Genomic DNA, 108,749 nt, shown 5'->3' on the forward strand with positions numbered 1-108,749 from the left:
CAACGTCGCCAAGGTCTCGGGCAGCAACAAGCTCCAGGCGACCTACATCGGTGACCAGGGCGTCGACCTCGCCAGGACCCTTCAGGCGAATGCCCAGAAGGACAGCGGGATCCCCGACGGGTACAACGTCTCGACTTCGAAGCAGAACCCGTTCGTCGGGATTCTGCTCTCGCTGCTCCCGTTCGTGCTGATCGTCGTGGTCTTCCTGTTCCTGATGAACCAGATGCAGGGCGGCGGCTCCCGAGTGATGAACTTCGGGAAGTCGAAGGCCAAGCTGATCACCAAGGACACGCCGAAGACGACCTTCTCCGATGTGGCGGGGTCGGACGAGGCGGTCGAGGAACTCCAGGAGATCAAGGAGTTCCTGCAGGAGCCGGCGAAATTCCAGGCCGTCGGTGCCAAGATCCCCAAGGGTGTGCTGCTCTACGGCCCGCCCGGTACGGGTAAGACCCTGCTCGCGCGCGCTGTCGCGGGCGAGGCGGGCGTCCCGTTCTACTCGATCTCCGGCTCCGACTTCGTCGAGATGTTCGTCGGTGTGGGTGCCTCCCGGGTCCGTGACCTGTTCGAGCAGGCCAAGACCAACGCCCCGGCCATCGTCTTCGTCGACGAGATCGACGCAGTCGGCCGGCACCGCGGCGCGGGCATGGGCGGCGGTCACGACGAGCGCGAGCAGACGCTGAACCAGCTGCTCGTGGAGATGGACGGCTTCGACGTGAAGGGCGGCGTCATTCTGATCGCCGCCACGAACCGGCCGGACATCCTGGACCCGGCGCTGCTGCGCCCCGGCCGTTTCGACCGGCAGATCGCCGTCGACCGCCCGGACATGCAGGGCCGTCTGGAGATCCTCAAGGTTCACCAGAAGGGCAAGCCGGTCGCGCCGGACGTCGACCTGTCGGCCGTCGCCCGCCGTACCCCCGGCTTCACCGGTGCCGATCTGTCGAACGTGCTGAACGAGGCCGCCCTGCTGACGGCCCGCGGCGACAAGAAGCTGATCGACAACCACTTCCTGGACGAGGCGATCGACCGAGTCGTGGCCGGACCGCAGAAGCGGACCCGGATCATGAGCGACAAGGAGAAGAAGATCACCGCGTACCACGAGGGCGGTCACGCCCTGGTCGCGGCGGCGTCTCCGAACAGCGATCCCGTGCACAAGGTCACGATCCTCTCCAGAGGCCGGGCCCTGGGTTACACCATGGTCCTGCCGGACGAGGACAAGTACTCGACCACGCGCAACGAGATGCTGGACCAGCTCGCCTACATGATGGGCGGCCGGGCGGCCGAGGAACTGGTCTTCCACGACCCGACCACGGGCGCCTCGAACGACATCGAGAAGGCGACCGCGACGGCCCGCGCGATGGTCACGCAGTACGGCATGACCGAGCGGCTCGGCGCGATCAAGTTCGGCTCCGACAACTCCGAGCCGTTCCTGGGCCGGGAGATGGCCCATCAGCGCGACTACTCGGAAGAGGTCGCCGCACTGGTGGACGAGGAGGTCAAGAAGCTCATCGAGTCCGCGCACAACGAAGCGTGGGAGATCCTCGTCGAGAACCGCGACGTCCTCGACAACCTGGTGCTGGCGCTCCTGGAGAAGGAGACGCTGAACAAGGAGGAGATCGCCGAGATCTTCGCCGCGATCCACAAGCGGCCGGCCCGCCCGGCGTGGACCGGTTCCTCCCGGCGTACGCCCTCCACCCGCCCGCCGGTGCTCTCCCCCCGGGAGCTGGCTCCGGCGAACGGTGCCCAGCCCACCTCGGCGGCCTCGCTCACCAAGGCCACCGCGCCCGAGGACGGCGCCGAGCAGCCCGAGGATTCGGGCTCCGGCTCCGAGAGCTGATCCCGGCCTCCCCGGGGCCCACGGGCCCCGGGGAGGACCCGGAATGAATGCCGCGTCTACCAGGTTCTAGCCTTGGTGACGCGGCATTCCGCATTTTTGTGCACCTGAGGAACGAGGCACCTCCATGACGGACCCGGTGACGCTGGACGGCGAGAGCACCATCGGCGTGTTCGACGAGAAGCGGGCCGAGAATGCGATCCGTGAACTCCTGATCGCTGTCGGTGAGGACCCCGACCGCGAGGGGCTGCGGGAGACGCCGGGCCGGGTGGCCCGCGCGTACAAGGAGATCTTCGCGGGGCTGCGGCAGGAGCCCGAGGACGTCCTGACCACCACCTTCGACCTGGGTCACGACGAGATGGTGCTGGTCAAGGACATCGAGGTGATGTCCTCGTGCGAGCACCACCTGGTGCCCTTCGTGGGCGTCGCGCACGTCGGCTACATCCCGTCCCACGACGGCAAGATCACCGGACTGTCGAAGCTGGCCCGCCTGGTGGACGTGTTCGCCCGCCGCCCCCAGGTCCAGGAACGGCTGACCACTCAGATCGCCGACTCGCTGATGCGGATACTGGAACCGCGCGGGGTGATCGTCGTGGTCGAGTGCGAGCACATGTGCATGACCATGCGCGGAGTGCGCAAGCCCGGGGCCAAGACCCTCACCTCGGCCGTGCGCGGCCAGCTGCGGGATCCGGCCACCCGGGCCGAGGCGATGAGCCTCATCATGGCCCGCTGAGGGCCCCTGGGGGTTCGTTCAGGCCCGCGCCGAGGCGTCCGGGCCCGGCCGGTTCTCGTCGTCGTCCTCGGGCAGCTTGCAGACCCGCTCCATGAAGATCGCGGCGGCCACCACGGCCGCCCCGGCCAGCACTGAAGCGCCCGCGTAGATGGCCTGGTCCTGGCGGGCCGGTACGTCCAGCTGCTCCAGGGCCAGGAAGACACCGACCCCGCCGTACATCCCCGAGACCAGCGCCGCCACCAGCGCGCTCGCCTGGCCGAAAACCACCGCGCGGGCGGCCACCATCGGGTCCACGCCCTTCGCGTCCGGCTCCCGCTCCCGCTGGGCGCGCAGCCGCGCCCGCAGCGAGATCGCGGTCGCGACCAGCACGACCGCGATCAGGGCCAGCACGATCGGCGCCGCCACCGGAACGCTCGGCAGCGACCCCAGCGTGTCCCACAGCCGGGCCCCGGCCCACGACACCACACCGGCCACGGCGAACAGCCCGACCAGCACCCCGATCCGAAGTTGCTTCACCGAGCGGTCGCCCCTCCATACATCCGTACGCTGTCGTCCCCGGCCGTCCACGGTGGTCCATGGTCGTCCACGGGGGTTGGTTGGTCTACGGGGTCAACGTCTATTCGGGCAGTCGCAGTTCCAGGTCCGTGCGGACCTGTACGCCGTCGTGGCCCACCTCGTCCAGCAGCCCCGAGACGCTGCCGCGCCCGGGGACCTCGGCCTGCGGGTCCACGTCGTTCCACGGCACCAGGACGAAGGCCCGCTGGTGCGCGCGCGGATGCGGCAGGGTGAGCAGCGGGTCGTCGGAGACCACGTCCTGGTACGCCAGGATGTCCACGTCGATGGTGCGCGGACCCCAGTGCTCGTCCCGCACCCGCTCGAACGCCTCCTCGATGGCGTGGCCGCGCTCCAGCAGCGAGGACGGCGGCAGGGTGGTCTTCACCAGCACCACCGCGTTGAAGTACGTCGCCTGGGTGCCCGGGTCCACGCCCCACGGCTCCGTCTCGTACACCGGGGAAACGGCCTTGACCCGCAGGCCCGGGGTGTCCTCCAGCGCGTCGACCGCGCCTTGAAGGGTCTCCAGGCGGTTGCCCAGGTTGCTGCCGAGCGAGATCACTGCCCGTTTGGGGTTGGACAGGGTGATGTCGGCGGCGTCCACTTTCTCCACCACGGAGGCGGGAACGGGCTGCACGGTCGGGTCGCTGCTGCTCATACTCGGCTCCGGGTAATGGTGATGGTGACATCGTCGAAGGGAACGGTGATCGGGGCCTGCGGCTTGTGGACGACGACCTCGACCTCGCGCACCACATCATGCTTCAGGCAGGTGTCCGCTATCCGTTCGGCAAGGGTCTCGATCAGCGCGACCGGCTCGCCCCGCACCACGTCCACGACCTCCTCCGCCACCACGCCGTAGTGGATGGTCTTGGTCAGGTCGTCGTCGGCGGCGGCCGGACGGGTGTCCAGGCCGAGCACGAGGTCCACGACGAACGTCTGGCCCTCCTCGCGCTCCTGCGGGAACACGCCGTGGTGCCCACGAGCCCTCAGGCCGCGCAGTGCGACACGATCCACCCGAATCACTCCTGCTGGTCGTCGGTTACGCGGGCACGCCCCGGCCGTTCCGGAGCGCACCTGTGACCCCCTGCCGTCGGCGGGGAACCTCCTCGAATCTACCTGCGCATGTCGGCGGCACATGCCCACGGGGTCGCGGCGGATGCCTCCCACAGCCCCGCGCCACCTTCACCTACCCGCACCTCGCAGGGCTCGAACGGAACCCATTCGAGCCATCACGGGGCCGGGATCGGGGCGATCAGCCCGGCATCAGCCGATCGTCGTCATCGGGGCCCTCCGGGCCCTCGTCGTCACGCTCCGCGAGCACCGGGGAGCCGTGATGCGACCACACCTTCCAGCCGTCGTCGGTGCGCCGGAACACGTTCGTGGCCACCACCAGCTGGCCGACCAGCGGTCCCAGCTGCCCTTCCTCCTCGGCCGGGGCGCCGCTGAGGATGTTCTCGGTGCAGGTCACCAGCGCGGTGTCGGCCATCACCGACACCTCGACGTCGGTCAGGAAGAACTGGATGTAGTCGGTGTTCGCCATGATCAGCGCGTACGAACGGAGCACTTCGCCCCGGCCGCGCAGCACCGGCCAGCCCGGGTGCACACAGGACACCTCGGTCTCGCCGGAATCCAGCCACAGCCGGTCCAGCGCCCCGTGGTCGCCCTGCTCCATGGCCTCGTACAGCGCGGTGTTCACCAGCGCCACTCGCTCGTTGTCCGTAAGGGAAGTCACAGCGCTCCCGCCGCGTTGTCGACGTACCCGGCCTCGGCTCCGTCGATGGCCCGGGCCACCCGCACCGCGTCCGCGCTCGCCCGCACCTCGTGCACCCGGACCGCCCACGCGCCCTCGCGCGCGGCGATCGCGGTCACCGCGGCGGTCGCGGCGTCCCGCTCCCGGGCGGGCGGCGGGGCGCCCCCGCCCCCGGCCAGCACGCGGCCCAGGAACCGCTTCCGGGAGGCCGCCACCAGCAGCGGACGGCCCAGTTCGCGCAGCTCGGCCAGATGCGCGACCAGCGTCAGGTCGTGTTCGGCATCCTTGGCGAAGCCCAGCCCCGGGTCCAGCACGATCCGCTCCGGGGCGATACCGCCCGCGACGGCCCGGTCCATGCTCGTGCGCAGCTCGGCGACGACCTCGCCGACCACGTCCTCGTACACCGCCAGGTTGTTCATGTCGATGGACTGGCCGCGCCAGTGCATCACCACGAAGGGCACCTCGGCCGCGGCCACCGCCGGCACCATCGCCGGGTCCGCGCGGCCGCCGCTCACGTCGTTGACCAGCAGCGCGCCCGCCTCGATCGCCTGCTCGGCGACCGCGGCCCGCATGGTGTCCACGCTGACCCGGGCGCCCGCCGCGGCCAGCTCCCGCACCACCGGGACCACCCGGCGCAGCTCCTCGGCCTCGTCGACGCGCGCCGCGCCCGGCCGGGTCGACTCGCCTCCGACGTCCACCAGGTCGGCCCCGGCCGTGACCAGATCCAGACCGTGCTTGACGGCCAGGTCGGTGTCGAACCACTGGCCGCCGTCGGAGAAGGAGTCGGGCGTGACGTTCACCACGCCCATGACCGCACACCGGTCCCATTCCGGCAGTCCGGCCACTCGGCCCCGCTCGCGCAACGTCCTCATGACCTTAAGGCTAGACGTACCGGCAGCCCGTGCGGGGGACGCGGGGGGCGGGGTGCCCGCCCGTACGGCTTGCCAGTCAGCTCGCTAGGCGGCCTGCTCCAGTTCGCGGCGCCGGGCCGGGGCCTGGTGTGCGCAGGGCCTGCGCTCGGCGCGCCGCCCGCGGCCCAGCAGCCGGGGCAGCGCGAGGGAGACGAACCCCTCGGCCTGCATCGCGGCCAGGCCGATGCGCGGCAGCTCCCGGGTGTTGCGGAAGACCACGAAGCGCGGCTCCCAGCGCGGCCGGAACTTGGCGTTGAACTTGTACAGCGACTCGATCTGGAACCAGCGGGACAGGAACACCAGCAGCCCCCGCCAGCCGCGCAGCACCGGGCCCGCGCCCAGCTTCTCGCCGCGCGCCAGCGCCGAGCGGAACATCGCGAAGTTCAGCGACACCCGGGTGACGCCCAGGGCCGGTGCGGCCTCCAGCGAGGCCACGATCAGCAGCTCGTTCATGCCCGGGTCGGCGCTCCGGTCGCGCCGCATCAGGTCCAGCGACATGCCGTCCGGGCCCCAGGGCACGAAGTGCAGGACGGCCTTCAGATCGCCGTACGGACCCTCGCCGGCGCCCTCCTCGGCCGCCTTGTGGGCGGTGGCGATCACCGACTCGCCGTCCGCCGGGTCGCCGATCCGGCCCAGCGCCATCGAGAAGCCGCGCTCGGTGTCGGTGCCCCGCCAGTCCGCCGCGGCCCGCCGTACGGTCTCCAGCTCCTCCGCGTCGAGGTCGGCGACGCGCCGCACCCTGGTCTCGTAACCGGCCCGCTCGATGCGCTTGACCATCTGGCGCACGTTGCGCATCGCGCGGCCGGAGAGGGTGAAGTCCGCGACGTCCACGATCGCCTCGTCGCCCAGCTCCAGCGCGTCGAGTCCGGTCTCCCGGGTCCACACCTCGCCGCCGGTCTCGCTGCACCCCATCACCGCGGGGGTCCAGGAGTGCGCCTGCGCCTCCTCCATGAACGCGGCGATCGCGCCCGGCCACGCCTCCACGTCGCCGACCGGGTCGCCGCTGGCGAGCATCACGCCGGAGACCACGCGGTAGCAGACGGCGGACTTGCCGCTGGGCGAGAAGATCACCGCCTTGTCGCGGCGGAGCGCGAAGTGGCCGAGCGAGTCACGGCGCCCGTGGGTGGCGAGCAGCTCCCGCAGCCGCTCCTCGTCGGAGGGCGTCAGCCGGGCCGCCGGGTGCTCGGGCCGGAAGGCGAGATACGCGGTGGTGGCGACGGTCAGCAGGCCGAGCGCGCCCAGCGAGTAGCCGACCGTGTAGTCCGCGCCGTCGCGGTAGCCGACCGGGCCCTCGAAGCCGAGCAGCCCCCACAGCACGTGCTCCAGCTGCGCCGCCAGCGACGGCGCGCCCTCGATGGTGTCCGGGTGCGACCGCACGATGAGCAGCCCGACTCCGAGGCTCACCCCGCTCATGACGACGAAGTTGGCCAGCGCCCGCCAGCGGCTGCGCGGGTCGGGGAGCGCGGCGAACTCGCTGCGGTAGCGGAGCAGCACCCCCATCAGGACGAGCGAGAACACGGTGCCCAGGACCGAGTGCCGGTACAGCAGCTGGGCCGCCGCGCCGACCGGCAGCAGCGCCACCGCCGCTACCCAGGCGCGCCGCTTACGCCGCTTCAGGCCGTGCGCCAGCATGAGCAGCAGCAGCCCGACCACGATCGACGCCGCGGCGGCCAGGGAGCTGACCGCGCCGGGCAGCAGCTCCGCCAGCGCGTGCACCTTGCTGTACTTCAGCCGCGGAAAAACGATGTCCACGAGCCCGATCAGCGTGCAGGCCGTGCCGACGGCCGTGGGGACCGCCTCCGGGCGCGGCCCGCGCAGCACGCGCCGTATCCGGTTGGGAACCCCTCCGGACTTTTCGGCATCTGGACTGTCAGACATTCGCATTCCCGTCGCTTCGGTCAAAGGATCTTTGGTTCTCTGACGCAGCATCCGCACGATTTGCGTCTATCTAGATGCGATTCGAGGCGGCGGGGTTCCGCCCCCGGCGCCCGCCGGGAGGTGCTCCCCGCGGCACGGAGGACCGGCCGCCCGGCAGAAAGATAGTGATGGGTCTCACGAGCAACAACGTCGTGATCATGGCTGTCGTCGCGGCGCTGCTGCTGTTCGCGGCCACGATATGGCTGTGGCCCCGGCTGGCCGGACGCGGGGTGACCGCCGTGGTCGGCCGGGTCGGCATGCTACTGGCTACCCAGGTGGCGGTGTTCGCGGCTTTTGGATTGTTCGCCAATCAGTCTTTCGGTTTTTACGGCTCATGGTCCGACCTGGTCGGGGGCGAGAACGAGATGGGGGTGGTAGTGGACCACGACACCCCCGGGACCAGGGTGAAGGTCACCGAGACCCGCAAGCTCAAGGTCTCCGGCGGCTCGTCGCCGGAGACCGGCGGGCGCATCGACAAGGTGACCTTCCGGGGGCCGGTCTCGCGGATCGCCAGCCCCGCCTATGTCTATCTGCCGCCGGAGTACTTCCAGCCACACTACGCCGAACGGCGGTTTCCGGCGGCCCTCGTGCTGACCGGCTACCCGGGCACCACCGAAGCGCTCATCAATGGCCTGAAATACCCCCAGAAGTCCCAGAAGCTGGTCAAAGAGGGGAGAATGCAGCCGACCATCCTGGTCATGATGCGGCCGACGGTGGCGCCGCCGCGGGACACGGAGTGCATGGACGTCCCCGGTGGGCCGCAGACCGAGACCTTCTTCACCAAGGACGTGCCGAAGGCCGTCTCCGAGCACTACCGGGTGGGTACGCAGGCCCGTAACTGGGGTGTCATCGGCAATTCCACCGGCGGCTACTGCGCCCTGAAGATGGCGATGCGCCACCCCGACGCCTTCTCCGCCGCGGCCGGTCTGTCCCCCTTCTACAAGGCCCCCACCGACCCCACCACGGGCGACCTCTTCGGTGGCAGCAAGCAGCTGGAGCGCGAGAACAACCTCATGTGGCGCCTCGGCCACAAGCCCGCCCCGCCGGTCTCGCTGCTGGTGAGCAGCAGCGAGCGCGGGGAGAAGAACTACGGGGAGACGATGCGGTTCGTGGCGAAGGTGCGCGAGCTGAACGGGCGGGGCGCGCCGACCCGCATCTCGTCGATGATCCTCGGCACCGGGGGCCACAACTTCAACACCTGGAAGCGCGAGGTGTCCCCGGCCCTCCAATGGCTGAGCACCCGCCTCCAAGCCGACTGAGGGAGTTCCTTCCCCCGCCCCGCCTCAGGGCGGGGACGGGCGGTGGGGGATCAGGTGTCGGCCACCGTCTGGAGGTTCACGTCGCCCCGGGCGATGCCGCCCGCGTCGGCGTCGATGGAGCGGCGCAGGGCCTCGTGGAGGCGGGCCGGGGTGAGGACGCCGAGGAAGCGTTCGCCGTCCAGGACGGCGATCCACCCCGCGTCGTGCTGCAGCATCGTGCTGAACGCCTGCTTGAGCGGCGCCCCCACCGGAAGCCACGCCTCCATCCGGCGGGCGTGGTCCCGTACCGTCCCCTCCGCCCCGTCGGCCGCGTCCGCCGGGATCCAGCCGTGCAGATGGTCCGCGTCGTCCAGGACGACGGCCCACCGGGCGCCGTCCGAGGCCAGGCGGGCGGCCGCCTTGGTGAGCGGGTCGTCGAGGTGGACGACCGGCGGCTGCCAGAGGTCGCCGGGTTCGATGGGGGTCACCGAGAGCCGCTTGAGGCCCCGGTCCGCGCCGACGAAGTCGGCCACGTACGGGGAGGCGGGGGCGCCCAGCACCGCCGCCGGGGTGTCGAACTGTTCGATGCGCCCGGATCCGTACACCGCGATGCGGTCGCCGAGCCGCACGGCCTCCTCGATGTCGTGCGTCACGAAGAGCACGGTCTTCCGCACCTGTGACTGAAGCCGTAGGAATTCCGTCTGCAGATGTTCACGTACGACCGGGTCGACGGCCCCGAAGGGTTCGTCCATGAGCAGCACCGGAGGGTCGGCCGCCAGGGCCCGTGCCACCCCGACCCGCTGGCGCTGGCCGCCGGAGAGCTGGTCCGGATAGCGGTCGGAATATACGGAAGGGTCGAGTCCGACCAGATCGAGAAGCTCGGCGGCCCGGTCCCGCCCCTTCTTCCGCTGCCACCCCAGCAGCTGCGGCACGGTCGCGGTGTTCTCCAGCACGGTCTTGTGCGGGAAGAGACCGACCTGCTGAATGACGTAGCCGATACGGCGGCGCAGCGCGACCGGATCCGTCTCGGCGATGTCCTCGCCCTCCACCAGAATCCGGCCGGAGGTCGGCTCGATGAGCCGGTTGACCATTTTCATCGTGGTGGTCTTGCCACAGCCCGAGGGCCCGACGAGCGTGACCAGCTCACCCTCCGCGACCTCGAAGGACAGGTCGTCCACGGCGGTCGTGCCGTCGGCGTAGCGCTTGGTGACATGCTCGAAACGGATCATGGCTCCCCATTGTTGCCGCATTCGTGGCAGACATTGTTGCTGTTGTGTGGCGATCGGACGAGATTGTCATCTCCCGGGGATAGGGTCACCCAGGAATTGGACGACCACGTGCCCGGGGGAGGTGAGCGTATGGCGGACCAGAACTGTCTGATCAGTAACGATTGGATTTGCGGCGAGTATGTGCGCACGCGCGGTCAGGAGCTGACGGACGCGACGCTCCAGCATGTCGGGATCACCCTCGCGTCGGTCGCGATCGGTCTCGCGATCGCCTTTCCGCTCGCGCTGCTGGCCCGCCGCCGCCAGGGCGTGGCGGGCCCGGTGCTGGGGATGACGACGATCCTCTATACGGTGCCGTCGCTCGCGATGTTCTCGCTGCTGCTGCCCGTCTTCGGGGTGTCCCAGGCGGTCGTGGTCACGGGTCTGGTGCTCTATTCGCTCACCATCCTGGTGCGGAACATCATGGCGGGCCTCGCCTCCGTGCCGGAGGACGCCCGCGAGGCCGCGCGCGGCATGGGGTACGGGCCGCTGCGGCTGCTGTTCGGCGTCGAACTGCCGCTCGCGCTGCCCGCCCTGATGGCCGGGCTGCGCATCACCACGGTCTCCACCGTCTCGCTCACCACGGTCGGCGCGATCATCGGCTACGGCGGTCTCGGCAACCTCATCTACGAGGGCATGCACAGCTTCTTCAAGGCGCAGGTGCTCACCGCCTCGGTGCTGTGCGTGGCGCTGGCGGTCGTGGCGGACCTGGCCCTGCTCGGCGTCCAGCGGGTGCTGACGCCCTGGGCGCGCAAGAGGAGGAGGGCCTGATGGGCGTCATCGGCGAGGCGTGGAACTGGCTGGCCACCGGGTCGCACTGGTCCGGCGTGGACGGCGTGTGGCACCGGCTCGGCCAGCATGTGTTCCTGACGTTCGTCTGTCTGGCGATCTCGTGCGCGGTCGCGCTGCCGGTCGCGGTCCTGCTCGGCCACATCGGCAAGGGCGGCGCGATCGCGGTCAACATCTCCAACGCGGGCCGTGCCGTGCCCACCTTCGCCGTGCTGGTGCTGCTGCTCCTCAGCCCGCTGGGCACGCACGGCCAGTGGCCGACGATCATCGCGCTGGTGCTGTTCGCCATCCCGCCGGTGCTCACCAACGCGTACGTCGGGGTGAGCGAGGCGGACCGGGAGGTCGTGGAGGCGGCGCGGGGCATGGGGATGACGGGCGGGCAGCTGATCCGCCGGGTCGAACTGCCGCTCGCGTTCCCGCTGATCATGACGGGCGTACGGACCGCCGCGGTGCAGGTGGTGGCCACCGCGACGCTGGCCGCGCTGCCCGGCGGCGGTGGGCTCGGCCGGATCATCACGGCGGGCTTCCGGCTCACCGACACGCCCCAGGTGGTGGCCGGGGCGGTGCTGGTCGCGGCGCTCGCGCTGCTGGTCGAGGGCGCGTTCGTGGTGCTGGGGCTGCTGCTGGACCCGATGCGGCGGAACACGGGGCGGCGGTCGGCCGCGTTCCGCCGCCCGCCCGCCGACCAGGCGCCCAAGGCGCCCGCGCTGACGTCGTAACGCCTCGTCGTCGCGCCCGTCGTCGCGCCCGCCGTAACGGTCTTCGTGACGGTCTTCGTGACGGCTCGCATCGTACGTATCTATGGATGGGGAACCCATGAGCAAGTTCTGGAGAGTGGCGGGGGCGACGGCGAGCGCCGTGGCGCTGGCGGTCGGCGCGACCGGATGCGGCGGCGACAGCCTGGAGAAGTCCGGCGGCGGCGACAGTTCCGGCAAGCCCGGCAAGGGCTCGCTGGTGATCGGGACCGCGTCCTTCGCCGAGTCGAAGGTCCTCGCGGAGCTGTACGCGGGGCTGTTGGAGAACGCCGGTTACTCGACCTCCATCAAGACGGTGGACACCCGCGAACTGTATGAACCGGCCCTGGAGAAGGGTCAGATGGATGTCGTACCGGAGTACGCGGCGACGCTCGCCGAATTCCTCAACCAGAAGAAGAACGGGCCGAATGCCGAGCCCGTGGCCTCCTCCGACGTGGACGGCACGGTGAAGGCGCTGAAGAAGCTCGCCGAGCCGCGCGGGCTGAAGGTGCTCGACGTCGGCAAGGCGGTCGACCAGAACGCCTTCGCGGTGAGCCGGAAGTTCGCCGAGGAGCATGACCTGAAGACGCTCTCCGATCTGGGGAAGTCCGGGCAGAAGGTCAAGCTGGCGGCGGGCGACGAATGCCCGAAGCGGCCGTTCTGCCAGCCCGGTCTGGAGAAGCGCTACGGCATCGACATCGCGGGCATCGACCCGCTGGACATCGGCAGTGTGCAGGCCAAGCAGGCGGTCAAGGACGGCAAGGACCAGATGGTCCTGACCACCACCACGGACGCCACGCTCGACCAGTTCGGGCTTGTCCTGCTCGACGACGACAAAAATCTGCAGAATGCCGACAACGTACTTCCCGTGGTGAATGCGAAGTCCGCCGGTTCACCCAAGATCGAAAACGCGCTGAACAAGCTCGGCCGGGTGCTCACCACGGCCGATCTCACCGAACTCAACAAGAAGGTTGACGCCGAGCGGCTCAAGCCCGCCGATGTCGCGGCCGACTACCTCAAGGAGAAGGGTCTCGTGAAGTAGTTTGCCAACGGATTGACAACGGATGTGGCCTGCCGACCCCCCAAACCGGCCGAACGCACGGTAAGTTTCGGCCCATGCCACGTGGACGCCACCGCCAATCCCCACCCCTGCACAGGCTACTTCCCCCGCTGTCGGTCGCAGCCGCGTCAATAACCTGCGCCGCCGGTGCCTGGCTGGTCGGCGATACGGTTGTGATCCGTGGACTCGCCGCGACCGCGGCCACCGCCGCGGTCGTCGGCTCGGTCCTGACCCGCCGTTGGGATCGCGCGGCCGGTCGCCGGGTCGCGGAGGCCGCGAGTGAGACCGCCCGCCAGGAGATGAAGTACGAGGAGCGGATCGCGGAGCTGGAAGCGGACGCCGAGAAGGCGGCCGAGCTCCGCACCGCGCTCAACACCCGGCTGCGCGCCAAGCGGGCCGAACTCGCCCGGCTGCGCAACGAGCACGCCGAGCTGCTGCGCCGCTACGCCACGGCCGAGACCGAGCGCGCCAGCGCCCTGGAGGGGCGCCGCAGGCTCGCCCTGGAGGCCGGGACCCCGTCGAAGGCGCTCACCGCGGCGGGGTCGTCCGAAGAGACCGCCGCGGACGCCGAGTCGGCTGACGCTGACGGTGACGCTCTCGACCTCAGCGCGTACGTCCGCGCCGACGAGGCGCTGAGCCGCCTCGTCGCCAGCGCGCGGCAGCAGCGGGAGCGGGCCGAAGCGGAATCGCGATCCCTGGCGGCCGAGCGGGAGAAGGCCGACGCCGAGGCCAAGGAGCAGGAGAAAGCGGAAGCGAAGGACAGCAAGGCCGGGAGAACGGCCGCGGACCCGGACGAGGACGGTGCAGCCGTCCCGGGGAAGCGCCCGGCGGCCGACGAGCGTGACGGCCCGGACAGCTCTCCGGTGCCGCCTCCCCACGCCCGTACGGCCGCCTCCGCCGTGGTGCCGTATGCCGCGGCACGCCGGGCCGCCTCCCGTTCGGAGGGCGGCTTCGACTACTTCGGCACCCAGAAGACCCCGCCGAAGCAGCAGGAGCCCGAGCCGGAGGCCGACGAGGACCTCGCCGATGTGATCGGCGCGGAGACCCTCGCCGAGACCCGGAAGGGCGCGGTGGGCGAGGTCATCGACCTGACCGCGCACGAGGAGACCGAGCACGAGCACATGGGGATCGAGGAGCTGCGCAGCGCGATCTCGTAGGGCCGCGGCCTATTTGTCGATGTCGCCGACGACGAAGAACAGCGATCCCAGGATCGCCACCATGTCGGCGACGAGCGTGCCCGGCAGAAGCTCCGTGAGCGCCTGGATGTTGTTGAACGAGGCCGAGCGGAGCTTCAGCCGGTACGGCGTCTTCTCGCCCTTGGAGACGAGGTAGTAGCCGTTGAGGCCGAGCGGGTTCTCGGTCCAGGCGTAGGTGTGGCCCTCGGGGGCCTTGAGCACCTTCGGCAGCCGCTGGTTGATCGGCCCCGGCGGAAGCTCGGCGATCCGGTCCAGGCAGGCGTCGGCGAGCGCCAGCGAGTTGTGCGTCTGCTCCAGCAGGCATTCGAAGCGGGCGAGGCAGTCGCCCTCCTGGCGCACCACGGCCTTGAGGGTGTCCTGAAGCTCTCCGTACGCCAGATACGGCTCGTCGCGCCGCAGATCGAAGTCCACGCCCGAGGCGCGGGCGATGGGGCCGCTGACCCCGTAGGAGTGCACGGCCTCCGGGGACAGGACGCCGACCCCGCGGGTGCGCCCCCGGAAGATCTCGTTGCCGAGCACGAGCCGGTCGTACACGTCCATGTGCGACCGCACCTCGGCCACCGCCGCGCGGGCCCGGCCGAGCCAGCCCACCGGCAGGTCCTCCTTGAGGCCGCCGACCCGGTTGAACATGTAGTGCATGCGGCCGCCGGAGATCTCCTCCATCACGTGCTGGAGGTCCTCGCGCTCCCGGAAGGCGTGGAAGATCGGCGTGATGCCGCCCAGCTCCAGGGGGTACGACCCGAGGAACATCAGATGGTTGAGCACCCGGTTCAGCTCGGCCAGCAGCGTACGCATCCAGACGGCGCGCTCCGGGACCTCCATCCCGAGCATCCGCTCGACGGCGAGCACGACGCCCAGCTCGTTGGAGAAGGCGGACAGCCAGTCGTGGCGGTTGGCGAGCATGATGATCTGGCGGTAGTCGCGCGCCTCGAACAGCTTCTCGGCGCCGCGGTGCATGTACCCGATCACCGGCTCCGCGTGCTGCACGCGTTCCCCGTCGACCACCAGCCGGAGCCGCAGCACGCCGTGGGTGGACGGGTGCTGCGGGCCGATGTTCAGCACCATGTCGGTGCTTTCCGCCGCGCCGCCGATGCCGACTGTCGTCTCCGTCATGGGAACAGTTTGTCTCGACCCCCGCCCTGTTCAGAAACCGGGTCCAGCCCCTGGACCGGCATCCCTAGGGCAGCAGGGCGTCGTACGGGAGGCCCACCGGGCGGGCCAGCCACCGGAAGCCGCCCAGACCCGCCGGGTCCAGCAGCTCCGCCGCCTCGCCCGCCGCGCCCAGGGCCCGTACGTAGGCGGCCGGGTCCGTGGAGGCCAGGGCGAGCGGCGGACGGCCCGCGTCGAGGCCCAGGTGGCGCAGCGCGTCGCGCTGGGGGATCAGGCGGGCGTCCGTACCGGCCGCGCACGCGTCCAGCGCCACATGCGCCGTGAGATCGCAGGAGCCGTCCGGGACGGGCCGCACCTCCCGGCCGTCCCGGAAGCCGGTCAGCGTGCCGAAGGGCGGCCGGGCGGCGCGTTCGTGGGCGTAGTCCACGGCGACCGCGAGCCCGGCCCCCACGCACCGCACGGCCTCGGCCCAGGCCGCGTCGCGCGGCCGGCCGATCTCGGCCCGCAGCGCCGGCTCGGCGCCCGCCAGCGGCCACCACCTCGCCAGCCACGCCGCGTCCTCGCCGGTGACCTCGGCGCCGAGCCGTTCGGCGCCGTCGGCCGCCGCGACCTCGACCCGGCGCGGGACGCCGTCCGGGTCCGCCTCGGCGATGTCCACGGGGACGTTGTCCAGCCACTCGTTGGCGAACAGCAGCCCGGTGAAGCCCTCCGGCACCGTCTCCCGCCACTCCACCCGCCCGTCGAGCCCGGCCGGACGCGCCGCCCGCTCGACCGCGTACGGCCGCAGCCGCGCGGCCAGCCCGTGCGGCAGATCCGCGGCCGCCGCCAGCACCCCGGTCAGCAGCTCGCCGCGCCCCGCGCCCAGGTCCACCAGCGCCAGCTCCGGCGGCCGCCCCAGCGCCTCGTCCACCCGCCGCAGCAGCTCCGTGACCGCTCGCGCGTACAGCGGTGAGGCGTGCACCGAGGTACGGAAATGCCCGGCCGGGCCCTCCGTCCGCCGGAAGAAGCCGTCCGTCCCGTACAGCGCCTGTTCGGCGGCTTCCCGCCATCCGCACCATTTCTGCTGTTCACTCGACACATCCCCACGCTAAAGCGGAGTGGTATCCACCTTGGGGAGTAGGGCCGGGGGATACGGATCGCCCCTCGGGCTGACCCGCCAGGGTGCCCACACTGCCTACTCTGGGTGACGTGCAGCGCCTCTACGACTTCCTCCGCAGCCATCCGACAGGGGTGGACGCCTTCTGGGGCGTCCTCCTCTTCGGCTGCGGTCTCCTGTGGCTCGTACAGGCGACCCCGGGCTATGAGCCACCGCTCGCGGCCGTGCCGATCACGCTGGCGCTGTGCGCGGCCGTCGCGCTGCGCCGCCGCGCCCCCGGGATGATGCTGGGGCTGGCCATCGCGTGCGGCATCGCCCAGCTGGCGCTGAACGTCAAGATCAACATCGTCGACTTCGCGATGCTGGTGATCGTCTACACCGCCGCGTGCACCGCCGGGCGCCGCACCTCGCGGCTGGCCCTGGGCGCCGCGATCTGCGCACCGTCGCTCGCCACCCTCCGCTGGCCCAGCGCGCACGAGTCCTCGGGCGACGCGGCCATCTCGACGGTCTTCGTCACCATCCCCTTCGTCCTGGCCTGGGTGCTCGGCGACTCGATCCGCACCCGCCGCGCCTACTACGCCCAGCTGGAGGAGCGCGCCTCCCGGCTGGAGAAGGAGCGCGAGGCGCAGTCGAAGGTCGCGGTCGCCGCCGAACGCGCCCGGATAGCCCGCGAACTGCACGATGTCGTCGCCCACAACGTGTCGGTGATGGTCGTTCAGGCGGACGGCGCCGCGTACGTCCTCGACGCCTCCCCGGACCAGGCCCGGCAGGCGCTGGAGACGATCTCCGGCACCGGCCGCCAGGCCCTCGCCGAGATGCGGCGGCTGCTGGGCGTGCTGCGCACCGGGGAGCCGGGGGAGGCGAACGACTACGTGCCGCAGCCGGACGTCGAGCAGATCGACGAACTGGTGGAGCAGGCGCGCGGTTCCGGGCTCCCGGTGGACTTCAAGGTCGTCGGCAGCCCGCGCCAGCTGCCCAGCGGCGTGGAGCTGACGGCGTACCGCATCGTGCAGGAAGCGCTCACCAACAGCCGTAAGCACGGCGGCCCCGACGTCGGCGCCAGTGTCCGCATCACCTACTTCGACGACGGGCTCGGCCTGCTGGTCGAGGACGACGGCCGGGGCGCCCAGCGTGAGTTGTACGAGGACGGCGGCGCCGACGGCAGCGGCCACGGGCTGATCGGGATGCGCGAGCGCGTCGGCATGGTGGGTGGCACGCTCGACGCGGGTCCGCGCCCGGGCGGCGGCTTCCGCATCAGCGCGCTGCTGCCGCTGAAGTCGGCGGGGTGAGCCGCGGACACCCGTCTGCGCGTACGTACGCGGTGAGCGCCGTACGGAGCGCGCGCCGAGGGAGCCGAAGGAAGGGACCGACCACATGTCGATCCGCGTCATGCTCGTCGATGACCAGGTGCTGCTGCGCACCGGTTTCCGCATGGTGCTCGCCGCCCAGCCCGACATGGAGGTCGTCGCCGAGGCGGGCGACGGACTGGAGGCGCTGGAGGCGGTGCGCTCCGCCGAGGTGGACGTCGTCCTGATGGACGTCAGGATGCCGAAGCTGGACGGGGTGGAGGCGACCCGGCGCATCTGTGAGCGGGAAGGGGCGCCGCGGGTGCTCATCCTGACCACCTTCGACCTGGACGAGTACGCCTTCTCCGCCCTCAAGGCGGGCGCGAGCGGCTTCATGCTCAAGGACGTGCCCCCGGGCGAACTGCTCGCCGCGATCCGCGCGGTCCACAGCGGCGACGCGGTCGTCGCGCCCACCACCACGCGCAGGCTCCTGAACCGCTTCGCGCCGATGCTGCCGGGCACGGGCGGCGGCCTCGGCGGCCGGTCGGGCGCGGCGGCCCGCCCCGAGCTGGAACGGCTCACCGAGCGCGAGCGCGAGGTGATGATGCTCGTCGCCCAGGGCCTGTCGAACGGCGAGATAGCGGGCCGGTTGGTGCTGTCCGAGGCGACGGTGAAGACGCACGTGGGCCGCATCCTCACCAAGCTGGAACTGCGGGACCGGGTGCAGGTGGTGGTGATGGCCTACGAAACGGGCCTGGTCCGAGCAGGCACCCCACCCCGCTGACCCACCCCGGCGGCGCTGCTGTGCCCGGGGCGGAGGGCCACAACCCAGCCCCTCCGGTGCTTCGGCGGCGCTGTGTCCGGGGCTGAGGGCCCCACAACCCAGCCCCTCCGGCGATTGAGGAGCGGGGTCCGGGGCGGAGCCCCGGTTACGGGAAGGGGCGGGGTGGGGAAAAGCCCCCCGCCACCCCTACCGCAGGACCCCCTCCAAGAAGTCGCTGCCCAACCGCGCCACCGCCCCCAACTCCAGCTGATGCAGCACATACCGCCCCCGCCGCCGAGTCTGCAGAAGCCCGGCCTTCTTCAGAACGGCGATGTGCCGGGAGACCTCCGGCGCGGTGATGGCGTAAGCCTCGGCCAGCTCACCCGTCGTGTGCGGCCCCCGCGCCAACGCCCGGCAGATACGCATCCGCATCGGATGCGCGAGGGCCTCCAGCCGCTGCTGAACCAGTTGCAGGGCGGCGGGCGGGGAGAGCTCGGGCCCGGCGACCGGGTACTGGATTACCGGGGGCCACCCCGGCGCGTGCACCAGCAGCAGATGCGGCCAGCTGAAGGCCGTAGGGATGAGGGTCAGCCCGCACCCGGACGCCGTCGTACGCCCCGCCGCCAGCTTGTCGACCAGGACCCGCGTCCGCCCATCCGCACCCTGCTCCAGCGACAGCGCGGCCGAGGCCGCCGTCAGCGCCGCCTCGAGCCCCTTGCGCTGCAGCAGCTCGGCCTTGTGGCGGGCGTCGGCGGCCAGTTGCACCCGCACCCGCTGCCAGGTGTCCGCGAAGAACGCCTGATCGCAGTCCTCCAGCAGCCGCCGCAACCACACCCGCAGCCCGTCCGGGTCGACCAGCATGCGGTCCACGAACGCCAGTTGCCGTGGCCCACGGGCCCGGGCCATGTCCCGGACCCGGTCCCGCTCGTACCGGTCGATCAGCGGCGACGGCGTCGGCCGGTCGTACGCGGCGGAGCAGCTGATCTCGAAGGCCGCCGCCACGAACGCCTCGTCGTCGATCCGGTCCAGCGCGTCCAGATCCTCCGCGAGCGTGGCCCCGGGGGCGGACGGCAGCAGCAGGTCGGAACGGGCCGTGCCCCACAGAAAGTCCGCCTCGCACAGCCGGTCGGCGAGATCCGGCTTGAGGGAGGCGGCGGTGGCGGTGGCCCAGCCGTGCAGCCCGGGATGGTGGCCGGGCTCGGACAGCACATGCAGCGCGGCGCCGAGTTCCGCGAGCGGTGACGGACAGAAGACGATGCGCTCGGGCGGCAGCCCGGTGATGTCCACGACATTGGCCATGCCCCTATGGTGCGGCAGCCCGCGCCCCGTGCCGACCTCGTTTGACGGCGATCGTCAATCGAGATGACGGGCGGCGGTGGGCGGCCCGACGCTCGTGCCATGTCCATCACTCAGCAGTACGCACTCGACCTGTACCGGGCCGCCCAGCGCGGTGAGCCCGCCCCGCCCGCCCCCGGCCACGGTGACTGGCGCGCTCTCCGGGCGCTGCGCGAGTCCCGCGACTTCCAGGCCGTGATCGAGGAACGCCCGGCCCGTCGGCGCCGCCGGGCCGTCCTGCGCGCGCTGCGAACGGCAAGGACCCGCGTCGCCCAGACCGTACGCACCGCAGGTCAGCGTCCGACCGGAGAGGCCCCGCCCGCCTGGCCACGGACGCATCCTCATGCCCAACCCCCAGCTGAGCCCCGGCCCGGCAGCCCGGTGCCATCCGCAGCCCGCACCAGCCAGCGCCTGCCCGTCCCCGACCACCGCCTGAGCCACCGTGCCGCCCGGTAATCAGGTGCTGTCCGTGTCGTCCTCGGCCAGTACCGTCCGCACCCGGGTCAGGAACGCGGCGACCGCCTCCGTCACCTCCTCTGCCGTCCAGGCCAGCGCGGGTGCGGCCACCGTCACCTCGGACATGGCCAGGCCGGGCGGACCCGGCTCCCACCAGCGGCGGAACAGCGTCGTACGGGTCTCCTCCGCCAGCCGTATCCCCGCCTCGTCCAGCACCCGCGCCGGATACGGCAGCCACACCTGGAACTGATGGGTGTGCGGCACCTCCGGGTGCACCCGGGACCAGGCCACCCCTGCCGCCGCGAACGCCTCGCGCATCGCCCGCGCCACGACGGCCGCATGGGCCACGTACGACGGCAGCCGCGGCAGTTCGCGGTCCAGACCGGCCAGGGCGGCGAGCGCCATGGGCCACTGCTGGAACAGCTGGCCGCCGTACCGGTGGCGCCATGCCGCCGCCTCCGCGATCAGCGTCTCCGGGCCCGCCAGCGCGGCCCCCGCGATGCCGTCGAGCGACTTGTAGAAGGACACGTACACCGTGTCCGCGAGGGCGGCGATCTCCGGGAGGCCGCGCCCGAAGTGCGCGGTGCACTCCCACAGCCGGGCCCCGTCGAAGTGGACCACCGCCTCCCGCTCCCGGGCGGCCTCCACGACGGCGACCAGGTCGTCCCACTCCGGCAGGACGAAGCCCGCCTCGCGCAGCGGCAGTTCGAGGGCGAGGGTGCCGAACGGCTCGTCGAGGTCGTGGACCTCGGCGGCGGTGGGCAGCCGTGGTTCGCTGGTCGGCCGCACCGCGCGCAGCCCGCTCACGGTCAGATACGCGTCCCGCTCGTGCACCTCCAGATGGGCCAGCGGGTGGACGGCCACCACCGGGTTGCCGGTGCGCCCGGCCCAGGCGCGCAGCGCGACCTGCTGGGCCATCGTGCCGGTGGGGAAGAAGGCCGCGGCCTCCATGCCGAGCAGGTCGGCGACCCGCCGCTCCAGCTTCTCGACCACGCCGTCCCCGTACATGTCCACCCAGTCGTCGAGGGCGCCGTCGAGATCGGGCGCGGCGGCGGTCAGGGCCGCCAGCCGCTCGTCCATCCGCTGTTCCACCGGGCCCCGCACAAGGCTCCGCTCGGAGCCGCGCCAGGCCGCGAGTCTGCGCCCCCGCGCGGCCTGCTCGGCCACGTCTGCCGCGACTGCCATATCCGCCCCATCCCCCGCATCCGCCATGCCGGTCATGACCCGATAATGGCCCACGGGCACGTCACCTCCGGAGTTATCCACAGGCGAAGTTGCCCGGCGCCCTCGTCCAGCGCCATTGCCCAGCGGCGTTGTCCACAGGCGTGGAGACGCGCCCCGGCCCCCGCGGGGCACTCGCGTAGCATGGCGGGGAATCGTCCGGTACCCCCTGAGGACTGGAACGGAAGGCCGCAGTCGCGTGAACGCACATCCACTTCCCGAGCCGCAGGACCGCCCGGCCCGGCTCACCGTCGGCGTCGTCGGCGCCGGTCGCGTCGGTCCGGCGCTCGCCGCCTCGCTGCGGCTGGCCGGGCACCGGCCCGTCGCCGCCTCCGGCGTCTCCGACGCCTCCGTGAGCCGGGCCGCCGCCCTGCTCCCCGAGGTCCCGATCGTCCCGCCCGCCGAGGTGCTGGCGCGGGCCGAGCTGGTGCTGCTCACCGTCCCCGACGACGCCCTGCCCGAGCTGGTCGCGGGCCTCGCCGAGACCGGTGCGGTGCGCCCCGGCCAGCTGCTGGTGCACACCTCCGGCCGCTACGGCACGGCCGTGCTCGAGCCCGCCCTGCGGGCCGGTGCGCTGCCGCTCGCGCTGCACCCCGTGATGACCTTCACGGGCACCCCGGTCGACGTCCAGCGGCTCGCGGGCTGCTCCTTCGGCGTCACCGCCCCCGAGGAGCTGCGGCTGGCGGCCGAGGCGCTGGTCATCGAGATGGGCGGCGAGCCCGAATGGGTCGCGGAGGAGTCCCGTCCGCTGTATCACGCGGCCCTCGCCATCGGCGCCAACCACCTGGTCACCCTGGTCGCCCAGGCCATGGAGCTGCTGCGCGCGTCCGGGGTCGAGGCGCCCGACCGGATGCTCGGCCCGCTGCTCGGCGCCGCCCTCGACAACTCGCTGCGCAGTGGCGACGCCGCGCTTACCGGCCCGGTCGCCCGCGGCGACGCGGGCACGGTCGCCGCCCATGTCCGGGAGCTGCGGCGGCATGCGCCGCAGGCCGTCGCCGGATATCTCGCGATGGCCCGTGCCACGGCGGACCGGGCCCTCGCGCACGGGATGCTCAAGCCGGAGCTGGCGGAGAACCTGCTGGGCGTGCTGTCGGATGTCTCGGATTCCCGGGGCCGGGGAGGAGCGGAATAGTGAGCCCGAAGCTGTGGACCGGGCCGAGCCCCGGTGAGCCGGACGTCGAGCTGTTCGCGCGCCGCGCGGACTTCGACGCGGCGCTGGCGGAGTTCGCCGCGCCGGGGCGTACGGCCGTCGTCATGACCATGGGCGCGCTCCACGACGGGCATGCCTCGCTGATCCGCGCCGCGCGCGCCCGGGTCGGCGCCAAGGGCCTCGTCACCGTCACGGTCTTCGTCAATCCGCTGCAGTTCGGCGCGGGCGAGGACCTGGGCCGCTATCCGCGCACGCTCGACGCCGACCTGGAGGTCGCGGCCGCCGCCGGTGCGGACATCGTCTTCGCCCCCTCGGCCGAGGAGGTGTACGGGAGCGGCGAACCGCGGATACGGATGTCCGCCGGAGCCATGGGCGACGGCTACGAGGGCGCCTCACGGCCCGGCCACTTCGACGGGGTGCTCACCGTCGTCGCCAAGCTGCTCCACCTCACCCGCCCGGATGCCGCCTTCTTCGGCGAGAAGGACGCGCAGCAGCTCGCGCTGGTCCGCCGGATGGTGCGGGACCTGGACTTCCCGGTGGAGATCGTCGGCGCGCCCACGGTCCGGGAGGGCGACGGGCTCGCCCTCTCCAGCCGTAATCGCTACCTCTCGGCGCCGGAGCGGGACACCGCGCTGGCCCTGTCCCGGGCGCTGTTCGCGGGGCGTGACGCGAGGCGTGAGGCCGGCTCGCCCGCCGCGGTACGGGCCGCGGCGCGCGCGGTGCTGGCGGACGCGGCCCGGCTCGAACCACCCCTCGTCCTCGACTACCTCGGCCTGATCGACCCGGAGAGCTTCACCGAGGCCCCCGAGGACCACACCGGCGAGGCCGTCCTGGCCGTCGCCGCCAAGGTCGGCTCCACGCGGCTGATCGACAACATCCGGCTGTCGTTCGGAGCGGACCAGTGAGCAGACCAGCGAGCAGACCAGTGAGCGGACCAGCGAGCAGAGCAGCGAACGGGCCGACGGACGGGCCGACCGGCGAGCCGTCCGGCGCCACGGCCCCGGCCACCGCCCTGCGCGCCCCCGCGCCCGGCTGGGCCACCGAGGCCGACGTCGTGGTGGTCGGCTCGGGCGTCGCGGGCCTGACCGTGGCGCTGCGCTGCGCCGCCGCCGGGGCGAAGGTCACCGTCGTCACCAAGGCCCGCCTCGACGACGGCTCCACGCGCTGGGCCCAGGGCGGCATAGCCGCCGCCCTCGGCGAGGGCGACACCCCCGGGCAGCATCTCGACGACACGCTCGTCGCGGGCGCCGGGCTGTGCGACGAGCGGGCCGTGCGGATGCTGGTCACCGAGGGCCCCGACGCCGTGCGCAGGCTCATCGCCACCGGCGCCCGCTTCGACGCCGACGACGACACCGGCGAGATCCTGCTGACCCGGGAGGGCGGCCACCACCGCCGCCGCATCGCCCACGCGGGCGGCGACGCGACCGGCGCGGAGATCTCCCGCGCCCTGGTCGGGGCGGTTCGCGAGGCGGGGATCGACACCGTCGAGAACGCCCTGGTGCTCGATCTCCTCAAGGACGCCTCCGGCCGCGCCGCGGGCGTCACCCTGCACGTCATGGGCGAGGGCGCGCGCGATGGCGTGGGCGCGGTCCACGCGGGCGCGATCGTCCTCGCTACGGGCGGCATGGGCCAGGTCTTCTCCGCCACCACCAACCCCGCCGTCTCCACCGGCGACGGCGTCGCCCTCGCGCTGCGCGCCGGGGCGGAGGTGAGCGACCTGGAGTTCGTCCAGTTCCACCCCACGGTGCTGTGGCTCGGCCCGGAGGCCGAGGGGCAGCAGCCGCTGGTCTCCGAGGCGGTGCGGGGAGAGGGCGCGTATCTGGTGGACGCGGACGGTGTGCGCTTCATGGAGGGCCAGCACGAGCTGGCCGAGCTGGCGCCCCGCGACATCGTCGCCAAGGGCATCATGCGGCGCATGCGGGAGCAGGGCGCCGAGCACATGTATCTGGACGCCCGCCACTTCGGCGCCCGGATGTGGGAGCACCGCTTCCCGACGATCCTGGCCGCCTGCCGGTCCCACGGCATCGACCCGGTCACCCAGCCGATCCCGGTGGCCCCCGCCGCGCACTACGCCAGCGGCGGGGTGTGGACGGACCTGCGGGGGCGTACGACGGTGCCGGGGCTGTACGCGTGCGGGGAGACGGCCTGCACGGGCGTCCACGGCGCGAACCGGCTGGCGTCCAACTCGCTGCTGGAGGGCCTGGTCTTCGCCGAGCGCATCGCGGCGGACATCGTCGACCCGGCCCGCACACCGGCCCCGGCCCGCATACCGGACCCGGCCCGCATACCGGCCCCGGCCCGCACACCGGACCCGGCGCCACGGGCCGCGGCCACCGACGCGTCAGGCGGCCGGGCAGGGGGAGGGGCCCTGCTCGCCCCCGAGGCCCGGTACGCCGTCCAGCGCATCATGACCACCGGCGCCGGTGTCCTCCGCTCCGCCGAAACCCTCGCCCACGCCGCCGGGCAGCTGGACCGCGTCCGGGACGACGCCCTCCAGACGCTGCGCCGCGACGGCAAGACGGCCGAGCCCGGCGTCGAGACGTGGGAGGCGACGAACCTCCTCCTCGTCGCCCGGGTCCTGGTGGCCGCCGCGCTCCGGCGCGAGGAGACCCGCGGCTGCCACTGGCGGGAGGACCGCCCCGACCGGGACGACGCGGCGTGGCAGCGGCACCTCCTGGTCACCCTCGGCCCCGACGGCTCGCTCGACGTCCGTACGACGGACTCCGCGGCGTTCCCCTCACCCACCACCCGACCCGAGACGGAGTCCCACCCGTGAGCAGCACCTCCGACGACCGCCAGCAGAGCCCCCCACAGCCCGCGGCCCTTCCGCTGCTCCAGATCGGCCTGCCGGGCGGTGGCGAGGACGTCGGCTGCGGCAGCGCCTGCGGCTGCGGCAGCGGCGACGACGACGGCGCGTACGGGCTCGACCCGATGGAGTGCGGCCTCGACCCCGACCTGGCCCAGCTGCTGGCCGACGCCGGGCTCGACCCCGTACAGGTCGAGGACATCGCGCACATGGCGATCGAGGAGGACCTCGACCAGGGCGTGGACGTCACGACGGTCGCCACTGTCCCCGAGGACGCCTTCGCCACCGGCGACTTCACGGCCCGTGAGGCGGGCACCGTGGCCGGGCTGCGGGTCGCCGAGGCGATCCTGTCCGTCGTCTGCACGGACGAGTTCGAGGTCGAGCGCCATGTGGAGGACGGCGACCGGGTCGAGCCCGGCCAGAAGCTGCTGAGCGTCCGCACCCGCACCCGCGACCTGCTCACCGGCGAGCGCAGCGCGCTCAACCTGCTGTGCCGCCTGTCCGGCATCGCGACCGCGACCCGCGCCTGGGCCGACGTGCTGGAGGGTACGAAGGCGAAGGTCCGCGACACCCGTAAGACGACGCCGGGGCTGCGCGCGCTGGAGAAGTACGCGGTGCGCTGCGGCGGGGGCGTCAACCACCGCATGTCGCTGTCGGACGCGGCGCTCGTCAAGGACAACCACGTGGTCGCCGCGGGCGGCGTGGCGCAGGCGTTCGGCGCCGTACGGGCCGAGTTCCCGGACCTGCCGATCGAGGTGGAGGTCGACACCCTCGGCCAGCTCCCGCCGGTCCTGGAGGCGGGCGCGGATCTGATCCTGCTGGACAACTTCACCCCGGAGCGCACCCGCGAGGCGGTCGAACTGGTCGCGGGCCGGGCCGCGCTGGAGTCCTCGGGCCGCCTGACGCTGGCCAACGCCCGCGCGTACGCCGAGACGGGCATCGACTACCTGGCCGTCGGCGCGCTCACCCACTCGTCCCCGATCCTGGACATCGGCCTGGACCTGCGCGACGCCGAGGCGGTGTAGCCCATGCTGCTGACCATTGACGTCGGGAACACACACACCGTCCTCGGCCTCTTCGACGGCGACGAGATCGTCGAGCACTGGCGGATCTCCACCGACGCCCGCCGCACCGCCGACGAGCTGGCCGTGCTGCTGCAGGGCCTGATGGGGATGCACCCGCTGCTCGGCGAGGAGCTGGGTGACGGCATCGAGGGCATCTCGATCTGCTCCACCGTCCCCTCCGTCCTGCACGAGCTGCGCGAGGTCACCCGCCGGTACTACGGCGATGTGCCGTCCGTCCTGGTCGAACCGGGCGTGAAGACCGGTGTGCCGATCCTGATGGACAACCCGAAGGAGGTCGGCGCCGACCGGATCATCAACGCGCTGGCGGCCGTCGAGCTGTACGAGGGCCCGTGCGTGGTCGTCGACTTCGGCACCGCGACCACCTTCGACGCGGTCAGCTCGCGCGGCGAGTACGTGGGCGGGGTGATCGCGCCCGGTATCGAGATCTCGGTCGAGGCGCTGGGGGTCCGCGGCGCGCAGCTGCGCAAGATCGAGCTGGCCCGCCCGCGCAGCGTGATCGGCAAGAACACCGTGGAGGCCATGCAGTCCGGCATCCTGTACGGCTTCGCGGGCCAGGTCGACGGGATCGTCCGGCGCATGGCACGGGAGCTGGCGGAGGACCCCGAGGAAGTGACGGTGATCGCCACCGGCGGTCTGGCGCCGATGGTCCTCGGGGAAGCCTCGGTCATCGACGAGCACGAGCCCTGGCTCACCCTGATCGGCCTGCGGCTGGTCTACGAGCGCAACGTCGCGCGCGGCTGAACGGCACCGTCGGCGCCCGATCGTGCCGAAAACACCGTTCACCTGCGAACTCGGCGGTATTGGCGGCATTACGAAACGAATTCCGCGCGATGTTCCTCGCTCTCTTCATCGCGCTGTTCATTCGGTGGGGCGCCGCTGAGAGCACTCCACCGACTGCCGAGCCGTAGTCGAGGAATGCCGTCCCGCCGAATTCGGGACCGACAAGCGGAACCCGCCCGGCCGCTGTTCGCCTCCGCCAGGAGAGCGCCCGTCCGGGCGCCCGGCGGACTCCGCCGCGGGGGCGGGCTCGCGCCTCGGCACCCACCGCCGAATGGCCGCCCCCGCAACGCGCCGCACCGCCCGCCGCTCAGCGAAATTTGTCCGCTTAGCACTTAAAGTCCTCCCATGCCCACGCCCTATGGATCCCGCGGCGGAATGGCGTTCAGTGCGGATGAGCTGCGTGTGCTCCGACGCGCCCTCGCCATCGCCCTCCAACCCGAACCCGTCACTCCCCCCGGCCCCCGCGGCCCGGACCGGGCGGAGGAGGTCCAGGACTGTTTCCGGCTCGCCGAAGCCGTGGACGAGGCGGTCCGCGAGGGCGGGCGGCTGCGAGCGTTTCTGCTCGACGAGCTGGCCCGCTACCGCTCCGCTCTCCCCGGCGCCGCCGTCGGCTATCTGGAGCAGCTCGAGGGCGCCCTGGCCGCCGGTTACGAACCGCTCCCGGAGGACCTGGCCGCGCTCCGCACGCTGTGCCGGGCCGGCGCGTCGGACGGCGAGGCCGCGCGCCGCCGCGCGCTGCTGAGCCACTGCGAGCGCCTGGCCGAGCGCTGCGTACGCGCCCGGCTGGCGACGCGCGCCCTGGCCGCCGCGCCGCCGCTTCCCCGCCCCTCGGAGGCCCGGCTGCGGGCCCTGCCGGGCGGCGCCGGAGCCGGAGCGGGGGCGGCCGCGCCCGGGGCCGCGAGCGGGCCGGTGCCGCCGGTGCTGAAGGACGAGGAGCCGAAGCGGGAGCCGCGCAAGAAGCCCACCCCCGCCCCCGACCGCGGCGACCGCGAGGAGCCGGCGCGGCGCGAGCCGGGGCGTGGCACCCCGCGCCCGCAGCGGCCGGTGCCGACGCCCGCCGAGGTCTTCCCGCCCAAGCGCCGCCGTCCCTCCCCGCCGCCGGAGCACGAGTCCCGGCTCGGCCCCGGCGCCAGGTCCGGCGTCAGGCCCGGCGCGGAGGCCGGCGCGGGCGCCGCGTAATCTGGGGGCATCGAGCAAAAGGAGGCCGACAGCCATGGATTACGTCTCCGCGCTGGTGCCGCCCCTGGTGATGGCCGTGGCCTTCACCTTCCTGATCGTGACGATGATCAAGAGCCAGGGTGGCGCCAACAAGGCGAAGGAGGACCACCTCGTGGACGCGGCGCTCGCCCGCACCGAGGCGGACCGCACGGCACCGGCCGCCGAGGCGCCGGGCCGTAAGACGACCTGACACCGGCCCCCGCACCTTCGCCGCCACGCCCCGGGATGCACCCGCATCCCGGGGCGTGCGGCCTTTCGCCGCGCACATCCCCCGACATTCGGTACATCTCCCACTATTATTCACATGTGCCTCGGCCATTGGGAGACCTGGAAGACGCGGTCATGACGCGGGTGTGGAAGTGGAACCGCCCGGTCACGGTCCGAGAAGTCCTGGAAGACCTTCAGCGAGAACGCTCGATCGCCTACACGACGGTCATGACCGTAATGGACAACCTCCATCACAAGGGCTGGCTCCGCAGGGAGGTGCAAGGCCGCGCCTATCGATATGCCGCGGTCTCCACCAGGGCCGCCTACTCGGCCGCACTGATGAACGAAGCGTGGTCGACCAGTGACAACCCGGCGGCCGCCCTCGTCGCGTTCTTCGGGATGATGTCCGAAGAGCAGCGAGATGCACTGCGGGATGCCATGCGCGTCGCACAACTCGGTGAGCCGGGAGAGAGCCCCGGTGAGTCGGGGCGATGAGCCGGGGCGATAGCGTCCGGCCATGTCCTCAGCCCTATCAAAAGCAGTCACCGTCCGCCGTGCCCGGACCAGCGATGTACGGGCCGTGCGTCGGCTCATCGACTCCTACGTGAGCGATCGCATCCTGCTCGACAAAGCCATGGTGACCCTTTACGAGGACATCCAGGAGTTCTGGGTCGCGGAGCGGGACGAGGACGCTGAGGTCATTGGCTGCGGCGCACTCCACGTCATGTGGGAAGACCTCGCGGAGGTTCGCACTCTCGCGGTGGATCCCACTCACAAGGGGAGTGGTGTAGGCCACCTGGTGCTCGACAAGCTGTTGCAGACGGCGCGCTGGCTCGGCGTGCGGCGCATTTTCTGCCTCACCTTCGAAGTCGACTTCTTCACCAAGCACGGCTTCGTGGAGATCGGCGAGACGCCGGTCGACGGGGATGTCTACAGCGAGCTGCTGCGTTCCTATGACGAGGGCGTCGCCGAGTTCCTCGGTCTCGAACGGGTGAAGCCGAACACCCTTGGCAACAGCCGGATGCTTCTGCAACTGTGATCGCGGGCCCTATGTCCGAATCGCGCCCCTATCACATAGCTCCGGAACGCGGGGTTCCATCAGCCTTCCCGCATGGACGATCGGTCGAACCTTCCCGGAGGGTTTGTGTTTTTCCGGGAAAAGCGGTTTCCTATTCTCCCGTAGTGTAATTACCTGGGGGGTGAGACATCAGCGGCTAACGCCGCGCCCCCGAGCCCCCCGTTTTCCCTGAAAGGAACCCCATGGCACAGAAGGTTCAGGTCCTTCTTGTCGACGACCTCGACGGCGGCGAGGCGGACGAGACTGTGACGTTCGCGCTGGACGGCAAGAGCTACGAGATCGACCTCAACACAGTCAACGCGGACAAGCTCCGGGATGCCCTGGAGCCGTTCACCAAGGGCGGCCGTCGCACCGGCGGCCGGGCTTCCGGTGGCCGTGGAAAGGCGCGTGCGGCGTCGGGCAGTGGCCAGGACACCGCGAAGATCCGCGCCTGGGCGAAGGAGAACGGCTACGAGGTCAACGACCGCGGCCGTGTTCCGGCGACGGTCCGTGAGGCGTACGAGAAGGCCAACGGCTGAGCACGTCACCCTTCCCCGGCTCGCCGCTGCCTGGGCAGTGGTCGGGCGCGCAGCAACCGGGCTCGGTGGCACTCCGTGGCCGCCGCGCCCACGAGCCGCACGAGGTCGGGGGTGCCCCCATCGCCCCCGAAGCCTGTCACCGGCAGCGTCGGCTCCACCCCGCTCTCCGGGTCGGGAGGCCGCAGCCATACGGCGGCCTCCTGCGGGCACCGTCCGGCGGGTGCTTCGGGCACCCCGGGTTCCCCGGACGGAGGCCACGAGGCGGAGGGGCACGGAGCGGTGATCTGGCCGTCGGCGCCGAGTGCGGTCAGATCCAGCGGAATTCCGCCCCACTCCAGCCAGTCGAGCAGCCCCGGCAGCTCGTCGGCGCCGCCCGCGGCCACCAGCAGCCGCATCCAGGGGCCCTCCACCGCGACCGGACCGGTCCGCGGTACGCGCCGCAGCAGCGCGAAACCGGCGGCGACCGGCAGCTCCAGTACGTCGAATGCCACCCCCGTGAGCAGCTCGACGGGACCGCTGCCGGTCGTCGGCGTCGTCGGCCACGGCGTCGTCGGCCAGCCCAGCTCCTCGTACCACCGCGCGCACCCCGGTGTGCCCTGTCCCGGTGAGAGCCGTCCGGGTGGGCACTGTCCGGGGGCCGGGCGGTCCTGTGGGCGGCCGGACGGCGCCGCGGCGGTGGAGATCATGCCCAGAGAAACTGTCTCCCTCCCCGAAGGTTACGTCCCGTAGGCAGATGACCGCACCGCGTGAGCGGATGGGGGTCTGCAGGGGTGGTGAATGGACGCAAGGTTGTTCGCCCGTAGCTGAGGGAACCGGCCCGCCCGGCATGGAGTGTCCGTGCTTGCGGGTAAGACATCCCTAGTGGGAGGGGCGGTCCGCGTGTCGGGAGAAAGGGGCGTTCGCCATCGGCGTAGTGGCGGTGGGCGTAGATGCCTGGCCTGCGGGAACATCGTCTCGCACCATCGGGTTGGAGCAGTTGTCGGCTGTTCGGGCAGGAGGCCATCTGCTGTGCGTCCCATAAGACCGGGACCGATCCGGACGGTTGTCGGCAGTTGGAATGAGCTGTCCCGGGTTGCGGGACTAGCATGCGGAAGGACAGGGAGGGGATCGTCCCCGATCTTTCTGACCGCTCTGAGGAGCGATTAACGATGTTCGAGAGGTTCACCGACCGCGCGCGGCGGGTTGTCGTCCTGGCTCAGGAAGAAGCCCGGATGCTCAACCACAACTACATCGGCACCGAACACATTCTCCTGGGCCTGATCCACGAGGGTGAGGGTGTCGCCGCTAAGGCCCTGGAGAGCCTCGGGATTTCGCTCGAGGCGGTCCGCCAGCAGGTGGAGGAGATCATCGGTCAGGGCCAGCAGGCCCCGTCCGGGCACATCCCCTTCACCCCCCGTGCCAAGAAGGTCCTGGAGCTGTCGCTCCGCGAGGCCCTTCAGCTCGGCCACAACTACATCGGTACGGAGCACATCCTGCTCGGCCTGATCCGCGAGGGCGAGGGCGTCGCCGCCCAGGTCCTCGTGAAGCTGGGCGCCGATCTGAACCGGGTGCGGCAGCAGGTCATCCAGCTGCTCTCCGGCTACCAGGGCAAGGAAGCCGCCACCGCCGGCGGCCCGGCGGAGGGCACTCCCTCCACCTCGCTCGTCCTGGACCAGTTCGGCCGCAACCTCACGCAGGCCGCCCGCGAATCCAAGCTCGACCCGGTCATCGGGCGCGAGAAGGAGATCGAGCGGGTCATGCAGGTGCTTTCGCGCCGCACCAAGAACAACCCGGTCCTCATCGGCGAGCCCGGCGTCGGCAAGACGGCGGTCGTCGAGGGACTGGCCCAGGCGATCGTCAAGGGCGAGGTGCCCGAGACCCTCAAGGACAAGCACCTCTACACCCTGGACCTGGGCGCCCTGGTCGCCGGTTCCCGCTACCGCGGTGACTTCGAGGAGCGCCTGAAGAAGGTCCTCAAGGAGATCCGCACCCGCGGCGACATCATCCTGTTCATCGACGAGCTCCACACCCTGGTGGGTGCGGGCGCCGCCGAGGGCGCGATCGATGCCGCCAGCATCCTCAAGCCGATGCTGGCGCGGGGCGAGCTGCAGACCATCGGCGCGACGACGCTCGACGAGTACCGCAAGTACCTGGAGAAGGACGCGGCCCTCGAGCGCCGCTTCCAGCCCATCCAGGTGGCCGAGCCGTCGCTGCCGCACACCATCGAGATCCTCAAGGGCCTGCGGGACCGTTACGAGGCGCACCACCGTGTCTCGATCACGGACTCGGCCCTGGTCGCGGCCGCCACTCTGGCCGACCGCTACATCTCGGACCGCTTCCTGCCGGACAAGGCGATCGACCTGATCGACGAGGCCGGTTCCCGGATGCGGATCCGCCGGATGACCGCGCCGCCGGACCTGCGCGAGTTCGACGAGAAGATCGCCGACGTGCGCCGGGAGAAGGAGTCCGCGATCGACTCGCAGGACTTCGAGATGGCCGCGGGCCTGCGCGACAAGGAGAAGCAGCTCCTGGCCGCGAAGGCGAAGCGGGAGAAGGAGTGGAAGGCCGGCGACATGGATGTCGTCGCCGAGGTCGACGAGGAGCTGATCGCCGAGGTCCTGGCCACGGCCACCGGCATCCCGGTCTTCAAGCTCACCGAGGAGGAGTCGTCCCGGCTGCTCCGCATGGAGGACGAGCTGCACAAGCGCGTCATCGGCCAGAAGGACGCCATCAAGGCGCTCTCGCAGGCCATCCGGCGTACGCGTGCGGGCCTCAAGGACCCGAAGCGTCCTGGCGGCTCCTTCATCTTCGCGGGCCCGTCCGGTGTCGGTAAGACCGAGCTGAGCAAGACTCTCGCCGAGTTCCTCTTCGGCGACGAGGACGCGATGATCTCGCTCGACATGTCGGAGTTCAGCGAGAAGCACACCGTCTCGCGGCTCTTCGGCTCCCCGCCCGGATACGTGGGCTACGAGGAGGGCGGCCAGCTCACCGAGAAGGTGCGCCGCAAGCCGTTCTCCGTGGTCCTCTTCGACGAGGTCGAGAAGGCCCACCCGGACATCTTCAACTCGCTGCTGCAGATCCTGGAGGACGGTCGGCTGACCGACTCCCAGGGCCGGGTCGTGGACTTCAAGAACACGGTGATCATCATGACCACCAACCTCGGCACCCGGGACATCTCCAAGGGCTTCAACCTGGGCTTCGCCGCCCAGGGCGATGTGAAGACCGGCTACGAGCGGATGAAGAACAAGGTCAACGAGGAGCTGAAGCAGCACTTCCGCCCCGAGTTCCTGAACCGTGTCGACGACACCGTCGTCTTCCACCAGCTCACCGAGGAAGACATCATCCAGATCGTCGACCTCATGACCGACAAGGTGGACGAGCGGCTCAAGGACCGCGACATGGGCATCGAGCTCAGCGGTGACGCCAAGAAGCTGCTCGCCAAGCGGGGCTACGACCCCGTGCTGGGCGCCCGGCCGCTGCGCCGGACGATCCAGCGGGAGATCGAGGACGTGCTGTCGGAGAAGATTCTCTTCGGCGAGCTGCGTCCGGGCCACATTGTGGTCGTGGACATCGAGGGCGAGGGTGAGGAGAAGAAGTTCACCTTCCGCGGCGAGGAGAAGTCGGCGCTGCCGGACACCCCGCCGATCGAGTCCGCCGCCGGTGGAGGCCCGAACCTGAGCAAGGAAGCATAAGCGTCACCTTGTGAAGCGGCTGAGGGGCCGCTGGACCGTATCGCACGGTTCGGCGGCCCTTTCGTTTGTCCTGGCCCGCCCGCGGCCTTCTGAGGGCCTTCTCGGGCCTCTGCGGGCCCGTAGCGATATCCGTGGCCCAGCGGTCGGACCGCTGCGCCGGTGGTGCGGGTGGCGGAAATGCCGCGCATTCGGTCTTGAAAGATCCGGTGCGCGAAATGCGGGTGGCGGTCGGCGCCGGGGCGAGGAAAGAGCCGCGGCATTTCCGGAGGCGGTTTGAGGGCGACGGTCCGCCGGGAGAGGGGGAGAGAACGGGCGGCCCGTCGCAGGGGTGACCCTAAGGCGGGGCGCTGAGCGGTCGCTTATGGCGGGCTGAGCCCGCGCGGGAGGCGCGAAAAAGGAGCGCGGTGGGGTGTGCCGCCGGGGTACGGTGCGCGCATGGACTCGTTTCTTCAGATCTACGGCTGACACGCCGCTCCCTCCAGCGCACCGGTGAGATCACCGCTGCGCCGGTTCGCCGTGTCCCATTCGCCGTAGACCTGAATCGAGTGATCTCTCATGTCCCGTCGCCGTGCCCATATCGCGATGGTCGGCATTCCCCCCATCAGCCACATCTTGCCCGGCCTCGAAGTCATCCGGGAACTGGTGGCGCGCGGTCACCGCGTGACGTATGCCAATGACCCCTGCCGGGCGGACGTCATCAAGCCGACCGGCGCCGCATTCGTGCCGTACGACTCGACCCTGCCGGTCGCCGACAACGACTGGCCCGAGGACCCCATCGCCGCGATGACCGTCTTCCTGGACGACGCGATCCAGGCGCTGCCGCAATTGCGCGCCACGTACGACAACGACCCCGCCGACCTCTATCTGTACGACATCGGCGGGTACAACGGGCGGGTCCTCGCCGAGGCGCAGGGGCGCCCGGCGGTGCAGCTCTCGCCGACCTTCGTCGCCTGGGAGGGCTACGAACAGGAGGTCGTGGCGCACCTCATGGCGTTGCCGGGGGCCGACGCGTACCAGGCGAAGTTCGCCGCGTGGCTGGCCGGTTGCGGGGCGACGACCCTCGATGTGCAAGCCTTCTGCGGGCCGCCCGGGCGGGCGGTCGCGGTGATCCCCCGGGCCATGCAGCCGAACGCCGACCGGGTGAACGAGGACGTGGTGACGTTCGTCGGGCCCTGTCTCGGCGACCGCGCCGACCAGGGCCGGTGGGAACGCCCCGCCGGTGCCGAGAAGGTGCTGCTGGTCTCCCTGGGCTCGGCCTACACCCGGCAGCCCGGCTTCTACCGGGAGTGCCTGGCCGCCTTCGGAGACCTGCCCGGGTGGCATGTGGTGCTGCAGGTCGGCAAGTACGTCGACCCGGCGGAGCTGGGGCACGTCCCGGCCAATGTCGAGGTTCACCCGTGGGTGCCACAGCTGTCGATCCTGGAGCAGGCCGACGCGTTCGTCACCCACGCGGGGATGGGCAGCAGCGGCGAGGGCCTGTACTGCGGGCTGCCCATGATCGCCGTACCGCAGGCGACCGATCAGCCGATGAACGCCGACCGGCTCGTCGAACTGGGCGTGGCCCGCCGCCTCGACACGGCGGACGCGACCGCCGAGGCGCTGCGCACCGCCCTGCTCGACCTGACCACGGACGAGGCGGTGGCCCGGCGGGCGGCCGACCTGCGTGACCAGTCGCGGGCCGAGGGCGGGACGGCGCGGGCCGCGGATCTGATCGAGGAGATGCTGGGCTGAGGCCCACCCGGGAAACACCTGCGGCCCGGCCCTCGGGCCGGGCCGCAGGTGCGGATGCGGTCACTTCACGATGCGGTCACTTCACGATGGTGATGCGGTCCGCCTTCGGCGGGTCCAGGGGAGTGGACGCCGACGAGTGCGCCCCCAGGTAGGCCGTGAACGCCTCCAGGTCGGAGGCGCCGACGAGCTTGTTCTTGCCGTCCTTGAAGGCGGGGAAGCCGTCGCCGCCGCCCGCGAGGAATTCGTTCATCGCGACCCGGTAGGTCTTGGCGGGGTCGAGGGGCTCGCCGTTCAGCTTCACCGTGCCGGTGACGATCCGGTCCTTGCCGGACTTGGTCAGATCGAGGGTGTAGGTGAGGCCCTTGGAGACCTGGAGGATCTTGGGGGACGCCTCGTTGGAGCCGCTCACCTGCTGCTGGAGCGCGGTGATGAGCTGGGCCCCGGTCAGGTCGATGACGTTCATCATGTTGGTGAAGGGCTGCACGGTGAACGCCTCGCCGTACGTCACGACCCCGTCGCCCTCGCCGCCGGACGCCTTGTGGGCGAGGTCGGAGCGGATGCCGCCGGGGTTCATGAGGGCGATCTGGGCGCCGCCCTTGCCGTCCGGGGCGAGCGCTTCGAGCTGGGCGTCGGTGATGACGTCGCCCAGCGGGGATTCGTACGCGCCCGAGCCGCGGCCGTTGATGTCGGCGGAGACATAGCCGACGGGCTTGCTCGCGATGGGGGCGGCGAGCTTGTTCCAGCGGCCGATGAGCGAGGTCATGTCGGCGGCCTTGGGCCGGTCGCGGTCGACCACGTGGTTCGCCGCGTGGGCGCCCTTCACCGTGGTGCGCACGATGTCGTTCGTGCGGCGGTCGTAGGTGAGGGTGGTGTCCGTGTAGAGGCGGCCGAAGGAGGCGGCGGAGGTGACGGTGCGCGGGGTGCCGGAGGGGTCCGGGACCGTGCACGCGTAAGCCTGGTGGGTGTGGCCGGTGACCAGCGCGTCGACCTTCGGGGTGACGTGCTTGGCGATGTCGACGATGGGGCCGGAGATGCCCTTGCCCGCACCGCCGTTGTCGCAGTCGTCGTTGTACGCGGCGGAGGCGGGCTGGCCGCCCTCATGGATGAGGGCGACGATCGACTTCACGCCCTTGCGCTGCAGCTCCTTGGCGTACTTGTTGATCGTCTCGACCTCGTCGTGGAACTTCAGCCCCTTGACGCCCTCGGCGGTGACGACATCGGGCGTGCCCTCCAGGGTGACGCCGATGAAGCCGACCTTCACGCCCTTGTGCCGCCACACCGTGTACGGCTTGAGGACCGGCTTGCCGGTCTTCTCGTCGGTGACGTTGGCGGCCAGGTAGGGGAAGGAGGCGCCGCGGAAGGTCTTGCCCTTCTCGTAGCAGCCCTCCTTGGGGTGGCAGCCGCCCTTCTGCATACGCGTCAGCTCGGCGCGGCCCTCGTCGAACTCGTGGTTGCCGACGGAGGTGACGTCGAGGTCGAGCTTGTTGAGGGCCTCGATGGTCGGCTCGTCGTGGAAGAGGCCGGACATCAGCGGGCTCGCGCCGATCATGTCGCCGCCGGCGGCGGTGACGGAGTACTCGTGGCCCTTGCGGGCCTGGCGGAGCGCGGTGGCGAGGTATTCGGCGCCGCCCGCCGGGATGGCCTTGGTGCTGCCGTCCGGCTGGGTTTCGGTGACGGTGCCGGAGGAGCCCTGCGGGGGCTCCAGGTTTCCGTGCAGGTCGTTGAAGGACAGCAGCTGTACGTCGACGGTACGGGCGGGCCGGTGGTGCCCCCGGGTGTCGGCCCCGGCCGGGTTCGCGGCGGACAGCACCCCGGCCGCGGCGGCCAGCACCGCGACGCCCGTGGCCAATCTGCGTGCCGCTCCGCGCCGTTGAGGTCTCGCTGACATGTCGTCCCCTTGTGTGCCCCGTGGTGATTGGTGGGCCGCAGCTTACGGTCAACGCGCGTAGCGGGGCAGGGGGATGGAGGTTACGAGCTGGTTGCCGGTGGCCAACTCTCGGGGTGGTGTCCGCGTCGGGGGCGCCCCGGTGGCGATCGGGCAGCCGGGTGACCCGCCCGGGACGGGGAGTCCGGCAGCGTTCCGGACGAGGGGGCGGTCGTAGGCTCGGTCCCATGGATGACGTGGTGAACGAGACGCCTGGTGCACGTCGGATCGAGGTGCTGGCGGAGCTGGCCCCCGACGTGGTGGAGGACGTGCTGCGGCTGATCGCCGAGTCCGCGCGCGCCGATGGGCAGCAGGCGGTGTCGGAGCAGGGGCGGTTGCAGCTGCGGGGGCGCCGGGAGGGGGTGCGCCATCTGGTGCTGCGCGAGCCCAGCGGGGAGCTGGTGGGCTACGCGCAGCTGGAGGACACCGATCCCGTGGAGGCCCCGGCGGCCGAGCTGGTGGTGGGTCCGGCGCACCGCGGCCGGGGGCACGGCCGGGCGCTGGGCGTGACGCTGCTGAAGGAGTCCGGGAAGCGGCTGCGGGTGTGGGCGCACGGCGGGCACGCCTCGGCGCGGCATCTGGCGCAGGTGCTGGGGCTGACCCTGTTCCGCGAGCTGCGGCAGATGCGGCGCCCGCTGGGGTCGCCGGACGAGCTGGGGATCCCGGAGCCGACGCTGCCGGAGGGCGTCACCGTACGGACCTTCCGGCCCGGTGAGGACGACGCGTCGTGGCTGGCCGCGAACGCCGCCGCCTTCGCCCACCACCCTGAGCAGGGCTCGCTCACCCAGCGCGACCTGGACGACCGCAAGGGTGAGGACTGGTTCGACCCCGCCGGGTTCTTCCTGGCCGAGCGCGCGGGCGAGATCGTCGGCTTCCACTGGACGAAGGTGCACGCCGAGGAGCGGCTCGGCGAGGTGTACGTGGTGGGGGTGCGGCCGGACGCGCAGGGCGGCGGTCTGGGCCGGGCGCTGACCGCGGTCGGGCTCCGGCATCTGGCCGCGCGGGGACTGCCGACCGCGATGCTGTACGTGGACGCGGACAACTTCGCCGCGGTGTCCGTCTACGACCGGCTCGGCTTTGTCACGCATGAGACGGATCTGATGTATCGAACCGAAACCTGAGGGCAGGGAGCCTCCGGGAGGGGCGGTCGGGACTCCTGTGGGTCGAGTCCCGATTTCCTAAGCGCCATGTCTCCGTTACCGACGGTTCAATCTCGGTTGCAAGCATCACTGAATGCAGTCCGCTGTGCCCGAACCCTCGAACCGGAGGCTCCGTGCCGCTTCCGCGCCGCCTTCCGCCACGCCGCGTGTCGCCGCGGCGCGGAACAATGAGGTCATGAACGAGTCCAGCGGTCAGGCACCGGTCAACGCTCCCCAGCCCCAGCCGTCGGTCGGGTCCATCGCGGCGCACCGCCCGCACGCGGTGGCCGCCCCTCCCGTACGGGCGCTGGATCCCGATCTCGACGCCGATCCGGACACCTACGAGGAAGAGGACGGCGGCACGGACCCGGACGGCACCGAGCTGCCCCACAACCGGTTCCTGGACCGTGAGCGCAGCTGGCTGGCGTTCAACGAGCGGGTGCTGGAGCTGGCCGAGGACCCGGCGACTCCGCTGCTGGAGCGGGCGAACTTCCTCGCGATCTTCGCCAGCAATCTGGACGAGTTCTTCATGGTGCGGGTCGCGGGCCTCAAGCGGCGCATCGCGACCGGCGTGGCCACCCGCTCCGCCTCCGGGCTCCAGCCCCGGGAGGTGCTGGAGCAGATCTGGACCCGGTCCCGGGAGCTCATGGCCCGGCACGCCGCCTGCTACCAGCAGGACGTGGCCCCGGCCCTCGCCGAGGAGGGCATCCATCTGATCCGCTGGGCGGACCTCACGGAGAAGGAGCAGTCCCGCCTCTTCACCCTGTTCCGCCAGCAGATCTTCCCGGTGCTGACCCCGCTCGCGGTGGACCCGGCGCATCCGTTCCCGTACATCTCGGGGCTGTCGCTGAACCTCGCCGTGGTGGTCCGCAACCCGGTCAGCGGGCACGATCACTTCGCGCGGGTGAAGGTGCCGCCGCTGCTCTCGCGGTTCCTGGAGGCATCCGCGCACCGGTACGTCCCGCTGGAGGACGTGATCGCGGCGCATCTGGAGGAGCTGTTCCCCGGCATGGAGGTGCTCGCGCACCACATGTTCCGGGTGACCCGCAACGAGGATCTGGAGGTCGAGGAGGACGACGCGGAGAACCTGCTCCAGGCCCTGGAGAAGGAGCTGCTGCGGCGCCGCTTCGGGCCCCCGGTGCGGCTGGAGGTCGAGGAGTCGATCGACCCGTACGTCCTGGACCTGCTCGTCCGCGAGCTGAAGGTCTCCGACGCCGAGGTGTACCCGCTGCCCGGCCCGCTCGACCTCACCGCGCTCTTCGACATAGCCGCCTCCGACCGGCCCGAGCTGAAGTACCCGAAGTACGTCGCGGGCACCCACCGCGATCTGGCCGAGGTGGAGTCCGCCTCCGCGCCCGACATCTTCGCCGCGCTGCGCGAGCGCGATGTGCTGCTGCACCACCCGTACGACTCGTTCTCGACCTCCGTCCAGGCGTTCCTGGAGCAGGCCGCGGCCGACCCGGACGTCCTCGCGATCAAGCAGACGCTCTACCGGACGTCCGGCAAGTCGCCGATCGTCGACGCGCTCATCGACGCCGCCGAGTCCGGCAAGCAGGTGCTGGTGCTGGTCGAGATCAAGGCCCGGTTCGACGAGCACGCCAACATCAAGTGGGCGCGCAAGCTGGAGGAGGCCGGGTGCCATGTGGTGTACGGCCTGGTCGGGCTGAAGACCCACTGCAAGCTGTCCCTGGTGGTCCGCCAGGAGGGCGACACGCTGCGCCGCTACGCGCACGTCGGCACCGGCAACTACCACCCCAAGACGGCCCGGCTGTACGAGGACCTGGGGCTGCTCACCGCCGACCCCAAGGTCGGCGCGGACCTCTCGGACCTGTTCAACCGGCTCAGCGGCTACTCGCGGCGCGAGAACTACCGGCGGCTGCTCGTCGCCCCCAAGTCGCTGCGCGACGGACTCGTCACCCGCATCAACAAGGAGATCACGCACCACCGGGCCGGGCGGCCCGCCTCCGTGCGGATCAAGGTCAACTCGATGGTGGACGAGGCCGTCATCGACGCCCTCTACCGGGCGTCGCAGGCCGGGGTGCCGGTCGACGTCTGGGTGCGCGGCATCTGCGCGCTGCGCCCGGGCGTCGAGGGGCTGTCGGAGAACATCCGGGTCCGCTCCATCCTGGGCCGGTTCCTGGAGCACTCGCGCGTCTTCGCGTTCGGGAACGGCGGTGAGCCGGAGGTGTGGCTCGGCAGCGCCGACATGATGCACCGCAATCTGGACCGCCGCATCGAGGCGCTGGTGCGGGTCACCGACCCCGCCCACCGCGCCTCGCTCAACCGTCTGCTGGAGACCGGCATGTCGGATGCCACCTCCTCCTGGCACCTGGGCCCGGACGGCGGCTGGACCCGGCATGCGACGGACGCGGACGGACAGCCGCTGCGGAACGTACAGGAGACGCTCATAGACGCCCGGAGGCGACGGCGTGGTTCAACGACATGACCTGCCGCTGGTCGGGATTACCGGGACCGGCGGGTCACCCGGTATCCCGCCCCGCACCGCCGCCGCAGCCGTGGGTCCCGGGGGGTACGACATGACGAAGCGTGCGGCGGACCGGGTGGCGGAGGGGCCCATGGCGGCGTCCGCGCCCGCCATCGGTCTCGTCCCCGGGGGTGCCGTCCCCGGGGGTGCCGCCACCGCGGGCGAGGTGCTGTCGGAGTATCTGCACACCCAGGCGGGGGACTTCCTGCGCAGCCTGCGGCTGCACGGCGAGAGCGGCGCCGACGTCGAGGAGGCGGCCGAGGCCGCCCGCCTGCTGCGCCGCGCCGCGCGCCGGATCAGCGGCGCGCTCTCCGTCTACCGCCCGGTCACCGACACGGCCTGGTCCGACCAGCTGCGCGCCGAGCTGGCGTGGCTGTCGGGCACGCTGGCGCTGGAGCACGCGTACGCCGGGCGGCTGGCCCGGCTGCGCGACGCGCTGCACCGGCTCTCGGGCGCGGGGGGACCGCCGGACCGGACGCCGCAAGGGGACGCGGCGACCGGGGAACCGGCGGCCACTGGCGTGGATCCGGAGGCTGTGGGGGCCTCCGGGTCCACGACTCTCGCGGCGCGCACCGCGCGGGGCGGGGTCACGGCGGGGGCCGACGGCCCCTCGGGCGCCACGCCCCGTTCGTCCCGTACCGCCCGCCGCAGCGTCTCCCTGGCCACCGGAGCCCCGGACCCCGCGCCGCGCGTCGCCACGCGCGGCGGCGCGGGCCCGGAGGAGACGGCGGAGACGGGCGGACGCGCCGCCCGGGCGCGGAGCGCCGCGTCCGGCGCCCCGGACGGGGACGCGGAGGCGGCGCCGCGCCGCCCGTATGCGGAGTGGGGCGACGAGGGGGCCCCGGAGGGCGCGGGCGCGGGTACGGCCGGGGCGAACGGGTCCCGGGCCCTGGGCGGCTCCGCCGCGGAGGAGCGTACGGCGGCGCACCAGCGGGCCGGGGACCAGGAAGAGGCCCGGGGCGGGGCGCTGACCGTGGGGGCCGCCCGCGCCGGGGCATTGCTGGAACGTCAGCTCACCCTGGCCCGGACCCGTGCGCACACCGCCGCGCTCCAGGCGCTCGGCTCGTCCCGCTTCCACGCGGTCGCCGACACCGTCGCGTTCCTCGCCTCCGAGGTGCCGCTCGACGAGGCGACCGCCGGGCGGCCCGCCGAGCAGGTGCTGCCGCCGCTCGCCGAGCTGGCGAACCGGCGGCTGACCGAGGCGGTGGAGGCGCTTCCGCTGGGCCGCGCGGGGCATCCGTACAACGCGGAGGCGCTGGTCCACGGGCTCGCCGCGACGCCCGCCGCCGACTCGCCGCCCGCCAGCGACCGGCAGGATGCGCCGTGGCACCAGGTGCGGCGGCTGGTGCGGATGCGGCGTTACGCGCTGGAGGTGCTGGAGCTGATGGCGGCGCCGCCCGCGTCGGCGGACGCGGAGCCGTCCACCGCCACGCGGCTGCAGGCCGCCGGGGAGGCGCTGGAGCGGCACCGCGACGCCGCCGAGGCGGCCGCCGCCGCGGCGGCAGCCGCCCGTACGCCGCGGATCGCCCCGGCGACCGCGTACGCGCTCGGCGTGCTCCACGCCGACCAGCGGCACGAGGTGGAGGCGGCCCGGTTCGCGTTCGGCCGGATATGGCGGCGGGTCGTGGGCCAGGCTTCCTGACGACGGACGCCGACCAGGGAGGCGAGACGGCAGGATGAGCCAGGATGATGCGCGAGGCGATGTGACGACCGTGCTGGCGGCGGGCTGCGTGCTCTGGAGGCACCCCCCGCGGCGTGGTGGGCTGGAGATCGCCCTCGTCCACCGGCCCCGGTACGACGACTGGTCGCACCCCAAGGGCAAGCTGAAGCGCGGCGAGGACGCGCTGCACTGCGCGGTGCGCGAGGTGGTGGAGGAGACCGGGATGGGCTGCACGCCCGGCGCGGAGCTGCCCACCCTGCGCTACGCCGCCAGGGGCCGCCCGAAGGAGGTCCGCTACTGGGCCGCCGAGGCGGTCCCCGACGAGACGTTCGTGCCGAACCGCGAGGTCGACCGCCTGCTCTGGCTCCCCCCGGAAGCAGCCCGCACCCGCCTCACCTACCCCCACGACCGCACCCTGGTAGACGCGCTGCTCACCACCCTGGACCCGCCCTGAGCGAGGGCCCGCGCCCCCGGCCTGGCCGAGGTCGGCGGGGGCCGTGCACCGCCGCGCGGCGGTGCACGAATCGGGGCGGGCCGGGGGACATCCACCGGCCGCAGCCCCGGACCCGCCACGCCGCGTCAGCGTCAGCGTCACCGTCGGCGCAGGCCCTTGTCGGCGAGGGACGGCGGGACGTAGTAGCTGTCCGCCCGGTTGAGGTCCGTGCCTGGGGGCACGATCTCGTCGATCCGGTCCAGTACGTCCGCGCTCAGCTCCACCTCGGCCCCGGCGAGCAGGTCCTCCAGCTGGTCCATCGTGCGCGGCCCGATGATCACCGAGGTGATGGCGGGGTGGGCCCGTACGAACGCGATGGCCAGGTGCGGGAGCGAGAGCCCGGCGTCGGAGGCCAGCTTGCTCAGCTCGCCGACGGCTTCGAGCTTCCGGGCGTTCTCCGGCAGCGACGGGTCGAACTTGAACCGCTCCAGCGCCGCCCGGCTGCCGTCCGACAGGTCGATGTCGGACGCCTTCGTGAAGCGGCCCGAGAGCCAGCCCGCGGAGAGCGGGCCCCAGCTCAGCACGCCCATCCCGTACTTCTGCGCGGTCGGCAGCACCGCCGCCTCCACGCTCCGCGCCAGGATCGAGTACGGCGGCTGCTCGGTGCGGAACCGTACGTGGCCGCGCCGCTCGGACACCCACTGGGCCTCCACGATCTGCTCCGCCGGGAAGGTGGACGACCCGACGGCCAGCACCTTGCCCGCCCGGACCAGGTCGGACAGGACGGAGAGGGTCTCGTCGACATCGGTCGTCGGGTCGGGGCGGTGGATCTGGTAGAGGTCGAGGTAGTCCGTGCCGAGGCGGCGCAGGCTGTTCTCGATCTCGCGGGTGATCCAGCGGCGCGAGTTGCCGCTGTGGTTCTCGTCGTCGCCCATGGAGCCATGGGCCTTGGTCGCCAGGACGACGTCCTCGCGGCGGCCCTTGAGGGCCTTGCCGACGATCTCCTCCGACTCGCCCGCCGAGTAGATGTCGGCGGTGTCGACGAAGTTGATGCCCGCGTCGAGGGCGCGGTGGATGATCCGTACGGAGTCGTCGTGGTCCCGGTTGGCGATCGCGCCGAACATCATCGCGCCCAGGGCGTATTCGCTGACCGAAATGCCGGTGCCGCCGAGAATCCTGCGCTTCATGGGGGTGCCTCTCGCTGTGTGCCTGCCGAGTCCGTGCAGGGCCCAGCCTTCGCCCGGTGCGAGTACCGGACCAGGCCCGGCCCAACCTGGGTCTGCCGGAACCACCCGGGGGAGACCCGGCCGGACGCCCCGATAATGGGCCGATGGGCCATTCCGAACCGGAGATCAAGGCGTTCCTCAAGGCGCGGCGCGCCGCGCTCGACCCGGCCGCGGTCGGGCTGCCGGAGGGCGTCGTACGGCGCCGGGTGCGGGGCCTGCGCCGCGAGGAGGTCGCGCAGCGCGCCGGGATCAGCGTCGACTACTACACCCGCATCGAACAGGGCCGCGCCCCGGCTGTCTCGGATTCCGTCGTGGACGGGCTGGCGCGGGCGCTGCGGCTGACCCCGTCCGAGCACACCTATCTGCGCAACATCACCCTGCCGCGGCGGCACGGCCGCGCGGACCCGGAACCGCGTCCGCGCGTGCGGCCGGAGGTCCTGCGGCTGCTGGAGGTGATGGACGATACGGTTCCGGCCTTCGTCTTCGGCCCGGGCCAGGACGTCCTGGCCTGGAACCGGCTCGGCGGCCGCATCGGCCTCCACTTCGACGAGATGCCGGAGGAGGAGCGCAACGGCGCCTTTCTGATCTTCTTCGATCCCCGGGCGCGGGTGCTGCACCCGAACTGGTCCGAGGTCGCCGACGACACGGTGGCCGGGCTGCGCGCCGAGACCGGACGCATGCCGGGCAACGAGCGGCTGTGCCAGGTCATCCAGGAGCTGCGGGAGCGGAGCGAGGAGTTCCGGCGGCGCTGGGAGGCACAGGCGGTGCAGGAGCGGACGCGCGGTACGAAGCGGTATCTGCACCCGGAGGTGGGGGAGATGGTGATGACGTACGAGGCGCTCGTGCTGCCGGGGGACCCGGGGCAGATGCTGTGCACGTACACGGCGGAGAAGGGGTCCGCGTCGGAGAAGGCGCTGCGGGCCCTGGCGGCGGGGCTGGACGCGAAGGCGGACGCGGCGGCGGGGGCGCGGGCCTGAATCCCGCGCCCCGGCCCGTCACGCCTTGGCGGTGCCGCCCGGCGCCCCCGCCGCGTCGGGGTCGCCCCCGGCCCCCTCTGCCAGGTATTCCTCGCTGATCTCCTTCGGGCCGAACGGCCACACCTTCTCCGTCCGCGCCCACAGCACGAACGCCACGCACCCCGCGGCGACCCAGGCGAGGGACCATTCGATGGGGTGCCGCCCGGGGGAGTTCTTGTCGGCGTAGCCGTAGATGACCAGCCAGCCCACCAGCGCCACCACGCTCGGCAGCGGGTAGAGCCACATCCGGTACGGCCGCCGCAGCGTCGGCTGGCGGCGGCGCAGCACGGTGACGGCGAGGACCTGGGCCAGCGCCTGCACGATCACCATGACCGTCGTCAGCAGCTGGATGAGCGTGGCCAGATCGGTGTGGCGGCCGATGAGGAAGCCCACCGCGGTCACCACGCCCATCGTCGCCAGTCCCAGCACCGGGAAGCGGTGCCGTGGGTGGAGCGTGCCGTACGGGCGGAAGAAGACGCGCTCGCGGGCCGCGTCGTACGGCACCCGCGATCCGCCCAGCAGCCCGGCGAAGACGGACGCGAAGGCGGTGATGAGGATGAGGACGGTGACGACGTTCGCCGCGGTCTTCCCCCAGGTCTCCTCCAGGACCGCGGAGGCGACGGACTGGGACGCCACCGAGTTCGGGTCGAGCATCTGGTGCCAGTCGACGACGCCGAGGGTGCCGATCTGGAGCAGCAGGTAGATGCCCATGATGCCGAGGATGGAGACGACGATCGCACGCGGCAGGGTGCGGCCGGGGTCCTTGATCTCGGCGCCCATGTACGCGGCCGTGTTGTAGCCGAGGTAGTCGTAGATGCCGATGGTCAGCCCGGCCGCGAAGCCGGTCCAGAAGTGGCCGCTGCCCAGGTCGAAGGCGTGCGCGGGGTACGTGAACGCCTGCCCCGGGTCGAAGTCGCTGAACGCGGCCGCGATCACCAGCACCACCGAGGCGATCATCACGCACCACATCACGGCGGTGATCCGCGCGATGTGCTCGACCCCGCGCCACAGCAGCCCGATGACCAGCGCGATGACGCCGAGCCCGACCAGATCCCCCTGCGTCTGGGTCATGCCGTGCCACAGATAGCCCAGGTACTGCACGAGGCCGACCACGCCCGTGGACATGATCAGCGGGATGAACAGCATCGCCGTCCAGACGAAGAGGAACGGCATGAGCTTGCCGCTGCGGTACTGGAACGCCTGGCGCAGATAGACGTAACTGCCCCCGGCCCCGGGCAGCGAGGCACCCAGCTCCGCCCAGATAAGCCCGTCCGCGAGGGCGAGCACGGCGCCCGCGACGAAGCCCACGACGGCCTGCGGCCCGCCGAAGGCGGCGACCATGAGCGGGATGGTGACGAACGGCCCGATGCCGCACATCTGGCTCATGTTGATGGCGGTGGCCTGGAAGAGGCCGATGCGGCGGACGAATCCGCCCCCGGTGCCGGACATGTCCACCTCCGTAGGATGGATTAAGTTAAGGAGCCTTACTTGATGCCGTCAAGGGTCATGCCCAAGGCTCTTGGAGCAGCCCGGAGAGATGGCCGGGGAGACGGGGAGGCGCCGCGATGACCGATGTGGCAGGTGACGACGCCCGCCCCTGGAACCGGCAGCGGCTGCGCAGCAACAACGAACGCCTCCTCCTCGCCCGGCTCCGCGCCGAAGGACCCGCCTCCCGCGCCCAGCTCGCCCGCGACACGGGCCTGTCCAAGCCGACCGTCTCCACCGCGCTCGCCGCCCTGGCGGAGGCGGGGCTCGTCCGGGAGGCCGGACGGCAGGCGCCGCCGGAGCGGGGGCGGGTCGCGGTGCTGTACGAACCCGACCCGACCGCCGGGTACGTCCTCGGCCTGGACATCGGCCGGTCCTGGCTGCGGGTGGCCGCCGCCGATCTGGACGGGACCGTCGTCGCCCGGTCCGACGTCCGCAACAGCGGCCGCAGCGCCGCCGCCATGGCCGACCTCACCGTCGCCGCCGCCCGCCGAGTCCTCGCGGACGCCGGGGTGGACCCGGCGCTGGTCGCGCACACGGTCGTCGGCGCGCCCGGCGTGTACGACCCGGAGCGGCGCCGGGTGCGGTACGCGGTGAACCTCCCCGGCTGGGGGCGGGCGGGGCTGCTGGACCGGATGCGCGAGGAGCTGGGCACGCCGCTGTCCGTCCACAATGACGCCAACCTGGCCGCGCTGGGCGAGTACACCTTCGGCGCGGGCCGCGGCAGCAGGCTCTTCGTCTTCGTCATGGTCGGCACGGGCCTGGGCATGGGCGTCGTCGCCGACGGCCGCCTCTTCACGGGCGCGCACGGCGCGGCGGGCGAGATCGGCTTCCTGCCGACGCTGCCGAACGGGGGGCGGGATCTGGAGGACGCGGTGGCGGGCGGCGCGGTCGTCCGGACCGCGCGCGCACTGGGCATGGCCCACCCCGGCTCCGCCAAGGACGTCTTCGACGCGGCGCGCGAAGGCGTCGAACCGGCGGTGGCGGCGGTGCGCCAGGAGGCGGAGCGGCTGGCCCATGTGATCGCCGCCGTCGCCGCCGTACTCGACCCGGACCTGGTGGTCCTGGGTGGCGGCCTCGGCGGCGGAGCGGACCTGCTGCTGCCCCCGGTGACCACGACTCTCCACCGGATCGGCCCGCTGCGCCCGCGGGTCCGCGCCAGCACCCTCGGCGAGGACGCGGTGCTGCTCGGCGCGGTGGCGACGGCGACGGAAGAGGCCCGCGAGCGGGTCTTCACCCGCTCCCGCGAGGCCGACTGACGCCCGTACGCCCGTACGCGCGCCCGGAGCGCCCGTACGCGCGCCCGGAGCGCCCGTACGCGCGCCCGGAGCGCCCGGAGCGGTCGGAGCGGTCGGACGAGGCGCGCGCCGTCAGCCGCGGGTGCCGCGCGGGGCCACCGCATCCCAGCGCACCGTGATCTCGCCCTGGCGCCAGCGCGTGGGCCCGTCCGCCAGGGGCCAGCCCGCCGCGCGCAGCGCCTGGGCGCTGCGGATCCACCGCTGCCGGGCGCTGAGGCTGGCGTAGGGCGCGGCCGCCGCCCAGGCGCGGTCGAAGTCGCGGAGGAAGGCGTGCACCGGTTCGCCCGGCACATTGCGGTGGATGAGCGCCTTCGGGAGCCGTTCGGCCAGGTCGGACGGGCGTTCCAGGGACCCGAGCCGGGCGGCGAAGGTGACCGTACGGGGGCCCGCGGGGCCGAGCGCGACCCAGACGTGCCGTCGGCCGACCTCGTCGCAGGTGCCCTCCACCAGCACGCCCCCGGGCGCCAGCCGCGCGCACAGCAGCCGCCATACGTCCGCGACCTCGTGCTCGTCGTACTGCCGCAGCACGTTCGCCGCCCGTATGAGCACGGGCCGTGCGCCCGGCAGGGGCACTTCGAACCCGCCGTGCGCGAAGGTGAGCCCGTCCCGCTCGTACGGCTTCGCGGCGGCGACCCGCGCCGGGTCGATCTCCAGCCCGACCACGAGCGCCCCGGGCCGTACGGTCCGCAGCCGGTGCAGCAGCTCCACGGCGGTCCAGGGCGCGGCCCCGTACCCGAGGTCGACGGCCACCGCCGTCTCGGCGCGCCGCAGCGTGGTGCCGTGGACGGCGGCGATCCACCGGTCCATGCGCCGCAGCCGGTTGGGGTTGGTGGTCCCGCGCGTGGCCGATCCGATGGGGCGGACGGGCGGAGGCACGCGGGCTTTCATGGCGAGCAGCCTATGCGCTGCGTGGCTGTGCTCTGACCATGTGTGGTCGCACCGGGCATAAACGATCTCCGCGCGATTTCCGCAGGTCACGCTTTGGCAAAACGGAAATGGGAACGGCTGGTTCCGGTGTTGTCGCCTCGGAGGGGAAGCAGCAGGGGAAAGCTTGCCCCGAAAAGGAGGTATCGCGCGGTGAGCCAGCACGTGTACCGGCTCGGCGGCCTGCGTGGCCGGTCCCATACGCCCTTCGGCGGCGCGCCCCACCAGCGCCTTCGGCGCATTTCACGACGTCCGCGGCGGATCGCGATGCTCAGCGTGCACACCTCGCCGCTGCATCAGCCCGGCACCGGCGACGCGGGCGGCATGAACGTGTACATCGTCGAGCTGGCCCGCCGCCTCGCCGCCATCGACATCGAGGTGGAGATTTTCACGCGGGCCACCACCGGCGCGCTCCCCCCGACCGTCGAGCTGACGCCGGGCGTGCTCGTGCGCCATGTGGACGCGGGCCCGTACGAGGGGCTGGCCAAGGAGGAGCTTCCGGCGCAGCTGTGCGCGTTCACCCACGGGGTGATGCAGGCGTGGGCCGGGCACCGGCCCGGCTACTACGACCTCGTCCACTCCCACTACTGGCTCTCTGGCCACGTCGGCTGGCTGGCCGCCGAGCGCTGGGGGGCGCCGCTGGTGCACGCCATGCACACCATGGCCAAGGTCAAGAACGCCGCCCTCGCCGCCGGGGACACCCCCGAACCGGCCGCCCGCGTCATCGGCGAGCAGCAGATCGTCAGCGCCGCCGACCGGCTGATCGCGAACACCGCCGAGGAGGCGGAGGAGCTGGTGCGCCACTACGAGGCGGACCGCGACCTGGTCGCCGTCGTCCACCCCGGGGTGAATCTGGACCGGTTCCGCCCCGCCGACGGCCGCGCCGCCGCCCGGGCCCGGCTCGGGCTGCCGCCCGACGCGCTGATCCCGCTCTTCGCGGGCCGCATACAGCCGCTGAAGGCCCCGGACATCCTGCTGCACGCGGTCGCCCACCTCCTGGCGGAGCAGCCGTCGCTGCGCGAGCGGATCGTCGTCCCCGTGGTGGGCGGACCGAGCGGCACCGGCCTCGCCAAGCCCGAGCGGCTGCACAAGCTCGCGGCGCGCCTGGGCATCAGCGACGTCGTCCGCTTCCAGCCGCCGGTCGCGCAGGACGAGCTGGCGGACTGGTACCGGGCGGCCTCGGTGCTGGTGATGCCGTCGTACAGCGAATCGTTCGGCCTGGTCGCGGTCGAGGCGCAGGCATGCGGCACCCCGGTGGTCGCGGCCTCGGTGGGCGGCCTGCCGGTGGCGGTACGGGACGGGGTCAGCGGCACCCTGGTCGACGGCCACAACCCCGCCGACTACGCCCGCGCCCTGCGCCCCTTCGCCGACGAGCCGGGCCGCGCGGCCTTCATGGGCGCGGCCGCCGCCCGCCACGCCCAGTCCTTCGGCTGGGACACGGCCGCGGCGGCGACGGCCGAGGTCTACATGGACGCGATGCGGGAGCGGCGTCACCTACGATCGGCCCATGGCTGACACCACCCCCCAGGCCGACCCCCGCGCCGTCATCGAACGGACGCTGAACGACGCCGAGCTGGAGTGGGAGAGCCCGGAGGGCGGCACGTACGTCGTCAAGCTCCCCGGCACCCGCAAGCTGTCGACGACCTGCTCCCTGCGGGTCGGCCGCCACTCGCTCTCCATCAACGCCTTCGTCGTCCGCCACCCGGACGAGAACCACGCGGCCGTCCACCGCTGGCTGCTGGAGCGCAACACCCGCCTGTACGGGGTGAGTTACGCGATCGACCAGCTCGGCGACATCTATCTGGCCGGTCGCCTCCCCCTCGCCTCCGTCACCCCGGACGAACTGGACCGCCTGCTGGGCACGGTGCTGGAGAACGCGGACGGCAGCTTCAACACCCTGCTGGAGATGGGCTTCGCGACCGCCATCCGCAAGGAATACGCCTGGCGCACCTCCCGCGGCGAATCCACCCGAAACCTCGAAGCATTCACCAACCTGACCCGCGACGTCGCCGCCGAGTGACCGTTCCCCGGTCCGAATGACCGGCTTCGTCCTTTCGTCCCAGCCCCTTCCGCGCCGAGGGATGCCGTGGCATGCTCACGCCCGTCGCTCATCTGAACGACGTTCACATCCATGGAAGGTGTGGGCCTCATGGACAGGGAAATCGACAGACGCACGGTCCTCGGCGCGGCGGCGGGGGCGGCCGCGGGCACCGCGGCGGGTGTGCTGGGCGCGGCACCCGCCGCCGCGGCATCGGACCGATCGGGTTCCGCACTGTGGCGCGAGTTCCGCGCAGACCCGTACCGCCACCCGCAGATCCCCTACGTCGGCCGCGCCGGATTCCGTGGCGGGCGCGCGGATCTGCCCCGTTACCCCGTCGCCGCCGACGTACGGCGCTACGGCGCCCGGCCCGACGGCTCGGCCGACGCCGCGCCCGCGATCAACCGGGCCATCGAGGCCGTCGGGCGGCGCGGCGGGGGCACGGTGGTGGTGCCGCCCGGGACGTACCGCGTCGACGGCATCATCCGCATCGGCTACGACAACGTCGTGCTGCGCGGCGCGGGCAGCGGGCGGACCACGCTGCACGCGACCCGTAACCTCACCGAGCTGATCGGGCCGTACGGCAGCCGGTACGGCGGCACCAAGTCGTCCTGGTCCTGGGCCGGTGGCCTCATCTGGATGTGCCCGGACGCCCGCTGGCGCTCCCTCACCGCCGCGATCAGGGCCCAGGCGTGGCCGTTCGAGGGCTGGACCGGCAACCTGCGCGACCAGTGGCGCCCGCTGGCCGCCGTCGACCGGCCCGCCCGGCGCGGCGACTGGTCCGTGCCCGTCGAGAGCACCGCCGCCCTCCGGCGCGGCGACCGGGTGCTGTTCCAGCTCGCGGACGACGGCGCGCACACCCTGCTCCGGCACATGGCCGGGGACATCGAGGGCGCCGCCGGGTACGCGTGGGCCGACAAGACCAAGCTGACCTCGTACGTCCCGTACGAATGGCCGTGCCGCATCACCGCCGTCGACCGGCGCCGCCGCCGGGTGACCCTCGACCGTCCGCTGCCGCTCGACGCCCGGCCCGAGTGGAAGCCGCGGTTCACCACCCTCGTCCGGCCGCTGACCGGCTCCGGTGTCGAGGGGCTGACCCTCGACGTCATCGAGACACCCCAGGCGCAGCATCTGCTCGACAAGGGCTACAACGGCGTCGCCCTGCAATGCGCGTGGGACTGCTGGGTCGACGACGTGACCGTCAACAACGTCGACAACGGCTTCCTGCTCGTCGCCGCGAAGGCGTGCACCCTGCGCCGGGTCACCGTCTCGGGGCGCGGCAGCCACCATCCGTACTGCTGCCGCGAGGGCTCGCACGACAACCTGGTCGAGGACTTCGTCCTCGCGCGGCGCACCGTGCCCGCGCCCGCCGGGACACAGCTGCACGGCATCAACGTCGAGGGTCTGTCCAGCTACAACGTCTGGTCACGCGGCCGGATGGAGATGGGCACCTTCGACACCCACCGCGGCATGCCGTTCGCCAACGTCCGCACCGAGATCACCGTCGACAACACCGGCGCGCACGGCGGCGACGCGAGCGCGGGCCCGTTGTACGGCGCCCGGTTCACCCACTGGAACGTCACCGTCATCAACCAGCGCGCGGGCTGCGTCAGGATCGACGGAATCGCCCCGTACAGCGCGACGGTCGGCATCAGCGAGGTCCGGGAGTTCGGCCAGACCGACGTACCGGACTTCAGCGGTCCGCTCCACTCCCGTATCGAGTCCTACGGCCACCCCGAGGCCGTCCACCCGCGCAATCTGTACGAGGCGCAGCGCGCCCTGCGGTGATGCCGTGCGCTGATGCGGTGTGTTGATGCCCCGTGCTGACGCCGGGCGCGGTGCGCATACCCCCGCGGCGCGCACCGCGCCCGTACGAACCACCAGGGTCAGCCCGCCACCCCGGCGTCCACGTCCCGCATCACCGGGACAGGCACCTCTGCCGCTCTCTTCGCCTTATCCGCCTCGTCGGCCCGGAGCCGCCGCCCCAACACCGCGTAGCCGACCGCGGCCACCGTGCCCACCGCCGCGCTCGCCGCCCACAGCGTGTCCGCCCCGAAGCGGTCGATCACCGCACCGCCCGCCAGCGGCGCGGTCAGCGAGGCGAGCGACCACGCCAGCACGCTCATCCCCTGGTAGCGGCCCCGCCCATGGACCGGGGAGAGCCGCACCACCAGACCCATCTGGGTCGGCGAGCTGATGATCTCGCCGAGCGTCCAGACGCAGACGGCCAGCGCGTACATCCCCACCGATCCGGCGAAGGCGGTCAGCCCGAAGCCGTACCCGGTCAGCAGCGCGGCGAGCGCCAGCAGCCGCATCGGGTCCCGGTGCTGGATGAACCGCGTGACCGGGATCTGCAGGGCCACGATCAGCACCCCGTTGGCCGCGATGGCGAACCCGTAGTCCGTACTGGACAGCCCGTCCGCGCCCATCGCCACCGGCATGGCGACGTACGCCTGCTGGAAGAGGGTCGCGAGCAGATACGTCAGCGCGACCACGGCCATGAACCGCCGGTCCCGCAGCACCGTCCCGAGCCCGACCCGCTTGCCCTCCTCCCCGTGCTCGGTGCCCTTCCCCGCCGGGCGGGACTCCGGCAGCTTGACGAAGATGATCAGCGCGCACAGCAGCGTCATCCCCGCGTCGGCCAGGAACAGCGTCAGATAGCCGCTCCGGGCCAGCAGCCCCGCCGCCATCGCGGAGAACGCGAAGCCCAGGTTGATGGCCCAGTAGTTGAGCGAGAAGGCCCGGACCCGGTCCTCGGGGGCGACGATGTCGGCCATCATCGCCTGCACCGCGGGCCGCGACGCGTTGCTCGCCATGCCCACCAGGCAGGCCACCACCGCGATCGCCACGGGATCCTGCACAAAGCCGAGCACGGCCACCGTCACCGCCGTCGACACCTGCGCCACCAGCAGCGTCGGCCGCCGCCCGAGCCGGTCGGTGAGCACCCCCGCGGCCACCGCCGACACCACCCCGCCCAGCCCGTGCAGCGCCCCGACCAGCCCGGCGAACGTAGCGGAGTAGCCGCGCTCCACCGTCAGATACATCGCGAGGAACGTCGCCACGAACCCACCCAGCCGGTTCACCAGCGTGGACGTCCACAGCCACCAGAACGCCCGGGGCAGCCCCGAGACGCTCTCCTTCGCGGCCTGTCTCAACCGACCCTTGGACATCGCGGACCCCCCGACGCATGCGCGCCCCATGTAAGTGGCGCTGACCGTGCCCGCAACTTACAGACCCCGCCCCCCGCCCGCCACTCAATTGACCAGGTCCGTCAATCGGCCCCCTCCGACCGGTCCAGTAGGCTCGACCGCATGGCCGACGCACCGTACAAGCTGATCCTCCTCCGCCACGGCGAGAGCGAGTGGAACGCGAAGAACCTGTTCACCGGCTGGGTGGACGTGAACCTCAACGAAAAGGGCGAGAAGGAGGCAGTCCGCGGCGGTGAGCTGCTGAGCGACGCCGGCCTGCTCCCCGACGTGGTCCACACCTCCGTCCAGAAGCGCGCGATCCGCACCGCGCAGCTCGCCCTCGAGGCCGCCGACCGCCACTGGATCCCGGTCGCCCGCAGCTGGCGCCTCAACGAGCGCCACTACGGCGCCCTCCAGGGCAAGGACAAGGCCCAGACCCTCGCCGAGTTCGGCGAGGAGCAGTTCATGCTGTGGCGCCGCTCGTACGACACCCCGCCGCCCCCGCTGGAGGACGGCACCGAGTGGTCCCAGAGCGCCGACCCGCGCTACGCCACCATCCCCCCGGAGCTGCGCCCCCGCACCGAGTGCCTCAAGGACGTCGTCGTCCGCATGCTCCCGTACTGGTACGACGCCATCGTCCCCGACCTCCTCAGCGGCCGCACCGTCCTCGTCGCCGCCCACGGCAACTCCCTGCGCGCCCTGGTCAAGCACCTCGACGGCGTCTCCGACGCCGACATCGCGGGCCTCAACATCCCCACCGGCATCCCGCTCTCCTACGAGCTCGACGCCGACTTCCGCCCCACCAACCCGGGCGGCACCTACCTCGACCCGGAGGCCGCGAAGGCCGCGATCGAGGCGGTAAAGAACCAGGGCAAGAAGAAGTAACACGGAACGATCAAGCCCCTCACCTGCGATTTGGCGGCAGGTGAGGGGCTTGTTGGCATCCTGGGGCCGCCTGTGGGCCGTCAGCTGCTTGATCGGGCCGTCAGGTGCGTCGGCGCCAGCGGCGGATGCGGATGTCGAAGACGATCAGCAGGGCCGTCGGGATGGCGATCTCGGCGGGGGCGTTGGCCCACAGGGCGAACGCGCCGCCAGCCGTACCGATGAGCGCGATCGGCAGATCGCGAGGGTGGATGTCGACGGTTACCCCGACGCGTGGGACCATGGAGCCCTCCAGCTGTGTTCGCTTCACTTGTCCAGGTGATTGCTGAGAATGTGGCAATGGAGACGAATGCCGCCCATGCCGGGGCGGCATTCTTATGCCGCTGAGACTTTCTCATAGCTCTCATCCGGCGCACAAATGTGCAGCTGAAAAGCCATGCTGCTCGCGCCCGAGGGTATGGGCAGGTTGCCCGTCCCGAGTGTTCCACCGTTTTCCTTACAGTCCTTAAGGTTCCCTGAGGTTCCCTGAGGTTCCCTGAGGTTCCCTGAGGTTCCCTGAGGTTCCCTGCAGGGGACGCGGCGGTGCGCATGCTCCCTACTGAGCTAGCTATTGAGATACGTATTGAGATACGTATCGAGCTTCCTATTGAGCTTCCTATTGAGATACCTATCGAGCTGCCTACTGAGCTAGCTATTGAGCTACGTATCGAGCTCCCTATTGAGCTCCCTGCTGGGCTAACTAGCTTGCTACTAATTCTGCTTGTCGAGTCTCTGATAGGTGGTGGAGACGGCCTTTCTAGTGCGCTCCCGGCTGGACGGCATCAGGTGTGCGTACACGCGGAGCGTCAGGCCTGGGTCCGAGTGGCCGAGGTACTCGGCGAGGGCCTTGATGCTCTCTCCGGCGTCCAAGAGCACGGACGCGTAGAAGTGGCGTAGCGCGTGCATGCCGTTCTCGCGGGACTCCGCGTACGGCTGACCTCGCTCGGGCACCGGGATGACCCCTGCCATGGCCAGCGCCCGTTTCCACGCTTCCTCGTTGAGCGACGTACGCCAGACGTGCCCACCACGCGGCCCAGTGAAGATCAGTCGCTTGGTCACCGGGGGCCCGTCCGCCACCTTCCACGGCAAGGTGATCTCGACCGGTGGGAACCGCACCATGTGCTCCCTGAGCGCGTCGGCGACCGGTCCGGGCAGCGGTACGTCCCGGAGCTTGCCGCCCTTGGGCGGGGCGAACACGGCCTTGCTGCGACTCAGCTTCAGTTGTTGGACCACGTGGAGCGTGTCCGACTCGAAGTCGATTGCGTCGACGGCCACGCCCAGGATCTCGCCCTGACGGAGCCCGCAGCCGCCACCCAGGTCGACCATGGTCTGATAGCGCTCCGGCATGGCGGCCCGGACGGCGAAGAGCCGTTCCGGCGTCCACGGGATCACACGCTTCGTGTCGACGGTCGGTGGCCGGACCGAGCGGGCGGCGCACGGGTTCCGGGGAAGGTGCCCGTCGTCCACTGCCGCACTCAGGGTGGCACGCACGTTGGAGTAGATCGTCCGCGCGTACGACCCCCGGACGCCGTTCTCCTGAAGCTGACGCACCCAGTCCCGGATGTGCGCAGGCTGGAAGGAACCGAGCGGACGCGCTCCCAGATACGGGAAGGCGTGCAGGCGGAGCTGTGACTCCATCGAAGCCTGGGTGTTCGGGTCGGCTCCCTGGGCGGCCACCCAGCGCTCGGCATACTGCTGAAAGGTGATCCGGGCGGCGCGGGGGTCGATGTATTGCCCCCGCGCCATATCTGCCTCTACGTGGGCGAGCCACTGATCGGCAAGCCGCTTCTGCCGGTCGGGGAAGCTCTTGGACTTCTCCGTGCCGTCCGGACCGACGTAGCGAGCGCGGTAACGCTGTCCCGATCCGTAGCGCTCCGTCTTGACCTTGCGTACCTTCCCGTCCAGGCCGGTTTCGGTTCTGTACCAGCGGTCTTGGACGTGCCCGGCCATCAGGCGACAGCCCCTTCCCGCAGGGACTCGACCCAGGCCCGGACGTCCACGGGGTCGAAGCGCAGATGCCGACCGACCCGGAAGCCGCGCGGACCGGTGCGCTTGCGGCGCCACTGGTAGACCGTCTCAACGCTGGGCAGGTCGAACATCGCCACCAGGTCCTCAGGAGTCAGGTACCGCGATGGCAAGGCACGCAACTCAGCGGCCACTTCTGCGACAGCGAGGCGTCGGCTAGCCATGGGTGGGCTCTCCTTCTGTTCCAGGAGCGGGGGTGATGGTGACGGTCAGCCATTCCTCGGCGGGGGTGAGGCCGGTACCGGCGTAGGCCCAGTGGGCGAGGACGAGCGTGGTCTCGTCCTGCTCCAGCTCGGCGGCGGCTTGGGTACGGCGCCATGCGGCGCGGGCGTCGCGGAGCGCGCCGAGAGTGGTCGAGTAGCGACGCGACTTGGTGGAGAAGTGGCCCCGGAAGCCGAGCATGTGAGCCCAAGCGCGGAGCCGGAGGTGTTCCAGGTCCTTGCGCGCGCCGAGCGCCCAGGCGGTGCGGACGAGGCGGCGGGCGTGCTCGCTGATGTCGAGCTGGGCGACTTCGGCGATGAGCCGTATGGGCCGGTCCAGGGCCCCGGTCGCTGTCTCGGCGCCCTTGGTGGCGTACTTGGCGATGTACGCGGCCACGGCCCGGTCGGTCAGCTCCTGACCGCCGTTGAGGTCGGCGCCTCGGATGGGCCGCACGTCGAGTTCGTCACCGAAGGCGAACGTGTGGGCCCGTCCGTCGATGACCGGACCGGCAACCTGTGCCTTGGGCGTAGCCGCCTGGATGGCGTCGGTCAGCAGCTCGACCGTGGCCCAGGCCGGAGGCGGAGTGTCACCGCCGCCGGGGCCGTCGATGCGGATCACGGCGTGGAAGTGGACGGCGCCACGCTTCTGGTACTCGGCGACCTTGGCGAAGGAGAGCCGGGCGTGGTCGCGGAGGGCTCGCTGACTGAGTCCGGCCCGCTTGGCGACTTCCCGTCGCAGGTAGATCGAGAAGCGCCGCCAGAGCATGCCCGCGTGGGCGTTCCAGAGCACCGCGGATTCGTAGTCGTACCGGTGCGGGGCGAGTGGCGTGCCAAGGGCGTCGTCCTCCTGGTCGTGGCGGATGCCGCAGCGGCATCGACGGACGGTGCCAGCCGGGCCGGTAAGGCGGTTGTGGACGGGGCCGAAGCTGGGCGCGGTGAAGGTGGCGAAGACGCGCGGGTGCGTGGCGACGTCTTCCGGTGTGCCTTTGCCGCCGCGCAGTCCGGCGGTGATCAGGTGGAAGGTGTCGCGGCGGTAGGTCTCGGCGCAGGCAGCACAGCGGGTGGTGCGGCGGTTGTTGCAGCGGACCAGGAGCTGCCCGGCGGGCAGTTCGGTGGAGTCCAAGTGACGGAGGACGCGGCCGATCTCGCCGGTGTGCCGGTTGACGTGGTGTTCGGTGCGGTGGCCGTCGAGGCGGATCGGGGTGGTGCAGCCGCCGAGGCCGGAGAGCTGGCGGAGCAGTGCGGGCATGGTGCCGAGCGCCGCCAGGTTGCCGAGTTGGGGCAGCGGCGGCGGGGTGGTGCGGGTGATGATGGGTGTCACCTCTTTCGAGGGGTGGGGCTGCCGGGGCGGCGGATGCTTGGCGGTATCGAGGCCGCCCCGGCAGTCGTGTTCGTTGTGGGTTAGCGGTGGCGCTGGCTGGTGAGCAGCGAGCGCATGACGACAGCGGCCACGGCGACGGATATGGCCGTGACGACGACGGCCGCCAGGAGCGCGGTCACGACGACGCCGACCGCGAGCACGGCACCGACCGTCCGGGCAGTGGGCCCGAGCCACGGCGTCTGCTGAGCAGGGGCAGCCGCAGGAGCGTGCTGGCAGGAGCAGGCCGGAGCGTGGCTGTGCTGGACGACTGGAGCGGGCGTGTAGACGGTCGATGGAGTGGGGGCTTCGGGGTACTTCGGTCGGAACACGGCGATCTCCTCTTGCCTACTCGTCTAGTCGTGTTCGGGGTTGACTGTGTCGACGCCGGAGCGCGTACCGGACTCCACGAAGGGCGCGAGGCCGGTGTGGGCGAGCCAGAAGCCGAACAGCGCGATGACGACGGCGACCCACATGCGGACGCCCAGGAACTTGATCGCGAACCAGGCGATGACGCCGAGGACGAAGACCAGGGGCAGGCTGATGGTCACGGGCGATCTCCTTTCAGCGGACGGGGCAACGGTGCGTGCGGGCGGCCAGTTCGGCGGCGGCGCGGGTGTCGTAGTCGGCGGAGAAGTCGCAGCGCGGAGCTGTGCACACGGCGGTGTGCTTCTCACGTCCCCGCTGATCGTTTGCGGTGCCGACGCGGACCGGGCCGATGCGGATGACGCTGCGGAAGCGGCGAGGCGCGGGCATCAGCCGTTCTCCCCTCGGTCGGCGAAGTCGTCGCGGTGGTCGGCCAGCCAACGCCTGATCTCCGCGCATTCTTCGGTGTCGGCAGCGAGGATGACCGGTTCGGCGATGCTCACCGCTTCGATGAACCGTCCCTGGCTGTTGAGTTCGGCGGCGCGCTGGAGGGCGTGCAGGGTGGAGGGGCGCACAGGTGTCGTCTCCTTGATCACTTGAGGTGGGTGGCGATGGCGTCGGCCAGCGGCGCGGGGACGCCGAGGCGGGCGCGCAGGGTGTCGGTGTCCATGGGTGAGCCGGTACGGGTGCGGTGTTCGTCGGCGAGCTTGCGTGCGTGGGTGACGAGCGCGGCCGGGACGTGCGGCGCGGGTGCCTTCGGCTTCTCGGGCTCCGGTTCGGCGGGGGTCTCCGCGGATTCCGGTTCGGCCGGAGCCGAGGCGGTTTCGGCCGCTGGTGCGGTGTGGGCGAGGAGCGTTCCGCCGAGGAAGGCGACGGCTGGCCATCCGGCGACGAGGATGCGCAGCCAGGCCGGTACGTCGGTCAGGTCGAGCAGTCCGGCGGTGGCGACGTTGGCCCCGAGCGACGCGGCCAGGGCGACGACGAACCAGCACCAGCCCGCCGCCTTGGACGACCCGGACCGCAGCCGCCGCTAGGCCGCCACAAGCAGCAGGTCCACCGAGACCGGGTAGGCCCACGCCTTCCACCCGTCCTGTCCGGCCGCCGAGGCCAGGTCATGCAGGTGGGCGAAGGACAGCGCAGCGGCGATGACCGCTTGCACCAGCACCGCGTCAACCCGCGCCAGGTGAGCGCGCATGGGTAGGGATTCCTTCCAGTCGGGTCAGCCGCCTGCCGTGAGTTCGTCGGCACGTGCGCGAGCGGCGGCGGCGACCTCAGCGGCCTCGATGTCATCGGGCTGGGCAGCGGCGATGCGCTCCAGCAGATCGGCTTTGCGGCTCATCAGCTCTGCCCGCTGCCCGGCATCGGACTTGCGGAAGTCGGCCAGGTCGGCGATGAGCGTGGAGACCTCGGAGATGGTGGGACGGGACACAGGTACTCCAATCGGTTTCAGGCAAGGCGGTGGTAGGGACATGGCGCGATGCGGTCGCGCCGACCATTGGTTGGGAGTGGCTTATTCGGTGGCCGGGAGCGGCTTGAGCAGGGAGGTCGGAGTACTCACCGGGACGGCCGGCACGTCCGGTCGGAACGGTTCGAGCGCGGGCAACACCGACACCAGGTGAGCCTGTTCGCGGCAGACTGCCGCAGCGTCACCCAGCGACAGGAACGGCGTCCGGATGCGGGACCAGCCGCCCGAGGTGTCCCCAGCGACCGCCAAGCCGGGCCGTTCCGGGGCGATGGCGCAGGCCGCGCCGACCGCTTCGGGGGCGATGTCGCCCAACGCCATCTTGGCGGAGGCTTCATCGTTCACGCGGTGGCAGACCCGGCCGGTCAGCTGAGCCCGCAGCATAGTCGCGCCCTTGCCCAGCTCGGCGCCGAACCGCTGCCCGCACACCTCCAGGTAGATGCCTGCCGCGCGGCCGAGTTGGGCCAGCCGGATGAGCTGGGTAACCATCTCGTCCCGCCGTTCCTCATCCTTCCGCGTGGCGACGAGGAACAGCTCGGCCACCTCGTCCACGAGCAGTACCACCGGCACCGGCCGTTCATCCTCCGGCAGGCCCCAGATGTCAGAGGTGATCTCTTCATCCGGCGTGTTGGGGGCGAAGCCCTGCCGCTTCTTGATCAGGTCGTATCGGTCCTCCATGAGTTCGATGAGCACGGGCAGCAGGTCGGCCGCCTGATCGGGATCGGTGGCCAGGGCCGACAGGCGGGGAGCGAATGGCGCCAGCTCCACGCCTTGCTTGCAGTCGATCCCGACCAGCGCGACCGGTTGCCGGGCCAGGCCGGATATCAGGTGGCGCAGGAACATGGACTTCCCCGACAGCGTGGCGCCCAGGGTCAGCTGATGCGGAACGGCCCGGTAGTCCCGTACGAACGGCGTCGCGTCCTCCCGCAGCGCCACCGGCACCTTGAGGAAGTCGCCCGCCATCTTTCGGGGCATCCGTACCTTCCTCAGTACATCGAAGCCGATCAGCCGCAGCTCGACCACTCCCGGCTTGATCACGTCCACGTACACGCCGTGAACGCCCCAGGCGTGCCGAAGCCGTTCGGCCGAGGCCGCCACGTCCGCAGGTTCCTGCCCCGGCGCCAGCCGCAGCCGGACCCGCAGCCCGGTGGATGTCGGCCGTATCAGCCCCCGCCGAGGAGGCACCGGCCGCACCTCTCGGTGGGTGAGCGTCTGCGTCGCCCAGGCCCGCAGCCGGGACGGCGGAACGGTCAGCCCGCACGCATCCATCACCGACCCGTACGAGCCCAGCAGCCGGGCCGTGGAGATGGGCAGCCCGATCGTGGACCAGTACGCGGCCGGGTGCCGGGCCCGGAGGTAGGCGGCCCCGCCGACCGTTGCGGCGACCGGGCTACCCACCTCCATCAACGTCATGACGTCGTTCATCAGGCTCAGGCCCCCGCACCAACCGGCATGGCGGCCGGAGCGATGGCGTCGGCCCGGAAGGCGATGCCGTGCCGCTGCTGCCCGTTGAAGACGGTCTCCCACGGCCGGGCGATCAGCCCGAGCAGCGTGACCGGCGCCCCGAGCGCCAGCCCTTCCGTCACGCCGCTTTCCGGCACGGTGACCTGGAGCAGGGAGGATTCCCCGCCGTCGATGTAGACGACGCCCAGGCGCATCAGGGTCTCGCCGGTCTGCGCGTCCTTGGCGATCTCGCCGGTCTGCCGGTCCCTGACCTTGGGCTCCGGCGCCTCAGTCAGCAGCACCGTGGCACCGGAGGTCTCGACACGGATGGAACGCAACTTGCTTCTCCTTCTCTCGCAACATGACACACCTAGTTGTCTAGATGAGTGTCAGTGGTCGAACCCGATCGCGCCGGGAACGATCACCACCATGCCACACCACTCAGCCACTCGTCTATACGAGTAGGTGTCTGCGTGTGTACGAGTCGGGAGAAGCGGCCCGCGACGGCCGCACAGCGCGCCATCCGGCCCGTCCGTCAGGTGGCGGGGAGCTGGTAGGCCAGGACGTAGGCGTCAGCGGCCATCACGGTGTCGCAGACCTCGACCGCGCGCCCCTCGGAGTCGAAGGCGGTACGGATCAGTGAGATCACCGGGACGCCGGAGGCGAGCTGGAGCGTGCGCACCTCGGCGGGCGAGGGCATCCGGGCGCGGATCTCCTCATCGAAGTGGTCTAGGCGGTGCCCCAGCTCTTCCAGCCGGGCGTAGATGCCGCCGGGGCCGGGGTTGGGCTGCGCGATCGGGGTATTCCGGGCCAGATCCAGCGGGAGATAGGAGGTGGCGAACTCCACCGGCCGCCCATCCAGCAGATACCGGCGACGGCGAGCCAGTACCTTGCGCGGCGAGCCCAGCCGGGCGGAGATGTCCGGCGACGGCCGCTCTTCCTTCACCTCCAGGCCGTCCACCTCCGGACGGCTTCCAGCGGCTTCGGCCTCCACGGTGAAGGCCGCCTTCCCCTGCTCCCGATGGCGGCGCGCGAACCGGTCCGAGGCCAGCCGCCGCACCGGAGGTCGTGGCCGGACGAAGACCCCCTTCCCATGCTCAGAGACCACCAGCCCCTCTTGCTGGAGCAGCGACAACGAGTTGCGCACGGTCATCCGGGACACCCCGAAGTGCTCCACCAGCTCCGTTTCCGAGGGCAGCTTGTCGCCCTCCCGGAAGCGGCCCTTGTCGATCGCTTCCCGCAGCGCGTCGGCGATCTGCCGGAACACCGCCCGGTCGCTCGTGGGGTCCAATACACCCAGGGTCGAAGTCAGGGAAGGCATATGCACGTACTCCTTTAGGTATCTAGACGAGCGGCTGACTGGTGTTGCTACGGTGGAAAGCCTAGCCAGCCGAGAGGGGCGTGGAACGTGAGCACTGAGCGCCCGCACTCCGTGAGCGTCGCCGGAGTCATCGTCGACGACGCTGGGCGTGCGTTGCTGATCAAGCGACGGGACAACGGTAAGTGGGAACCGCCCGGCGGCGTGCTCGAACGCGAGGAAACCATCCCCGACGCCCTGCAGCGGGAAGTCCTCGAAGAGACCGGAATCAAGATCGCGCTTCCGGCGACCCTCACCGGCGTCTACAAGAACATGACCGGCCTGATCGTCTCCATGGTCTTCCGCTGCGAAGCCATCGACGGCACCCCCACCACCGGAGCGGAAACCCGCGCCCTGCGCTGGGTCACCCGCGACGAGATCACCGAACTCGCCGACGAGGCATACGCCATCCGCGTCCTCGACGCACTCGACAACGCCAGCCCGCCGGCCGTCCGCGCCCACGACGGCGTGCGACTCGTCTAGCACTAACCCACGGCCCATAGCCCCTACCAGCACGAAGGAACTTGTATGGACGAGTATATGAGTAGCCCGCGAGTTTGGGGCCTGACATGCCCAGGTTTCCGAGAAGAGGTGACCCGCGCCCGCCGCTGGACCCGCGACATCCTCAGCGGCCACCCATGCGTGGACGACGCCGAACTGATCGTCAGCGAACTCGGGAGCAACGCCCTCAACCACACCGCCAGCGGCACGGACTTCGGCACCTTCCACCTGACGCTGACCCTGTCACCTCAGACCGTCGCGATCGCCGTCAGCGATTCGGGCGGAAGCCCCGAACCCCACCCGACAGAGGCCGACCCGTACGACATCCACGGCCGCGGATTAAGCATCGTCATGGCCCTCGCCTGCCGCGTCGACATCACCGGCAACCAGCACGGCCGCACCGTCACCGCCCAGCTCGTAGCCCACCAGAAGGCCGACCGATGACCCACCGCCCCGAACGCAACGACGGCTGGGACTTGGACCAGCTCCACCGCGACGAGATAACCGTGGCGATGAACTGGGTGATCCGCACGTGCCAAGACATCATCCGCGAGTGCAGCCACAAGACGTTCTGGACCCCCACCGGAACCAGCACCGGCACAGCCCCGACCACGGCCCACCTCATCCAGTCAGCCCGCTCGGACGTGCTCAACAAGCTCCGCCACCAGATCGACGGAGCGGAGACCATCATCAGCATCGCCGAGCACGAACGCGCCAAGCGCCAGCAGTGAGTTACAACCTTCTCTACGGGTTCAAGGCGCCGCGCAAGCGCGGCGCGCGCGGCCCGGCGGTCGGGCTGCCGCTCCTGTCTTCGCCCCGCTCCGGCCCGACCGCCCGGCCGCGCGCCAGCAGCAAGCACCTTGGCCGAGGAGAAGAGCACCGTCGTGGCTGGGGTCGGCTCCACGGCTTTAGGCACCTCCCCGGTCCGGGTCCCGCGTCGGGCAAGGCCAGGGGGCCACTCGTGCTAATTGCGGGCAGGTCCAAAGCCTGCCCGAGTTGCCAACTAGCGTACGGCCCCCTGACCATGCCCGACCCCAGACCGGGCAGGCCACCGCCCAAACCCGCTCCGCCGACCTGGCTGGCCCCCCAACGGTGAAACTTTGCATCGCCATCTGTCGTGATCTACAGAAGCATTTCGCACGCACAGGCCATGGGCAGAGAATTGGCTGGTCAGCGCTTCAAGAGAGTGGAAATCCCACCCTTGTGCACAGCTGTGCCCAGACTTCCGTGCACAGAGCTACGTAAAGTCTTAACAGCTTTCACTAACTTATCCGCAGGGGCCGTGGATAAGTTTCTTGGCTGACGAGGCATCACGTGTCACGATCCCACCTAGACGCAGAGCACCCGGGGGACTCGGTACACACAGGAGTCTCAACAGAGTCGGGCGCCTTGTTTGTCATAGGCGTACGCCAACATGGCACTCGCCAGAAAACACGTAGGGCGCCCGGGAATCTTTGGCGAGAGTCGGGCGCCCCCGAGGAACCAAGGAGACTCATGCCGATCCCGGCCCTCAACACGCTCCTCCCCCGGTGGGGTGGAAGCACACATGGGACTGTTACACAGGGCGCTGACAGTTGCAATGTCCTGATCGCCCTCGGCGTGATCACAGCCTGCGTGATCAACGGCGACACACTCTCAGGAGTCCTGGAGCAGACAACGCAGGTGATCACCATCGTCGTGGTGCTGATGCTGGTGCGTCTCATGGCTTCGACTCAAGCTTCACAACAGCTCGCCATACGGCACCAGCCCTCTACTGCCCAGATCATGGCGAGGCGCAGGCGGACCTGATCACGCTTGGCCACCCCGGTCGGCTCCGAGCTTCTCGCCGGAGCCGACCGGACCCGTCACTGCGATAGCGTTACAAACCTTTCTGCACGCATCACGGATTCAGCGTCCCCCTTCCTGGAACTCCATTCTCAAGGATTTCAGATATAACAGTCGCTTTCCAAACTACACCGAGATCGGACTGTCCGTTTATGCGACCAGAATAGACACCAAGGAGATTCACCGCTGGCCCAGCCAGCATTGCCAGCGAGCCATCCTGCAGCGTGGTTGGACCTCCCGGGGAGTAGGCAATCACCGGGGAACCGGACTGCCCTTCGCGAGTCCTCGCATCAATCAGGAAACAGGGGACGTCGTCGAAATCAACGCTTATCTCGGACGCGATGGCACCTTTGGTCCATATGGCAAACGCCCCGCCTGCGGCCTGACCGAACGGGAAGCCGACGATATTAACGAAGTCCGAAACCTGGGCGCGTAGCTCGCGACCATTTTGACCTAATGCATACGGATGCAATTCTGCGTCGCCAAGATTCCCCAATTTCAGCGCCACCACATCTACCCTGCGGCCAAATGTAGGGTGTTCAATCCAGGCCGCGTCGCCATCCGGAGTCACTAATGGCTGAGGAATAGGCCGCCATTCAATTTGGTGACCTTTAATCGGCATCAGCATTGGTATGGCAGTGTATCCGGCGTTGCACCTGTTGCACTTCGCGGCTGGCCAGTACCGGGGTTACGCCCACTCGCCACATGCCAGTTAGTGATCAGATACGGCTGCGCATCCTTCATCACAATGAATCCGGTGGCGCTTCCAAGTTGCTGCCCGTTCACGGTGACCGCCAAGAAGAGCGACTGAACGGATGGTTCCGAAATGATCACGCTGCCCTACCCTCGCCAACCGGATGCCGTTAAGCCGTTGAGTGCGTGCACACATACCCAAGAGGGCAAATATAGCTCGGAATTTCTCCATCCCGGTATGCTTTCCGCAGGAATTTCTACTCGCGCAGGATGGCTCGGGAAGCCTCGCTCAGACCGCGCGGACACCGTGCCAGATGCGTGCCAGAACGAGCGGTAAACCACGGTCAACACGGGCCGCCAGGAGTTCACATGCGAGATCGCGTCTGGCACCGTTCACGCAGGTCAGCGCAATGATCGACTGCAAACAATCCGTGATTCCCAAGCTGAGGGCTCAAGCACCGTCAGTACGTGCCGGCCGTCGTGGCTGACTGTCGTCGGCTAAGGTCCGTGCCACAACCGTGCCAGATGCAGGGGGAACGAAGGGCCCGCGAGGGCGTCTCCAACGTCGAGACGTTCCGCGTGAAGCCGGGGGAGTAGTGGGGATGCTAGAAAACCTTGGGAAGTACGGGGAGATCACGAAGCAGGCGGCTGAGGCGGGGGGCGTCGACAAGCTCATCAGCGCCATTGAGAAAGCTGCGTACACGAAAGGCGCGGCCGTGGGCGTAGTGGTCGGCGGAGCAGCCGTCAGCGGGGTCACTGCAGCCGTCATGGCCTACCGCTCTCGTAAGGCGCGAGCCGAAGAGGCGAAGGAGCAACTGAGGACGACAGCGCGGGAGGCTAAAAGAAGCGACTCCTAACACAGAAGAACCTCCCGGCGCTCTTCCGGCGGCCGGGGGTTCTTCATTCATCGAAACGCGGCACCTCGCCCGGGGATTACGTCGGGGCGCGCCCGGTGCCACCTCGCGACGTGCCGCCACCAGCCGCCGCTGTCGCGGGCGACGTCACACCAGCTTCCACCACCAGTTCCGGCGCCAAGAGGATCACGTGCAGGGGCTCCCGTGTCCCCACCCAACGGAGAACGTCCAGCCGGTCCACTGATGCTCCGGGCTGGCTGGGGTAGCGCAGCCCCAACAACCGCCCCCAACCTTCACCCCCCAGCCCCCCGTTATGACTTGGTCTGGAGGGGCACCGTGGACTCCCGCATCCGTGCAGCGTGCCGCACCGCCAAGGAATCCACGTCAGCAGCACCGCGGCATATGGCGCCGGGTAACTTTCGGACACCTAGTTCGGCGACCCACTGCGGCACCCCGGCCCTGTACGGCATGATCAGCCGTCGTGGAGCCCGAAGTAACCGCAGCATGGATATCCGCAGTCGGCGCGCTTGGCGGCGTTGCCCTCGGCACCATCACCGGTGTCCTCGCCGCCCGTATCCAAGCCCGCCCCGCACACCGAGCTGCCGAAGCCGCCTATGCCCAGGCAGAATCCGCCTACCGCGCCGCTCTCGACTCCGCTCGCGAACAAATCAGGGCCGCAGCAGCCCAAAGCACTGGTAGCGCCCGACGTCAGGTCTACGCGGCCTTCATCAACGAAGCTCACAAGCTCCAACTTGCGATAGCCGAATTCGACCGGGACTTCTACCAGAGCACGGTCGACACCAGAGAGGCCCGTGCGGCCCTTGATCGTGTCGACAAGGCAGCTGCCCTGGTGCTGCTGGAAGGGCCGGAGGACGTCAACGAGGCAGCCTGGGAGGTATACAACGAGGCACAGGCAGGGCTCTCCGACTACGAGAGCTCCGGCGACACTCGCGTTGCCTGGTCCAAGGTCATCCAGGCAGGGCACGAGCAAGATCTTCTTACAGCCCTGGACCGGATTCGCCACTTCGTCAGGGACCAGGTGTCTCCCTTGTGGAGAGAAACGGGAAAGAATTGGGCCCAGGAAACCGTGCACGACCTGGAGACTCCCTTCCCGCAGGTTCCCACTCACACCAATCTGGGAGGCACAGTCGTTCCCTTTTCACAGACGCGGGAGACGGGGGTGTTTGGGGGCGCCAGACCCATCGAGCCCTCCGACGGAGGTGCCCCTGTCCCGTTCTACGAGACCGTTGCACCGCCCCCCGAACTCATCGCGCGCCTCCGCGCCGCCATCGAGGGCTACATGTTTGTCGCTTACCCTCTGATCGAGAGCGGCACCGTGACCGATGATCAGGTATACGGAATACTCCGCTACGCCCTTGATGCCGAGCATGCATCATCACCGGAACGGGAGTTCTCCCACACGGCCGGTGACGTCGCCAACGACCTTCTATTGTTCGTCGGCAAGGCCCAAGAGGTGCTCAACCCTCAGCAGGATACTTGATGCGGGCCACTGCATCCCAAGGACGCCATCCGTGCAGTCGCGACGGCCTCTCTCGGCTGCCGTTCGAGGCGGAGCCACGGCCGGTCGCTGGCGGCCACCCGGGAACGCTGCTCTCCCCCATCTCTGCGTCGTGCCCATAGCGTGCCCTTCAACGACGGGGAACACACCGAAGCTTGTCGCACCCTGGATACGCGCAGGTCACAGCGGCAGCCGCCTAACCTCGCTCCTAAGGCGGTGGTGCTACCGGCCTGCTGCCTCGGGGCTCAACGTCCACCAAGCGCTCGACCCAAGTGCAGGGCCCGATGTCACTAGCGGGTGGCATGCTGCCGGTAGCAGCCAGAGGGGGCCTATGTCCGTACCGAGCAAGTGGACGATTGCGCAACATTGGGAGAAGAGCCCGAGACGGCGGGATTTCGCACCGCACCTGCGTCTTGACGAGCCGTGTTGTTTCGCCTGCGGATGGCTCTCTGAGCGATGGAACCGGGCAACTCTTCAAGCCTCATGGCAACGGGCCAACCTCGAACGGGCCCACATCATCCCCAAGAGTCTCGGTGGACCGGACGACGCGAGCAACCTGCTCCTACTCTGTCGGCCTTGCCATCAAGACTCCCCAGACTGGGTAGACCCAGAGCAAATGGCTCGCTGGATCGCGACCAGAGAAGAGCGCCCCAGTAGGGAAGTTGAGACCTTCATGGCGTGGCTTGCTGCCGCCGAGAAGGCTCCGGATTTCAAAGACGCTTTGGCATCTGTTGTCGCGGAGGAGGGTGCAGCTGAGCGAGTATCCGAGCTCCTGCGGAGCCTCCTAGGCCAAGCAGGAACGCACTTCGGCATTGGGTTCAGCCAAGGCACCCGCGTGGCCGTGCTTCAGGCGGCTGCAAATCAGCTCACCAGGCATGTACAGCAAGCAAGCTACGAGTCCGAGAAGTCCTGATCAGTTGACATCCAAGAGTGACATCAATGACTGCGTACAGCAGGTGCCTCGCGCGATCTCGCTCAGCCGAGGCGTCCACGCAGTCCTACAGCCGAGCTGAGGTTTGATCGAACTCTTATGCGGTGGTAGCAAGCACAGCGAGCGCACAGACCAGGCGTCCGCACCGTGCCAGACGCGTGCCAGATGGTGCGGGGAACCACGGGAAACTGCGGGGAACCAGGCCACCCGTCAGATAGGCCACGCCGCCACTCCGCCGCAGGTCAAGCCAGCAATGGCCTGCGGATAACCCAAGCTTCCCAAGCTGAGGTTTCCGTCCAGGCGCTCGTACTGGTGTCTGTGTTTTCACTATTGCAGGGAGATCGTTCAGCGTGGCGCCGCGCGAGCCCGGTGCTGTAGCAGCACTCTGGCGGCTCAAAAAGGCTGGCAGAGGAGATAGACCCGTGACGAGGTTTGACCAAGTGCAGACATCAAAGCTGCCAACCTGCTACGCCCAGTTGGTGCTGAGTCCTGAACACCTTCTTGACGCCCCTCTGCCCGATCTTCTCGCGGAGCTGGACATCATGCTGGATGAGTCTTCGATCACCGACCCAAGCTTCACGGGTGCTGCCGTGGTCACCCGGGACCGCGTGATCCTTTCGATGCGGGCAGGTCAACCGGACTGGGAGCGCGACGCCGTTGCACGAGCGCTGTTGGGACGCGTGCTCGACGTGCCGTTGTCGCCGTTGCCTGAGCCGTACCGTATGAGCGAGGTCTGATCCGGTCGGCTGTCTGGGCCGTCTCTGGGCCGTCCGAGGTCGCTCGACAGTGGCCAAGGACGACCAACGACGACCACCATGGGCACAAGCTCACCGCCCCTGAGCTGCAACAACGCAGGTAACCAAGATCTCCGAAAACACCCAGGGCAAGAAGAAGTAGCCTGAACCGAATAAGCCCCCTACCTGCGTGTTCTCCGCGAGTAGGGGGCTTATCGCTGTCCTGGGCCAGCGACGGCCTTACGAGTGCGCTCCGGGCTGGCTGGGACCGGCGTCGGGGGCGATGAACCCCCGGACCGGCCGGGCGTCGGACGGATCCTGCTCGGAAGCGTCCGCCTGGGCCCGTCGCAGGGTCGCGACCAGCTCGGCGTATTTCGGGTCGATCCACTCCATCGGCGTCCTCCTTCTTCCGGCCCGCAGCCTACGTGGGTCAGCCCTTGGGCTTGGGGATGATGACGATCGGCCCGCTGTCATCCGAGTGCTGGCAACCGGCAGCCACCGGGATGCTCAGGTCGGCGGGCGCCAGCCACAGCGCGCCGTCAATGGGGAACCCTGCCTCGGCGATGCGCCGCTGGGTCCGCGTCAGCGCCTCGGGGCTTCGCCGCTGTGGGTCCGGTGCCTGCGGGACGTGGTGTACGAAGGTGCCGACGCGCTCGCACAGTTGGCGGTACGTGCGGGTGTGCAGGATCAGGGCGTGCCAGCCTTCATCCACGACCCGTGACGGGGCGAGTGGCCGGGACGCCCCGGACACCGCGGCGACGAACTTCACCGCCTCGTCCACGATCCGGCCTGCCATGTCCTCGTCCATGCCGGGTTGTTGCGCAGGACGGTCCCGATGACCTCGGCCCGCTGTGGCCGGTCGAGTAACGCAGTAATGTCTCGCATGTGCCTTCCTCTCTCTGAGTGGGGTGTGGCGCACGGTCTCCGTCCCGGTCGCCAGCCGTCCAAGCGCGCGTCCGGGGCGGGGCTTTGTGTTCGGCGGCAGCGGCATTCCTCCCGGTCATGGGGCGGCGGCGGTGACGGCCTCCCGCACCGCGTGGTGCAACCCGTCCCCGGCGGCGTACCGCTGGCCCGCCCGGCAGTCGGCGCAGCCCATGGCATGGTCGAGGAACCGTCCCCAGGGCGTCGCCTCGGGCTCGGCGCCGCATACGGGGTCGCAGGCCCACACCTCGTACGTCGTCCGGGGCGCCCCGTGGCCGATCGTGACGCTGCCCAGTGGCCTGTCGGCGGTGAGGTGTGCGCCGCAGAGTGCACAGGTCCAGCCCTGGAGCTGTGCGCGGGTGAGCGCGGCCGGGTCCAAGTCGGCCGCGGTCGTCATCGCTGCTGCCTGACGGGGGCGGGGAGGGTCTGTTCGAAGGGGTCGCGCTGCTTCGGGAAGCTGTCGGCACACGCGCCAGGGCAGGCGTAGACGGTGCCACCGCCACCGCTCGCGCCGTGCCCGATCGCGACCACGACCGGCTGCCTGGTTGTCGTCTGGCAGCGGGCGCACACCTGAGGCATCACCGGTCGACCTCCTGGCCTTCCCCAGGCTCGGCGGGCAGGACGCAGATCAACGCCTTGTACAGCAGGTGCGAGTCGGTGAGGTACCGGCCGCGGGTGAACGGAACCCGCCAATACGAGCCGGGGCGGGTCAGCCGGTCCGCCGGGGGCACACCGAGGTAGGTGGCGACGCCTTCGGTTTCGGTGAGGACGGTGACTCCGCGCAGGTTCCATGACGCGGCGGAGCCAGGGGTGATGAGCCAGTAGAAGGTGTTGCAGCGGTCCTGGATAACGGCTCCGGACTGTCCGCCGAGGATGGCGAGGGCACGTTCGCCGACGCTCTCGTCCACCCGGACGGCGTCCCACCACCTGCCCGTTGGTAAGGCGGTGGGCTCCAGCCCGTTCGGCGGTGTCCACTGCTCGGCTCTGATCGTCATGAGCGCCCCTTGCATCGTGCGGAGCTGGCAGCTCCAGTTGGCTGCTGCCAGCGGGGCGCAAACCTATGGGCGCTGTGAGTGATCGGACAGTGACGTGCTGTCCCAGCCTTACAGTGCGGTAGGACGCAGCGCCCTACCCATCCAGGTGGAGCCGGTCGGCGAGTTGGGTCACCGGAGAGGTACGGCGGTGTTCGCGGCCACGCAGCTCGGCCACGAGGTGGCGCGTGGTGCCGTGGTACCGCATCCACTCCGGGGCGTCCTGCTCGGCCGTCAAAAGGGCTCGCGTAGCCGAGTCGTCCCTTCGAAGATCGGAGTACGCGAGGGCGCGGTCCACGTGGAACCTGGCTCGCCACGTCGGAGGCAGCGATCCGACATCCGGCACCGTCCGCGCGGCAGCGATCGCCTCGGGGCTTTTCGCCATCTCCACCAGGAAGTTCACCCTCGCCACCCCGGCGTTGGTGGGACCGAACGGCGTGGCGTAGTCGAGCCGGTCGGTTCCGATGCTCGCCGCCGCGCCCGTCGACAGCCGCAGCAGCTCCTCCACCCTGTCGTACGCGCGCTCGCCCTGCCGTACGACCGCCGTGGCCGCGCGGAGCAGCAAGATCCCCCAGAGCGACAGCTCGACCGGCCGGGAGCGGAAGCCGGGGTTGATCCGGTCGGCGTACGTCAGGGCGACGCGCTCGGCGTCCTCCAGTCGCCCCTGCTTGGTGAAGATCCACGCCAGGGTGGAGGCGCCGATGGACTCCAGGTGGGGGTCGTCGGAGCGTCCGGCGGCTTCGACGGCACGTTCCATGGCCGTGAAAGCGGCGTCTTCCCTGCCCAGCGCCGTCAGCGTGGTCGCCGCCACCTGGTACGCCTCGGCAAGCACGGCATAGGCGGCCGCCTGGTCGCCGCCATGGTGAGCGCGAGCGGCGGCGCGGGCGTCGCGGATGAGCTGGGGCAGCAGAGCGCCGATCTCGCCCATGCGTCCCTCGCGACGGATGACCTCGGTCGAGCGAAGCGACGCACGCAGAGCCCCCACCGGGGGCGGATCCTCCGGATCCGGGTCCTCGCCGAGCAGGTCGGACAGCGGTGACACCGCCTGCCTGAGCGCGAGTACGGACGGGGCGTCGCCATCGGACCGGGCCTCGAAGGTCGTGGGCTGCCCGACCAGCACGGACGTCTCGACATCCAGCGCGCGGGCCAACCGGTTCAGCGTGACCAGCCGCGCCGACAAGCGGCGGTTCTGCTCAAGCTTGCGCACGGTGTCGACCGACACGCTCGCGCGCTCGGCGAGATGCTCCTGGGTAAGCCCCCGTCGCTCACGCAGTCGACCGACTCGATCACCGATGCTCTCGCTCTGGTACTCCATGTGCACCCCCGCCCCGGTGGATGTTCCATCCACGCTACGCCGCAGGGGGTGCGGCCTACGAGTCGCTGGGAGCTCCCCCACGCACGCCATCCTTGGCCCGCACTCGCGAACGGCGCCTCATCGGGTAGTTCCGGCAAGCCGAGTAGGCGTCCGGCCGGTACCTCTCTGGCTTCGGCCAGAGCTTCAACGAGTGCTCGATGCTGGGCAGCGAGCGTCACCCCCCGGTCGTTCACTCAACCCTCCTCTTGCAGTTTTAAGACTGCAGAACAGGCTACACGCCTCCATTCCAGGAGATCATTGGTTCAAATAGCCGCTTCTGTTATTCCTGAGCTGCGCTAGGGTCAGCGCCAGGCTCTCGGAATACTGAGGCCACCTGGTCGTCAGGGATCCGCTGAATCATCTGCTGCTTCAGCTCACGGTCTGCCCGCTTATTCCTGTGGTCTAGGATGTCGCGCAATACGCACCGCAGCACCCACGCCACTCCGGGGAGAGATCCCAACGACGCCAGTTCACCAAGGGTTTTCACCTGGGTCTCCTGGGTTGAGGGGCGACTCCGCCAGCCAGTCGACGGCCGAGCCGCACAAACATCGCCAGTCTCGCGAAGGAGAAATGGCAATAAAAAAGCCCGACTCTATGTCCGGGCAACAAAAAAGACGGAGAGCAAGTCTCCGCCTCTGGTTCCGGGCATACCGGATGTGCCAGTGAGTATGCGACATCTGGCGACCGCACGTCAACGGCGAGTCGATCACGGCAGGTCAGCCCTGTATGTGTGCGCACGCTCAGCCGCACCCAAGGGCGAGCGGTGACAACTACGCTTGTCATCATGTTGCTGCCACTGAACGACCCCATCACCAACTACCTGTATGGGCTCGCGTGGGAGAAGGCTATAGAGCGACTCCCGAATCCACCTCAAAGCACCTCAGGGCCGGTAACAAAGGAAGAACACCTGGCTCTAATTTCAACATTGACAGAGTTCTCGGCAGGAATAGAAACCAATATCCTGACTGCGACCTATTACGCATGCCAGTTCAAGGTGTCACAGGCGGATATCGGACGTGCCTGCGGGCTCTCTCGGCAGGCCGTCCGTCAACGGCTCGCTAGGGCGACAGATATCCAAGAAGAGCGTAAGCGTCGATATTCCCATTGGGATTACGACTACGAAGAATATGACGACTACGAGTGATTTCGGGAGCCCGGCTGTGGGTTTGTGTCACAGCAACTGGCCCCAGCCCCTGATGCAGCCCCGGCTGGGCCGTCCCTGGGTCGTGCAAGGTCAACCAACGACGACAGACGACGATCACGAGTGACCGTCCCCACCCAGCTATGGCCTGGGCTCCCCGAGTTGATCTGCGACACGGGGGGGATGCCTGTACCCGGAGAACTGCCTTGGGTCAGACCCTAGCTGCGCTGAAATGGGTCGTTTGGTACGCGAAGCGGGCTGAACCTCGCTACGTTCGTCGCATGCACGCAGAGAACGCGATGCCCCAAGACCACGACTGCACCGAACGTGGTTGCATCATCGACCACAGCAACCCCCAGTTGAAGGTCGAATGGCACGTGTCCGACGATCCGAACCCGGCGGCCTACCACAGGCTGCTAGAGCTCCTCTTCGCGCCGAGGCCCGACGATGAGGACAGCACCACCGAGCGACATCACACGTAATACTCGGTTGATCAACGCAGCACGTCCCCATCACTGGTAGTCACCGCGCGAGGAGCCGTGCCAGATACGTGCCAGAACGAGCGGTAGACCACGGTCAACAGCGGACACCAGGAGCCCTTACCCAAGATCGCTAAAGGTATCGTTTACACAGGTCAGCGGGACGATCGACCGCAATGGGCCGGTGATTCCCAAGCTCAGATCCTGCGCCTTGCCGCTCAGGGTAAGGCGGCGAAGCCAGCACAACGATCGAGGTGGAACGGGCGGCCCGGAGCTGTTGGGGCCCAGCCCGCATGAAGAGCGAGCTCGATCGCCTCAGCAACGTCGGCGGGCAGGACAGGCTTGGCCTCACGACCGAGCCGGTTACTCGGATGCGGCTGGTTGGTCGTGACTACGAGCGTTGTGCCGGGAACGTCTGCTTGCTCGACCGCGAACGTGCACGGTGACCATGTCAGGCCCTGGCAGTAGGTCGGCCTGCGTCGCAGACGCCAGCGGTAGGCCGTGCCGTCGACCACGATCCGTCGTGATCTCTTGCGGACCAGGGTCAATGGCTCCCTCCTTCAGTAGCGAAGATGCTATCGGGCCCGGCACCGCCGTCCGTCTCAGTTTCCGTCTCATTCAGCGCCGTTCACGGCCGTTCAGGCGAGACCGGAGGCGGTAGCCGCTCAGACAACCGGCTGCGCATGAACGCAGGTGAACGGCCCTGTCCCCTGGCCCCGCAAGGCACCAACAGGCTTGGAAGGCGTGTAGTTGCTCTTCGGCCTGCGCCGACTGAGCCCGGCGAGACGCACGGAGCTGTGTCTTCTTGAGGGCGGTGGCTCGCCCGGCGATCACAAAAGCTCAAGCCGGGACACGGCGAGGGGCACGAGGACACGAGCGGGGACACATGCGTGTGGACAAGCATGCGCACAAGCAGGCGTGCATGCTGCTGTGCAGGGAGCGTTGCAGGAAGGCATGCAGGAAGTCGCACGCGCATGGGAGCCGTATGGCGCGCACTTCTGCGAACGAGCAGGCATGCCGACGTGCTAGCAAGCACGATTGAAGGTGAGTGCCATTGAATCGAAGGGTGAGAGGGGTTACTCCCTTGATCAAATCGATGAACCTAAGGTGAAGCTGGCCTCTGGTCTTTGAAGTTGCGGTTTCGGGTTTGAGGTGGTCACAATCAACCCACCAGGCCCGCCAGGGCGTTGAACGCAGGAGGCCACCCGCGTGTCCGTAGCAAGAGGCGCGGGTGGCCGATGGCCCAAGACAGGACCGGTTCAAGTATGAAAGATCGCTGGAGGCAATTCCAGGCACCCGCCTCGACGGTGGGCATGAGCGCTATCTACGTCTTCGCACTCCTGGCTGGAGTGATCTTGATCTGCTCTGGGTGGGCGTCGGTGTCGGAGGCCACCGGGTACGTCACGCCCTTCCTCCTCATCCATCAGCGGATGGCCCCCCAGTTTCATGCGGCACTGCAGTACAGCAGTGGTGCACAGCAACCGAGCGCGGCTGGCCGTGATGTTCCCCGACCCCTTGGGAGCCAGAATGACCGTGGCTGATCGATCTCTGTAGGGCTACGGATCAGAAGGCCGCGCCATGCACGGCCCTGTACTTTCGGGCCGTCTCTGGGCCGTCCGAGGCTGCTCGGTAGTGGCCAACAACGGCCAATGGCGACCGCTCAAGCGCCTGGGACCACCGTCCCGACCAGCGAAAACCCAGCTCACCTAGATCCCCGGCAAGACTCAGGGCGAGAAGAAGTAGCCTGACGCCAATAAGCCCCCTGCCTGCGGTTTCCCCGCGGGTAGGGGGCTTATTGCTGTGCTGAGGGGCGGGCGCGCGCGCCGCCGTCAGCTCATGGCTCTCAGTTGTTGGTCAGGGTGCGGTCGAGGAGGGGGAGCAGGCGGTCCCAGTGGTGCTGGAGGGCCGCGGGGTCGAAGGCGTCGGTGTCGGACATGGTGAAGCCGTGGATGGTGCCGGGGTAGATCTCGGAGGTGTAGTCGACACCGGCGGCGTCCAGGGCCCGGTTGAGCTCGCCGAGGGCCTCGGGCGTCATGTCGGTTTCGGCGTGGCCGAGGTGGACCCGGGCGGTGAGCTTGGAGAAGAGGCGGTGGAGGCTGTCGGGCCCGTCGGCGCCCACGGGGCCGTGGAATCCGGCGACGGCGGCCACCCGGTCGGGGTGGGCCGCGGCGGTGCGCATCGCCAGGAGGCCGCCTATGCAGTAGCCGGTCACCGCGACCGGTCCGGCGGCGACCTCGGGCTGGGTGGTGAGGAACCTGAGGTAGGCATCGGCGTCGCGCAGGATGCGTTCGTCGGTGTGCGCCTCGATCAAGGGCATCAGCTGGGCGAAGACCGCGGGCCGGGCCTCTTCTCCGATGTGCTCGGGAAGTTCGATCACCGGTGCCGGGCCGTGCCGGTAGAAGAAGTTGGGGACGAGCACGTAGTACCCGTGCCCGGCCAGTTCGCGGGCCAGCTCCCGCAGCACGGGCCGGATGCCGAAGCCGTCCGCGTACATCAGCACCCCCGGGTGCGGTTCGCCGCTGTCGGGGAAGGCGGCGAAGGCGTCGGCGTGACCGTCCGGGGTGGGGATCCGCAGCGTCTTGGTGTGCATGAACTCTCCTGTCGTCGTTGATGTGTCGAGCTTGTGATCAACACGACGGAGGCGGAGCCCGCGCGGCAGCGCGAGATCCTCTGTCGAACACCGGGCCCGTGCTGGCCCGTACGGCGCTCAGAAGAGCACCGGGTCACCAATCCGTGTGTGGCGCGATGCCGTCCCGGTAGTCATCCCCGCAACCTAGCCCACGGATACCGGTCTCGCGGAGTCCGGCCGGGCGTGTAACAGGAGTGTATTAGGGGGCGGTTGAGCGGAACGCTTCACCGGGCGAGACGATCTTGGTGATCACAAACGCTCGCTCGTACCGACTCGTACCGAGCAGGCGACACACCCCCACCGATACTGAGGAAAAACGATGCGTGTTCAAAAGCTCACCCTTGCCGCCCTGGTCGTCGCCGCGGGCATCTCGCTCACGGCCTGCCAGAACGACGATGACGGCACGGCGAAGAGCGACCCGTCGTCCGCGTCCAGTGCGTCTTCCTCGGACGGCGGTTCGGGCTCGGGCGGTTCGGACCAGGGCGACGAGAAGGGCTCCGGCGGGACCGGCTCCGACGAGAACGCCAAGGTCGGCAAGTGCACCACCGACGAGCTCGAGGTCACGGCGGCGGACCGCAGCATCGATGGCGACGGCGAGGGCACCGTCGCGGTGACCCTGAAGAACGGCGGCGGCCGGGACTGCTCGCTCTCCGGGTACGCGGGCGTCGACCTGAAGACCAGCGAGGGGGAGCTGTCCGCGAAGCGCAGTGGTGAGCAGGCCACCTCGGCCGTCCTCAAGGACGGGGAGTCGACGTACTTCGGCGTGAACTACCCGATCAACGACACGGGCGGCTCCGGCGTCCGCATCACGGGGCTGGTGGTGACTCCGCCGAACGAGACGAAGTCGGTCACCCTCGACTGGCCGGGCGCCGGCACACTGCCCGTCACGGACGGCACCGGCTCCGCGGTGAAGGTCGGCCCGATCGGGGGCATCGGCCAGGGCGGCTGACTCGCGCCTTCCAGTAAGCCCCCTGCCTGCGGTTTCTCCGCGAGCAGGGGGCTTGTTGCCTTACGGGGAGCATTGGGAGCACGGGGAGCACCGGGAGCGCTGGGAGCTCACTTCGCGCCCATGAGTTCGAGCACCTTGTTGACGGCCTCGACGACCGGTACGCCGAGCGCCCCGACGGTCGCCGCGATGCCCGCGACGGCGAGCAGGGCGCGGTGCCGCTCCTGTGGCTGGACATCCGCATCGGCGCGGAGCACCGGCAGCGAGTCGTCGAGGGCGCCGGAGCTGACCGGGGGCACCTGGGCGCGCAGTTCCTGGAGCAGCGTGAGCAGCTCGCGGAGGGCCTCTTGGACGGCCTCAGGCTGCTCCTGGGCCGGAGTGACGCGCTTGTCGATGCCGATGTTGCCCGAGCCGCCGTGCATGGTGACGTGGTCGCCGCTGCCGAAGTAGTAGTGCTGGTCCCCGCTCATCAGCTCGCCATCCCCACGTTGCCGGTGCCGCCGTACATGTTGACGTTGTCCCCGAAGTAGTAGTGCTTCGGGCTGATGGTGATGGTGTCCACCTGCACCGTGAAGTCCGCCTCCGGGTTCTCGATCGCGTCGGCGATCTGGTGGGCCAGCCGCCGCAGCTGGTCCGGCTGACGGCCGGACACCACGGCGGTGGAGGGGCCGGAGGTCTCGATGGCCAGGACGAAGTGCGTGGGCGCGCCGAGCACCGACACCATTTCCACGAGGGAGTAGATCAGCGCCGCGACCGCGGCGATCACGACGAGGGCGGAGAGACCGCCGGAACCACCGCTCCCGCTGCTTCCCAGGCCGCCGCGGCTGGAGCTGTCGATCGTGGCGGCGAGCAGCGCCAGGACTGTCGTCACCGCCCCGATGATCAGCAGCCGCTTCACGAAGGTTAAGACGGCCTCCTTGCGCCGGGGGCGGGCGGCGGACCGGCACGCACGGAAGTCGAGCGCAGGGGCTACGCGGCGGGCCAGTCGTCGGGGCCGCCGCCCTGCCAGTCGATCTGGCGGGGGTCGTCGGCGGCGGTGGCCAGGTCCGCGCGGGTCAGGAGGCGGCGCAGCTCGTCCGCGTTGACCACTACGCCCACGTCTTGGCCGTCGACGAGCACGCGGCGGCGGCCGTCCTGGGGCTCCTCCACCACCACGCGTGGCCGGGCCGGGGTCGCATCGTTCATACGAACAGACTCGCCGGAGCGGAGGCCGCCCGCACCTCGGGAGACCGGAGCGGAGGCCGCCCGCACCTCGGGAGGGGAGACGGGACGGGGGCCCGGGACCGTAGACCGGTCCCGGGCCCCGCTCCTCGGATCAGCTCAGCCGCAGTTGCCGCCGCACGAGCAGGAGCCGCCGGACTGGCAGCCGCAGCTGCAGCCCGAGCCGCAGCCGCAGGCGCCGATGGGGTGGGTGGGGTGGGGTTCGGGACGGTTGATGTCCGCCATGAGTCGTCTCCTCGGAAGGGGTCGCCTGCTGCTCATGGTCCCGGTCCACGGCCCGCCCGCAGGGGCGCATCGACGGCGCGCGGAGGCACGCCGCCGTGGCGCCGTCGATACGCGGTCGCACCCATCGGACGCCGCTTCGTCAGGCTCCCTGGGAGGTGTCCGGGGTCACCTCGCCCGCGTGCTCGCCCGTGACCAGGTAGATGACGCGATTGGCGACCGACACCGCGTGGTCCGCGAACCGCTCGTAGTAGCGGCCCAGCAGGGTGACGTCGACGGCCGTCTCGATGCCGTGCTTCCAGCGGTCGTCCATCAGGTGCTGGAAGAGGGTGCGGTGGAGCAGGTCCATCGCGTCGTCGTCCTGCTCCAGCTGCGAGGCGAGGTCGACGTCCTTGGTGATGATGACCTCGGCCGCCTTGGCCATCAGCCGCTGCGCGAGCTGGCCCATCTCCAGGATGGTGGCGTGGAGGTCGTGCGGCACGGCGTTGTCCGGGAAGCGGAGCCGGGTGAGCTTGGCGACGTGCTGCGCCAGGTCACCGGAGCGTTCGAGGTCGGCACTCATGCGCAGGCTGGTGACGACGATCCGCAGATCGGTGGCGACCGGCTGCTGCCGGGCGAGCAGCGTTATCGCCCGGCTCTCCAGGTCGCGCTGGAGGTCGTCGACCTTCTCATCGGCGGCTATGACGCTCTCGGCGAGCTTCAGGTCCGCGTCCAGGATGGATGTGGTGGCGCGGCCGATGGCCGAACCGACGAGCCGGGCCATATCGACCAGGCCCTCCCCGATCGAATCCAGCTCCTCGTGGTACGCGTCGCGCATCACTGACCTTCTCTCACTGACTCTCGCTGACGGATCTTCGTGGACTCGTGTGACCCACCCTGCCACGTTCGGCTCGGAACGCGTCCGGCTCGGCGCCCCACGGTTAACCACCCCGAACGTCCAGGTGAACTCTCGGCAACGGCCCCCACGCCACCCCGTGCGGCGGTCGCCCGCCGAGGCGTCGGGAGTGAACCGGCGCCATCCCCACGGTGAACTCTCGGCAACGTCTGTTCGAGGTATCCCGTGCGGGGCTGTGGAGGCCGCTCGCCGCCCGCATAACCTTGGGCTCATGAACGTGAACGCGGCGATCGCCGCAGTGGCGGCGCTCGCCGGGCTGTGCACCGGTGTCATCGCCATGCTGGCGTTCCGCTGGAGCGAGCGCGAGCAGGCGAAGCCTACGCGCTCATCGCTGCACACCGATGCCGCCCTGCCGCCCGGCGTGGACACGGTGCTCTCGGTGCTGCGTTCCTCGGCCGTCGTCCTCGATGAGGCGGATGCCGTCGTCAAGGCCAGCTCGGCCGCGTACGCGCTGGGACTGGTGCGCGGCGGCAAGCTCGCCGTCGAGCCGATGCTGGGCATGGCCCGCGACACCCGGCGGGACGGCGAGATCCGGCAGATCGAGCTGGACCTGCCGCGGCGCGGCACCGGCCGGGGCGACGCCCTCGCCGTGTCCGCCAGAGTGGCTCCGCTCGGCTCCCGGCTGGTCCTGCTGCTGGTCGAGGACCTCACCGAGGCCCGCCGGATCGAGGCCGTACGGCGCGACTTCGTCGCGAACGTCAGCCACGAGCTGAAGACCCCGGTCGGCGCGCTCTCGCTGCTCTCCGAGGCGGTCATGGACGCGTCCGACGACCCGGAGGCGGTCAACCGCTTCGCGGGCCGGATGCAGATCGAGGCGACCCGGCTGTCCAGCCTCGTCCAGGAGCTGATCGACCTCTCCCGGGTCCAGAACGACGACCCGCTGGAGGACGCCGAGCCGGTCCGGGTGGACGAGCTGGTCGCCGAGGCCATCGACCGCTGCCGCCACCAGGCGGGCACCAAGCAGATCACGATGGCCACCGGCGGCACCGCCGATCTGCGGGTGTGGGGCAACCGCGGCCAGCTGGCCGCCGCCCTCGGCAACCTCGTCGAGAACGCGGTCAACTACAGCCCGGCCCGCACCCGCGTCGGCATCGCGGCCCGCCGCATCCCCGCGACGGGCGGCGATCTGATCGAGGTCGCCGTCACCGACCAGGGCATCGGCATCTCGGAAAAGGACCGCGACCGGATTTTCGAGCGGTTCTACCGCGTCGACCCGGCCCGCTCGCGGCAGACCGGCGGAACCGGCCTCGGTCTCGCCATCGTCAAGCATGTGGCCGCCTCGCACGGCGGGGAGGTCACGGTGTGGAGCGCTGAGGGACAGGGCTCCACCTTCACCCTGAGGCTCCCGGAGGCCGGTGCGGCGCGGGACCGGGATCGCTCGGCCGGTGGGCCGGGCGAGCCGTACGACTCCGGATCCGACCTCGATGGGGAGGACGGCGAACGACCGTACGAGACCTTCACCAACGAACAACTTTCTGCCCCGGAGGTCCTTCCGTGACCCGAGTTCTGGTCGTCGAGGACGAGGAATCGTTCAGTGACGCGCTGTCGTACATGCTCCGTAAGGAGGGATTCGAGGTCGCCATCGCGGCAACGGGGCCCGAGGGGCTCGACGAGTTCGAGCGGAACGGCGCCGATCTGGTGCTGCTCGACCTGATGCTGCCGGGCCTGCCCGGTACGGAGGTGTGCCGCCAGCTGCGTGGCCGCTCCAACGTCCCGGTGATCATGGTCACCGCCAAGGACAGCGAGATCGACAAGGTCGTCGGCCTGGAAATAGGTGCCGACGACTACGTGACCAAGCCCTTCTCGTCGCGTGAGCTGGTGGCCCGGATCAGGGCCGTACTGCGCCGCCGCGGCGAGCCGGAGGAGGTCACCCCCGCGGCCCTGGAGGCGGGCCCGGTCCGGATGGACGTGGACCGGCACGTGGTCACGGTCGGCGGCGGCAAGGTGGACCTCCCGCTGAAGGAGTTCGACCTGCTGGAGATGCTGCTGCGCAACGCGGGCCGGGTGCTGACCCGGATGCAGCTGATCGACCGCGTGTGGGGCGCGGACTACGTGGGCGATACGAAGACCCTCGACGTCCACGTCAAGCGCCTGCGAGCCAAGATCGAGCCCGACCCGGGAGCGCCGCGCTACCTGGTGACGGTGCGCGGCCTGGGCTACAAGTTCGAGCCGTAAACCGGCCCAGTGCGTTCGCGTACGCGGCCGGGCCCTTGAACCGGCGGCCCCGTACGTTCGCGGGCGGGCCATGAACCGGCCCGGGCCGCGGCGTCGCGGCCTGCAACGCGAGGGCGGCCCCGGAACCTCCGGGGCCGCCCTCGCGTGTGCTCAGTCCTCGTCGTTCGGCGTCGGCTCGCCCGGGGCGATGCCGTTGCTCTGGCCGCCGCCCGGCTTGTTGCTCGCCGAGCCGGAGGCCGAGTCGGACGGCTTGTCGCTCGGCTTGCCGCCCGGCTGCGTGGTCTCGCCCGGCGAGCCGGAGGGCGTACCGCCCCGCGTGGCCGACGGGGTCGGGGTCGGCAGCTGGGACGGGCCCCAGCCCTTGAAGTAGCTCGTCGCGGGCACGACAAAGGCCGTGATCGGGACGTTGCCGGTCGAGCTGAGGTCGAAGACGACCCGCTGGGCGTCGCCGTCCTTGGCGGCCTCACGGCCGTCGGGGAGGACCGCGGAGGCGTTGCCCTTGCCGCCGAGGAGGACGGAGCCCCCGGCCGGGACGACGACCTTGCCCGCGCCCTTGCCGACCGGGTGCAGCTTCGCCTTCGTCCTCGCGTCGGGCAGCGTGACGGCTGTGAGGGTCTCGTCCCGGTCGCCGTTGTTGAAGATCCGGGCCGTGACCACGGCCGGGCCCTTCGCCGTCCGGTCCGGCTGGGTCACCACGGTGGCGTTCTGGATCTTGATATCGCCGACGGACGTCGCGGCGTTGTCGGGCTTGACCTCCAGAGTCTGCGCGTCGTTCCCGGCTCCGCAGGCGGAGAGCGGGGCGACCGAGACCACGATGGCGGCTGCGGCGAGGGCGCCGCGTCGAAGGCTGCTGCTCACGGCGGCGGCATCTCCTAGGACGAGGTAAATGTTGGATCAGCGCGCTCAGGTTACCGATCCGCCCTTCCGGCCTCGCACCCGACCCGCCTCAAGGGGCGGCTCATGGGCGACGCGCCCGCCCCACACGCCCCTCGCCACGCTTCCGTGACCAACTCCCGACCACCCTGAATATCGGTTCGGTGACAGATCGGGGAGATTATCGGTAAGGAATCCGTGGAGGTCCGAAAAATGGATCACGCACTTGACCACGGATGTCTCACAGACATGATCAGTACGGCCGTGATCAATTCGTGAATCAGGGCCGGATCTGTCGGTCCTGGGCCGAACGGAGTAGCGGAAGTCCATCTACCGGACTCCGGCAAAACGGGACGTACGGCCACCCGCATGATGTTCTCGGGACGTGTATCGCGCCGGTTTCAGGCCGCCCGGACAACCGCTCCCACCTGCGAATACCCGGTTCCGCCCGCCTTGCCCAGCACGCCCCGGCCGCTGTTGTCAAGCCCCGAGATATGCCCTGACCTGCGAAAACGCCATTCAGAAGAAGGCGTTCACGTGTTACTCTGGATAGCCACGGAAGGGGTACCTGTCACATGACGTTCAAGGTAGGCGACACCGTGGTCTATCCCCATCACGGGGCCGCGCTGATCGAGGCCATCGAAACTCGTCAGATCAAAGGCGTGGACAAGACCTACTTGGTGCTGAAGGTCGCTCAGGGTGACCTGACGGTTCGTGTACCGGCGGACAATGCGGAGTTCGTCGGTGTGCGTGATGTGGTCGGCCAGGACGGGCTGGACCGGGTCTTCGAGGTGCTGCGTGCACCGTATGCGGAAGAGCCCACGAACTGGTCCCGTCGTTACAAGGCAAATCTCGAGAAGCTCGCCTCCGGTGATGTGATCAAGGTTGCCGAGGTCGTGCGTGACCTGTGGCGCCGAGAGCGTGAGCGCGGTCTGTCCGCCGGCGAGAAGCGCATGCTCGCCAAGGCGCGCCAGATCCTGGTGAGCGAGCTCGCCCTCGCCGAGAACACCAATGAGGACAAGGCCGAGGCCCTGCTGGATGAGGTACTCGCGTCCTGACACCTGATGCCGCGGTGCCCGAGTGATTCAGACCTGCTCCCCGTAAGTCTGTTCGCCGGGCGCTGCGGCATGTGCGCGCACAGGCACCTCAGCCCACCACATCGAAGCTCATGGCGCAAGACCGTTTGTGGTGTTGCTGTTGTGGTGCAAGGTGTGCCGGGCCCGGGCAGCTGGCTCGACCAGTCGTCACGGAAGGGGCTGGTCGGGGCATCGCGCCCGGCACGCTGTGGCCATACCCATTTCGGCCGAGGAAGCAAACCTGAACGCCAACGCAATCTCCGTAACCCCATCCGCCGACGCCCCCGAGCCTCCCGCCCGCACCGCCGCCGTGATCCCCGCCGCGGGCCGTGGCGTGCGGCTGGGCCCGGGAGCCCCCAAGGCGCTGCGCCCGCTGAGCGGCACGCCGATGCTCGTGCACGCCGTTCGGGCGATGGCCGGATCCCGTGCCGTCTCGCTCGTCGTCGTGGTCGCCCCGCCGGACGGTGCCGACGAGGTCCGTCGGCTGCTCGACGCGTACCCGCTCACCGGGACCACCGAGGTGCTCGTCGTCCCCGGCGGTGAGACCCGCCAGGAGTCGGTGCGCCTGGGCCTGGCAGCCGTCCCCGACAGCGTCACGACGGTGCTGGTGCACGACGCGGCGCGCCCGCTCGTCCCCGTGGACACCGTGGACGCGGTCGTCGCCGCCGTACGGGACGGGTCCCCGGCCGTCGTTCCGGCCCTGCCGGTGACCGACACGGTCAAGCGGGTCGAGCCGCGCACCGGCGACCGGGCCGGTGAGCCCGAGCCGGTCGTCGGCACCCCCGAGCGCGCCCTGCTGCGCGCCGTACAGACCCCGCAGGGCTTCGACCGGGCTACGCTCGCCGCCGCGCACGAGAAGATCGTCCTGGAGGGCGACGGCGCGACGGACGACGCGGGCATGGTCGAGCGGATGGGCGTCGAGGTCGTGGTCGTGCCCGGCCACGAGGAGGCGTTCAAGGTGACCCGGCCCCTGGACCTGGTGCTGGCCGAGGCGGTTCTCGCGCGCAGGAGGGCGAACGATGGCTTCTGACGTATCCGTGGCGCTCCCCCTGGTGGGCATCGGCACGGACGTGCACGCCTTCGAGCGGGGCCGCGAGCTGTGGTGCGCGGGTCTGCTGTGGGAGGGCGAGGAGTACGGCCTGGCCGGGCACTCCGACGGCGATGTGGCCGCCCATGCCGCCTGTGACGCGCTGTTCTCCGCCGCGGGCCTCGGCGACCTCGGCGCCCACTTCGGCACCGACCGCCCCGAGTGGTCCGGCGCGTCCGGGGTGACGCTGCTGGCGGAGGCGGCCCGGATCGTGCGGGCGGCGGGCTTCGGGATCGGCAATGTGGCGATCCAGGTGATCGGCGTCCGCCCCAAGATCGGCAAGCGTCGCGACGAGGCGGTGAAGGCGCTCTCGTCGGCGATCGACGCGCCCGTCTCGGTCTCCGGCACGACGACGGACGGGCTGGGCCTGACCGGCCGCGCCGAGGGCCTTGCGGCGGTGGCGACCGCACTGGTGGTGCGGCGCTAGCCGCCCCGGCGGTACGGCGGAGGGCGTTCCTCCGCCGTACGGGCCGTTCCTCGTGCCGCGCCCCGCACCTTTGACGGTGTGTGGGGTACGGATCGGGTAACCCGAATCCCAGGGGCCCCTCGGGCCCCGGCCCACAGCCCCAGATCCCAGCTCAGCGCGAGGAAAGGAAGCACCCCGTGGCCACCACACTCTCCGACGGCCTCAAGCGCGTCCTCGACACCCCCGTCTTCGTCATCATCGGCACCACCCAGCCCGACGGCAGCCCTCAGCTGTCACCGGTGTGGGTGAAGCGCGACGGCGACGAGCTGCTGTTCTCGACCACCATGGGACGGCGGAAGCAGAAGAACATCGACCGCGACCCCCGCGTCACGGTGCTGGTCCAGCCCGCGGACGCCCCGTACACGTACGCCGAGATCCGCGGCACGGCGAGCTACACCACCGAGGGCGGTCAGGAGCTGATCGACGACCTGTCGCTCAAGTACGCGGGCAAGAAGTACGCCGAGTTCAACCCGGCCTCCGCCCAGGACGGTGAGCGCATCGTCGTGCGGATCTCCGCCCGCAAGGTCGTCGGCAACATCTGAGGAGAGGCGGCACGGAGAAGCTCCACGAAAGAACGGAGAAGCTCCGCGGAGAAGTGTCACGCTTCTGTGTCCCTGCGGCCGATGGGTCGCGGGGCACTGCCGGGTTCCGACTACCCTTGACGCGTGACTATTCGCCTGTACGACACCGGTGCCCGGCAGATCCGTGACTTCTCCCCGCTCACGCCGGGCTGTGTCTCGATCTACCTGTGCGGCGCGACCGTGCAGGCTGCCCCGCACATCGGGCATATCAGGTCGGGGCTCAACTTCGACATCATGCGCCGCTGGTTCGCGTACCGCGGCTACGATGTGACGTTTGTTCGGAATGTCACGGACATCGACGACAAGATCATCGCCAAGTCGGCCGAGCAGGGCCGCCCGTGGTGGTCGATCGGCTACGAGAACGAGCGCGCGTTCACCAGCGCGTACGACGTCCTCGGCTGCCTGCCTCCGACCTATGAGCCGCGCGCGACCGGTCATGTCCCCGAGATGATCGAGATGATGCGGGACCTGATCGACCGGGGTCACGCGTACGCGGTCGAGGGCAACGTCTACTTCGATGTGCGCTCGTACCCCGAGTACCTGAAGCTCTCCAACCAGGACCTGGACGGGCTGCGCCAGCCCAGCGGCGAGGGCGAGACCGGCAAGCGCGACCGGCGCGACTTCGCCATGTGGAAGGCGGCCAAGCCCGGCGAGCCGAGCTGGGAGACCCCGTGGGGGCGCGGCCGCCCCGGCTGGCACCTGGAGTGCTCGGCGATGGCCCACAAGTACCTGGGCAGCGCCTTCGACATCCACGGCGGCGGCGTCGACCTGATCTTCCCGCACCATGAGAACGAGATCGCGCAGGCCAAGGGGTTCGGCGACGACTTCGCCACGTACTGGGTGCACAACGCGTGGGTCACCATGAGCGGCGAGAAGATGAGCAAGTCGCTCGGCAACTCCGTGCTGGTCTCCGAGATGGTCAAGCGCTGGCGCCCCATCGTGCTCCGCTACTACCTGGGCACCCCGCACTACCGCTCCATGATCGAGTACAGCGAGGAGGCGCTGCGCGAGGCGGAATCCGGCTTCGCGCGCATCGAGGGCTTCATCCAGCGGGTCGTGGAGAAGGCCGGGACCGTCGAGCCCGCGGCCGACGTGCCGCCCGCGTTCGCGGAGGCGATGGACGACGACCTCGGGGTCCCGCAGGCGCTCGCGGTCGTCCACACCACCGTCCGCCAGGGCAACTCCGCCCTCACCGCCGACGACAAGGAGGCGGCGGTCGCGCGGCTGGCCGAGCTGCGGGCCATGCTCGGCGTGCTGGGCCTGGACCCGCTCGACGAGCACTGGTCGGGCGGTTCGGACCGCGGCGAGGATCTGCACGGCGTCGTCGACTCGCTCGTACGGCTGGTCCTGGAGCAGCGCCAGGCCGCGCGCAGCCGCAAGGACTACGCGACGGCGGACGCGATCCGCGACCAGCTGCAGCAGTCGGGGCTCGTCATCGAGGACACCCCGTCCGGCCCGCGCTGGGAGCTGGGCACCCGCTGACCTCGCACGTTGTGCCGCCTGCTCTGTCGGGCGGCACACTTGTGACCGAATATATGACCGTAGACGCGCCAGGACGGCGTGTGACGTTCGACGTTTGCCGTTTGCCGAGCAGCGCTGAGCAGTGAAGAGATAGGTGACATTCATGGCCGGCAACAGCCAGCGCAGGAACCGCCGTACCAGCAACAAGAAGGGCGCGACGGTCGGCAGTGGCGGCAAGCGGCGCCGCGGCCTGGAGGGCAAGGGCCCCACCCCGCCCGCCGAGGCGCGCAAGGGACACGCCAAGCAGCGCATCGCCAACGCCCGCACCCGGCAGGCCGCCAAGCGCCCGGCCCCCCGCCGCTCCGGCGGCAAGGGCACGAACGAGCTGGTGGTGGGCCGTAACCCGGTGTTCGAGGCGCTGCGCGAGGGCGTCCCGGCGAACACGCTGTACGTCCAGCAGTTCATCGACAGCGACGACCGGGTGCGCGAGGCGCTGAAGATCGCCGCCGACCGCGGCGGCATCCACCTCATGGAGGCCCCGAAGGCCGAGCTCGACCGGATGACGAACGGGCTCAACCACCAGGGTCTGGTGCTCCAGGTCCCGCCGTACGAGTACGCCCACCCCGAGGACCTGAGCGCGGCCGCCTTCGACGACGGCGTGGACCCGCTGATCGTCGCCCTCGACGGCGTCACCGACCCGCGCAACCTGGGCGCCGTGGTGCGGTCGGTCACCGCCTTCGGCGGCCACGGCGTGGTCGTGCCGGAGCGGCGCGCGGCCGGGATGACCGCGGGCGCGTGGAAGACCTCCGCGGGCACCGCCGCCCGTACCCCGGTGGCGCGCGCGACCAACCTGACCCGGGCGCTGGAGTCCTACCAGAAGGCGGGCCTGACGGTCGTCGGCCTCGCGGCGGACGGTGAGACGGAGCTTCAGGACCTGGAGGCGCTGGACGGCCCGGTCGTCATCGTCGTCGGCAGCGAGGGCAAGGGGCTGTCCCGACTGGTCGGCGAGACCTGCGACTTCCGGGTCCGCATCCCGATGCCGGGCGGCGCGGAGTCGCTCAACGCGGGTGTCGCGGCGGGCGTGGTGCTGTACGAGGCGTCGCGGCGCCGGGCGTAACCCTTCGCAGGACGCGCGGTCCCCTCCGCCTCGCCGGTCCACCGTGACCGGGCGGGGCCGGGGACGCCGGACGACCGGGCGGGGCGGGGGCGCCGGACGATCTTGACGGTCCCCCGACAGATCACACCGGCCCCGGCAGTGTCTTTCCCGCCGGTCACTCGGTTAGTTGAGCGTGGAGACCAGAAAATTCCGCACGCCCCAGGCGGGACGCGCGCCGGGATTCGACGACGAGCCGCAGCTGACCATGGCCAAGGTGCCGTGCGATCCTGCGAAGGTCGCCGTCAATCCCCCCAGCTTCCGGGTGCAGCTCGCCTCCCCGGTCGTGAGCAGCGCGCTGGCGGACACGGCCCGGATCGCCGGTATCGGGACCGGGGCCGCGCCCCGGCGCCGCCCGCCCGTGGTGTGGAGCGGCCGCACCCGGCCCGGCGGGGACACGGCGGCGACCCGACTGCTGCAGGCCGTCCGGTACTCCGAAGCCGTGGAGGGCCCCGAGGACGTGGGCACCACGCAGGTGCTGCCGCGGATCACCTTCGACGACGGCCCGCCCACGGTCATCGGGCCGCGCAGCCCGCGCCGGGACCCGATGCCGGAGTCCGGGCGGCCGCCGCGGCCGCGGGAGTCGGACGCCACGCACCGCACCGGCCCGACGCCCCGCGTCCCCCGGCCCCACGCCGCACACCAGGCCCGGCAGCCCCACGAGACCCGGCAGCAGCCCCAGCCGGCCCACCGGACGCCCCGGACCCACCGGACGACGCCCCAGGTCCCGCGCCCGCGGCGGCCTTCCGACCAGGTGCGGCACGCGTACTACCCCGACCGCCGGATGAACCTCGGCGTCGTCCTGCTCCCGCTCCGGATCTTCCTCGGCTTCATCTCCGTCTACGCGGGCATGGGCAAGCTCTCCGACCCGGTCTACTTCGACGGCGGCGAGCGCGGCTCGATGGTCACCTGGCTGCAGTCCCTGCACCCCTGGCCGATCGCCGAGCCGCTGCGCGACCTCGCCCTGGAACACCCGGTGGGCGCCGGGCTGACCGTGGCGTTCCTCCAGATCGTGGTCGGCGTGCTCACCGTCCTCGGACTGTGGCAGCGGCTCGCGGGCTGCGTCGGCGCGGTGCTGTCCGCCGCGCTGATCCTCACCGTGAGCTGGCGCACCGTACCGGTCTACGACGCGCCGGACATCATCTACCTCGCCGCCTGGAGCCCGCTGATCATCGCTGGCGCCCCGGTGTACTCGGCCGACGCCCGCCTCGCGGGCGAGGCCTGGCGGCGGCTCGGCCCGCGCGTCGAACTGTGGGCGCTGCGGCGGCGGGTGCTGCGCCGCGGCACCGTGATGGCGATGGTGGTGGCCGGGCTCACCCTGCTGCTCGGCTCGATGATCGGCGGCGCCGTACGGTCCTCGGAGACGGTACGGGCGCCCGAGCCGCGCGAGGTGCCGAGGAACAGCCTCCCCGGCTCGCCGCTGCCCCGTAAGCCCGCGACCAGCCCGCGCGGCGGGGTGGGCGGCGCGGTGGAGACGCCCGGATCGCCCTCGCGGCGCGCCCCGTTGGGCCGTACGACGCCCTCTGCCTCGCCGTCGGCGTCCGCCACCTCGGGCAGGCCCAGCGCGACGGGTTCGGCGAGCGGCTCCGGCAGCCCCGGCCAGTCGGGGCGCGGCCACCGTACGGCCCCCCGCACCCCGAGCCGCCCCGAGGCCCCGATGACGGAACCGGGCCCGCCGGACCTCGAGGGCACGGGCGCGGGCCTGGGCGGGACGAGTTCGGAGGGCGGCGGCCTGGGCGGCGGCGCCCCGGCGGCCGGTTCCTACGACGAGGGCGAACCGCCCCAGCAGGAGGCCGCGCTGGGCGGCCTCCTCGGCTGAACCGGCCGTACGCTCCTCGGCTGAACCCGGCCGTACGCTGCTCGGCTGAACCGGCCGTACGCTCCTCGGCTGAACCGGCCGTACGGCAACAAGCCCTCCGCGCCCGAGGCGGCGCGGAGGGCTTTTCCGTATGCCCCTGGGGGCTCAGTCGTGCAGCGGCCGGACCGGCGTCGATTCCAGCGTGCCGCGCCCGGACGGCGGGGGGCCCGCGGAGAGCTCCTTGGCGGCCTCGGTGAGGTCCTTGGCGGTGTCGATGGCCCGCCAGTACGCCCCGTGGGGCAGCGGAAACCCGGCCAGCCGCCGCTCACGGGCGAGCCGCGGGAACGTCGTCCGCTCATGGTCGCCGCGCCCCGGCAGCAGGGCCGTGAAGGTGGCGGAGAAGACGTACACGCCCGCGTTGATGAGGTACGGGGAGGGCGGTGACTCGATGAAGTCGAGGACGTGACCGAACTCGTCCGTCTCCACCGCCCCCCAGGGGATGCGCGGCCGGGCCAGCGCGAGCGTCGCGACGGCGTCGCGCTCGTGGTGGAAGTCGGCCATCTCGCGCAGCGAGAAGCGGGTCCAGATGTCGCCGTTGGTGGCATACCAGGGCTGATCGGGGTGGGGGAGCCGGGCGGCGGCGAACTTCAGGCCACCGCCGCGGCCGAGCGGTTCCTTCTCGACGACGGTCGTCACGCGCAGCGGCAGCTCCGCCGACTCCAGCCAGTCCTGGAGGACGGCGGCGAGATGGCCACAGGAGACGACCGCGTCGGTGACCCCCTCGGCGGCCAGCCAGGCCAGCTGATGGCCGATGATCGGGGTCCCGGTGCCCGGGATCTCGACCATCGGCTTGGGACGGTCGTCGGTGTACGGACGCAGCCGCGAGCCCTGGCCTCCGGCCAGGACGACGGCCTGTGTGGGGCGCGGGGCGTGCGGGTGGTGAGGGTGGTGCCCCGGCCTGTGGAGGTCATCGGTCATGGATCGCACCATATGCGGTGGCGCGGTGACCGTACGGGGAGTGGGGGCCGGACGTGATCAGCGGTACGCCTGGGTGATGCCGGACGCGAACGAGGTGTCGCAGACGGGGCGGGCGTATGCCTGGGCCCGGTTCGTACCCCCGTACTTGGCGACCGCGGCACGGCCGAGCGCACGGGCGATGTCCGCGCAGTGCCTGGCCAGCGACGGCCGTTCGTCGGTGGCGACCTGGAGGTGGGTGAGGGCCACTGCCGGGTCCTTCTCCTGCAACTCCGCGAGCAGCCGGTCGCGCAGCAGCTCGTGCGGGGCACGGTGGACGGCGCGGGTGGAGGCACGGTCGGAGGAGGCGGTGAGGATCTGCGACTCGGCGCTCGGCGAGGCCCACGGGACGCGGGTGACGGCGAGCGTTCCGGAGAGGACGAGCACGACGGGGAGGACGAGCGCGAGGGTTCTGCCGATACGGCGGGCTGCGTTGTTCACGGGAGGGATCGTAGCGAGGAGCGATGATTTGGCGACATTGAGTCACCATGCCGGGTGATGGAAACCCCCTCTTGCGTGCGGGGGTGTTGACGAACAGGATCGAAAAGACCGGAATGTCAGGGAATTTATCGACAACACCACAACGCCGCTGTGACCCTTGCGCGAGCACGGGAAAGGCGCCGCCCCGCAAAGCGGAAGACGGCGCCTTTCCTCACCACTTCACGAGGTCAGTCGCTGAGCCGTTCCCCGGTGGAGGTGGAGAAGACGTGGGCCTCGCCCGGCTGCGGCACGACGTGCAGCTGAGCGCCCTTCTCCGGCACCTGACGGCTGCCGACCCGGATCACCAGGTCCTTGCTCTCGCCGCCGACCTCGGCCGAACCGAAGACGTACGCGTCCGCGCCCGTCTCCTCGACCACGTTGACGGTGATCGCGAGACCGGCCGGGGCGTCGTCGGCCGCCTTCGTCAGCGCCTTCGCCGCCGCGCCGTTGGCCTCGACCACGTCGAAGTGCTCGGGCCGGACGCCCACGGTGACCGTACGGTCGCCCTTGTCGGCCGCGGCGGCCAGCGCCTCGCGGTTGACCGGGACCACGCTGTTGCCGAACTTCACGCCGCCGTCGGTGATCGGCACCTCGACCAGGTTCATCGCGGGCGACCCGATGAAGCCCGCCACGAAGAGGTTGGCCGGTCGGTCGTACATGTTGCGCGGCGTGTCGACCTGCTGCAGCAGCCCGTCCTTGAGGACGGCCACCCGGTCGCCCATGGTCATGGCCTCGACCTGGTCGTGCGTGACGTACACCGTCGTGATCCCCAGTCGCCGCTGCAGGCTCGCGATCTGCGTACGGGTCTGCACACGCAGCTTGGCGTCCAGGTTCGACAGCGGCTCGTCCATGAGGAACACCTGCGGCTCCCGCACGATGGCCCGCCCCATCGCCACCCGCTGCCGCTGACCACCGGACAGCGCCTTCGGCTTGCGCTCCAGGTACTCGGTGAGGTCCAGGATCTTCGCCGCGTCCTCGACCTTCTGCCGGATCTCGGTCTTGTTGACCCCGGCGATCTTGAGCGCGAAGCCCATGTTCTGCGCGACGGTCATGTGCGGGTACAGCGCGTAGTTCTGGAACACCATCGCGATGTCCCGGTCCTTCGGCGGCAGGTGCGTCACATCGCGGTCGCCGATGCGGATCACTCCGCCGTTGACGTCCTCCAGCCCTGCGAGCATCCGCAGCGACGTGGACTTCCCACAGCCCGAGGGGCCGACCAGAACGAGGAATTCGCCGTCTTCGATGCCGATGTCGAGCTGATCGACGGCGGGCTTTTCGGTGCCCGGGTAGATCCGGGTCGCCTTGTCATACGTGACCGTGGCCATGGTGATCTGGTCCCTTCACCGGCAGGAACGTGCCGGACGATCCGAGTAAAGGTAGGGGTCTAGTCCACTGCAGGTGGATTGGCGTGACGCTATACCGCCCACCCCCACCCTGTCTCTACTCCGGACACCAGAATTTTCGAACGGAGCACCCCGGTGTGGTGGGTACACTGCTGGGGACGCCGACTTAGCTCAGCTGGTAGAGCACCGCTCTTGTAAAGCGAAGGTCGTCGGTTCGAACCCGACAGTCGGCTCTGCACGCGAGCTGCGCGAACGCCCCGGACGATCTTTCGCCCGGGGCGTTCGACATCCACCACCGACATCAGTCGGACACCACACCGGCCCCATGGACGACGATCGCGACTCCCAGGCCATCGGCTCGGACGGGGCGGGGGCGCGCGCCGCAGAGTACGCAGGCCCGGCCCCGGAGCTGTTCGTCGGCGAGCGTGCCCGCGGCCAGATCGCCGGTCATCGCCGCCGCCTCACGGGGCCGTTGGGGGCCGGCGGGCTCTGCTCGAACGGATCGCGCTGCTTCGGGAAGCTCGGTGCGCAGCCGGGGCAGGCGTAGAGGGTGCGGCCGCCGACGCTGGCGCCGTGCTCGATCGCGACCACGACCGGGTTGCTGGTGGGCTTGTCGCAGCGGGCGCAGACCTGGGGCATCATCGCGCCGTCGCCCCCTCGGCGGGCTCGAAGGTGGCTCGGGACAGGGCCTCACGCAGCTGGTCGGCGCCGGTCAGATACCGGTCGGGGCCCAGCGGGATCCGCCAGTGGAGGCGCGGGCCAGTGGTGTGCGTGGCCGGGGGTACGCCGACGTACGTGACGTCGGCGCCCTCGGCGCCGAGGGCGTGGATTTTCCGCCGCGGGAGACGCCAGGTCTGTGCGTGGCCCGCGGGGATGAGCCAGTACATGAGGCCGTAGTCGGCGATGACGGCACCGGTCTCGTCGCCGAGTAACGCAAGTGCGCGTTCGCCGATGTCGGCGGGGGCACGTACGACGTCCCAGTAATGACCGACCTCGATCATTACAACGTCGCCGACGCTCGGGGGCGTCCACAGCAGGGCTCTGGTCGTCATCGCGGCACCCCATCTCGAAAGGGGACCGCCAGTGCTGGGTTCATGTTCCGAGGTAACCGGAAGCGTCCGGTGAGCCATCAGGTCACAACCCAGGCAGTTACCGTCCGCGAACAGGACAGTTTTACCTGGAGGGCAGGTCTGGGCAGACCTACCGTCAGAGTCCGCGGGCGCAGGGGAGACTGCCGTATGCCGAAACAGCGGAACACCAGGCTGGAGGCGCTGCTGCTGGAGTTCGGCTACACCCACCAGCAGCTGGCCGACGAAGTCAACCGGATCGCAGAAGACCTGCTCGGCAAGCCAGGGACATGCACCGACCGCCATGTCCGCCGCTGGGTCGCGGGAGACGTGCGGTGGCCTTGGGCGCAGTACCTTCTCCCGCTACAAGAGATCTTCGGCCGCATCCCCGAGGCGATGGGCTTCGTGCCGCGAGGCAAGTCTTCACGCGTCCCCACTCCTCCGCGGCGGCCGACACCCGTGAAGGAGGTGCGACCCGTGCGGCGCAGAGAATTCATCACGGCCGGACTGGCCGCCGCCGTCGGCCTGGACACCATCCCTGCTGCCGGACGGCTGGGAAGCGCGGACGTCGACCGCATGCGTCGGATCGTCCCGGCTCTCTACGCACACGACCACGCCCTCGGGGGCGGCGCACTCCACTCCGTCGCCACAGAAGCCCTCCACCGTGTGCGCGATGCCGTGAACCGCTGCAGCTACGGCGAACGCGTGGAGAAGCAGCTCTACACCGCCGCTGGCGATCTGGCCGCGTCGGCAGGCTGGTTCGCCTACGACGCGGGTCACCAGGGTGAGGCGACAGCCCTCTACAACGAGGCGCTACAGGCCGCGATTCTCGCCGGAGACGGCTCTTTGCAGGCCCGGGTCTGGTCGAATCTGGCGATGCAAGCTCGGCTGCTCGGGCGCGACCAGGAGGCGGTACGTATCGGCCGTGCCGCCGTGGAAACTCGGCAGGCCAAGCGCGATCCGTGGCTCATGACACTGCTGCACTGCCGCCAGGCCGTCGGGCACGCGCGAGTCAGGGAACGCTCCCGGGCCGAGCGCTCGTTGGCCCGTGCCGAAGCCACGTACGACCGTGCTTCGGGCCAACCGGAAGCGTGGCTGGCGTTCCTCACCGCGGCCGAACTGGCCGGTCTGGCGGGCGCGGCGCACCAGGCTCTCGGCCGACATCGCCGAGCCCAAGAGCTCACCGCTTCCGCACTGGACATGCTGGAACCGTGCTTTGAACGCAACCGGTTCTACTACACGGTCCAGCGTGCCCAGGCTCTCCTGGACAGCGGTGAAGTGGAGGAGGCCGTTGCGGAGGCTTCCCGCGCCTCCTCCATGAACGATCGGGTCCAGAGCGAACGAGTGCGAGACAGGTTCGCGGACTTACGACGCGCTATCGGCCGCCACCAACGCGTATCGGCGGCGGCGGACTTCTTACAGCAGACACGGCACATGGAGGCGTGACATGCAAGGCTTGACGATCGAGTGCCGTGACGCTGCTGGACTTGCCGAGATTCGCCCCGAACTGCTGGCCGTGTACGCGAATGTGTACGCCGACCGGCTGGGCGAGGAGTTCCACAGCGTGGACCGCTTCGATGAACGCCTGGGATGGAACACGGAAGTTCCCGGCTTCAGCGCGGCCGTCGGCTATGCGTCCGGAACACCGGTCGGCTGTGCCTTTGGCTGCACGTTGCAGCCAGATACTCGCTGGTGGAGCGGGCTACGGACATCGGTGGCGGATGAAGCCGTGACGGAGACGGGGAGCCGTACATTCGCCCTCTCGGAGCTGATGGTGGTCGAGAGCGGCCGCGGAACCGGGGCGGCCAAACGGATCCACGACGAGCTGCTGCGACCCCGGAACGAAGAGCGGGTGACCCTGCTCGTCGAGCGCGCGCACCCGCGGGTTCGTCTGAGGTATGAGGAGTGGGGTTACCAGTGGCTGGGGGAGGTACTTCCTTTCCCCGACGCCCCGCTGTACGACGCGATGGTGCTGCCTCTCCACTGACACGATGAAAGTCCTCTTGCCTTGGCTAGGAGCCAGACGGGCGCCCAACCAGGCCGTCAGCCGCACGGCACGACCGTGACCTCCACATTCGGGCGACCGGCCGCTGCCTGTTCCAGCGCCGACAGCCAGCGAGTTACAACCTTCTCTACGGGTTCAAGGCGCCGTGCAAGCGCGGCCCGGCGGCCGGGCCGCCGCTCCTGTCTCCGCCCCGCTCCGGCCCGACCGCCGAGCCGCGCGCCAGCAGCAAGCACCTTGGCTGAGGAGAAGAGCGCCATCGTGGCTAGGGCGGGCGGCACTCCGAGGCTTTAGGCAGCCACCATGGAGCGAGCCTCTAAGATCATGGCCCCAACGTCGTGCTTAGCGGGCAGGTCCACAGACTGCCCGACGCGCCGGAAGCTTACGGGGCCATGATCTCTCGCTCCATGGCAGCTCCCGCCCAATGCCTCGAAGCACCGCCCGCGTGGCTATCTATGCGATCTGGCTGTCAAGCAAGTTCGCTAGGCCACCCCGACGGAGGATCCCCAGTCGCCCTCACCAAGCATGGACATTATTCTCCAATCATGCGGCTGCTCATCGTATGCAAAATCGGCGATATGGAATATGGCGCTTTTAAAAATATATGCCAGCTCATCGGCTGGGTCCCCTTGGATCAGGAGTTCGCAACACAAAAATGCGAAGAAGTAATAGAAAAGCTCCCGGCCACCGTGCAGGGGCAAGTCAGGGCTGGAAACCCTTTTGTCATCAAGACGGGATCAGGGCCACTCTGGGGAATCGCCTCAATGGAATTCTCCAGGCATGTGCGCTTCAGAATTCTAGGCGATTCCATCAACGCCCTCAAGGAGGAAGCAGAAAATATCGTAAGAGGCTTTTCCGATGGCGTCGAAAATTATATAAAAGGAGGGAATGGGAAAACATCGGAATCTGCCCGCGAGGGCATTGAATGTGAGTTCATCCCAGCCGTAACCATCCGGCGACCTGACAGCGAGGAAGACCTCCAGATAGGCGCCATTGAGAACGCGCCGCAAGTTTCACTGACCTCGTACATAAGGCATCGACGCCAGCGTGAGCGTTTCGTAGTCATTGCGCTGGCATTCATCACTTTGGCTCTTGTAACTTGCTCGGTGGTGGCCTACTGGAAAGGCGACGACAAGCATGGCTGGGGTACCTATTGGCGAAATTACTTGGATCGAGGCGTCACCGCAACAATAGTCGCCACGCTAACCATCCTCATCAATGTGATATTCGAATACAGAGAGTGGAAAACCTCTAGGTATAGAGTCCACTGGACCCCCTAGTTGTCACGATCGCAACGATGCTGCGCATTACGCAGCTCATGTGAAGCTTCTATCCAGAGCCCTGTGAAGGGCGCTGGCCACGGACAACCATTCAATGATCTCATCAAGATCAAAATTTGGATCTGAGGGCCTATGGGCACGGGGATTACGTGCCGCGCGATACAGCGCCATCCCAAGGTGCATGTAACCCTCTTGCTCGCTTGCCTCTGAATTGGTCAAGCCAGCATTTATTGCAATAGGTCCATTCTTGCTGAGAGTTTTAGAGACCAGGGAGAAACCATCGTCGTCCAGGCCACTCAACTGCCTGAGTCGAGCGCCTACACTTTTGCAGGCTTCTTCGACCGCCTCATCGCCGTGTCCGCTCAAAATTCTTGCCAGCGAAGCAGATTTGATAGCAGGGTGCAGGTGCTGGAGACGGATCCTCAAGTCATCCCGGCCGCGCCTATCAGGCGAATTGCCCTCTGATTGAGGGTGATTAATTTCCTGCAGAATGAAAGATTGCAGGCCGCGAACAAGATCCTCGCATACTTTTTTGACAGGCCCTGATGCATATACCCACGAGGTGGCCCTCTGGCTTTTAGCGAAGGTGACTGAAATATGCATCCCCGAGTCATCGTCGTCATCGAAACGTGAGATGCTCACCTCCGTCACATCTCGATGATCTTCACCCAGGCCGATTTGCGCGTCAATTAATGAGCTGTAGCTTCCGTACAGATTTTGCTTTCCTTCGACCGATATCTGTGTTTCCGCACCAGGCCACTGACTCGTGACTCGCTCTACTTCGCGAATGGTTTTATCAATCAGATTCCAGTTCTGGTGATGTCCATGCGGAACCAGGGCATCGGCCGAAAAATCTCTCCGCGCCATTAACTACCTGCCTACCAAGTTGTAAACGTGTTCCATTGCATGCATTCTACCGATGTTGAGTGCTGTAGCACAGTCGCGATCGCGCATGGTCACTCCGCTTCGGCACGCCTGGTGTCAGATGTCGGCCCCAATAGGAACGCGTGTGCCAGCCAGTCGTATGAGTCAGGTCAGAGGGGTAGCGTTGATGTCACCTGCTGACTTCGACATTCCCGCGCGCTCCAAGCCGTGCCCGAGGCCTGTCCGATCGAGAGGTGAACCACGATCAACCAGGGTCCTAAGCGTGCCCCGGCTCGACACGGCAGAACATGCGTTCCAGCAGGTCAGAGCACGTTTCGCGCGCGCCAGACTCGGTGATTCCCAAGCTCAGGGTTCGTTACAGAGGGCATAGGCAGGTCGAGAGTGCTCCCCTCCCTGGCCCGGCTCGAACGGGCTGGTCCCCTCCACAACGGGTCGGCGCTATGGGGAACTTCGCACCGGCCGACGCAGGGCCGCTTGCAGAGTACTGTTCGACTGGCGTTCTGACATCACCAATTGACATCAACGGCGGCAGACGTCGGCGGCAGTCGGTGCACCACAGCCACCTCTCACCCGCCAGCCAGGTCCAGCCCGGGGCGGCCCGGCCTGTGATCGAACTTGTAAAGCGAAGGTCGTCGGTTCGAACCCGACAGTCGGCTCTGCGCCTGCACACGGCCAACGCCCCGGACGGTCTCCCGTCCGGGGCTTCTGACATCTTCGGCCGACAGCAATCAGCGTGAGCGCTGTGTTCCGCCGCGCTCTGTGGGCGATCCAGACAGCGCTGGTGACACGCTGAGCCCTGCGTCGGCGAAGACCGAGGACGGCGGCGCGGTCGGACAGTTCGAACGTGGCCGGGTGGAGATCACGCCCGATGGGGTCTGCCGCCTGTCGAGAGGGCGTTGGACAGCACAGATCGACTAACCCGTGCCTGAGCTCCGATGGAGTGTGCGCATCGGGGCTCAGGCGCCTGCTGGGCCGTTCGTCTGAGGCCGCGGCTCCGGTGGCCGTGCGCAACTCATGGTCGACTCGGTATGCCGGTCACCGGGAGTCTCCCGCGCCGATCTCGCTGATCAGGCTTTGGACGCGGGTGCGGATCTCGTCGCGGATCGGCCGTACCGCCTCGACGCCCTGCCCAGCCGGATCATCGAGCTTCCAGTCCAGGTAGGTCTTCCCGGGGAAGTAGGGGCAGGCGTCGCCGCAGCCCATGGTGATGACGACATCGGAGGCTCGGACGGCTTCGGCGGTCAGGACCTTCGGGATCTCTGCTGTGATGTCGATTCCGACTTCTGCCATCGCCTCGACCACGGCGGGATTGACGTGTTCGGCGGGTGCCGAACCGGCGGAGCGGACTTCGATGTGGTCGCCCGCGAGGTGAGTGAGGAAGGCGGCGGCCATCTGGGAGCGGCCCGCGTTGTGGACGCAGACGAACAGCACGGACGGCTTCTCGGGGTCAGACAAGGGTGGAACCTTCCTGGGCGGGCGTGTGTTCGGCGGTCGCGGCGGTGGGCTGCGGGAAGTAGCGGCGGGCGGCCAGCGCCACGTAGACGAGGCCGATCAGGACGGGGACCTCGATGAGCGGGCCGACGACTCCGGCCAGGGCTTGCCCGGAGGAGGCGCCGAAGGTGGCGATGGCAACGGCGATGGCGAGTTCGAAGTTGTTGCCCGCAGCGGTGAAGGCCAGCGTGGTCGAGCGTGCGTAGTCCAGGCCAACGGCCTTGCCCAGCGCCATGGACCCCGCCCACATCACGGCGAAGTAGACCAGGAGCGGCACCGCGATCCGGACCACGTCCATCGGCTGTGAGGTGATCGCGTCACCTTGGAGGGCGAACAGGACCACGATCGTGAACAGCAGCCCGTAGAGGGCGAAGGGGCCGATCCTGGGGATGAGCTTGGTCTCGTACCAGGCCCGGCCCTTGGCCTTCTCGCCGAGACGTCGCGTGAGGAATCCGGCCACCAGGGGGATGCCGAGGAAGATCAGCACGCTGCGGGCGATCTCCCACACGCTGATGTCGAGACCGGTCTGTTCCAGGCCGAGCCAGCCGGGCAGCACGGTGAGGTAGAACCAGCCGAGCGCGGAGAAGGCGATCACTTGGAAGACGGAGTTCAGGGCGACGAGGACGGCGGCGGCTTCACGGTCGCCGCAGGCCAGGTCGTTCCAGATGATGACCATGGCGATGCAGCGGGCGAGGCCGACGATGATCAGTCCCGTGCGGTACTCCGGCAGGTCCGGCAGGAGGAGCCAGGCGAGCGCGAACATGATCGCCGGGCCGAGGACCCAGTTCAGTACGAGCGAGGGGATCAGCAGGCGTCGGTCCCGGGTGACGGTGCCGAGGCGGTCGTAGCGGACCTTGGCCAGGACCGGGTACATCATCACCAGCAGGCCAAGCGCGATCGGCAGGGAGACGCCGGTGACGGTCACCTTCGCCAGGGCGTCACCGAGCCCGGGAACGAGCCGTCCCAGGCCCAGTCCAGCGGCCATCGCCAGCAGGATCCACACCGCGAGGAAGCGGTCCACGAACGACAGGCGCGCGGCAACCGGCGCCGTCATGGATTCGGCGGTCATCAGGCGTCCACCGCCGTCCCGGCACGGTCGGGCAGCGGCTGCCCGGCGGGACGGGTGAGGATCCCGGCGAGCCGGTCGGTCATCTCCGGCAGCAGCCAGTAGTAGACCCAAGTGCCCCGGCGCTCGCAGTCGATCAGCCCGGCCTGCCGGAGCAGCTTCAGGTGATGGGAGATCGTCGGCTGCGAGAGGTCGAAGGCAGGGGTGAGGTCACAGACGCAGACCTCGCCCCCGGCCCGGGAGGCGATCATCGACAGCAGCCGGAGCCGGATCGGATCGCCCAGTGCCTTGAACACCTTCGCCAGCTCGACCGACTGCGCTTCGTCCAGCGGGGCGGTCAGCAGTCCCGGGCAACAGCCGTCAACGCTGTCCTGGCCCATCGCCGTGAGGTCTTGTTTCGACATGTTTCTATGTTGACGTCTTTCGATCCAAGGCGCAATCTTGAATCGAAGGACATCGATGTAACGAGATGGGAGATGGTTATGTCTCGTGTTCAGCTCGCCCTTAACGTGCCCGACCTTGACGCTTCGGTGGAGTTCTACTCGAAGCTCTTCGGTGTGGAGCCAGCCAAGCGCCGTCCGGGCTACGCCAACTTCGCGATCACCGAGCCGCCGCTGAAGCTGGTCCTGATCGAGGGCGAGGCGGACCAGGAAACCCGGCTCGATCACCTCGGGGTGGAGGTCGCATCCACCGGCCAGGTCAACGCCGCCACTGACCGACTCAAGAACGCAGGGCTCGCCACCTTCGAGGAAGACGACACCTCCTGCTGCTACGCCCTCCAGGACAAGGTCTGGGTACACGGCCCCGGTAAGGAGCCGTGGGAGGTCTACGTCGTCAAGGGGGACACCGACCAGATGGGCGCGAGCGCGGCACTCGACACCGCCGACGCATGCTGCGCCAGCGAGCCTGCCCCGACGGAGGCCCCCCAGGCCGCCACGAGCAGCGAACGCTGAGGTGACGACCGGACCCGTTTGGCTGCACACCAGGTGAGGGCGTGATCACCTGTCGTTAGAAAGAGAACGTCATCTTGCCATCCCGGTTGACCAGCATGACCGCTGATGCCGGTGATGCGCCGCTTCACTCCAGCGCTGAGGAAGGCGTAACGATGAGGTTCATTTCGCGGTCCGGCGCCATGACCGTCGTGGTCGGTACGGGGCTCTCCCTCGCGGTCCTGCCGACCGGGTCGGTCAGTGCCGCCGAAGGCATCCGAGTGGGGTGCAACGACATCCCCGGCCTGGTGAACGCGATCAACCAGGCCAACACCAGCGGCGGTCGCATCACCCTCGCGTCCCGCTGCACCTACACACTGACCACACCCGACAACCCCGACGATGGGCTCCCCGAGATCACCGGGGACGTGACCATCTCCGGCAAGAACAGCACCATCCGACGCGACCCGGACGCCACGGAAAGCTTCCGTATCTTCCACGTCGTATCCGGTGGCACGCTCAGCCTGAAGTCGCTCACGGTCCGCGGCGGCCTCAGTAGCGACTCCGGCGGCGGGGCCCTCAACGAGCAGGGCACGCTGAACCTGAACGACACCGTCTTCAAGGACAACTCCGCGGATACCGGTGGCGGCATCTCCAACAACGGTGGACAGCTCAACCTCAACCGCACCACCGTCGAGCGCAATACCGCAGCCAGCTTCGGCGGCGGAGTCCTTAATACCGGTAACGGCACAACGACGATGAAGGGCGGCACCCTGCTCAAGAACCGGGCGGTCACCAGCAATGGTGGCGGTTTCGAGAACCAACTAGGTACCGCGTCTCTGGAGTCCGTATCGATCAGGGGCAACACCGGCATTGAGGGTGGTGGCATCCGCAACGTGAACGCCTCCACCCTGAACCTGAAGTCGACCACTCTCAAAAACAACATCGCTGTGAGAGGCGCGGGCCTCTCAAACCTCTCCACCACCTTCGGCACCGCCACCGCCACATTGGTCGACAGCCTGGTCACTCGTAACACGGCGATCACCGCCGGTGGCGGCATCGACAACCAGTCGGGTCAGGTGACGCTCACCAACACCAAGGTCGTCAACAACACCCCGGACAACTGCGCCCCCGAAGGCAGCGTCCCCGGATGCACCAACCCCACCGGGACTCTTGACCTGCCCCCCACTCAAGGGCTCCAGTCTGACGACGACGTCGAAGACCCCGAGTGAGCCGCCTACCACGATGACCAAGACGGGCGGGACTCCCACTTACCGGGTCCCGCCCCGTCTGCACGCCCTCCGACTGCTCGCTGAGCTGGTGGCCTGACGGCAGTCGTTGACGGCAATGGGGGTGCACATCGCCGTATCGCGAGACTCGTCCGCGGTCCTGGTCGAGGTCATCCATCCGAAGATCAACAACGCCTCCAGATCTGCACGGTCAGCATCGGGAACAGCCGCATCCGTTCATCCCGCCGATCGCAGTGACTGCTCCCAGGCAGGAGTACGGCCGGGCTCACGTCTCCGACCGGGCGGCTGCCGAGCGGCGGCTACCGGATGGCGCCGCCCGCCGGGCTCGGCGAACGTCTACGGGAACACCCCGTAGGCCGACACCTTGGAGGGGGAGTGCGGGGTGGCGGTCCACTCTCCTCGTAGGGCGGCAGATGCTCAATGGCCTGGGATCACGGCAGAGCTGGGGCCCGCGGAACGCTCACCGCATCCTGGGGGCCAGCAGCTCCACCGCCCGCTCCCACCGGAACCGCTCGCGGCCTCCGCCCGCCTTCGGCTGGTGCGGTTCGTAGTCGGCGACGAGCACGCCCATCTCGTCGCGCAGCCGCGCCAGGCTCTGCCGGTAGGCGGGGTGTGCGGCCTGCGCGGCGTTGAGGTACGGCAGGACGGCGATCGGGATGCCCAAGCCGTACGCCTCGCACAGCACGCCCACGGCCAGGGTGTCCGAGATGCCCGCGGCCCATTTGTTGATCGTGTTGAACGTCGCCGGGGCGACGGCGATCGCGTCCGGGGGCGGGAGGGGCCGCGGGTCGCCGGGGGAGCGCCAGGCCGAGCGGATCGGGTAGCCGGTCTGGGCCTCGACGGCTGGGGCGTCGAGGAAGCCGAGGCCCTGCGGCGTGGCGATCACGCCCACGTCCCAGCCCTGGTCCTGCGCCGCGTTGACCAGCTTGCCGACGTCATCGGCGATTCCGGCCGCACAGACCACGACGTACAGGAACGCCTTCTTCCGCTCGCTCACGCGGGGACTCCCAGTCTTCGGCCAGCCTTCCTTGCTGACTGTACGCACGGGTGGCGTCGCCCCACAGGGCTGGCCCGGCGCCGGACGGTCTCCGGCCTACGGGGCGCCAACGGGCCGACCACGCCGTAGGGTTCCGGGAATGGTGACTGCGACTGTGCGCGAGTGGCGTGAGGAGGAGGGGTGGGGTGTGCTCGACTGCGTCGAGACTCCAGGCGGCTGTTGGGGGCACTTTTCGAGCATCGAGATGGCGGGGTTCCGCACCCTGTCGGCAGGGCAGCAGGTCGACCTCGAATGGGAAGCGCCCGGCTTCGAACAGGATGGGTACGAGTACCGCGCGGTGCGCATCGTTCCTCAGCCTGGCTGACGGCATGGTGATGGGGTCAGCCGAGCTTGAGCAGGAGTTCGGTCAGCTCGGTCGGCATGGTGATCATGCAGTCGTGGCCGGTGGCCAGTTCCCAGACCTGGGACGGGCTGCCGTTGGGCTGGGTTGGGGGGACGGGGCGGCGGGGCCAGCCTTTGGGCTCGTCGACCACGCAGTGGATGTGCGTACGGGGGATCGTGTTCACGGCCGGGTTGTCCAGGCGGACCGGTTGCTGGAGGCAGCGGACCGACTGGTCCGACAGGGTCGTGCGCAGCCAGGCGGCGTCTGCCGGGTCGGTGATCCCGAACAGACCGGTGGGCGGCGGCATTTCGGGTAGCGGGGGGACGCGCCAGCCGCTCTCGGAACGGAGGGCGCGGTCGATCAGGTCCTGGGTTACGGGCATGACATCGGCCGCGCTCTCGCCGTCCTCCGGGACCATCGCGTCGAGGTAGACCAGGTGCGCGATCCGGTCCGGGAGCCGGTTGGCCGCTGAGGAGATGACCAGACCGGCGTAGCTGTGGCCTACGAGGATCACGTCGGTGAGGTCCTCGTCGGTGATCAGCTTGACGATGTCGTCGGCGTGCGTGTCGAGCCCCACCTCGCGGCTGAGCAGGTGCGCCCGGTCGCCGTGGCCGGTCAGCGACGGTGCGAGCACGCGGTGTCCGGCGGACGTCAGCAACGGGACCACGCGTTCCCAAGCCCGGCCGCTGTGCCAGGCGCCGTGGACCAGCAGATACGTTGACATGGGTGTCGCTCCTCGGGTCGGAGGGTCGGATCGGTGGGCTGCCGCTTACGCTGCCGTCCGGGCGCCGGGCGAGCCAGAGTCCCCGCGTTCCTGGGGGTGGCAGGACCAGGCACGTGCGCGGCGGCGCGATTACCGTCGACGCATGCGCGACGAACCGAACCTGCTGGGCGATTACGTACGTGCCCGACGCGAGCTCGTCACTCCTGAGCAGGCCGGTATCCCCGCCGTGGGGCTACGGCGCGTGCCGGGGCTGCGCCGGGAGGAGGTCGCGATGCTCGCGGGCATCAGCGCCGACTACTACCTGCGCCTGGAACAGGGCCGCGACCGCAATCCGTCCGTGCAGGTCCTGGAGTCGCTCGCCCGCGTGCTGCGGCTCGACGACGAGGCGACGGCGCACCTGTTGCGCCTCGGCGCCGCCAAACCGCGGCGGCAACGGCGCCGGCCCCGGCGGGAGACCGTCCCACCGGGCATCGCGCAGCTCGTCGCGACGCTCCCGCTCCCCGCACACGTCGAGGGCCGCTACTTCGACGTACTCGCCGCCAACGCCTTGGCGACCGCCCTGTCGCCGCGCCTCGTGGTGGGCGCCAACCGCCTGCGCGACCTGTTCCTCGACCCCGCCGAGCACGCGCTCTACCCGGACTGGGAGAGCGCGACCGTGGACCTGGTCGCCGGTTTCCGCGAGTCCGTCGGCGCCGATTTGGACGACCCCCGCTTCATCGAGCTGGTCGGTGAACTCTCCCTCGCCAGCCCTCGCTTCAGCCGCCTCTGGGCCCGGCACGACGTACGAGCGTGCGCGGGCGCGGCCATGCGCTTGGATCATCCCCAGGTCGGTGGCCTGCGACTGAAGATGGAGCGGCTGGGCCTCAGCGCCGCGCCCGGCCAGCTGCTCGTCATCCACCACCCGGCTCCCGGCACCGACAGCGCCGACAAGCTGGCGCTCCTCGCCTCCGCCATCCAGACGCGAGCGGATGCCGACTGTGAGGCGTCTGCCCGCCGGGGGAGTTGACGGCGGCCCGCGGCGAACGCGGGCGTGTGCGCGCGGCGGAATCAGGCGTGGGGAACGTTGCCGAGGATGTTCTCGCGGCCCCAGGCGCCGAGTGGGGCCAGGGCCTCGTTGAGGGAGACGCCGAGTGGCGTCAGGGAGTACTCGACGCGGGGCGGTACCTCGTCGTACGCCTCGCGGTGCACGATGCCGTCCAGCTCCAGTTGCCGTAGATGGTCGGTGAGGACCTTCTCGGTCACGCCGGGCAGTTCCCTGCGGAGTTCGCCGAAGCGGTGCGGGCGGACGTGGAGCGCCCAGAGGATCAGGACCTTCCACTTGCCGCCGATCAGGTCCATCGCCGCGTCGATCCCGCATACGTACGATCCCGGCCGCCGCGTGGCGCGCATGGCTTCCCCACCCTGTCCCTGATGTCGGGGTAACTACCCACTTCAAAGTGGGTACTTGAGTATCCCAGTGTGCGGCGACGAGTCTGAGCGGCATGAGACATGACGCGAAGAAGATCACTGTGATCGGCCTTGGGGCGATGGGCACCGCGCTCGCTCGGGCGTGGCTGGGCGCCGGGTACGACGTGACCGTGTGGAACCGGACCGGGAGTCGTGCCGAGGCGCTTGCCGGGGAGGGGGCGCGGGTCGCGGGGACGGTCTCCGAGGCGGTGGGGGCGAGCGGGCTCGTGGTGGTCTGTCTGCTCGATGACGCCTCGGTGGGCGAGGTGTTGGCCGATGTCGGTCTGAGGGGCGTGGATCTGGTCAACATCACTACGAGCACCCCCGGTCAGGCCCGGGAGCGGGCCGAGTGGGCGGGCGCGCGCGGGGCTCGATATGTGGACGGCGGGATCAT

The 108,749-nt window shown here is 70.0% G+C and carries 116 protein-coding genes, 1 tRNA gene and 1 pseudogene (2 of these 118 cut by a window edge); 61 read left to right on the forward strand and 57 right to left on the reverse strand.

All coding sequences use genetic code 11. From position 1 onward, the window contains the following. Positions 1–1,834, forward strand: partial view of an ATP-dependent zinc metalloprotease FtsH gene (gene ftsH / locus ACZ59A_RS21685; RefSeq protein WP_468049842.1) — the 3' portion only. Its footprint begins 209 nt before the window's first position; the window shows 1,834 of its 2,043 coding nt (coding positions 210–2,043); its start codon lies beyond the left edge, outside the window; the stop codon is at positions 1,832–1,834. 124 nt (positions 1,835–1,958) lie between these two features. Then, positions 1,959–2,564: a GTP cyclohydrolase I FolE gene (folE, locus tag ACZ59A_RS21690; RefSeq protein WP_009716869.1), complete on the forward strand. Its 606-nt coding sequence runs from the start codon at positions 1,959–1,961 to the stop codon at positions 2,562–2,564. A gap of 18 nt (positions 2,565–2,582) precedes the next feature. Here folE and ACZ59A_RS21695 read toward each other — a convergent pair whose 3' ends face one another. From ACZ59A_RS21695 to ACZ59A_RS21720, 6 genes are all read right to left on the reverse strand, one after another. After that, positions 2,583–3,080, reverse strand: a complete 498-nt coding sequence (locus ACZ59A_RS21695; protein WP_470960750.1) for a DUF3180 domain-containing protein — start codon at positions 3,078–3,080, stop codon at positions 2,583–2,585. Between the two features lie 100 nt (positions 3,081–3,180). Further along, entirely contained in the window at positions 3,181–3,774 is a 594-nt protein-coding gene (folK, locus tag ACZ59A_RS21700) for a 2-amino-4-hydroxy-6-hydroxymethyldihydropteridine diphosphokinase (protein ID WP_470960752.1), read from the reverse strand. Continuing rightward, a complete protein-coding gene (folB, locus tag ACZ59A_RS21705) occupies positions 3,771–4,130 on the reverse strand; it encodes a dihydroneopterin aldolase (protein WP_468049836.1) in 360 nt (119 codons plus the stop codon). The genes folK and folB overlap by 4 nt, the downstream gene beginning before the upstream one ends. A gap of 238 nt (positions 4,131–4,368) precedes the next feature. Further along, complete coding sequence (locus ACZ59A_RS21710) at positions 4,369–4,848, reverse strand: nuclear transport factor 2 family protein (RefSeq protein WP_470960754.1); 480 nt, start codon at positions 4,846–4,848, stop codon at positions 4,369–4,371. Continuing rightward, positions 4,845–5,738 carry a dihydropteroate synthase gene (gene folP, locus ACZ59A_RS21715; protein ID WP_470960756.1) on the reverse strand — a complete coding sequence of 298 codons (894 nt, stop codon included), beginning with the start codon at positions 5,736–5,738 and terminating at the stop codon, positions 4,845–4,847. The genes ACZ59A_RS21710 and folP overlap by 4 nt, the downstream gene beginning before the upstream one ends. 84 nt (positions 5,739–5,822) lie before the next feature. Next, on the reverse strand, positions 5,823–7,655 hold the full coding sequence (locus tag ACZ59A_RS21720; RefSeq protein WP_470960758.1) for a phosphatidylglycerol lysyltransferase domain-containing protein: 1,833 nt from the start codon (positions 7,653–7,655) through the stop codon (positions 5,823–5,825). A 167-nt stretch (positions 7,656–7,822) separates the two neighbouring features. Between ACZ59A_RS21720 and ACZ59A_RS21725 the strand changes: the two genes are divergently transcribed. Next, positions 7,823–8,953 (forward strand): alpha/beta hydrolase, encoded by a 1,131-nt coding sequence (locus ACZ59A_RS21725; protein ID WP_470960760.1) that lies wholly within the window; start codon positions 7,823–7,825, stop codon positions 8,951–8,953. A 50-nt stretch (positions 8,954–9,003) separates the two neighbouring features. Here ACZ59A_RS21725 and ACZ59A_RS21730 read toward each other — a convergent pair whose 3' ends face one another. Further along, a complete protein-coding gene (locus tag ACZ59A_RS21730) occupies positions 9,004–10,161 on the reverse strand; it encodes a betaine/proline/choline family ABC transporter ATP-binding protein (protein ID WP_470960762.1) in 1,158 nt (385 codons plus the stop codon). Positions 10,162–10,290: 129 nt separating this feature from the next. Between ACZ59A_RS21730 and ACZ59A_RS21735 the strand changes: the two genes are divergently transcribed. The 4 genes from ACZ59A_RS21735 to ACZ59A_RS21750 all read left to right on the forward strand — a co-directional run bounded on the left by ACZ59A_RS21735 (position 10,291) and on the right by ACZ59A_RS21750 (position 13,937). After that, complete coding sequence (locus ACZ59A_RS21735) at positions 10,291–10,968, forward strand: ABC transporter permease (protein ID WP_470960764.1); 678 nt, start codon at positions 10,291–10,293, stop codon at positions 10,966–10,968. Continuing rightward, on the forward strand, positions 10,968–11,705 hold the full coding sequence (locus ACZ59A_RS21740) for an ABC transporter permease (RefSeq protein ID WP_470960766.1): 738 nt from the start codon (positions 10,968–10,970) through the stop codon (positions 11,703–11,705). Before ACZ59A_RS21735 ends, ACZ59A_RS21740 begins: the two co-directional genes overlap by 1 nt. Before the next feature lie 97 nt (positions 11,706–11,802). Further along, positions 11,803–12,762 carry an ABC transporter substrate-binding protein gene (locus ACZ59A_RS21745; RefSeq protein ID WP_468049819.1) on the forward strand — a complete coding sequence of 320 codons (960 nt, stop codon included), beginning with the start codon at positions 11,803–11,805 and terminating at the stop codon, positions 12,760–12,762. A gap of 74 nt (positions 12,763–12,836) precedes the next feature. Next, complete coding sequence (locus ACZ59A_RS21750; RefSeq protein WP_470960768.1) at positions 12,837–13,937, forward strand: hypothetical protein; 1,101 nt, start codon at positions 12,837–12,839, stop codon at positions 13,935–13,937. 9 nt (positions 13,938–13,946) lie between these two features. Here the strand turns inward: ACZ59A_RS21750 and ACZ59A_RS21755 are convergent, their stop codons facing one another. Further along, positions 13,947–15,089, reverse strand: a complete 1,143-nt coding sequence (locus tag ACZ59A_RS21755) for an NADH-quinone oxidoreductase subunit D (RefSeq protein ID WP_470960770.1) — start codon at positions 15,087–15,089, stop codon at positions 13,947–13,949. A gap of 64 nt (positions 15,090–15,153) precedes the next feature. After that, positions 15,154–16,164 (reverse strand): SAM-dependent methyltransferase, encoded by a 1,011-nt coding sequence (locus ACZ59A_RS21760; protein WP_470960772.1) that lies wholly within the window; start codon positions 16,162–16,164, stop codon positions 15,154–15,156. A gap of 110 nt (positions 16,165–16,274) precedes the next feature. On the opposite strand from ACZ59A_RS21760, the gene ACZ59A_RS21765 reads away from it, so the two are divergent. Next, positions 16,275–17,471: a sensor histidine kinase gene (locus ACZ59A_RS21765; protein ID WP_470960774.1), complete on the forward strand. Its 1,197-nt coding sequence runs from the start codon at positions 16,275–16,277 to the stop codon at positions 17,469–17,471. 85 nt (positions 17,472–17,556) lie between these two features. After that, on the forward strand, positions 17,557–18,252 hold the full coding sequence (locus ACZ59A_RS21770; RefSeq protein WP_470960776.1) for a response regulator transcription factor: 696 nt from the start codon (positions 17,557–17,559) through the stop codon (positions 18,250–18,252). Positions 18,253–18,438: 186 nt separating this feature from the next. Here ACZ59A_RS21770 and ACZ59A_RS21775 read toward each other — a convergent pair whose 3' ends face one another. After that, entirely contained in the window at positions 18,439–19,530 is a 1,092-nt protein-coding gene (locus ACZ59A_RS21775) for a DUF5937 family protein (RefSeq protein WP_468049807.1), read from the reverse strand. A 99-nt stretch (positions 19,531–19,629) separates the two neighbouring features. On the opposite strand from ACZ59A_RS21775, the gene ACZ59A_RS21780 reads away from it, so the two are divergent. After that, positions 19,630–20,022, forward strand: coding sequence for a hypothetical protein (locus tag ACZ59A_RS21780; RefSeq protein ID WP_470960779.1), 393 nt, complete (start codon positions 19,630–19,632; stop codon positions 20,020–20,022). Here the strand turns inward: ACZ59A_RS21780 and ACZ59A_RS21785 are convergent, their stop codons facing one another. Next, positions 20,023–21,234: a threonine aldolase family protein gene (locus tag ACZ59A_RS21785; RefSeq protein ID WP_470961760.1), complete on the reverse strand. Its 1,212-nt coding sequence runs from the start codon at positions 21,232–21,234 to the stop codon at positions 20,023–20,025. A 208-nt stretch (positions 21,235–21,442) separates the two neighbouring features. Here ACZ59A_RS21785 and ACZ59A_RS21790 point away from each other — a divergent pair, with 208 nt between their 5' ends. From ACZ59A_RS21790 to ACZ59A_RS21835, 10 genes are all read left to right on the forward strand, one after another. After that, positions 21,443–22,375, forward strand: coding sequence for a Rossmann-like and DUF2520 domain-containing protein (locus ACZ59A_RS21790; RefSeq protein WP_468049803.1), 933 nt, complete (start codon positions 21,443–21,445; stop codon positions 22,373–22,375). Beyond that, positions 22,375–23,298: a pantoate--beta-alanine ligase gene (gene panC / locus ACZ59A_RS21795; RefSeq protein ID WP_470960781.1), complete on the forward strand. Its 924-nt coding sequence runs from the start codon at positions 22,375–22,377 to the stop codon at positions 23,296–23,298. Before ACZ59A_RS21790 ends, panC begins: the two co-directional genes overlap by 1 nt. Before the next feature lie 107 nt (positions 23,299–23,405). After that, on the forward strand, positions 23,406–25,169 hold the full coding sequence (locus ACZ59A_RS21800) for an L-aspartate oxidase (protein WP_470961763.1): 1,764 nt from the start codon (positions 23,406–23,408) through the stop codon (positions 25,167–25,169). Further along, entirely contained in the window at positions 25,166–26,224 is a 1,059-nt protein-coding gene (gene nadC, locus ACZ59A_RS21805) for a carboxylating nicotinate-nucleotide diphosphorylase (protein WP_470960783.1), read from the forward strand. Before ACZ59A_RS21800 ends, nadC begins: the two co-directional genes overlap by 4 nt. Positions 26,225–26,227: 3 nt before the next feature. Beyond that, on the forward strand, positions 26,228–27,025 hold the full coding sequence (locus ACZ59A_RS21810) for a type III pantothenate kinase (protein ID WP_468049797.1): 798 nt from the start codon (positions 26,228–26,230) through the stop codon (positions 27,023–27,025). 384 nt (positions 27,026–27,409) lie between these two features. Next, a complete protein-coding gene (locus ACZ59A_RS21815; RefSeq protein ID WP_470960785.1) occupies positions 27,410–28,243 on the forward strand; it encodes a hypothetical protein in 834 nt (277 codons plus the stop codon). A 34-nt stretch (positions 28,244–28,277) separates the two neighbouring features. Further along, complete coding sequence (locus ACZ59A_RS21820; RefSeq protein ID WP_470960787.1) at positions 28,278–28,472, forward strand: hypothetical protein; 195 nt, start codon at positions 28,278–28,280, stop codon at positions 28,470–28,472. A gap of 116 nt (positions 28,473–28,588) precedes the next feature. Continuing rightward, positions 28,589–28,984, forward strand: coding sequence for a BlaI/MecI/CopY family transcriptional regulator (locus ACZ59A_RS21825; protein WP_358614916.1), 396 nt, complete (start codon positions 28,589–28,591; stop codon positions 28,982–28,984). 22 nt (positions 28,985–29,006) lie between these two features. After that, the gene (locus ACZ59A_RS21830) at positions 29,007–29,528 is read left to right on the forward strand and encodes an amino-acid N-acetyltransferase (protein ID WP_470960789.1); all 522 of its coding nucleotides are present in this window, start codon (positions 29,007–29,009) and stop codon (positions 29,526–29,528) included. Positions 29,529–29,749: 221 nt separating this feature from the next. Then, the gene (locus tag ACZ59A_RS21835) at positions 29,750–30,085 is read left to right on the forward strand and encodes a histone-like nucleoid-structuring protein Lsr2 (protein ID WP_009716898.1); all 336 of its coding nucleotides are present in this window, start codon (positions 29,750–29,752) and stop codon (positions 30,083–30,085) included. A 5-nt stretch (positions 30,086–30,090) separates the two neighbouring features. Here ACZ59A_RS21835 and ACZ59A_RS21840 read toward each other — a convergent pair whose 3' ends face one another. Continuing rightward, complete coding sequence (locus tag ACZ59A_RS21840) at positions 30,091–30,771, reverse strand: SCO3374 family protein (RefSeq protein ID WP_470960792.1); 681 nt, start codon at positions 30,769–30,771, stop codon at positions 30,091–30,093. 462 nt (positions 30,772–31,233) lie between these two features. On the opposite strand from ACZ59A_RS21840, the gene ACZ59A_RS21845 reads away from it, so the two are divergent. Both ACZ59A_RS21845 and ACZ59A_RS21850 read left to right on the forward strand, forming a co-directional pair. Continuing rightward, entirely contained in the window at positions 31,234–33,756 is a 2,523-nt protein-coding gene (locus tag ACZ59A_RS21845; protein ID WP_470960794.1) for an ATP-dependent Clp protease ATP-binding subunit, read from the forward strand. A 555-nt stretch (positions 33,757–34,311) separates the two neighbouring features. Continuing rightward, complete coding sequence (locus tag ACZ59A_RS21850; RefSeq protein ID WP_470960796.1) at positions 34,312–35,487, forward strand: macrolide family glycosyltransferase; 1,176 nt, start codon at positions 34,312–34,314, stop codon at positions 35,485–35,487. Between the two features lie 76 nt (positions 35,488–35,563). Here ACZ59A_RS21850 and ACZ59A_RS21855 read toward each other — a convergent pair whose 3' ends face one another. Continuing rightward, positions 35,564–37,375, reverse strand: a complete 1,812-nt coding sequence (locus ACZ59A_RS21855) for a bifunctional metallophosphatase/5'-nucleotidase (protein ID WP_470960798.1) — start codon at positions 37,373–37,375, stop codon at positions 35,564–35,566. 224 nt (positions 37,376–37,599) lie between these two features. Between ACZ59A_RS21855 and mshD the strand changes: the two genes are divergently transcribed. From mshD to ACZ59A_RS21875, 4 genes are all read left to right on the forward strand, one after another. After that, a complete protein-coding gene (gene mshD, locus ACZ59A_RS21860) occupies positions 37,600–38,532 on the forward strand; it encodes a mycothiol synthase (protein WP_470960800.1) in 933 nt (310 codons plus the stop codon). Positions 38,533–38,746: 214 nt separating this feature from the next. Continuing rightward, positions 38,747–40,996, forward strand: a complete 2,250-nt coding sequence (locus ACZ59A_RS21865) for an RNA degradosome polyphosphate kinase (RefSeq protein WP_470960802.1) — start codon at positions 38,747–38,749, stop codon at positions 40,994–40,996. Positions 40,997–41,087: 91 nt separating this feature from the next. Continuing rightward, positions 41,088–42,677: a CHAD domain-containing protein gene (locus ACZ59A_RS21870; protein WP_470960804.1), complete on the forward strand. Its 1,590-nt coding sequence runs from the start codon at positions 41,088–41,090 to the stop codon at positions 42,675–42,677. 34 nt (positions 42,678–42,711) lie between these two features. Continuing rightward, a complete protein-coding gene (locus tag ACZ59A_RS21875; protein ID WP_470960806.1) occupies positions 42,712–43,149 on the forward strand; it encodes an NUDIX hydrolase in 438 nt (145 codons plus the stop codon). A gap of 137 nt (positions 43,150–43,286) precedes the next feature. On the opposite strand, the gene ACZ59A_RS21880 is transcribed toward ACZ59A_RS21875, so the two are convergent. Continuing rightward, entirely contained in the window at positions 43,287–44,315 is a 1,029-nt protein-coding gene (locus tag ACZ59A_RS21880; RefSeq protein ID WP_470960808.1) for an aldo/keto reductase, read from the reverse strand. A 143-nt stretch (positions 44,316–44,458) separates the two neighbouring features. Between ACZ59A_RS21880 and ACZ59A_RS21885 the strand changes: the two genes are divergently transcribed. Then, on the forward strand, positions 44,459–45,331 hold the full coding sequence (locus ACZ59A_RS21885) for a helix-turn-helix transcriptional regulator (RefSeq protein ID WP_470960810.1): 873 nt from the start codon (positions 44,459–44,461) through the stop codon (positions 45,329–45,331). Positions 45,332–45,349: 18 nt separating this feature from the next. On the opposite strand, the gene ACZ59A_RS21890 is transcribed toward ACZ59A_RS21885, so the two are convergent. After that, positions 45,350–46,819, reverse strand: a complete 1,470-nt coding sequence (locus ACZ59A_RS21890; protein WP_470960812.1) for an APC family permease — start codon at positions 46,817–46,819, stop codon at positions 45,350–45,352. 116 nt (positions 46,820–46,935) lie between these two features. On the opposite strand from ACZ59A_RS21890, the gene ACZ59A_RS21895 reads away from it, so the two are divergent. Continuing rightward, positions 46,936–48,114 (forward strand): ROK family protein, encoded by a 1,179-nt coding sequence (locus tag ACZ59A_RS21895; protein ID WP_470960814.1) that lies wholly within the window; start codon positions 46,936–46,938, stop codon positions 48,112–48,114. Between the two features lie 111 nt (positions 48,115–48,225). On the opposite strand, the gene ACZ59A_RS21900 is transcribed toward ACZ59A_RS21895, so the two are convergent. Next, the gene (locus tag ACZ59A_RS21900; RefSeq protein WP_470960816.1) at positions 48,226–49,041 is read right to left on the reverse strand and encodes a methyltransferase domain-containing protein; all 816 of its coding nucleotides are present in this window, start codon (positions 49,039–49,041) and stop codon (positions 48,226–48,228) included. A 189-nt stretch (positions 49,042–49,230) separates the two neighbouring features. Here ACZ59A_RS21900 and mshA point away from each other — a divergent pair, with 189 nt between their 5' ends. The 3 genes from mshA to ACZ59A_RS21915 all read left to right on the forward strand — a co-directional run bounded on the left by mshA (position 49,231) and on the right by ACZ59A_RS21915 (position 52,903). After that, a complete protein-coding gene (gene mshA / locus ACZ59A_RS21905) occupies positions 49,231–50,592 on the forward strand; it encodes a D-inositol-3-phosphate glycosyltransferase (protein ID WP_470960818.1) in 1,362 nt (453 codons plus the stop codon). Beyond that, on the forward strand, positions 50,585–51,097 hold the full coding sequence (locus tag ACZ59A_RS21910; RefSeq protein WP_470960820.1) for a type III secretion system chaperone family protein: 513 nt from the start codon (positions 50,585–50,587) through the stop codon (positions 51,095–51,097). The genes mshA and ACZ59A_RS21910 overlap by 8 nt, the downstream gene beginning before the upstream one ends. 129 nt (positions 51,098–51,226) lie before the next feature. After that, a complete protein-coding gene (locus tag ACZ59A_RS21915; protein WP_470960822.1) occupies positions 51,227–52,903 on the forward strand; it encodes a glycoside hydrolase family 55 protein in 1,677 nt (558 codons plus the stop codon). A gap of 98 nt (positions 52,904–53,001) precedes the next feature. Here the strand turns inward: ACZ59A_RS21915 and ACZ59A_RS21920 are convergent, their stop codons facing one another. Continuing rightward, positions 53,002–54,285 carry an MDR family MFS transporter gene (locus ACZ59A_RS21920; RefSeq protein ID WP_470960824.1) on the reverse strand — a complete coding sequence of 428 codons (1,284 nt, stop codon included), beginning with the start codon at positions 54,283–54,285 and terminating at the stop codon, positions 53,002–53,004. Positions 54,286–54,426: 141 nt separating this feature from the next. On the opposite strand from ACZ59A_RS21920, the gene ACZ59A_RS21925 reads away from it, so the two are divergent. Further along, a complete protein-coding gene (locus ACZ59A_RS21925; protein WP_468049756.1) occupies positions 54,427–55,188 on the forward strand; it encodes a phosphoglyceromutase in 762 nt (253 codons plus the stop codon). Between the two features lie 100 nt (positions 55,189–55,288). Here ACZ59A_RS21925 and ACZ59A_RS21930 read toward each other — a convergent pair whose 3' ends face one another. From ACZ59A_RS21930 to ACZ59A_RS21990, 13 genes and pseudogenes are all read right to left on the reverse strand, one after another. Beyond that, the gene (locus ACZ59A_RS21930; RefSeq protein WP_243146156.1) at positions 55,289–55,495 is read right to left on the reverse strand and encodes a hypothetical protein; all 207 of its coding nucleotides are present in this window, start codon (positions 55,493–55,495) and stop codon (positions 55,289–55,291) included. 440 nt (positions 55,496–55,935) lie between these two features. Next, a complete protein-coding gene (locus ACZ59A_RS21935; RefSeq protein WP_470960827.1) occupies positions 55,936–57,174 on the reverse strand; it encodes a tyrosine-type recombinase/integrase in 1,239 nt (412 codons plus the stop codon). Beyond that, complete coding sequence (locus ACZ59A_RS21940) at positions 57,174–57,413, reverse strand: helix-turn-helix transcriptional regulator (RefSeq protein ID WP_470960829.1); 240 nt, start codon at positions 57,411–57,413, stop codon at positions 57,174–57,176. The genes ACZ59A_RS21935 and ACZ59A_RS21940 overlap by 1 nt, the downstream gene beginning before the upstream one ends. Next, the gene (locus tag ACZ59A_RS21945) at positions 57,406–58,698 is read right to left on the reverse strand and encodes a replication initiator (RefSeq protein WP_470961766.1); all 1,293 of its coding nucleotides are present in this window, start codon (positions 58,696–58,698) and stop codon (positions 57,406–57,408) included. Before ACZ59A_RS21945 ends, ACZ59A_RS21940 begins: the two co-directional genes overlap by 8 nt. Positions 58,699–58,850: 152 nt before the next feature. Next, positions 58,851–59,138 (reverse strand): hypothetical protein, encoded by a 288-nt coding sequence (locus ACZ59A_RS21950; protein WP_470960831.1) that lies wholly within the window; start codon positions 59,136–59,138, stop codon positions 58,851–58,853. A gap of 24 nt (positions 59,139–59,162) precedes the next feature. Continuing rightward, positions 59,163–59,357, reverse strand: a complete 195-nt coding sequence (locus tag ACZ59A_RS21955) for a hypothetical protein (RefSeq protein WP_123098263.1) — start codon at positions 59,355–59,357, stop codon at positions 59,163–59,165. 13 nt (positions 59,358–59,370) lie between these two features. Beyond that, positions 59,371–59,562, reverse strand: a complete 192-nt coding sequence (locus ACZ59A_RS21960; protein WP_063729874.1) for a mobile element transfer protein — start codon at positions 59,560–59,562, stop codon at positions 59,371–59,373. After that, positions 59,562–59,747 carry a hypothetical protein gene (locus ACZ59A_RS21965; protein WP_470960834.1) on the reverse strand — a complete coding sequence of 62 codons (186 nt, stop codon included), beginning with the start codon at positions 59,745–59,747 and terminating at the stop codon, positions 59,562–59,564. Before ACZ59A_RS21965 ends, ACZ59A_RS21960 begins: the two co-directional genes overlap by 1 nt. 17 nt (positions 59,748–59,764) lie before the next feature. Next, positions 59,765–60,367: pseudogene (locus tag ACZ59A_RS21970) on the reverse strand (DUF2637 domain-containing protein). A 24-nt stretch (positions 60,368–60,391) separates the two neighbouring features. Further along, positions 60,392–60,601, reverse strand: coding sequence for a hypothetical protein (locus ACZ59A_RS21975; RefSeq protein WP_470960836.1), 210 nt, complete (start codon positions 60,599–60,601; stop codon positions 60,392–60,394). An 81-nt stretch (positions 60,602–60,682) separates the two neighbouring features. After that, positions 60,683–62,059, reverse strand: coding sequence for an FtsK/SpoIIIE domain-containing protein (locus tag ACZ59A_RS21980; RefSeq protein WP_470960838.1), 1,377 nt, complete (start codon positions 62,057–62,059; stop codon positions 60,683–60,685). A 5-nt stretch (positions 62,060–62,064) separates the two neighbouring features. After that, positions 62,065–62,415: an SCO3933 family regulatory protein gene (locus ACZ59A_RS21985; protein ID WP_470960840.1), complete on the reverse strand. Its 351-nt coding sequence runs from the start codon at positions 62,413–62,415 to the stop codon at positions 62,065–62,067. 197 nt (positions 62,416–62,612) lie between these two features. After that, complete coding sequence (locus tag ACZ59A_RS21990; protein WP_470960842.1) at positions 62,613–63,398, reverse strand: GntR family transcriptional regulator; 786 nt, start codon at positions 63,396–63,398, stop codon at positions 62,613–62,615. Between the two features lie 111 nt (positions 63,399–63,509). Here ACZ59A_RS21990 and ACZ59A_RS21995 point away from each other — a divergent pair, with 111 nt between their 5' ends. The 4 genes from ACZ59A_RS21995 to ACZ59A_RS22010 all read left to right on the forward strand — a co-directional run bounded on the left by ACZ59A_RS21995 (position 63,510) and on the right by ACZ59A_RS22010 (position 65,723). After that, positions 63,510–63,917: an NUDIX hydrolase gene (locus tag ACZ59A_RS21995; RefSeq protein WP_365229197.1), complete on the forward strand. Its 408-nt coding sequence runs from the start codon at positions 63,510–63,512 to the stop codon at positions 63,915–63,917. A gap of 45 nt (positions 63,918–63,962) precedes the next feature. Continuing rightward, positions 63,963–64,379, forward strand: coding sequence for an ATP-binding protein (locus ACZ59A_RS22000; RefSeq protein ID WP_470960844.1), 417 nt, complete (start codon positions 63,963–63,965; stop codon positions 64,377–64,379). Next, positions 64,376–64,666, forward strand: coding sequence for a hypothetical protein (locus tag ACZ59A_RS22005; protein WP_470960846.1), 291 nt, complete (start codon positions 64,376–64,378; stop codon positions 64,664–64,666). Before ACZ59A_RS22000 ends, ACZ59A_RS22005 begins: the two co-directional genes overlap by 4 nt. 763 nt (positions 64,667–65,429) lie before the next feature. After that, positions 65,430–65,723, forward strand: a complete 294-nt coding sequence (locus ACZ59A_RS22010) for a hypothetical protein (RefSeq protein WP_470960848.1) — start codon at positions 65,430–65,432, stop codon at positions 65,721–65,723. Positions 65,724–65,814: 91 nt separating this feature from the next. Here the strand turns inward: ACZ59A_RS22010 and ACZ59A_RS22015 are convergent, their stop codons facing one another. Then, the gene (locus tag ACZ59A_RS22015) at positions 65,815–66,387 is read right to left on the reverse strand and encodes a trypsin-like serine peptidase (protein ID WP_470960850.1); all 573 of its coding nucleotides are present in this window, start codon (positions 66,385–66,387) and stop codon (positions 65,815–65,817) included. Positions 66,388–67,054: 667 nt separating this feature from the next. On the opposite strand from ACZ59A_RS22015, the gene ACZ59A_RS22020 reads away from it, so the two are divergent. The 4 genes from ACZ59A_RS22020 (at position 67,055) to ACZ59A_RS22035 (ending at position 70,493) form a co-directional block, all read left to right on the forward strand. Beyond that, on the forward strand, positions 67,055–67,309 hold the full coding sequence (locus ACZ59A_RS22020) for a hypothetical protein (RefSeq protein ID WP_470960852.1): 255 nt from the start codon (positions 67,055–67,057) through the stop codon (positions 67,307–67,309). A gap of 478 nt (positions 67,310–67,787) precedes the next feature. Beyond that, positions 67,788–68,807: a hypothetical protein gene (locus tag ACZ59A_RS22025; protein WP_470960854.1), complete on the forward strand. Its 1,020-nt coding sequence runs from the start codon at positions 67,788–67,790 to the stop codon at positions 68,805–68,807. 349 nt (positions 68,808–69,156) lie between these two features. Beyond that, positions 69,157–69,738, forward strand: a complete 582-nt coding sequence (locus ACZ59A_RS22030; RefSeq protein WP_470960856.1) for an HNH endonuclease — start codon at positions 69,157–69,159, stop codon at positions 69,736–69,738. Positions 69,739–70,178: 440 nt separating this feature from the next. Continuing rightward, the gene (locus ACZ59A_RS22035) at positions 70,179–70,493 is read left to right on the forward strand and encodes a hypothetical protein (protein ID WP_470960858.1); all 315 of its coding nucleotides are present in this window, start codon (positions 70,179–70,181) and stop codon (positions 70,491–70,493) included. Between the two features lie 237 nt (positions 70,494–70,730). Here ACZ59A_RS22035 and ACZ59A_RS22040 read toward each other — a convergent pair whose 3' ends face one another. The 6 genes from ACZ59A_RS22040 to ACZ59A_RS22065 form a co-directional block, all read right to left on the reverse strand. Then, positions 70,731–70,883, reverse strand: coding sequence for a hypothetical protein (locus ACZ59A_RS22040; RefSeq protein ID WP_470960860.1), 153 nt, complete (start codon positions 70,881–70,883; stop codon positions 70,731–70,733). Positions 70,884–70,920: 37 nt separating this feature from the next. Next, entirely contained in the window at positions 70,921–71,298 is a 378-nt protein-coding gene (locus ACZ59A_RS22045; RefSeq protein WP_470960862.1) for a glycine-rich domain-containing protein, read from the reverse strand. 192 nt (positions 71,299–71,490) lie between these two features. Beyond that, a complete protein-coding gene (locus ACZ59A_RS22050; RefSeq protein WP_470960864.1) occupies positions 71,491–71,808 on the reverse strand; it encodes a hypothetical protein in 318 nt (105 codons plus the stop codon). After that, entirely contained in the window at positions 71,805–71,990 is a 186-nt protein-coding gene (locus tag ACZ59A_RS22055) for a hypothetical protein (RefSeq protein ID WP_470960866.1), read from the reverse strand. Before ACZ59A_RS22055 ends, ACZ59A_RS22050 begins: the two co-directional genes overlap by 4 nt. After that, entirely contained in the window at positions 71,990–72,406 is a 417-nt protein-coding gene (locus ACZ59A_RS22060) for a hypothetical protein (RefSeq protein ID WP_470960868.1), read from the reverse strand. Before ACZ59A_RS22060 ends, ACZ59A_RS22055 begins: the two co-directional genes overlap by 1 nt. Positions 72,407–72,539: 133 nt before the next feature. Then, complete coding sequence (locus ACZ59A_RS22065; RefSeq protein WP_470960870.1) at positions 72,540–73,757, reverse strand: helix-turn-helix domain-containing protein; 1,218 nt, start codon at positions 73,755–73,757, stop codon at positions 72,540–72,542. 823 nt (positions 73,758–74,580) lie between these two features. On the opposite strand from ACZ59A_RS22065, the gene ACZ59A_RS22070 reads away from it, so the two are divergent. After that, complete coding sequence (locus ACZ59A_RS22070) at positions 74,581–74,940, forward strand: AsnC family protein (protein ID WP_470960872.1); 360 nt, start codon at positions 74,581–74,583, stop codon at positions 74,938–74,940. 278 nt (positions 74,941–75,218) lie between these two features. Next, a complete protein-coding gene (locus tag ACZ59A_RS22075) occupies positions 75,219–75,419 on the forward strand; it encodes a hypothetical protein (protein WP_470960874.1) in 201 nt (66 codons plus the stop codon). Positions 75,420–77,259: 1,840 nt separating this feature from the next. Here the strand turns inward: ACZ59A_RS22075 and ACZ59A_RS22080 are convergent. Beyond that, positions 77,260–78,006, reverse strand: a complete 747-nt coding sequence (locus ACZ59A_RS22080; protein WP_470960876.1) for a dienelactone hydrolase family protein — start codon at positions 78,004–78,006, stop codon at positions 77,260–77,262. Positions 78,007–78,364: 358 nt separating this feature from the next. On the opposite strand from ACZ59A_RS22080, the gene ACZ59A_RS22085 reads away from it, so the two are divergent. Beyond that, positions 78,365–78,994 (forward strand): DUF4232 domain-containing protein, encoded by a 630-nt coding sequence (locus ACZ59A_RS22085; protein WP_470960878.1) that lies wholly within the window; start codon positions 78,365–78,367, stop codon positions 78,992–78,994. A 107-nt stretch (positions 78,995–79,101) separates the two neighbouring features. Here ACZ59A_RS22085 and ACZ59A_RS22090 read toward each other — a convergent pair whose 3' ends face one another. The 5 genes from ACZ59A_RS22090 to phoU all read right to left on the reverse strand — a co-directional run bounded on the left by ACZ59A_RS22090 (position 79,102) and on the right by phoU (position 81,251). After that, the gene (locus ACZ59A_RS22090) at positions 79,102–79,461 is read right to left on the reverse strand and encodes a hypothetical protein (RefSeq protein WP_470960880.1); all 360 of its coding nucleotides are present in this window, start codon (positions 79,459–79,461) and stop codon (positions 79,102–79,104) included. Next, on the reverse strand, positions 79,461–80,000 hold the full coding sequence (locus ACZ59A_RS22095; protein WP_470961769.1) for a DUF6232 family protein: 540 nt from the start codon (positions 79,998–80,000) through the stop codon (positions 79,461–79,463). The genes ACZ59A_RS22090 and ACZ59A_RS22095 overlap by 1 nt, the downstream gene beginning before the upstream one ends. Beyond that, complete coding sequence (locus ACZ59A_RS22100) at positions 79,961–80,176, reverse strand: hypothetical protein (protein ID WP_470960882.1); 216 nt, start codon at positions 80,174–80,176, stop codon at positions 79,961–79,963. Before ACZ59A_RS22100 ends, ACZ59A_RS22095 begins: the two co-directional genes overlap by 40 nt. Before the next feature lie 135 nt (positions 80,177–80,311). Next, complete coding sequence (locus tag ACZ59A_RS22105; protein WP_468049748.1) at positions 80,312–80,437, reverse strand: hypothetical protein; 126 nt, start codon at positions 80,435–80,437, stop codon at positions 80,312–80,314. A 139-nt stretch (positions 80,438–80,576) separates the two neighbouring features. Then, entirely contained in the window at positions 80,577–81,251 is a 675-nt protein-coding gene (gene phoU / locus ACZ59A_RS22110) for a phosphate signaling complex protein PhoU (protein ID WP_468049746.1), read from the reverse strand. A gap of 289 nt (positions 81,252–81,540) precedes the next feature. On the opposite strand from phoU, the gene phoR reads away from it, so the two are divergent. Then, on the forward strand, positions 81,541–82,827 hold the full coding sequence (gene phoR, locus ACZ59A_RS22115) for a two-component system sensor histidine kinase PhoR (protein ID WP_470960884.1): 1,287 nt from the start codon (positions 81,541–81,543) through the stop codon (positions 82,825–82,827). After that, positions 82,824–83,504: a two-component system response regulator PhoP gene (gene phoP, locus ACZ59A_RS22120; RefSeq protein ID WP_009716928.1), complete on the forward strand. Its 681-nt coding sequence runs from the start codon at positions 82,824–82,826 to the stop codon at positions 83,502–83,504. The genes phoR and phoP overlap by 4 nt, the downstream gene beginning before the upstream one ends. Before the next feature lie 150 nt (positions 83,505–83,654). Here phoP and ACZ59A_RS22125 read toward each other — a convergent pair whose 3' ends face one another. Then, the gene (locus ACZ59A_RS22125; RefSeq protein ID WP_470960887.1) at positions 83,655–84,362 is read right to left on the reverse strand and encodes a copper chaperone PCu(A)C domain-containing protein; all 708 of its coding nucleotides are present in this window, start codon (positions 84,360–84,362) and stop codon (positions 83,655–83,657) included. Between the two features lie 590 nt (positions 84,363–84,952). Here ACZ59A_RS22125 and ACZ59A_RS22130 point away from each other — a divergent pair. From ACZ59A_RS22130 to ACZ59A_RS22160, 7 genes are all read left to right on the forward strand, one after another. Further along, entirely contained in the window at positions 84,953–85,435 is a 483-nt protein-coding gene (locus ACZ59A_RS22130) for a CarD family transcriptional regulator (protein ID WP_003953493.1), read from the forward strand. A 259-nt stretch (positions 85,436–85,694) separates the two neighbouring features. Next, entirely contained in the window at positions 85,695–86,483 is a 789-nt protein-coding gene (ispD, locus tag ACZ59A_RS22135; protein WP_470961772.1) for a 2-C-methyl-D-erythritol 4-phosphate cytidylyltransferase, read from the forward strand. Continuing rightward, a complete protein-coding gene (gene ispF / locus ACZ59A_RS22140) occupies positions 86,473–86,967 on the forward strand; it encodes a 2-C-methyl-D-erythritol 2,4-cyclodiphosphate synthase (protein ID WP_470960889.1) in 495 nt (164 codons plus the stop codon). Before ispD ends, ispF begins: the two co-directional genes overlap by 11 nt. A gap of 176 nt (positions 86,968–87,143) precedes the next feature. After that, on the forward strand, positions 87,144–87,548 hold the full coding sequence (locus ACZ59A_RS22145) for a PPOX class F420-dependent oxidoreductase (RefSeq protein WP_470960891.1): 405 nt from the start codon (positions 87,144–87,146) through the stop codon (positions 87,546–87,548). Positions 87,549–87,671: 123 nt separating this feature from the next. Then, positions 87,672–89,069 carry a cysteine--tRNA ligase gene (gene cysS / locus ACZ59A_RS22150; protein WP_470960893.1) on the forward strand — a complete coding sequence of 466 codons (1,398 nt, stop codon included), beginning with the start codon at positions 87,672–87,674 and terminating at the stop codon, positions 89,067–89,069. Between the two features lie 142 nt (positions 89,070–89,211). Beyond that, positions 89,212–90,165, forward strand: coding sequence for a 23S rRNA (guanosine(2251)-2'-O)-methyltransferase RlmB (rlmB, locus tag ACZ59A_RS22155; RefSeq protein WP_470960895.1), 954 nt, complete (start codon positions 89,212–89,214; stop codon positions 90,163–90,165). 244 nt (positions 90,166–90,409) lie between these two features. After that, entirely contained in the window at positions 90,410–92,020 is a 1,611-nt protein-coding gene (locus tag ACZ59A_RS22160) for a DoxX family membrane protein (protein ID WP_470961775.1), read from the forward strand. Positions 92,021–92,164: 144 nt separating this feature from the next. Here ACZ59A_RS22160 and ACZ59A_RS22165 read toward each other — a convergent pair whose 3' ends face one another. The 3 genes from ACZ59A_RS22165 to ACZ59A_RS22175 all read right to left on the reverse strand — a co-directional run bounded on the left by ACZ59A_RS22165 (position 92,165) and on the right by ACZ59A_RS22175 (position 94,818). Further along, a complete protein-coding gene (locus ACZ59A_RS22165; RefSeq protein ID WP_470960897.1) occupies positions 92,165–92,977 on the reverse strand; it encodes a nucleotidyltransferase family protein in 813 nt (270 codons plus the stop codon). Between the two features lie 57 nt (positions 92,978–93,034). Continuing rightward, positions 93,035–93,454, reverse strand: coding sequence for a hypothetical protein (locus ACZ59A_RS22170; protein WP_470960899.1), 420 nt, complete (start codon positions 93,452–93,454; stop codon positions 93,035–93,037). A gap of 227 nt (positions 93,455–93,681) precedes the next feature. Then, a complete protein-coding gene (locus tag ACZ59A_RS22175; protein WP_468049728.1) occupies positions 93,682–94,818 on the reverse strand; it encodes an ABC transporter ATP-binding protein in 1,137 nt (378 codons plus the stop codon). A gap of 178 nt (positions 94,819–94,996) precedes the next feature. Between ACZ59A_RS22175 and ACZ59A_RS22180 the strand changes: the two genes are divergently transcribed. Then, positions 94,997–95,069: transfer RNA gene (locus ACZ59A_RS22180), tRNA-Thr, on the forward strand. A gap of 68 nt (positions 95,070–95,137) precedes the next feature. On the opposite strand, the gene ACZ59A_RS22185 is transcribed toward ACZ59A_RS22180, so the two are convergent. The 3 genes from ACZ59A_RS22185 to ACZ59A_RS22195 are packed head-to-tail and all read right to left on the reverse strand — an operon-like array spanning position 95,138 to position 95,888. Then, on the reverse strand, positions 95,138–95,287 hold the full coding sequence (locus ACZ59A_RS22185; protein WP_470960901.1) for a hypothetical protein: 150 nt from the start codon (positions 95,285–95,287) through the stop codon (positions 95,138–95,140). Next, the gene (locus tag ACZ59A_RS22190; protein ID WP_470960903.1) at positions 95,284–95,478 is read right to left on the reverse strand and encodes a hypothetical protein; all 195 of its coding nucleotides are present in this window, start codon (positions 95,476–95,478) and stop codon (positions 95,284–95,286) included. The genes ACZ59A_RS22185 and ACZ59A_RS22190 overlap by 4 nt, the downstream gene beginning before the upstream one ends. Further along, complete coding sequence (locus tag ACZ59A_RS22195) at positions 95,475–95,888, reverse strand: hypothetical protein (RefSeq protein WP_470960905.1); 414 nt, start codon at positions 95,886–95,888, stop codon at positions 95,475–95,477. The genes ACZ59A_RS22190 and ACZ59A_RS22195 overlap by 4 nt, the downstream gene beginning before the upstream one ends. A gap of 186 nt (positions 95,889–96,074) precedes the next feature. Here ACZ59A_RS22195 and ACZ59A_RS22200 point away from each other — a divergent pair, with 186 nt between their 5' ends. The 3 genes from ACZ59A_RS22200 (at position 96,075) to ACZ59A_RS22210 (ending at position 99,185) form a co-directional block, all read left to right on the forward strand. Further along, entirely contained in the window at positions 96,075–97,349 is a 1,275-nt protein-coding gene (locus tag ACZ59A_RS22200; RefSeq protein WP_470960907.1) for a hypothetical protein, read from the forward strand. 1 nt (position 97,350) lies between these two features. Beyond that, positions 97,351–97,890 carry an N-acetyltransferase gene (locus ACZ59A_RS22205; protein ID WP_470960909.1) on the forward strand — a complete coding sequence of 180 codons (540 nt, stop codon included), beginning with the start codon at positions 97,351–97,353 and terminating at the stop codon, positions 97,888–97,890. A 560-nt stretch (positions 97,891–98,450) separates the two neighbouring features. Then, positions 98,451–99,185 (forward strand): hypothetical protein, encoded by a 735-nt coding sequence (locus ACZ59A_RS22210; protein WP_470960911.1) that lies wholly within the window; start codon positions 98,451–98,453, stop codon positions 99,183–99,185. 36 nt (positions 99,186–99,221) lie between these two features. Here the strand turns inward: ACZ59A_RS22210 and ACZ59A_RS22215 are convergent, their stop codons facing one another. The 4 genes from ACZ59A_RS22215 to ACZ59A_RS22230 form a co-directional block, all read right to left on the reverse strand. Further along, the gene (locus ACZ59A_RS22215) at positions 99,222–100,052 is read right to left on the reverse strand and encodes a TIGR02391 family protein (protein WP_470960913.1); all 831 of its coding nucleotides are present in this window, start codon (positions 100,050–100,052) and stop codon (positions 99,222–99,224) included. Positions 100,053–101,105: 1,053 nt separating this feature from the next. Then, positions 101,106–101,525, reverse strand: a complete 420-nt coding sequence (locus tag ACZ59A_RS22220; RefSeq protein ID WP_470960915.1) for an arsenate reductase ArsC — start codon at positions 101,523–101,525, stop codon at positions 101,106–101,108. After that, positions 101,518–102,630 (reverse strand): ACR3 family arsenite efflux transporter, encoded by a 1,113-nt coding sequence (gene arsB / locus ACZ59A_RS22225; RefSeq protein WP_470960917.1) that lies wholly within the window; start codon positions 102,628–102,630, stop codon positions 101,518–101,520. The genes ACZ59A_RS22220 and arsB overlap by 8 nt, the downstream gene beginning before the upstream one ends. Then, positions 102,630–103,031 (reverse strand): ArsR/SmtB family transcription factor, encoded by a 402-nt coding sequence (locus tag ACZ59A_RS22230; protein ID WP_470960919.1) that lies wholly within the window; start codon positions 103,029–103,031, stop codon positions 102,630–102,632. Before ACZ59A_RS22230 ends, arsB begins: the two co-directional genes overlap by 1 nt. A gap of 78 nt (positions 103,032–103,109) precedes the next feature. On the opposite strand from ACZ59A_RS22230, the gene ACZ59A_RS22235 reads away from it, so the two are divergent. Next, a complete protein-coding gene (locus tag ACZ59A_RS22235) occupies positions 103,110–103,580 on the forward strand; it encodes an ArsI/CadI family heavy metal resistance metalloenzyme (protein WP_470960921.1) in 471 nt (156 codons plus the stop codon). Positions 103,581–103,675: 95 nt separating this feature from the next. Continuing rightward, the gene (locus ACZ59A_RS22240) at positions 103,676–104,788 is read left to right on the forward strand and encodes a hypothetical protein (protein WP_470960923.1); all 1,113 of its coding nucleotides are present in this window, start codon (positions 103,676–103,678) and stop codon (positions 104,786–104,788) included. A gap of 478 nt (positions 104,789–105,266) precedes the next feature. Here ACZ59A_RS22240 and ACZ59A_RS22245 read toward each other — a convergent pair whose 3' ends face one another. After that, positions 105,267–105,803 carry a flavoprotein gene (locus ACZ59A_RS22245; protein WP_470960925.1) on the reverse strand — a complete coding sequence of 179 codons (537 nt, stop codon included), beginning with the start codon at positions 105,801–105,803 and terminating at the stop codon, positions 105,267–105,269. 139 nt (positions 105,804–105,942) lie between these two features. Between ACZ59A_RS22245 and ACZ59A_RS22250 the strand changes: the two genes are divergently transcribed. Beyond that, positions 105,943–106,167 carry a cold-shock protein gene (locus ACZ59A_RS22250; protein WP_470960927.1) on the forward strand — a complete coding sequence of 75 codons (225 nt, stop codon included), beginning with the start codon at positions 105,943–105,945 and terminating at the stop codon, positions 106,165–106,167. Positions 106,168–106,183: 16 nt separating this feature from the next. Here the strand turns inward: ACZ59A_RS22250 and ACZ59A_RS22255 are convergent, their stop codons facing one another. Beyond that, positions 106,184–106,909 carry an alpha/beta fold hydrolase gene (locus tag ACZ59A_RS22255; RefSeq protein WP_470960929.1) on the reverse strand — a complete coding sequence of 242 codons (726 nt, stop codon included), beginning with the start codon at positions 106,907–106,909 and terminating at the stop codon, positions 106,184–106,186. Between the two features lie 142 nt (positions 106,910–107,051). On the opposite strand from ACZ59A_RS22255, the gene ACZ59A_RS22260 reads away from it, so the two are divergent. Beyond that, positions 107,052–107,915: a helix-turn-helix domain-containing protein gene (locus ACZ59A_RS22260; RefSeq protein WP_470960931.1), complete on the forward strand. Its 864-nt coding sequence runs from the start codon at positions 107,052–107,054 to the stop codon at positions 107,913–107,915. Between the two features lie 41 nt (positions 107,916–107,956). Here the strand turns inward: ACZ59A_RS22260 and ACZ59A_RS22265 are convergent, their stop codons facing one another. After that, positions 107,957–108,298 carry a winged helix-turn-helix transcriptional regulator gene (locus ACZ59A_RS22265; protein ID WP_470960933.1) on the reverse strand — a complete coding sequence of 114 codons (342 nt, stop codon included), beginning with the start codon at positions 108,296–108,298 and terminating at the stop codon, positions 107,957–107,959. A gap of 92 nt (positions 108,299–108,390) precedes the next feature. On the opposite strand from ACZ59A_RS22265, the gene ACZ59A_RS22270 reads away from it, so the two are divergent. Next, a protein-coding gene (locus ACZ59A_RS22270; RefSeq protein WP_470960935.1) for an NAD(P)-dependent oxidoreductase crosses the window boundary here: on the forward strand, positions 108,391–108,749 show its 5' portion. It continues 544 nt past the right edge of the window; 359 of the gene's 903 nt are visible here — the first part of the coding sequence; its start codon is at positions 108,391–108,393; its stop codon lies beyond the right edge, outside the window.

The organism is Streptomyces sp. NPDC040405 (assembly GCF_055595765.1).

Excerpts from the sequence above, each read along its gene's own strand:
- folE (WP_009716869.1), top strand. The coding sequence starts at position 1,959 with ATGACGGACCCGGTGACGCTGGACGGCGAGAGCACCATCGGCGTGTTC.
- folK (WP_470960752.1), bottom strand. The coding sequence starts at position 3,774 with ATGAGCAGCAGCGACCCGACCGTGCAGCCCGTTCCCGCCTCCGTGGTG.
- folP (WP_470960756.1), bottom strand. The coding sequence starts at position 5,738 with ATGAGGACGTTGCGCGAGCGGGGCCGAGTGGCCGGACTGCCGGAATGG.
- ACZ59A_RS21720 (WP_470960758.1), bottom strand. The coding sequence starts at position 7,655 with ATGTCTGACAGTCCAGATGCCGAAAAGTCCGGAGGGGTTCCCAACCGG.
- ACZ59A_RS21725 (WP_470960760.1), top strand. The coding sequence starts at position 7,823 with ATGGGTCTCACGAGCAACAACGTCGTGATCATGGCTGTCGTCGCGGCG.
- ACZ59A_RS21730 (WP_470960762.1), bottom strand. The coding sequence starts at position 10,161 with ATGATCCGTTTCGAGCATGTCACCAAGCGCTACGCCGACGGCACGACC.
- ACZ59A_RS21735 (WP_470960764.1), top strand. The coding sequence starts at position 10,291 with ATGGCGGACCAGAACTGTCTGATCAGTAACGATTGGATTTGCGGCGAG.
- ACZ59A_RS21740 (WP_470960766.1), top strand. The coding sequence starts at position 10,968 with ATGGGCGTCATCGGCGAGGCGTGGAACTGGCTGGCCACCGGGTCGCAC.
- ACZ59A_RS21745 (WP_468049819.1), top strand. The coding sequence starts at position 11,803 with ATGAGCAAGTTCTGGAGAGTGGCGGGGGCGACGGCGAGCGCCGTGGCG.
- ACZ59A_RS21750 (WP_470960768.1), top strand. The coding sequence starts at position 12,837 with ATGCCACGTGGACGCCACCGCCAATCCCCACCCCTGCACAGGCTACTT.
- ACZ59A_RS21755 (WP_470960770.1), bottom strand. The coding sequence starts at position 15,089 with ATGACGGAGACGACAGTCGGCATCGGCGGCGCGGCGGAAAGCACCGAC.
- ACZ59A_RS21770 (WP_470960776.1), top strand. The coding sequence starts at position 17,557 with ATGTCGATCCGCGTCATGCTCGTCGATGACCAGGTGCTGCTGCGCACC.
- ACZ59A_RS21775 (WP_468049807.1), bottom strand. The coding sequence starts at position 19,530 with ATGGCCAATGTCGTGGACATCACCGGGCTGCCGCCCGAGCGCATCGTC.
- ACZ59A_RS21780 (WP_470960779.1), top strand. The coding sequence starts at position 19,630 with ATGTCCATCACTCAGCAGTACGCACTCGACCTGTACCGGGCCGCCCAG.
- ACZ59A_RS21785 (WP_470961760.1), bottom strand. The coding sequence starts at position 21,234 with ATGGCGGATGCGGGGGATGGGGCGGATATGGCAGTCGCGGCAGACGTG.
- ACZ59A_RS21810 (WP_468049797.1), top strand. The coding sequence starts at position 26,228 with ATGCTGCTGACCATTGACGTCGGGAACACACACACCGTCCTCGGCCTC.
- ACZ59A_RS21815 (WP_470960785.1), top strand. The coding sequence starts at position 27,410 with ATGCCCACGCCCTATGGATCCCGCGGCGGAATGGCGTTCAGTGCGGAT.
- ACZ59A_RS21820 (WP_470960787.1), top strand. The coding sequence starts at position 28,278 with ATGGATTACGTCTCCGCGCTGGTGCCGCCCCTGGTGATGGCCGTGGCC.
- ACZ59A_RS21830 (WP_470960789.1), top strand. The coding sequence starts at position 29,007 with ATGTCCTCAGCCCTATCAAAAGCAGTCACCGTCCGCCGTGCCCGGACC.
- ACZ59A_RS21835 (WP_009716898.1), top strand. The coding sequence starts at position 29,750 with ATGGCACAGAAGGTTCAGGTCCTTCTTGTCGACGACCTCGACGGCGGC.
- ACZ59A_RS21840 (WP_470960792.1), bottom strand. The coding sequence starts at position 30,771 with ATGATCTCCACCGCCGCGGCGCCGTCCGGCCGCCCACAGGACCGCCCG.
- ACZ59A_RS21845 (WP_470960794.1), top strand. The coding sequence starts at position 31,234 with ATGTTCGAGAGGTTCACCGACCGCGCGCGGCGGGTTGTCGTCCTGGCT.
- ACZ59A_RS21850 (WP_470960796.1), top strand. The coding sequence starts at position 34,312 with ATGTCCCGTCGCCGTGCCCATATCGCGATGGTCGGCATTCCCCCCATC.
- ACZ59A_RS21855 (WP_470960798.1), bottom strand. The coding sequence starts at position 37,375 with ATGTCAGCGAGACCTCAACGGCGCGGAGCGGCACGCAGATTGGCCACG.
- mshD (WP_470960800.1), top strand. The coding sequence starts at position 37,600 with ATGGATGACGTGGTGAACGAGACGCCTGGTGCACGTCGGATCGAGGTG.
- ACZ59A_RS21865 (WP_470960802.1), top strand. The coding sequence starts at position 38,747 with ATGAACGAGTCCAGCGGTCAGGCACCGGTCAACGCTCCCCAGCCCCAG.
- ACZ59A_RS21870 (WP_470960804.1), top strand. The coding sequence starts at position 41,088 with ATGACGAAGCGTGCGGCGGACCGGGTGGCGGAGGGGCCCATGGCGGCG.
- ACZ59A_RS21875 (WP_470960806.1), top strand. The coding sequence starts at position 42,712 with ATGAGCCAGGATGATGCGCGAGGCGATGTGACGACCGTGCTGGCGGCG.
- ACZ59A_RS21880 (WP_470960808.1), bottom strand. The coding sequence starts at position 44,315 with ATGAAGCGCAGGATTCTCGGCGGCACCGGCATTTCGGTCAGCGAATAC.
- ACZ59A_RS21885 (WP_470960810.1), top strand. The coding sequence starts at position 44,459 with ATGGGCCATTCCGAACCGGAGATCAAGGCGTTCCTCAAGGCGCGGCGC.
- ACZ59A_RS21890 (WP_470960812.1), bottom strand. The coding sequence starts at position 46,819 with ATGTCCGGCACCGGGGGCGGATTCGTCCGCCGCATCGGCCTCTTCCAG.
- ACZ59A_RS21895 (WP_470960814.1), top strand. The coding sequence starts at position 46,936 with ATGACCGATGTGGCAGGTGACGACGCCCGCCCCTGGAACCGGCAGCGG.
- ACZ59A_RS21900 (WP_470960816.1), bottom strand. The coding sequence starts at position 49,041 with ATGAAAGCCCGCGTGCCTCCGCCCGTCCGCCCCATCGGATCGGCCACG.
- ACZ59A_RS21910 (WP_470960820.1), top strand. The coding sequence starts at position 50,585 with ATGGCTGACACCACCCCCCAGGCCGACCCCCGCGCCGTCATCGAACGG.
- ACZ59A_RS21915 (WP_470960822.1), top strand. The coding sequence starts at position 51,227 with ATGGACAGGGAAATCGACAGACGCACGGTCCTCGGCGCGGCGGCGGGG.
- ACZ59A_RS21920 (WP_470960824.1), bottom strand. The coding sequence starts at position 54,285 with ATGTCCAAGGGTCGGTTGAGACAGGCCGCGAAGGAGAGCGTCTCGGGG.
- ACZ59A_RS21925 (WP_468049756.1), top strand. The coding sequence starts at position 54,427 with ATGGCCGACGCACCGTACAAGCTGATCCTCCTCCGCCACGGCGAGAGC.
- ACZ59A_RS21935 (WP_470960827.1), bottom strand. The coding sequence starts at position 57,174 with ATGGCCGGGCACGTCCAAGACCGCTGGTACAGAACCGAAACCGGCCTG.
- ACZ59A_RS21940 (WP_470960829.1), bottom strand. The coding sequence starts at position 57,413 with ATGGCTAGCCGACGCCTCGCTGTCGCAGAAGTGGCCGCTGAGTTGCGT.
- ACZ59A_RS21945 (WP_470961766.1), bottom strand. The coding sequence starts at position 58,698 with ATGCCCGCACTGCTCCGCCAGCTCTCCGGCCTCGGCGGCTGCACCACC.
- ACZ59A_RS21960 (WP_063729874.1), bottom strand. The coding sequence starts at position 59,562 with ATGCCCGCGCCTCGCCGCTTCCGCAGCGTCATCCGCATCGGCCCGGTC.
- ACZ59A_RS21980 (WP_470960838.1), bottom strand. The coding sequence starts at position 62,059 with ATGAACGACGTCATGACGTTGATGGAGGTGGGTAGCCCGGTCGCCGCA.
- ACZ59A_RS21990 (WP_470960842.1), bottom strand. The coding sequence starts at position 63,398 with ATGCCTTCCCTGACTTCGACCCTGGGTGTATTGGACCCCACGAGCGAC.
- ACZ59A_RS22000 (WP_470960844.1), top strand. The coding sequence starts at position 63,963 with ATGGACGAGTATATGAGTAGCCCGCGAGTTTGGGGCCTGACATGCCCA.
- ACZ59A_RS22005 (WP_470960846.1), top strand. The coding sequence starts at position 64,376 with ATGACCCACCGCCCCGAACGCAACGACGGCTGGGACTTGGACCAGCTC.
- ACZ59A_RS22010 (WP_470960848.1), top strand. The coding sequence starts at position 65,430 with ATGCCGATCCCGGCCCTCAACACGCTCCTCCCCCGGTGGGGTGGAAGC.
- ACZ59A_RS22015 (WP_470960850.1), bottom strand. The coding sequence starts at position 66,387 with ATGCTGATGCCGATTAAAGGTCACCAAATTGAATGGCGGCCTATTCCT.
- ACZ59A_RS22020 (WP_470960852.1), top strand. The coding sequence starts at position 67,055 with ATGCTAGAAAACCTTGGGAAGTACGGGGAGATCACGAAGCAGGCGGCT.
- ACZ59A_RS22030 (WP_470960856.1), top strand. The coding sequence starts at position 69,157 with ATGTCCGTACCGAGCAAGTGGACGATTGCGCAACATTGGGAGAAGAGC.
- ACZ59A_RS22040 (WP_470960860.1), bottom strand. The coding sequence starts at position 70,883 with ATGGAGTGGATCGACCCGAAATACGCCGAGCTGGTCGCGACCCTGCGA.
- ACZ59A_RS22045 (WP_470960862.1), bottom strand. The coding sequence starts at position 71,298 with ATGGACGAGGACATGGCAGGCCGGATCGTGGACGAGGCGGTGAAGTTC.
- ACZ59A_RS22050 (WP_470960864.1), bottom strand. The coding sequence starts at position 71,808 with ATGACGACCGCGGCCGACTTGGACCCGGCCGCGCTCACCCGCGCACAG.
- ACZ59A_RS22055 (WP_470960866.1), bottom strand. The coding sequence starts at position 71,990 with ATGCCTCAGGTGTGCGCCCGCTGCCAGACGACAACCAGGCAGCCGGTC.
- ACZ59A_RS22060 (WP_470960868.1), bottom strand. The coding sequence starts at position 72,406 with ATGACGATCAGAGCCGAGCAGTGGACACCGCCGAACGGGCTGGAGCCC.
- ACZ59A_RS22065 (WP_470960870.1), bottom strand. The coding sequence starts at position 73,757 with ATGGAGTACCAGAGCGAGAGCATCGGTGATCGAGTCGGTCGACTGCGT.
- ACZ59A_RS22070 (WP_470960872.1), top strand. The coding sequence starts at position 74,581 with ATGTTGCTGCCACTGAACGACCCCATCACCAACTACCTGTATGGGCTC.
- ACZ59A_RS22075 (WP_470960874.1), top strand. The coding sequence starts at position 75,219 with ATGCACGCAGAGAACGCGATGCCCCAAGACCACGACTGCACCGAACGT.
- ACZ59A_RS22080 (WP_470960876.1), bottom strand. The coding sequence starts at position 78,006 with ATGCACACCAAGACGCTGCGGATCCCCACCCCGGACGGTCACGCCGAC.
- ACZ59A_RS22085 (WP_470960878.1), top strand. The coding sequence starts at position 78,365 with ATGCGTGTTCAAAAGCTCACCCTTGCCGCCCTGGTCGTCGCCGCGGGC.
- ACZ59A_RS22090 (WP_470960880.1), bottom strand. The coding sequence starts at position 79,461 with ATGAGCGGGGACCAGCACTACTACTTCGGCAGCGGCGACCACGTCACC.
- ACZ59A_RS22100 (WP_470960882.1), bottom strand. The coding sequence starts at position 80,176 with ATGAACGATGCGACCCCGGCCCGGCCACGCGTGGTGGTGGAGGAGCCC.
- ACZ59A_RS22105 (WP_468049748.1), bottom strand. The coding sequence starts at position 80,437 with ATGGCGGACATCAACCGTCCCGAACCCCACCCCACCCACCCCATCGGC.
- phoU (WP_468049746.1), bottom strand. The coding sequence starts at position 81,251 with ATGCGCGACGCGTACCACGAGGAGCTGGATTCGATCGGGGAGGGCCTG.
- phoR (WP_470960884.1), top strand. The coding sequence starts at position 81,541 with ATGAACGTGAACGCGGCGATCGCCGCAGTGGCGGCGCTCGCCGGGCTG.
- ACZ59A_RS22130 (WP_003953493.1), top strand. The coding sequence starts at position 84,953 with ATGACGTTCAAGGTAGGCGACACCGTGGTCTATCCCCATCACGGGGCC.
- ispF (WP_470960889.1), top strand. The coding sequence starts at position 86,473 with ATGGCTTCTGACGTATCCGTGGCGCTCCCCCTGGTGGGCATCGGCACG.
- rlmB (WP_470960895.1), top strand. The coding sequence starts at position 89,212 with ATGGCCGGCAACAGCCAGCGCAGGAACCGCCGTACCAGCAACAAGAAG.
- ACZ59A_RS22160 (WP_470961775.1), top strand. The coding sequence starts at position 90,410 with ATGGCCAAGGTGCCGTGCGATCCTGCGAAGGTCGCCGTCAATCCCCCC.
- ACZ59A_RS22165 (WP_470960897.1), bottom strand. The coding sequence starts at position 92,977 with ATGACCGATGACCTCCACAGGCCGGGGCACCACCCTCACCACCCGCAC.
- ACZ59A_RS22175 (WP_468049728.1), bottom strand. The coding sequence starts at position 94,818 with ATGGCCACGGTCACGTATGACAAGGCGACCCGGATCTACCCGGGCACC.
- ACZ59A_RS22185 (WP_470960901.1), bottom strand. The coding sequence starts at position 95,287 with ATGACCGGCGATCTGGCCGCGGGCACGCTCGCCGACGAACAGCTCCGG.
- ACZ59A_RS22190 (WP_470960903.1), bottom strand. The coding sequence starts at position 95,478 with ATGATGCCCCAGGTCTGCGCCCGCTGCGACAAGCCCACCAGCAACCCG.
- ACZ59A_RS22195 (WP_470960905.1), bottom strand. The coding sequence starts at position 95,888 with ATGACGACCAGAGCCCTGCTGTGGACGCCCCCGAGCGTCGGCGACGTT.
- ACZ59A_RS22200 (WP_470960907.1), top strand. The coding sequence starts at position 96,075 with ATGCCGAAACAGCGGAACACCAGGCTGGAGGCGCTGCTGCTGGAGTTC.
- ACZ59A_RS22205 (WP_470960909.1), top strand. The coding sequence starts at position 97,351 with ATGCAAGGCTTGACGATCGAGTGCCGTGACGCTGCTGGACTTGCCGAG.
- ACZ59A_RS22210 (WP_470960911.1), top strand. The coding sequence starts at position 98,451 with ATGCGGCTGCTCATCGTATGCAAAATCGGCGATATGGAATATGGCGCT.
- ACZ59A_RS22215 (WP_470960913.1), bottom strand. The coding sequence starts at position 100,052 with ATGGCGCGGAGAGATTTTTCGGCCGATGCCCTGGTTCCGCATGGACAT.
- arsB (WP_470960917.1), bottom strand. The coding sequence starts at position 102,630 with ATGACCGCCGAATCCATGACGGCGCCGGTTGCCGCGCGCCTGTCGTTC.
- ACZ59A_RS22230 (WP_470960919.1), bottom strand. The coding sequence starts at position 103,031 with ATGTCGAAACAAGACCTCACGGCGATGGGCCAGGACAGCGTTGACGGC.
- ACZ59A_RS22235 (WP_470960921.1), top strand. The coding sequence starts at position 103,110 with ATGTCTCGTGTTCAGCTCGCCCTTAACGTGCCCGACCTTGACGCTTCG.
- ACZ59A_RS22240 (WP_470960923.1), top strand. The coding sequence starts at position 103,676 with ATGACCGCTGATGCCGGTGATGCGCCGCTTCACTCCAGCGCTGAGGAA.
- ACZ59A_RS22250 (WP_470960927.1), top strand. The coding sequence starts at position 105,943 with ATGGTGACTGCGACTGTGCGCGAGTGGCGTGAGGAGGAGGGGTGGGGT.
- ACZ59A_RS22255 (WP_470960929.1), bottom strand. The coding sequence starts at position 106,909 with ATGTCAACGTATCTGCTGGTCCACGGCGCCTGGCACAGCGGCCGGGCT.
- ACZ59A_RS22260 (WP_470960931.1), top strand. The coding sequence starts at position 107,052 with ATGCGCGACGAACCGAACCTGCTGGGCGATTACGTACGTGCCCGACGC.
- ACZ59A_RS22265 (WP_470960933.1), bottom strand. The coding sequence starts at position 108,298 with ATGCGCGCCACGCGGCGGCCGGGATCGTACGTATGCGGGATCGACGCG.